Below are 114805 nucleotides of genomic sequence, written 5' to 3' on the forward strand. Positions count from 1 at the left end.
CTGCCCCGGCAACCGCCGGAGACGGGGTATCAACATATCTGGCGTTGACTTTTGGCACGCTGTTGAGTTCTCAAGGAACGGACGCTTCCTTCGAAACCGCTTCACCGGTCTCTCCGGACGTTTGCCCTTTCGGTTCTTCCCAAGCCTACCACCGTATTTTCGGTGGTCCGAAATCCGGTCCGCGCCGAAGCGCGAAAGATCGCGGTCCGAGGACCGCTTTCCATGGATCTTGGGATTGCCGCCCGCACTCTCGGTGCCGGGCAGGTCTACGACAGTACAGCGGGCGCCAGGAGAGAGGCAAATCGGTTCTGCACCCTTCGGAAACGATCAGAACCGACCCTGATCGATCAGAGCTGCGCCTCCGTGCGTCGCGGAGCGTGATCCACCATCAACGGCGCGCGTCCGGGCACACGTGCGGAATCAGTTGTTCTTATGACTTACGCTTCTGAACGGTGCGCCGTCCTGAACAGGTAGCGACGGTGGCTGATCGAAACTCCGCCCTTTGGAGGCCTCCCATGACCACCGTGTCGTCCCCGTTGACCGGGCGTGCTGTCGGCCTGGCCGCCGTGCCGGATCCGGTGTTCTCCGGGGCGATGGTGGGCCCCGGCACCGCCATCGACCCCGTACGTGAGCGCACCGAGGCGGTCGCGCCCGTGGACGGCGTGGTGGTCTCGCTGCATCCGCACGCGTTCGTCGTCGTGGACTCCGAGGGACACGGCGTGCTCACGCATCTGGGCATCGACACCGTGCAGCTGAACGGCGAGGGCTTCGAGCTGCTGGCCGCCAAGGGCGACACCGTCAAGCGCGGGCAGCCCATGGTTCGCTGGGACCCGGCCGCCGTCGAGGAGAAGGGCAAGTCCCCCATCTCCCCGGTGATCGCGCTGGAGGCCACCGCCGAGGCGCTCGGCGATCTGGTGGAGGACGGCGACGTGGAGCGCGGGCAGACGCTCTTCGGCTGGAGCTGACAGCCGGCACACAGGTCCGGCCCGCTCCCTGCCCACGTCACATGTGTCACCTCGCGTGTCGCCGGGAGTCCGCTTCTTCCGCAGTTCCGGGCCGGGCGGAGTACGACCGCGGTGGCCCGGTGCCGCCGCCGACCGGAGACGGGTGAAATGGACACAACGCTTCGAGGCGTGGGTGTGAGCCACGGCGTGGCGATCGGCGAGGCGCGGCACATGGGCACGGCCGTACTGGAGCCGCCGGCCAAGCAGATCGCCGCCGAGGAGGCGCCGCGCGAGCAGCAGCGGGCGCGGCAGGCCGTGGAGGCGGTGGCCGCCGATCTGGTCGCGCGGGGCAATCTGGCGGGCGGCGAGGCGCAGGCCGTGCTGGAGGCCCAGGCCATGATGGCGCAGGACCCGGAGCTGGCGGCCGACGTCGAGCGGCGGATCGCCGTGGGCAGTACGGCCGAGCGTGCGGTCTACGACGCGTTCGCCGCCTACCGGGCGCTGCTGGCGCAGGCGGGCGACTACCTGGCGGGCCGGGTGGCCGACCTGGACGACGTGCGCAACCGCATCGTCGCGCGGCTGCTGGGTGTGCCGATGCCGGGCGTGCCGGACAGCGACCGGCCGTACGTGCTGATCGCGCGGGATCTGGCACCGGCGGACACCGCGCTGCTGGACCCCGCTCTGGTGCTCGGTTTCGTGACCGAGGAGGGCGGCCCCACCAGTCACAGCGCGATTCTGGCGCGGGCGCTGGGGGTGCCGGCCGTGGTGGCGCTGCCGGGGGCGGGTGAGCTCGCCGAGGGCACCGTGGTCGCGGTGGACGGCAGCACCGGTGAGGTGATGGTGAACCCGACCGGCGCGGAGCGGGAGGAGCTGTCCCGGGCGGCGGCCGAGCGGAAAGCCGCGGTCGAGGGTGCCAAGGGCCCGGGTGCGACCTCGGACGGGCACAAGGTGCCGCTGCTGGCGAACGTGGGCGGCCCGGGCGACGTGCCGGCGGCCGTCGAGGCGGGTGCCGAGGGCGTGGGCCTGTTCCGTACGGAGTTCCTCTTCCTCGACGACAGCGAGCGGGCGCCCTCCGAGGACAAGCAGGTCGAGGCGTACCGGCAGGTGCTGGAGGCGTTCCCCGAGGGGCGCGTCGTGGTGCGGGTGCTGGACGCCGGGGCGGACAAGCCGCTGAGCTTCCTCACGCCGGCCGACGAGCCGAACCCGGCGCTGGGCGTACGGGGTCTGCGGACGCTGCTGGACCACCCCGAGGTGTTGCAGGGGCAGCTGCGGGCGCTGGCGAAGGCCGCGGAGGGGCTGCCGGTCTATCTGGAGGTCATGGCGCCGATGGTGGCGGACCGCGCGGACGCGCGGGCGTTCGCCGACGCCTGCCGCGAGGCGGGGCTGAACGCCAAGTTCGGTGCGATGGTCGAGATTCCGTCGGCGGCGCTGCGGGCGCGTTCGGTGCTCCAGGAGGTGGAGTTCCTGTCGCTGGGCACCAACGACCTGGCGCAGTACACGTTCGCGGCCGACCGTCAGGTGGGTGCCGTCTCGCGGCTCCAGGACCCGTGGCAGCCGGCGCTGCTGGATCTGGTGGCGACGGCGGCCGAGGCGGCCGGGGCCGAGGGCAAGAGCTGCGGTGTGTGCGGTGAGGCGGCGTCGGACCCGCTGCTGGCCTGTGTGCTGACGGGTCTGGGTGTGACGAGCCTGTCGATGGGTGCCTCGGCGATCCCGTTCGTGCGGGCGCAGCTGGCCAAGCACACGCTGGCGCAGTGCGAGCGGGCGGCTGCCGCGGCGCGGGCCGCGGACAGCGGTCCGGACGCGCGGGCCGCGGCGCAGGCGGTGCTGTCCGGGGAGTGACCCGGGCGGGCGACCGCGTGGCCGTGCGGGAGTGGGCCGTACGCGAGTAGTACGCGGCGGACACGCGGAAGAGCGGAAGAAGCGGAAGAGCAAAAGAGGGGCCGTCCCGTGAGTGCGGGGCGGCCCCTCCGCTGTGCGGGGATACCGGCTTCGGCCGGGCCGGGTACCAGGCGCTGCCGGCTTCGGGCGAGCGCGGCTTCAGGCGCGGTCGCGGCCGAGGTCCGCGTAGAAGTCGAGGAGCGCGGCGTTGTCGACGGAGCCGGGGTTGACGGCCTTCTCCATCGCGGTGCCCTGGAGGAGACGTTTGACGGGGACTTCGAGCCGCTTGCCGGTGAGGGTGTGGGGGATGGCGGGGACCTCGATGATCTCGTCGGGGACGTGGCGGGGCGACAGGTCCCGGCGGAGGGCCTGTTTGACCCGGTCGCGGAGCGCGTCGTCGAGCACGGCGCCGTCGGCGAGGTGGACGAAGAGCGGCATCCAGTAGCCGCCGTCCGGCTGCTCGACGCCGATGACGAGGGATTCGCGGATCTCGGGGAGCCGTTCGACGGCCTCGTAGATGTCGGCGGAGCCCATGCGGACGCCCTGGCGGTTGAGGGTGGAGTCGGAGCGGCCGTGGATGACGACGCTGTTCCGGCCGGTGAGGGTGATCCAGTCGCCGTGCCGCCAGACGCCGGGGTACATGTCGAAGTAGCTGTCGTGGTAGCGGGAGCCGTCGGGGTCGTTCCAGAAGCGGACGGGCATGGAGGGCATGGGCTGGGTGACGACGAGTTCACCGACCTCGTCCACCAGCGGTGCGCCGTGCGGGTCCCAGGCGGCGAGGTCCACGGCGAGGGACGGGGCCTGGAGTTCCCCGGTGTACACGGGGAGGGTGGGGACGGCGCCGGCGAAGCAGCTGCACACGTCGGTGCCGCCGCTGACCGAGGCGATCCACATGTCGGGGGACACCTCGTCGTGGATCCAGCGGAATCCGTCGGGGGGCAGCGGCGAGCCGGTGGTGGCCACGCAGGTGACCCGGGAGAGGTCGAAGTCGTGGCCGGGGCGGACGCCGGCCTTGCGGCAGGCCATGATGTAGGCGGCGGAGGTGCCGTAGACGGTGGTGCCGGTGCGTTCGACGACGCGCCACTGGGCGGCGGTGTCGGGGTAGCCGGGGCTGCCGTCGTAGGTGACGACGGTGGCGCCGGTGAGCAGTCCGGAGACGAGCAGGTTCCACATCATCCAGCCGGTGGAGGTGAACCAGAAGAACCGGTCGCCCGGGCCCATGTCGTTGTGCAGGGTGAGCTGTTTGAGGTGCTCGACCAGGATGCCGCCCTGGGACTGGACGATGGCCTTGGGCAGCCCGGTGGTGCCGGAGGAGTACAGGACCCACAGGGGGTGGTCGAAGGGGACCTGTTCGTAGACGGGTTCGGCGCCGGTGGTGGTCAGGTCGGCCCATTCCAGTGCGCCCTCTGGTGCGGGGGTGCCGAGCAGGGGGACGTGGACGACGGCGCGGAGGGTGGGCAGTTCGGCGCGCAGTTGGGCGACGGTCTCGGTGCGGTCGTGTTCCTTGCCGCCGTAGCGGTAGCCGTCGACGGTGAACAGGACGACGGGTTCGACCTGCTGGAAGCGGTCGAGGACGCTGCGGGCGCCGAAGTCGGGGGCGCAGGAGGTCCACACTCCGCCGACGGCGGCGGTGGCCAGGAGGGCGACGGCGGCCTGCGGGATGTTGGGAAGGTAGCCGCTGACGCGGTCGCCGGGGCGGACGCCGAAGCGGCGCAGTTCGTGCGCGAGTGACGCCACCTGGGAGCGCAGTTCGGCCCAGCTGACGGGGGTGGGTTCGTGACTCTCGTCGACGTGCAGCAGGGCGGGTTCGGCAGCGCGGGCCGCGTCCTCGGCCGGGCGCAGCGCGTGCTCGGCGTAGTTGAGGGTGGCGCCGGGGAACCAGCGGGCGCCGGGCATGCGCGCGTCGGCGAGGACGGTCTCGTAGGGGGTGCTGAAGCGGACGCCGGACCATTCGGCGAAGGCGCCCCAGAAGGTGGCCAGGTGTTCGGTGGACCACCGGTGGAGGGCCGCGTAGGAGGCGACGGGGTCGTCGGGGTCGGGCGCGGGTGCGCCGTGGCGGCGGGCGGCCCAGTCCTGAAAGCGGACGAGCCGCGTGGCGGGGATGCGCTCGGGGTCGGGCCGCCAGAGTGCCTCGGGCCCGGAGGGGTGCGAGGTGCTGTCGCTGTGCGCTGCGGTCATGGCGGCTCCTAGACGTCTTCGTCCCGTCGTCTTGCGTCGGTCCCGCGCCGTGCTCGCGTGGTGCTCGCGCCGTCGCGTTCTCCGGGCCGGACGATGCCATGTGATCACTTGTTTGTGCCAGGGCGGGTGTCACACAGCGCGGCTGTGCGGAATGTGCGTAGGCCATGGTGACCAGCGGGTGAACGGCCGTTGAACGCCGCTGACGTGGGGCGTTGTCGGTGGCAGGCTGAGCAGCATGGACGCGCGTGACCGGGTGCGGTCGGTGACGGTGGGTGGTACGGGCTTGGGGATGCGGGGGTTGCGGGCGGCGTGGCGCAGACGGCGGGCGGACGCGGTGGGACTGCCCCCGCAGCGGGCGGAGCGGGCGCGGACGCCGGGTGAGGCGGCGGGGGCGGAGCCGGGTCCGGGCGGCGGGACGGTGCGGTTCGAGCGGTCGGTGCTCTCGCTGCGGGTGACGGTGACGGGTGCGGTGTTCCTGGGCTGGGACGGGGCCGGGCCCGAGCCGTCGTACGCGCTGGCCGGGGCCTGTCCCGCGCCGGACGAACGGGCCCGGCTGGAACCGGACAAGGACGGCGGCTGGCGGCTGGTGTCGGAGCGGGTGCTGGTGACGGTCTCCCGGCACGGCGCGGTGGAGCTGCGGACGCCCGGTGGGGCGCTGCTGCGGCGGGACAGCCCGCCCCGGTGGTGGGAGAGTCACGGCAACGCCGGGCACGCCACAGGGGAGACGCAGCCGGCCCGCGGCGGCGACGGGGCGGTGGCGACGGCCGGGCCGCGGTGGATGCAGCGGTCACAACTGCCGCCGGACGCCCGCTTCTTCGGGCTGGGCGGCAGAACGGAAGGGCCGTTGCTGCGCGGCGGCGCCTACCGGCTGTGGAACGGTGCGCCGGGTTCCGGGAGCACCCACGGGGACGCGTCGGTCACCATGCCGGTGCTGCTGAGCGTGGCGGACGCGGGCGCGCTGCTGGTCTTCCACGACAACTCCTGGGACGGCGTGGTGGCCGTACGGGAGGGCGCGGAGGGCCACGGTTCGGGGCACGACCGGCCGGCCCGGTGCGAGGTGCGGATGACGGGCGGGCCGCTGCGCTACTGGGTGGTGGCGGGTGCGCCGTTCCGGGTGCTGCACGGGTGGGCGGCGCTGACGGGCGCGCCGGCGGTGCCGCCGCGGTGGGCGCTGGGCCCGCAGCACCTGCTGGACGGCGACGGTGCGGCGGAGCCGCAGGTGCGGGAGCTGGTGGAGGGTTTCCGTGCGCACGGTCTGCCGTTGCGCGCCGTGCATCTGGCGGGCATGCCGCAGCGGGGGCCCATGCGGGGTGCGGCGGCCGGGACGGCCACTCCCCCGCCGGGCCGGGCGGTGGACGAGGTGCGGCTGGTGCGGGAGGTCGGGCCGGGGGTGCGGCCGGTGACGGGCTGCCCGGTCCACGACGGGGGGCACGCGGCCGGCGCGTTCGTCCGCGACGCGCGGGGCCGCACGGTGCTGGGGGCGACGAGCCGGGGGGAGGTGGTCTTCCCGGACTTCACGGACCGGACGGTGCGCAAGTGGTGGGGGACGCTGTACGCGGAGCGGCTCGGGCAACAGGCCGCGGGGGTGTGGCACACCGGGAACGAGCCGCTGTCGCTGTGCGCCTTCGGCGAGCGGACGCTGCCGCGTTCGGCCCGGCACGCACTGGAGGGCCGGGGCGGCGACCACCGGGAGGCCCACAACGTGTACGCGCTGGCCATGGCGAAGGCCGGCTACGCGGGACTGCTGGAGCTGCGGCCCGGACACCGGCCCCTGGTGCTCTCCCAGGCGGGCTGGGCGGGCATGCAGCGGTACGGCGGTGCCCTCCCGGGTGCGGTGCCGCCCGGGTGGGAGGGGCTGCGGGCGGCGCTGTCGCTGGTGCTGGGCCTCGGGCTGTGCGGCGTGCCGTACGCGGGGCCCGACATGGCGGCCGGGACGGTGCCGGATTCCGCGGAGCTGTATGTGCGCGCGGTGCAGCTGGGCGCGTACCTGCCGCTGTTCCGTACGCGGTCGGCAGGCGGGAGCGGCCGGCTGCCGTGGGAGGGTGACGGCCGGGTGCTGGAGCGGGTGCGGGCCGCGCTGGCCGAGCGGGAGAGGCTGGCGCCCTATCTGATGACGCTGGCTCAGCTCGCCCACCGTACGGGAGCGCCCTACGTGCGGCCGTTGTGGTGGCAGCATCCGCGGGACCGGCGGCTGCGGGACTGCGAGGACGCCTTCCTGCTGGGGGACGCGCTGCTGGTGGCGCCGGTGCTGGAGCCGGGGGCGCGGGCACGGCAGGTGCGGCTGCCCGCGGGCGGCTGGTACGACACCGCGACCGGCCGCCGCTTCGACGGGCCGGCGACGGTGCGGGTGGCGGCGCCGCTGGACCGGGTGCCGGTGCTGGCCCGGGCGGGCGCCGTCGTCCCGGTGCGCGATCCGGACGGGGGTACGGCACTGGAGGTGTGGCCGCCCGTGCCGGGGCGTACGGGCGGCGGACTGCTGATCCCCGACCCGGGTGAGGGCTACGGGCGGCCGGAGGCCGAGCGGTTCACGGTGCGGGGCGCGCGCGGCAGTGCCGTGGTGGTGGAGCGGGAGGGGGGTGGCGCGGTGGGGTACCCGGTACGGGTGCGGTAGGCGCGCGCCCCGGCGTGCCGGACGGCGGGCCGCCCGGCGGGGTCACACCTTGCGGCCGACTCCGCCGTACACGGCGACCTCGGGCGGCCGGCCGAAGGGCAGCGCCTCGGGGCGCCAGTGCGGGCAGGAGACGATGCCCGGCTCCAGCAGTTCCAGGCCCTCGAAGAAGCCCGCCATCAGCCGCGGGCTGCGCGGGGTGTAGGGCACGGCGCCGCTGCCGCTGTTGAAGCGGCTGATGGCCGCTACGTAGGCCGGGTCGGTGTCGCTGCCGTCGTTGTAGCCGAGGTAGCTGCCGGGCGGGAGGGCGGCCAGCAGTTCCGCGGTGACGGCGCGGGCCTCGTCGTAGTCGCTGACCAGGCCGAGGATGCCCATGAGCATCAGACCGACGGGCCGGTCGAGGTCCAGGGTCTCGGAGGCGGCCTCCAGGATGGTGGCGGGGTCGCGCACGTCGGCGTGCAGATAGCTGGTGGCGCCCTCGCGGGTGCTGGTGAGCAGCGCCTGGGCGTGGGCGAGGACGAGGGGGTCGTTGTCGACGTAGACGATGCGGCTGTCGGGGGCGACCCGTTGGGCGATCTCGTGGGTGTTGTCGACGGTGGGCAGTCCGGTGCCTATGTCGAGGAACTGCCGGATGCCCGCCTCGCCCGCCAGGTGCCGTACGACGCGGCCGGTGAAGGCGCGGGAGTGGCGGGTGATGTCGACCATGCCGGGGAAGATCTCGCAGACGCGGTCACCGGCGGTGCGGTCCACGGCGTAGTGGTCCTTGCCGCCCAGCAGGTAGTTCCAGATGCGGGCCGAGTGCGGGACGGAGGTGTCGATGCGCGTCGGAGGCTGCTGCGCCCCGGCCGTGCGGTTCGTCATGGCTGTCTCCCTGGTGTGCCGGCCGGCTCGGTGTCCGGGTGCGGCTCAACGTACCGTCAAAGGCCCGGCCGCGGGGACCCGCCGCGTGCCGTGCGGGCGGCAGGCGGCGGGTCCCGGGCGGGTGTCGCGGGCGTGGCGTCTCAGTGGTGGTGCGGGGCCAGCGAGCGGCGCGAGACGGGGAAGTCGAAGTAGGTGTCGGGGAACGTCTCCGGCTTGTGGGTGAAGTGCCACCACTCCTCGGGGAGGTTGGTGAAGCCCTGGCGCTCCAGGGTGGTCTTGAGGAGCTGCCGGTTGGCGCGCTGGGTGCCGGTGACGCGCGGGTCGTCGGTGTGGGCGAGGGTGTCGAAGCAGTCGAACCCGGTGCCGGTGTCCACGGAGTTGTCCGGGAACCGCTGGTCCTTGGGTGCGTAGCACGGCTTCAGGGGTTCGCCCGGCACATAGGGGCGGGTGGGTGCGGCGGGGAGCTTCACCAGGGTGAGGTCCACGGTGCTGCCCCGGCTGTGCCCGGACTTCTCGGCGATGTAGCCGTCGGCGAAGAGCCGGTTCTTCTCGACGCGCGGGTAGAACTCGGCCTTCATCTTCTGGTCGTCGAGGTCCTCGGCCCAGCGGACGAAGTGGTCGACGGCGCGCTGCGGCCGGTAGCAGTCGTAGACCTTGAGTGTGTAGCCGCGCTTGAGGAGGGAGCGCTGGGCCTTGGCGAGCGCTTCGGCGGTGTCCTCGGTGACGATGCACAGCGGTTCTCGGTAGCCGTCGATCGGTTCGCCGACGAAGTTGTGCGGGGTGTGGTAGCGGATTTCCTGCCGGATGGTGGGGGCCACGTCCTGGAGGGCGACGAACTCCGCGGGCGCCTTCGGTGCGGGGCGGTGCGGTGGGTGGGCCGCGGCCGGGGCCGGGCCCGCCGTGAGGGTGACGAGGGCGGTGGCGAGGAGGGCGGCGGCTGCCGCGGTGCGCAGACGTCTCATGGCTCTCTCCTCTATCAGGGAACCGCCGGGCCGGGGAACGTGCGGGAGGGGAGAGGAAAAGCAGAACGGTGGCTCGGGACCACCCCCGTCGGCCCCGTGCCACCGTTCTTGTCCAGTGTGGACGCGGGTCCCCCGGGGTCGGTTCACGTGATCGATGAGACGTACGTGCACGTGAGGATCTGGTGACGTGCCCGTGACAGTCGCGACGATCATGTCGCACAACAGCCTCCTGGACGGACGTTCGCCGTCCTTCTTGACGACCTCCCACGGCGGCTGAACACTGCCGTCACGCTCGTCGCGGAGACCGCCGTCACACCCCCGGGGACCGCCGATCGGCGGGGAGGCGGGGTGCCGGTCGGCGGGGCTGCGGCGCGCCGCCGGGCGAGGCCGCATGCTGTTTTCCGACGTCCGAAGCACCTATCGAGGGGTCGTCACATGACGGACAGATACGTCGCAGCCATCGACCAGGGCACCACCTCCAGCCGTTGCATCGTCTTCGACCAGCGGGGCGGGATCGTCTCCGTCGACCAGTTGGAGCACCGGCAGATCTTCCCCAAACCCGGCTGGGTGGAGCACGACGCGACGGAGCTGTGGACGAAGGTGTGCTCGGTGGTGGCGGGGGCGCTGGAGCGGGCGGGGCTGCGGCCCGACCAGCTGAGCGCCATCGGCATCACCAACCAGCGCGAGACGACGCTGCTGTGGGACCGGGCGACGGGGGAGCCGGTGCACAACGCGATCGTGTGGCAGGACACCCGCACCTCCGCGCTCTGCACCGAGCTGGGCGGCGACGACGGCCAGGACCGCTTCCGCGACCGTACGGGGCTGCCGCTGGCCAGCTATTTCGCGGGCCCGAAGGTGGCGTGGCTGCTGGACAACGTGCCGGGGCTGCGACGGCGCGCGGAGAACGGCGAGATCGCGTTCGGCACCATCGACTCGTGGCTGATCTGGAACCTGACCGGCGGCACCGACGGCGGCCGGCACGTCACCGACGTCACCAACGCCTCCCGCACCATGCTGATGAACCTGGAGTCCCTGGAGTGGGACCAGTCGGTGCTGGACGCGATGAGAGTGCCCGCTGCCGTACTGCCGGAGATCAGATCGTCCTCCGAGGTGTACGGCACGGCCGTGGGACAGCTCGCGGGGGTGCCGGTGGCCTCGGCGCTCGGCGACCAGCAGGCGGCGGTCTTCGGCCAGACCTGCTACGGCGTCGGCGAGGCGAAGAACACCTACGGCACCGGTTCCTTCCTGCTGCTCAACACCGGTAACCGGCCCGTGCCCAGCAAGAACGGACTGCTGACCACGATGGGCTACCGGCTGGGCGACGAGCCGCCCGTCTACTGCCTGGAGGGCTCCATCGCCATCACCGGGGCACTGGTGCAGTGGTTCCGGGACCAGCTGGGCATCATCGACAACGCCGCCGAGATCGAGGCGCTGGCCGCCAGTGTGGAGGACAACGGCGGCGCCTACATCGTCCCGGCCTTCTCCGGGCTGTTCGCCCCCTACTGGCGCTCGGACGCGCGCGGCGTCGTCACCGGCCTGACCCGGTACGTCACCAAGGCGCACCTGGCCCGCGCGGTGCTGGAGGCGACGAGCTGGCAGACCCGCGAGGTCGTCGACGCCATGTACCAGGACAGCGGCGTGGAGATCACCACGTTGAAGGTGGACGGCGGTATGACGGCCAACGGGCTGCTGATGCAGCACCAGGCCGATGTGCTCGGGGTACCGGTGATCCGCCCGGTCGTCGCGGAGACCACCTGTCTGGGCGCCGCCTACGCCGCGGGGCTGGCCACCGGGGTGTGGTCGTCACTGGACGAACTGCGCGCGCACTGGCGGCAGGACGCCGAGTGGACGCCGCGCATGGACGAGCAGGAACGGGCGAGGGAGTACGCCAACTGGCACAAGGCCGTCGAGCGCAGCTTCGGCTGGGAGCGGACGGACTGAGGCCGGGCCGGCGCTCTCACGCCTCGGCCGGCGCCCGCCCCGCGCGCAGGGTCGCGGACCGCATGGCGTGCTCCACCACGGAGACCAGCACGTCGCGGGCCGACTCGCGGAGGCGGGCGTCGCACTCAAGGACCGGTATCGCGCTGTCCAGATCGAGAGCTTCGCGCACGGTGTCGGCCGGATAGCGTTCGGCTCCGTCGAAGCGGTTGACGGCCACGGTGAAGGGGATGGAGCGGCGTTCGAAGTAGTCGATGGCCGCGAAGCTGTCCTCCAGCCGCCGGGTGTCGGCGAGCACCACGGCGCCGAGCGCGCCGGTGGCCAGCTCGTCCCACAGGAACCAGAAGCGGTCCTGGCCCGGGGTGCCGAACAGGTACAGCACGAGTTCGTCGTGGATGGTGATGCGGCCGAAGTCCATGGCGACCGTCGTGGTGCTCTTGGCCTCCACGCCGTGCGTGTCGTCGAAGGGCCGGCCGGCCTCGGTCAGCGCCTCCTCGGTGCGCAGCGGCTTGATCTCGCTGACCGCACCGACGAGGGTCGTCTTGCCGACGCCGAAGCCGCCGGCCACCAGTATCTTGAGCGTGACCGGCTCGGCCGGGGTCTTGTTGCCGCCCCGCTTAGAGCGCCCGAAGACCATTGATCACCTCTCTGAGGATGCTCTCGTCCGGCAGTTCGGCCGGAGGAACGGGACGGGTGACGCGTACCAGTTCGGCTTCCAGCAGGTCGCCTATCAGCACACGGACGACCCCCACGGGGAGGTCGAGTTCCGCCGCCAGCTCGGCGACCGAGAGGGTCGAGCGGCGGCAGAGCCGGACGATGTCGAGGTGTTCGGGGACCAGGGAGTGATCGGGGAGGAGTTCCTCCTCGATGCCGTCCGCGGCCCCCGGACCGGCCTCCTGCGGCTCGTCGGCGATGACGAGGGCGATGAGGTCCAGTTGTTCCGGGGGGGCGCTGCTGCGGGTGCGGCCCCGCGTCATCGCGTACGGCCGCACCACGGGTCCCGCCGCGTCGTCGAACCAGTGGTCCGTCATGGCCAGCCCCGTCCCCTCACTCCCTCGTACCGTGTCCCCCGTCGTGCTGTCAGCCCGCCTGCGCGGTGTCGCCGGCCGGAGCCGTGCGCGGTGCCGTGCCCAGGTGGGCGCCGACGCGTTTGACCAGCAGCGTCATCTCGTAGGCGACCAGGCCGACATCGGAGTCGGCGTCCGAGAGGACCGCCAGGCAGCTTCCGTCGCCGGCCGCCGTCACGAACAGGAAGGCGTCTTCCAGTTCGACCACAGTCTGCCGCACGCCGCCGGCGCCGAAGTGCCGGCCCACGCCCTTGGCGAGGCTGTGGAACCCGGAGGCGACAGCCGCCAGGTGCTCGCTGTCCTCCCTGGTGAGGTCCGCCGACGCGCCCCTGGCGAGGCCGTCTCCGGACAGTACGAGCGCCTTGCGGATGCTGCCGACGCGCTCGACGAGCTCGTCGAGAAGCCAGTTGAGTTCGCCGCCCCCAGCGTTGTGCGATGCGGCGTTCGGTGCGGTCATCGACCGTCCCCTCCCGGTGTCGTTCCTGGTGCTGACTCCCCCGCGTCGTGCGGCTGTTCGCTCTCGCGCCTGCCGCGTTCCCAGCCGCGCTGGAGGGAAGCCATCTTGCTGCGCACTTCGTCGGCGTCGCGTTCGGCGTCCGGCGTGCTGGAATTCTCGCTGCCCTGCCGCCCGGCAACCGGCCCGGTCTCGGCCGTCGGGCTGTCGGCCCGCAACTGCGGCGCCAGAGAGGCCTGACGCACCCGGCGCGGCAGACCGCCCGGACGCCCGGTGCCCGGCTCCCCCGCCGACTCCCGGCCCGCCCGTCCGCCGGCACCGTCTGCCGGTGGCTGCCCCCCGGTGCCGTCGTGCCGCGCACCCTGCTCCGGTCCCTGGCCGGGGATCGCCTGGGGCTTCTTGCGCCGGGGCAGCGGAGCGGGCCCGCCCGCTGCCCCGCGTCCCGAGGCCGTCTCGCGCTCGCGGCCGGTGTCACGGTCCGGGTCGAGGGTACGGCCGTGGTCGGAGACCAGCACCGGGGCGCCGGGGCGCCTGCGCGGCAGCGGTCCCGGACCGCCGTCGCCCCGGCCCCGGGTGCCCGCCCCCTGTTCGGCGGCCTCGTCCGGCGTCTGCTGGTGCGGCTCCCCCGTTGGGGCCACGGGGGCGGGCGCGGTGGTGCGGTCCCGTCCGCGCGTGGCCCTCTCCCGCGGCGCCCGGCCGTCCGGGACGGCGTCCACGGGGGCCTCCAGCTCCACGGGGCCGTCGAGGGGCCTGGCGTGGGTGCCCGTGGTGCGCGACTCATCGTCCCGGTCGGCCGTCTCGGTCAGGACGCTGCCGGGGATGAGGACGACGGCGGTGGTGCCGCCGTAGGGCGAGGGCTGGAGGGAGACCCGGACACCCTGGCGCTGGGCCAGCCGGGAGACGACGAACAGACCGAGCCGGTCGGTGTCCGACAGCTCGAACTCGGGGGTCTCGGCCAGCCGCAGGTTGGCGTCGAGCATCGCCTCGGGGGTCATGCCCAGGCCCCGGTCGTGGATCTCCAGGGTGAAGCCGTTGGCGACCCGCTCCCCCAGCACCTGCACGGCCGTGTGCGGCGGCGAGAAGACGGTGGCGTTCTCCAGCAGTTCGGCGATCAGGTGCGTCAGGTCGGCGACGGCGCTGCCGTCCACGGCCAGCCGCGGCAGCCTGCGCACCTCGATCCGCTCGTAGTCCTCGACCTCCGCGACGGCGGCCCGCACCACGTCCATGAGCTGCACCGGCTTGCGCCACTGCCGGGAGGGCGCGGCACCGGAGAGGATGACCAGGCCCTCCGCGTGGCGGCGCATACGGGTGGTGAGGTGGTCCAGTTTGAACAGGTCGGCGAGTTCGTCGGCGTCCTCGGTGCGGCGCTCCATCGCGTCGAGGAGGGTGAGCTGACGGTGCAGCAGCACCTGGTTGCGGCGGGCGAGGTTGACGAACACCTCGGAGACGCCGCGCCGCACGTCGGCCTGTTTGACGGCGGCTTCGACCGCGGCCCGCTGGAGGGTGTTGAGGGCCTGGCCGACCTGCCCCATCTCGTCGTCGGGGTACTCCATGCGGGGCGCCTCGGCCTCCACGTCCACCTGGTCGCCGGCGGCCAGCCGGCGCATCACGCTGGGCAGCCGGACGCCCGCCGCCTCGTTGGCCTCCTTGCGCAGGCCGCGCAGGTCGCGCACGTGACTGCGGCCGACCCTGATGGAGATGACGAGGGAGGCCAGCACCGCGAGGAAGCCGAGCACCCCGGCTGCGGCGGCCTGGACGAGCACGCGGGTGGCGACCGGGTCGACCCGGCCCTGGTAGCGGGCGCGGGCATCCTCGCCCATCTGCTTGAGGTCGTCCATCACCGCGGTCATGCCCGACTTCCAGCGCGCCTCGGTGACAGGACCGTCGGTGGTGCGCGGGCCGGCGGCGATGACGGCGTCCTCGTTGCCGCGCAGCGTCCGGCCGCTGGTGCCGTTCCAGTAGTTCTCGAAGAGCTGCCGGTCCTCGGCCGGCAGTGAGGGCAGGCTGGTCTGGTAGGTGATGTTGCGTTCGGCCACGCGGTCGGACAGGGCCCGCTGGTCGCCGCGGGTGAACTCGCCCGCGGTGTAGGCCGCGGCCATCACCGCGTCCTCGCGGGAGAGGTACTCGCGGGCGAGGCTGAGGCCGACCAGGGCGCGCCCCTGCTTCTCCAGGTCGACGTCGTCCACCGCGCTCAGCGAGCCGACCAGCGCGTAGGCCGGGTCCACGAGTTCGTTGTAGGCCTGGAAGGCGCCGCCGCGGGTAAGGGTGTTCTTCGCGACGCGGGAGCGCAGCGCCTCCAGCCGGTCGAGCGCGTGGAGGAAGTCGTCGAGGCGGGCGCGGGAGTCGGGCTCCAGGTCGGAACGCAGGCCGCTGTCGGCGGCGTTGCGGCGGACGACGGCGACCTTCTCGTCGGTGGCGCGCTGGGCGGCGCGCAGGTCGCTCGCACCGGATCCGCTGTGCGGGTCGGCGACGTGCACCATGATCTCGCGGCGTTCCCGCTGGAGCGCCTGGACGGTGTCCTCGGCCGGATTGCCGATCTTGCGGGTGATCTCGTCCAGCCGGAGCAGGCTGTTGGCCTCGGTGGCGGTGATGTAGGTCGCGAAGCCCCAGATGGACACCAGGGAGACCAGCGGCACCAGCAGCAGCACCACGATCTTCCGGCGGATGGGCTTCCCGCGAAAGCGCATGGCCTCCCCTACGTCGTCCCCGGCGGGGGCAAGTACCGACAGCAAACGGCGTGAGCTTACTACTGCGGCACAGGCAACTCGTAGGTATGTATGAGCGTTGGACCAGGCAGATCGGAGTGCCTCATCCTGAGTTGTCCGTCGATGCCCCGACGGATGTCCGAGGTTTGTGGCTAAGGACACGTTTACGGGTCCGTGCGAAGATCGAGGGGCTGTGAAGGGGGAGTGAACAACATGTATGCCAAACCCCGGCTGCCGGACCCGGTACGGACGGCGGCGGTGCGCGCCGTGATCATCGTCGCGCTGACGCTCGTGCAGCTCATGGTGGCGTTCTTCTGCTCGATGGCCGGCGTGTGGCTGGCCTTCCCGATGGTGCTGTCCACCATCGCCTCCACCGTGGTGGCCACTTGGGCGGTGCTCGACGTGTGGATCACCCGCCAGGTGTGGGTGCAGCGGTACGGCGTCGTCTCGGAGCCCAGCAGCGTGGCCAGGCGCCGCGCGGCGGGCGGCCACCGCCGCCCCGGCGCGGGAGCAGACGGGGCCGGGCCGGGGGCGGCCGGGCAGCACCGGCCACCGGTCCCGGCCGAGGGGAGACCGGGCGCCCCGGACAGCCGGGGCGCCGGCGTCAGGACCGCGGCGAGCGTGCCGCGTCCGGCGCGTCCTCCGCTGGCTGAGGAGCGGGAACGTCCGTCCGCGCGCCGCCCGTCGGCGCCTCATCGGACGGCCGGGGCAACGCGTCGGACGGCTCCTGGCCGGGGCGGCGGAACATCCGTGTCGCGGTGATCTCGCCGTGCACGGGAGCACCGCCCGCCTCTGCCTCCGGCTGGGGCAGCCCCGGCCGCAGATGCTCCTCGACGCTGATGTACTTGAGGCCCGCGCGCAGATCCGCGTCATTGCGCAGCCGGATCACCAGCGGGAACTCCGCCAGCGCCGTCGTGTCGAACAGCCCCGTGGTGTAGAGGAGCTGGACGCCCAGGGCGTCGGCCACCGCGCGCTGGAGCTCCAGCAGATAGGTCGCGTTGGCCCGCCCGATGGGGTTGTCCAGGAACAGGGTGCCCGCGTGCCGGTGCTTGTCGCGGCCCCGGTCGTTGCTGCGCAGCGCGGCCATCGTGCAGTACAGGGCGATGGCGGCGGTCAGCAGCTGGCCGCCGGAGAAGACGTCCCCCATCTGTCCGACGGGCACCCGCTCGGCACGCAGCACCGCGTCCGGCTTGAGGATCTCCACGCTGACGCCGCGCGGCTGGAGTGCCGCGTGCACACCGCGCAGCAGCAACGTCATACCGTCGCGCCGCAGGTCGGAGTTCTTGCGCACGGCGGCGCGGGTGGCCTCGTCGATGACCTCGCCGAGCCGTTCGGTGAGCGTGGCCTGGTCGGGGTCCTCGAAACGGATGCGGAGGAACTCCTGGCCCGACCACTCCCCCAGGCCCTCCGGCAGCCGGGAGAGCCGCTGCGCCGACCGCAGCGTGGTCAGCGACGACTCGACCAGCCCCCGCAGCCGGTCCACGATGCTGTCCCGGTTGCGCTCCAGCTGTTCCAGCTCGTCGGTCAGCACCCGCAGCCTGGGGGCGAACGCGGCGGCCCAGGCGGCGGCGTGGTCGGGCAGCGCCGAGGCGGGCAGCTCCCGCACCTGCTGCCGCGCCGGGGTGCGCACCTGCTCGTACCGGCTGGAGTTCGCATGCCGCACCAGGACGTCGCAGGCTTCCCGTACGGCTGATTCCGCAGCCGTCAGATCGGCCGCGCAGCCCCGCAGGGAGCGCCGGGCCTCGGCCGCCGCCTGCCGTGCCTCGGCGAGGCTGCCGGCGTACGGCTCGACGGTCTCCTCGGTGCCGTCCTGCCGGCCGCCGGCCGGGGCGGGCGGGTCGCGCAGCAGATCGCGGAGGGTGACCGCGATCTCGTCGAAGCCGCCGGCGGCGTCCTCGGCCGCGGCGTGTGCGCGGCGCAGCGACTCGTGCGCCGAGCGGGCCGCCTCCAGTTCGTCGCCGCGGGCGGCCAGTTCGGCGTTGGCGGTACGCAGCAGGCGCTGCGCCTCGGCCGCGTCGGCGGGCACCATCTGCGGGGGCAGCTCGGTGTGGGCCTCGCCCTCGGGGGGTGCGAGGCGTTCGGCCTCGCCGCGCAGCCGGCCGAGCTGTTCGCTGGCGTCGGAGCCGCGGGCCTCCAGCCGCTGGACGAGCGCCTCGGCACGGGCCGCCGCGGCCTGCCGGGAGGGCCCGTCGGCGCCGTCGGGGCCTTCGAGGAGCTGGGCGGCGCGGGTGCGGATCTTGTTGCTGAGCCTGTCCAGTGCCGCCTTGGCCGCGGACTCGTCGCCCTCGGCGCGGGCCTGTTCGGCCCGCAGGTCGGCGCCGACGCCGACCTTCTCGTACAGCTGGGAGGCCGAGCGGTACGCCTCGCGCAGGTCCGGCAGGGACGTGTGCCGTTCCGTGCCGGCGGTCTCCCCGGTGTCCGCGGCGTCGCCGTCGGGGAGGGTGCCGTCCGCGTCCTCGGGCGTGTCGGGGACACCCGCGATCTCGGCACGTTCGGCGCGCAGCGTACGGGCCGTACGGCGCGCGTCGTCGGCCGCGCGCTGGGCGGCGCGCCGGTCCTCGTCGGCCGACCGGGCGCGTTCCAGATGCAGTTCGGCGCGCTCCTCGGCGGCGGCCACGTCGTCGGCCAGTTCCCGCAGCCGCGACTGCCACTTGGCGCGTTCCCGCAGCCGGAAGGCCAGCCCGGCGAGGGCGTCGGCGCCGCGCCGGGCACGCTGGGCCGCCTCCTGGCGGTCGTCGCGGACACGGGCGGTCTCGGCGGCCTGTTCGTCGGCCTCCGCGCGGGCCTCGCCGATCTCCTGGAGCCGCTGCTGTGCCGCCTCGGCCGCCTGCCGGGCCGCGGCGGCGGCCTCGGCGAGTTCGTCCAGCCGTCCCTCGGGGCAGCCGGTGCGCCAAGACGACAGCCGGGCGGCCAGCGCGCGGTCGGCGGAGAGCCGGGCCGCCAGGGCGCGGATCTCCTCATCGCGGGCCGCGGCCCGCTCCCGCAGCCGGCTGCGCTCGTCGTCGGCGGCGTGCTCGTCGTGCATGGCCGGGTTGGGCGGGACGAGGAAGACATCGGACGAGGACGCCTCCGCCCCGCCGCCCGGTGCCGGGGCGGGGGCCAGCAGCGCGGCGGCGGTGCCGACCGCGACGGCGGAGCGCGGCAGCAGCGGGGCGCCCGCGAGGACTTCCCTGGCCCGCGTATGGCTGTCGGGGTCGGTGATGATGACGCCGTCGACCAGTTCGGGCCGGGCGGCGAGCACCGCGGCGTGGTCGGCGGGGTCCACCGCCTGCGCCAGGTAGCGCCAGCCGGGCAGGGCCGGCACCCCGTGCTCGCCCAGGTACTCGACGGTGGCCGTCACATCCGGGCCGGGCGGCAGCAGTCCGCCGTCACCGAGCGCGCCGAGCATCCGGGAGTCGTCCGCGGCTGCGGTGCGCAGCTCGAACAGCTGCCGCTCGGCGGCGGCCACCCGCTCGTCCAGCAGTTCCTGGAGGGCCTCGGCGTTGCGGTCCACCTCCTCCGCGGTGAGCGGACCGTGCGGAGCCGCGGCTCCCTCACCGGACGCGCTCCCGGCTCCGTCGCCGGCACCGTCCCCGGCCCGGATGCCGGGGCGGGACTGCGGGCCGCCGGCGGCCGGTCCGGACGTGCCGGCCCGCGCGTCGGGCGAGTCGTCGGCGCCGCGCTGGCCCGGCACCGTCGTGCGGCGCGCGGCGTCCGGGCCCGGGCCGCTCGCGGGCAGGCCGAGCAGTTCGGCCAGACGTTCCTCTGCGCCCAGGCTCTCCGCGGTCGCGCGTTCGGCCGTGTACGCCGCCTCGGCGGCCTCGGCCGCGTCGGCCGCGCGGGCGGCGGCGAGCTGCGCCGTGGAGTGCTGCTGCGCCAGTTCGCGGGCGCGTTCCGCGCTGCGGGCCGCCGCGTCGCGGGCCGACTCGAACGCGGCGACGGCGCTCTTCTCGGCGTCGCTGGCCGCCAGTGCGGCTCGCGCCGGGTCGGCGTCCGGGTCGCTGTCGTCCAGCCAGCCGGCCCGGACCGCCTGGGCCGTCTCCTGCTCGACCTCGGTGAGCCGCTGCCGCAGATGGTCGGTCTCGCTGCGGGCGCGCTGCGCCTCGGTGGCGGCGCCCGTGGCATCGCGGTGGGCGCGTTCGCTCTCCTCCTGGAGGGCGGCCGAACGCTCCTCCTGCTCGACGGCGATGCGTTCGCTGTCCTCGGCGGCGGCGTTGAGGGCGCGGACGAGGGCGGTGGCCGCCTGGGAGCGGGCGGCGAGCGCGGGAGCGGCGTCCCGTTCGGCCTCCTGGATGGCCGCCGCGACCCGGGCCGCGCGGTCGGCCGCGCTGCGGTGTGCCAGCACCGTCTCGGCGGCCTGCCACGCGGAGTGCAGCGTACGGGCCTCGCTCAGTTCGCGCTTCTGGGCCGCCGCCGCCTTCTCGGCCGCGGCCAGCGCCAGCGACGCGTGCCGGTAGGCGAGTTCGGCGGCGACGCGGGAGGCCCGGGAGCGGGCCTCCTCCGCCGCGACGACGGATTCCTGCGCCTGGGCGAGCTGTGCGGACAGTTCCGCGGCCCGGCCCCGCTCCTGTGTGCCGCGGGCGGTCAGCCGCTGGGCGAGCAGACGGGTGCGGCGTTCGGCTCCGGCGTGGATCTCCCGGGCGCGACCGCGGGCCTCGGCGGCCTCCGTGATGCGGTGCAGGTGGTCGAGGGAGCCGGCGGTGAAGTCGCGCTCGGCGGTCAGCTCGGCCCTGCGGCCCAGTTTGTGCGCGAAACCGTGCACGAGGTCGGCGAGCCCGTCGGTGTCGCGGGTGTCGGTGACGGCGCGCAGCAGCAGATCGGTGAAGTCCGAGTCGTTCTTGACCGCGAACAGCCCGGCCGCCTCACCCTCGTCGGCGTTCATCTCCCGCTGGTAGCGGAAGAGTTCCGGGTCCAGTCCGAGCGAGGTCAGGTGCTCGTTCCAGCGTTCGTGGACCTCTTCCCACACCACGTCGAGGTTCGGGTACGCCTTGCCCGTCTCCATCAGGACGTCGCGGAAGCCCTTCATGGTGCGGCGCCTGCCCCGGGCGGCGGAGGCGCCTTCCGCGCGGGGCCGCAGGGCGGCGGACTCCGCGACGGGCAGCGAGTCGAGGGACATGCCGGGGCCGGGCCGGAAGCTGTACCACGCCTCGGCGAACTTGCGCGGGTCGCCGGAGACCTGGCGGCCCCGCCACTCGCTGACCTTGCCGACGACGATGGTCTCGCCGGTCCGTGTGTGCTGCCATTCCAGGGCGACGTGGCCGCAGTCGTCGGCCAGCAGGAACTTGCGGAGCACACCGGAGCTGGCGCCGCCCAGGGTGTTGCGGTGGCCGGGCAGCATCACGGAGAAGATCAGCTTGAGCAGCACGGACTTGCCGCCGCCGTTCTCCAGGAAGAGCACGCCCGCCGGGGCGGGGCGGCGGGGCGGGCCCTGGGGTTCCTCCTCGAAGAAGTCCGCCTGGGCCGGTGCCGGGCTGGGCACCGGCTCCCCCACTCCGCGCAGGTCCAGCACGGTGTCGGCGTAGCGCGCACCGGCGGGCCCGATGGAGTAGAGACGGATCCGGGACAGCTCGTACATGGCGGCGGGGCTCTCGTGTGTGGGTCGGGAACCGGGTGGGGTCACCCGGGGTGGGCTGACGGCGGTGCGTGGTCCGGGGCCGAGGACGGCCTCACGGCCGGCTCGGCCGCGAACACGGCGCGGGTCACGGCGGGTTCACGGCGGGACCGGGCGGGTCGGCGACGGGAAGCGCACAGGACTGGCTGGGGATGACGGGTCGTACTCGGTTCGGCGTGGGCGGCAGGTTCAGGAGTGGAAGGGCAGCGAGGCGTCGGGGGCGAGCTCCAGCCCGTCCTCGTCGCGGGGCGGCAGCAGGCTGGCCGTGCCGTCGGAGACCGGGACGACGCCGAGTTCCAGCAGCTCGGCCATGGCGGCGCTGCCCGCCATGTCGCGTACCTGGAGCTGGTAGCGGGCCGTGGTCCGGTAGGTGCCTCCCGCGTCGTCGCCGGTGCGCTGGAGGAATCCGGAGTCGGCGAGGAAGGCGACGGCCTTGGCGATGATGCCCGTGGTGGAACCGGCCAGCCGGCGCGCGTCCTTGGTGGCGCCGGTGGCACTGCGCCGCGTATACACCCGCCAGGCCGCCTCCAGGCCCGGTGCGTCCGTCGCCGGGTCGGTGTTCTCGCCCTCGGCCTCGGCGCGCTCCGCCAGTTTGCGGCACGCCTGGCGCACGAAGGAGTCGACGCCGTTGACGGTGATCCGGCCGATGTATCCGTCGTCGGCCAGGTCCTCGGGCCGGGGGAAGGCCATGGCGGCGCAGGCGAGATGGGCGAGTCCGTGCAGGAAGCGGTCGGCCGAGTCGGCGGAGGCCCGCCGCGCGTAGTCGCCCATGCGGACGGCGAAGACGGAGTCCTCGGCGGCGGCGAGCGCCATGCCCGTGCGGGTGGAGACTTCCAGGACGATGAGGCCGAGGCCGGTCGCCACGGCGTCGGCCAGCCGTGCGAAGGCCGGTTCGTCGCGGTAGCGGCGCAGGAGTTCGGTGTAGTCGGCGTCCCGGGCGGGGGCCAGCTTGGGTTGCAGTCCGAAGGAGACGAGCCGCGCGGCGTCGGACGCGTCGGCGGGGGTGACGGGCTGCCGTGCGGTGCCGGCGCCGTCCTCCGGTTCGGGCTCGGTGGCGAAGTCGGTCATACGTGCTCCAGTTCCTGCGGCCGGGTTCGTCCGGCCGGGCCGGGTTGCGGTCCGGACGGGCGCGGCCGGGCCGCGGCGGGCGACGGCGTGGGGGCGGCCGACGGCGGCTCTGGCGCCGCGGACGACGGCGTGGGGGCGGGCGGTCTCATGCCGCCTCCGTCCGGTCCGCCGCCATGCCGGCGGCGTCCAGCAGTGCCGTCCCCACGATCAGATCGGCACCGCCGAACTCGGGATCGTCCAGCTCGGTGCCGTCGTCCACGGCGAACAACAGCTTCTCCTCGCCCTGCCGGTAGGCGGTGCCCACCGGGGGGCTGGCGGCGTGGACGGCCAGCAGCGCGACGAGGTAGGGCAGATCGGGGTCGCCGCGCCGGCGGGCTTCGGCCAGCAGGCCGGACAGCCGGCGAGGGGCGTCGGGGGGCAGGGCGAGAAGTTCCGTCGCCGCTTCCATCTGCTCCTCGCTGAAGCGGCTGTCGTCCGGCGTGGCCACCAGATCGGGTTCGGGCAGCTCGGCGCCCAGGTGTTCGCGGGGGGCGGGCGGGGTCAGCAGCAGGTCCGTCAGATCGCCCAGGCGGACGGCGCCGGGGGTGCGCAGCCCGGCGCCCCGGGCGAAGAAGGCGTCGGTGACGCGGGTGGCCGACTCCAGCGGCAGCGGCAGCAGCGGCGCCAGCAGTTGGCCGTAGAGGTCCGTACCGGCGCGGGCGGCGGGCGGGGCGAAGGCCTGCCGGTCCTGTTCGGCGCGGAAGAGGGGCCCGGCCTCCAGCAGGCGGGACTGGAGCTGGGTGTGGCGGCGGATGCAGTCCTTGACGATGTCCACCAGTTCGGCCGCGCGGCGCTTGTGGTCGGGGCCGCGTTCGGAGGCGGCCTCGTCGCGGGCCTTGCGGATGTTGGTGAGGATCGCGTTCTCGTGGCGGTAGCGGTCGGCGACGTGGTCGAGGGCTTCGTTGATCATGTCGGGGACGGCGTTGAGCCAGTCCACGGCGCGGACGTCGCGGCGGGTGGCCTCCAGGGTGCGGCGCAGCGCCTCGGCGTACTGGACGGTGCGGTAGCGGGCCTGTTCGGCGGCGAGCTGCGCGTCGGCGAGGCGTCCGCGGCTGACCAGGACCTCCAGCTTGACCTCGGCGGCGATCTGGGCGCTCGTCACGTCGGTGTCCAGCGCGCCGACGAGCACGTTGACGGCTTCGTCGGTGGTGCGCAGATAGACGCTGCCGCCGGGGCCGGGCACTTCCTCTATGAGCTTGAAGTCGTAGTCGCGCCGCACGTAGACGCCGTCGGGGCCGAAGGTGCCGTAGACGGCGCGGAAGCCGCGGTCCACGCTGCCGACGTTGATCATGTTCTCCAGCACCCAGCGGGCCACGCGCTCGTGTTCGGCCGCGGGGCGGCCGGGGGCCTGCGCGGCGACGCGGGGCAGGAGCTTGGCGACGACCTGGTCGTGGTCGGCGCCGGTGTCGAAGTCCATCTGGAGTGTGACCTGGTCGATGGCGGCGAGTGCCAGCTCGGCCATCTCGTAGACGCTGTACTCGCCGGCGAGGTTGGCCTTGCGGGCGTCCAGGTCGTGCAGCGGCGCCGTGCAGGCGAGCGCGCGCAGGCGGCGGGCCAGGCCCTCGTCGGCCGCGGGGCCGGGGGCCGGGGAGCCCTTCGCTCCCGTCCCGGCCCGGGTGCTCGTCGTGGTGGCGCTCTCAGTCACGACGGACACATTAAGCGGTAGCACCGACAAGATCCGAAACGGCACGGTTGTCACGGTCCGGACCGGTCCCGGGCCGCGGCCGGAAGCCGCGCGCACCGCCCCGGGGACGGCGTCCGCCGGCCGCCGCACGCGGTACGGGCACCGGCCGCCGCCGCGCGCGGGGCGCCCGCGGTGCCGACCGTTCAGCCTAGCTGGCGCGCGTACGCCTCGGCGAGCTGGTGCCGTGAATCGTCGAGGTAGACGGCCAGCAGCCGCTCCGCAGCGGGGACGTCGCCGCCCCGCAGGGTGTCGAGTATCTCCTGGTTCCGCGGCAGATAGGGCTCGTGGAAGCGGCGCGGGTTCTCCATGACGTGGAAGACCAGGCGAAGCTCGGCCAGCACCCCGCGCATCATGTCGTCGGTGCGGGGGCTGCCGGCCAGCGCGGCGATGCCCTGGTGGAAGTGCATATTGGCGGTTCCCAGGTCGCGCCAGCGGTGTTCGGCGGCGGCGCTGCGGCCCGCGTCGACGGCGGCTTCGATCGGGCCCAGCTCGTAGGGCGGCGCGGCGAGCTGGCGCAGGGCGGCGCATTCGACCAGGCGGCGCACCCGGTAGAGGTCCTCCAGGTCCTCGACGGTCAGCTTGCGGACGAACATGCCCCGGTTGAGCTCGTGGACGAGCAGCCGTTCATGGGTCAGCAGCCGGAAGGCTTCGCGCAGGGTGTTGCGGGAGACGCCCAGCGCACCGCCGATCTCCTCCTCGATCAGCCGGGTTCCGGGGCGGAAGGCGCCCTCGATGATCCGGGTCCGCAGGATGCCGGCGACGCGTTCCGCCGTGCTGGTGCGCCCCAACAGCCTCCGGTCCTCGCTGAGTTCGCCCAGCACGTTCTCGCTCATGGCGGAAGTCAATCGCAGTTCGCAGAACAGGACAACATGAGGATTGCGGAATCGTTCAACAATCCTCTACTTTGACGGTCGAAGCCATGTGAGACCTGTGTCACAGGGTCTGCCAACTCGCGCCCGCGACACGGACGTTGCCGGGCGCGCGCACGGACCCGGCGGGGACGGACGTCCGCCCTGCGCCCGGATCCGTCAGCGCCTCCGTCCCGCTCCGTCCCCCGGCCCGGCGGCCGGGCGGCGCCTACGACACTGCAAACGGGAGGACTCCATGCCCACCAGCACCCCGCCCGGCCGGACCGGTCCCGCCGAGGCCCGTGCCCGCTTCCGCGCCGGTCTCGCCGTCCACACGGCAGGCTGGGCACCCGGCCGCATACGGGCGCATCTGGCGGCCGTCCCCGTCACATGGGCCCAGGACCTGTCGCTCTACTGCGCCGCGAACCGGCACGTCCTGCCCGTGCTCGACATCGGCGACTCCGGCGGCTGGACGACCCGCCTGGCGGCCGGCGCCGACCTGCGCACCGATCTGCCCCGCTACCGGGTATGGGAGGACGGCGGACTCGTCGCCGAACCCTCGCACGTGACCGGGCACTGGCGCGACGACCTCGTGCCCTTCCTGCTCGGCCGGCCCCTCTCGCTGGACGCCCGGCTGGCCGCGGCCGGTGTTCCGCTGCGCCACCTCGAACAGGGGCGGAGCCTGCCGCTGTTCGTGACCAACCGCTCCTGCCGGCCCGCGGGCCGACTCAGCGGCCCGCTCGTGGTGGCCATGCGGCCGGTGCCGGCCGCGCTCGTCGCGACCGCCCGGGCCGCCGGTGGTGCGGCGCGGTTCTCGCAGACCGGGCCGGTGCACGCCGGTGACCCTGCCGCGCTCGGCATCCGGGCCCTCTCCCGGCCCGATTTCGGCACTCCTGTGCGGCCCGAGCCCGGCGACGTACCGGTGTTCTGGGCGAGCGCCGTGTCCCTCCAGGCAGCGTTGATGTCCGCACGACCCCCCTTCGCCCTCACCGAGGCGCCGGGCCACCTGCTGATCACCGATCTGTCGACGGAGACGGCCCTGGCGGCCTGAGAGAACCGCACCGCCCGGCCCCGCGGCACCGCACGAACACGGCCCCCGCGACCGGCGCGCAGGGCCGGCCGCGTCAGGCGGCGGGCGGGGAGAGCCGGCCCCGGATGGTGGTCTGGACGTCGGCCTCCTCGGCGGGATCGGCGGCCAGTCGGCGGAGGCGCTCCACGACGCGGGCGTCACCCGTGGCGGCACACGCGGCGGCGACCTGGCGGGTGGACTCCTCGCAGTCCCACAGGCACTCGATGGCGAACCCCGCGGGGAAGGACGGGTCGGTGGCGGCCAGGGAACGGGCGGTGCGCCCGCGCAGCTGGGAGGAGGCGGTCTCACGGTAGATGTGCCGCAGAACGGGCGCGGCACAGGTGATGGACAGCCGGCCGGCCCCGTCGACCAGCGGCCACAGCGCGGGGCTGTCGGGCCCCTCCAACCGGATCGTCCGGCGCAGCGCGCCCAGCACGGCGTCGGCGTCCTGGGGGCCGCCCCGGCAGGCCAGCATCTCGGCGGCAGCGGCGGCGAGTCCGTCGGGCAGGGTGCCCTCGGGGGCGGCGGCCCAGTGTCTGGCGCGTTCCAGCGCCGCCCCGGACCGCATCCGGGTGAAGGAGGAGAGCGCGGAGCGGGCGAGCGTGCCGGACGGGTCACCCGCGGCTTCCTCGACGAGGTCGAGCACTTCGGGGTCGTTGCGGTCGGCGAGGTGCCGCAGCGCGGCGGCGCGGGCGGCCTCGCGGGGGCCACGGGCGGCGGCCAGCAGCAGTGGCCGGTCCTCGGGGCCCGCGACGGCGGACAGACAGCGGGCGGCGGGTGCCTCACGGTGTTGCGGCGGATGCTGTTCGTGGCCGTCCTGCGCCCAGTCGAGGATCTCCTGGACGTTCCAGCCGGGCCGCGGCCCGTCGGTGCGCAGTTGGCGCTGCCAGCGGTCGAAGGAGCGGCATTCGCGCACGCGCCGCAGCCGGTCGGCCTGTCCGGGGTGGGCCGGGTCCTCCGCCCACAGGCGCCAGGGGCGGGGTTCGAAGGCGTCGCGGGCGGCGGCGGCCAGTTCGGCGTCGCCTTCCGCGGTGCGGGGGAAGCGGGCCAGGATCGCGGGGCCCAGGGGCCGCAGCCCCTCGTCGTCGTCGCGGACGGCCAGCTCGTCCAGGGCCCATTGCCAGTTGCTGCCGGTGGTGGCGTAGCGGCGCAGCAGGTCCAGGGGGGCGTTGTCGCGCCAGCCGGTGCCCTGGGCCGCCGCGTAGGAGGCGAGGTGTCCCAGGACGGACAGGGCCAGACCGGTGCGGACCTCCGCCTCCTGCGGGGTGCAGGCGGCGTCGGCGGGGTCGAAGAGGTGCGCGGCGATGTCGTCGAGCCCGGCGTCCAGCTCCCTGTGCAGGCGTGCGTAGTAGAGGGAGCGGTGTTCGATCTGCCAGTCGCGCCTGGGGTCGTGCAGGACGCAGTGCCGCAGCGCGCTGAGGGCTTCGGCGCGCGGCGCCGCGAGGGCGTGCAGCGTCCCGTCGCCGCGGCCCCTCTGGAGGAGGCCGAGCAGCGTACCGCTGGGCGCTATGTCTGAATCGACGGAATCGACGAACATAAGAGTCAGCATCCGGTGCGGGGTATTCGTTGGCAACGGAATTTCCGTTGCCCGGCATTCTTGCCGGTGACAGCGGTTCTACTCCTGGGTTTCAGCTTCCGGGTGCAGGACCGCCGGCATTGGGCGGGAGCCTACCCGGAACCGGGGATTCCGCCGACCCCCCGTACGATGACATCAGGTACGTCATCTGTGACATATGACGGCAGCACCACCGGATCGAGTGTGGCCGAATCCCTCACGGGCAGTCGCGGGCTGTGCGAAAGTCGTAACCGTCTCTCCCCCGTATCGGAGCACTCTATGTCCTCCCACCTCCATGCGGACCACTCTGCCGCGCAGCCACCGGACCGCGGCACGCTGGACGCTCTGATCACCCAGGCCCGCACCCTGCGCGGCGGCCTCGACGCGGTACGGCGGGGTGCGGAGGGCGGTCCGGACGGGCAGGGCCCGCCCGAGCCGGGACCCGCCACCGCCGATCTGCGCGCCCGCTGGCAGCGCGCGCTGTGCGAGCTGGCCGTCCACCAGCTCGACGACCTGGGCAGCCAGCTCGACCAGTTACGGGAAGGGCTGCCGCCCGAGACGCCGCTGACCGGCCCGCCCGCCGACCTGCCCCCGGACCACACCGCGCACGACGGCACCGGCATCGCGCACGGCACCCTGCCCCCGCCCCGCCCCGCTACGGCCTCCGAACTGGTCGGACGGGTGGGCAGCGCCGACTGGAACCTGCTGACGGACGAGGTGTCCTGGTCGCCCGAACTGTTCCGGATCTTCGGCAGGACGGCGGAGGACGGCCCGCTCTCGCTGGACGAACTGCCCTCGTGGGTACTGCCCGAGGACCAGCCGGGCCTGGCCACCGCGTTCACCGACTGCCTCGTCGACGGCCGCGCCGTCGACCACGAGTTCCGCCTCGTCCGGCCCGACGGAGCCGTCCGCACGGTGCATCTGGTGGGCGAGCCGGTGCTCGACGACGACGGCAGCACCGCGTCGATGTGGGCCATGGTGCGGGACGTCAGCGAACTGCGGCGCAGCGAACGGGCCGTACGCGAGACCCGCGACTCCCTGCAACGCGAACGGCATTTCGCCCAGACCGAACGCCGGCTCGCCGTCGAACTGCAGCGGACCGTGCTGCCGCCCTGGCGCGGTTCGCTGCGGTTCCCGCACGGGGACGACCGGGTCGTGGGCGCCCTCGATCTGGCCGCGCACTATCTGCCGTCGGCCACCAGTACGTTGGTCGGCGGCGACTGGTACGACGCGCTGGAGCTGCCGGGCGGCGCGACGCTGCTGACGGTCGGCGATCTGACCGGGCACGGGGTGACCGCGGCCTCCGGTGTGGCGATGCTGCTGGGCGCCGTGCGCGGCATGGCGGTGGCGGGCGTGGGCCCGGGCCCGCTGCTGGGGCATCTGAACCACCTGCTCGACGCGGCGGCCCAGCCGTCGCTCGGCAGCGCGCTGTGCTGCCGCTACGAACCGCACGCGCGAACCCTCACCTGGTCCCAGGCCGGGCACCCCCCGCCGCTGCTCTTCCGGCACGGCAGGGGCCGGGTGCTCTCCCGTCCGGAAGGCGTCCTGCTGGGTGTGACCTCCGGGGCGGTGTACGGGCAGCGCACCGAGCAGCTGGCACCGGGCGATCTGCTGATCCTCCACACCGACGGGCTCGCCCCCGGGGCCGGGCAGGAGGGCACCCCGCGCCGCCCGGGTGCCCCGCATCCGGGCGCCGTCCGGCTGCTGGGTCTCGGCGACAGGTTCGCCGCGGCTGCCTCGGCGCAGGAGTGCGTCCGGGCCGTCGCCGAGGAGTTCGACGACAGGGCCCGGGAGGACGACGCCTGCGTGCTGGTCGTGCGGATCGCGGCGTAGCGCGCTCGCACGGACGGACGGCCCGGGACGGCGGGACACGTGCCGGCGTGTGTCCGTGCACAACCGCACAACGGCCGCGCGCGGCCGGACCGGGCACTGCGGCAGCGCGCGAGCTGGAACCGCACGCGGTTCGGGTGAGCCACCTCGGCCCGGGAGGGTCACGGCGGCTCACCCCTCTCTGTGGCCCCTCACACCAGCCTGGCCCCCTTGACCCCGCGCGCCCCCTTGGTGCCCCGGATGTCGCCCGGTGTCCGTTGCAGCTCGTCGGCGCCCTTGAGGTGCCGGGCGCCGCGCGAGGACCTGGGCGCCCTGGGCATCAGCTCCCGCATCTCCTCGCGGAGTTGCTCGATCTTCCCGTACCCGGCGTACTGCCCGGTCAGCCGGTACATCTCGCGCAGCCGGTCCCAGGTGCGGTGGGAGGAGTTCTCACTGATCGACAGCAGGGCCAGCCGCGCATAGCGGTCGGCCTGCTCCGGGTCGTCGGAGATGAAGCAGGCCGAGGCCATCGAGATGTAGTCGAAGATCTGCGACCGCTGCCGTCGCTCGTCCCGGAGCGCCAGGGCCCGCTTGGCGTGCCGCTCGGCCATCCGGGCCGCGACGGGTTCGTGCTCGGCGAGGGTGCGGAAGGCGAGGGCCTCCATGCCGTGCAGATCGGCCTCGTCGAACATCTGCATCCAGTCGGGCGGCTCCTCGTCGGACCTGTCCGAGGCGAACAGTTCCTCGGCCCGGCCCAGGGTGCGGCGCATCTCCTGGCCGCGGCCCATCGACGCCTGCGCCCACGCCTCGATGGTGTGGAACATGGCGCGAGTGCGGGGCAGGGCCTGTTCCCCCGAGCCGGACTGGGCCAGCTGCACCAGGTCGAGCGCGTCGTCCGGGCGCCCCAGGTGCACCATCTGGCGGGCGGCGCGGGAGAGCGCCTCGCCCGCGCGGGGCCGGTCGCCGCCCTCGCGCGCGGCGTGCGCGGCGATGACGAAGTACTTCTGGGCCGTGGGCTCCAGCCCCACGTCGTGCGACATCCACCCGGCGAGCACCGCCAGGTTGGCGGCGACCCCCCACAGCCGGCTCCGGAGCGGCTCGGGGTGGTGGTAGGCGAGCATGCCGCCGACCTCGTTGAGCTGGCCCACCACGGCCTTGCGCTGGAGGCCGCCGCCGCGTGCGGCGTCCCAGGCGCGGAAGACCTCGACGGACCTCTCCAGCGCCTCGATCTCCTGGAGCCCCACGGGGGCCGCTTCGTAGCGGTCGTAGCCGGCCGGGCCGGCGTGGGCGAGTTCGCCCGGTGGCCTGGCGCCCTGGGCGGCGGGTCCGGCGGGGTCCGCCATGAGCCAGTCATGCATGGCACTGCTGAGTGCCGATCCTGCGGCGAGCGCGGCGCCCGCGCCCACCAAGCCGCGTCGGTTGAGCATGAGGTCCATTCCCGTGAATTCGGTGAGGACCGCGGCAACCTGCCCGGACGGCAGGGGAAGCCCGTCGAAGGACTCGCCCTGGGCCGTCTGCCCCGGCCGGCTGAACCCGAGATCCTCAGTGGTCACGACACGGCCGAGTCGCTCGGTGAACAGGGCGGCCAGCACCTTGGGCACCGGATCGCGCGGGGTTTCCCCCGTGTCGATCCAGCGGCGTACGCGTGAGGTGTCCGTCGCCAGTTGCGGATACCCCATCGCCGCCGCCTGTCTGTTGACCAGCCGGGCGAGTTCGCCCTTCGACCAGCCCGCGAGGGCGAACAGGTCCGCCAGGCGCGCGTTGGGTCCCTTGGTCACGTCAAGCCCCCAGGTTCTCGGCTGAGTTGACAGTAGCCTCCCGGGGACGCACCGCGACGGCCTCGCGCTCATTCGCCAGGGTTCGCCAGGGTCCGCCACATGGTGTGCCACCCGCACTCGGGTGTCCTGTAGGAACGCGCCACCTCGGACCTCCCGTCCGGCCCGCATTCCCCAGGGTGCACACGGCCACGGCGGACATCCGGGGAGGCGCGGCAACCGTCGGCACACGAAGGGATCTCGCGCGCCCATGTATTCAGCACCGTCCCCCGTGTCCGTGCAGCGCCGGCCGCGTGCGGCACCGCCGCTCCCCCACGGCGGGCGAGCGGCCGTTCTGGGCCCCGACCCGGCGCGTGACCCGTCGCGCGCGCCGGGCGCGTCCGGCCCCTGGGCCGGGGCCCAGCCGGGGCAGCGCGCGCCCGTCGCCGCGCCACCCCGGCCCGTCAGCGGGAGGCTGGACCTGACCGGCCCGCACGGCGCGCAGCTGCGCGCCGCCATCGCCGCCATCCACCGGGTCTGCCCGGATTTCGCGCCCGTCCAGTTGCTCCGCAGGCGTGGACGGTCGGTGCTCCTCGCGGGCACCGCGGGCCGCAACACGGTGATCGCCAAGTGTCTGCTGGACCACTCCCCCGCCTGGGTGGAGCGGTTCCAGCACGAAATAACGGCCTACCGCGCGTTCGTCCGGCACCGGGCGCCCGTGCGCACGCCCAAGCTGATCGCCGCCGACCCGGACAGCTGCACGCTGGTGATCGAACGGGTGCCCGGCAGGATGGCGGCGGCGCAGCGGCATCCGCTGGACGCGCCACCCCTCGCGGATCTGCGGGTGGTGCTGGGCACGTTCCACCGGCTCAACCAATGGGAGCCGCCCGCGGGCCTGTTCGAGCGACCCGTGGACTATCCGGCACGGCTGGAGCGCTACCACGCGCAGGGGCTGCTGACCGACCGCGACCTGGGCGACCTCCAGAAGCTGCTGCACGGTCTGGTGCAGCCGGCCGGCCGGGGAGGGCGGCGGAGCGTGCCGTGGCAGTTCTGTCACGGGGACGCGCTGCTCACGAACGTCATGCTGGGGCCGACCGGTCCCTCGCTGGTGGACTGGGAGCACGCCGGCTGGTACCTGCCGGGGTACGACCTGGCGTCGCTGTGGTCGGTCCTGGGCGACGCGCCGGCGGTGCGCCGTCACATCAGCCAGCTCGCCCAGAAGGCGGGACCGGCGGCGCGGGATTCCTTCCTGGTGAACCTGATGCTGATTCTCACCCGGGAGATCCGCACCTACGAGACGGCGGTGCAGCGAACCATGCGGGACCCCTCCGGCCAGGTGGCAGCCCAGGCCGCCGCGGCGGTGCGGGCGGGCACCATGCCGACAGGCGAGGCGCAGCGGCTGCTGCTGCGCCGGCTGCACGAGGACTGTCAGACGGCCCGCCGCGCCGTCCGGGCCGCCGTCGGCACCCGCTGAGCGGGAGGGGAACGGTGTGCCGCGCGGTGGCGTCACCGGTGCAGACCGGTGGCATCCGGGTGCCGGGTGACGTGCGACGTCGCCGGTCCGGCCGGGTTTCCCGGCGGATCGGCGACGGCTCCCCGCAGGATGATTGACGGATCGTCGGCCAGTCGGTACGTCTGAGGACTGCTCGCGCTCGTGACCCCACGGCGCCCAGTCCGAGGAGGCGGCATTGCCACGATCCGTGCGTGACCCCGACAGCACTCCCACCGGCGGCAGACGCGGCGGCCGGATCCCCCGCGGGCGGGCCGCCCGCACCTCGGCCGTCTCGGTGGCGACGGCCGCACTCGTCGTCCCGCTGCTGACGGCGGGGACCCAGGCGACGGCGGACCAGCCGGGCGGCGGGCTGCAACGCCAGTTCGCGGCAGCCGCCGAGCAGTACGACGTGCCCGAGAGCGTGCTGCTGGGCGTCTCGTACCTCCAGTCCCGCTGGGACACGCACCAGGGTGCGGCCAGCGTCTCGGGCGGTTACGGCCCGATGCATCTGACCGACGCGCGGGCGGCGCTGTCCGCCGCCCGCTCACAGGGGCACGCCGACGGCGAGGACGCGCGGGGTGATGCGGCCCGCCCGGTCCGCGAGACGGCGGCGCCCGCGCGCCCGCGTGCGTCCGGGACGCTGCCGGCGCGGCTGCGGACCCTGGAGCGGGCCGCGGAGCTGACGGGGCTGCCGCGGAAGCAGCTGCGCTCCTCGACGGCGGCGAATGTGCGCGGCGGTGCGGCCCTCCTCGCGGACGCGCAGCGGCGGCTGGGGCACCCGCTCAGCGCCGACCCGGCCGACTGGTACGAGGCGGTTGCCGCCTTCCCCGGCGGGGGGCGTGGCGAGGCGGAGGCGACGGCGTTCGCCGACGAGGTGTTCACGGTGCTGCGCGAGGGCGAGCGGCGGGTCATCGACACCGGTGAGACGCTCGTACTGCGGGGCGATCCGCGGCTGCGGGTCCCGGCGGCCGGGCAGCGGCGGGCCGGTGACGGGCGGGCGGAGTGCCCGCGCACCGTGGACTGCGAGTGGTATCCGGCGCCGTACGAGAAGTTCACCGACTCCTCGGGCGCCGAGGACTACGGCAACCACGACAGGACGCGTCGTCCGGATTCCCAGAAGATCGACTACATCGTCGTCCACGACACCGAGGAGGTGTACGAGCGGACGCTCGATCTGGTAACGAATCCGACCTATGTGTCGTGGAACTACACGCTCCGCTCCTCGGACGGGCACATCGCGCAGCACGTGCGCAACAAGGACGCCGCCTGGCACGCGGGCAACTGGTACGTCAACTCCAAGTCGATCGGGCTGGAGCACGAGGGGTTCCTCACCAGCCCGGACGCCTGGTTCACCGAAGCCATGTACCGCAGCTCGGCCCGCCTGGTGAAGTATCTGGCGAAGCGGTACGACATTCCGCTGGACCGGCAGCACGTGCTCGGCCACGACAACGTGCCCGGCAGCACGGCGTCCGGCGTCAAGGGGATGCACACCGACCCCGGTCCGTACTGGGACTGGGAGCACTACTTCAAGCTGCTGGGCAAGCCGTTCACGCCGAAGGCGGGACCCCGGTCGTCGATCGTGACGATCCGGCCGTCCTACGAACGGAACGAACCGGTCTTCACCGGGTGCACGGCGGCGGGCACGCCCTGCCCCGCGCACGGCTCCTCGGCGGTGCGGCTGCACCAGGCGCCGGACGCCTCCTCGCCGCTGGTCAAGGACGTGGGGCTGCGACCGGACGGTACGCCGTCCACCACGGGGGTCAACGACACGGGGGCGCGGGCCACGGCGGGCCAGCAGTACGCGGTGGCGGACCGCCGGGGTGACTGGACGGCGATCTGGTACCTGGGGCAGAAGGCCTGGTTCCACAACCCGTCCGCCCGCCCGGTCGCCGTCCCCTCGCGCGGCGTGGTGATCGAGCCCCGCGAGGGGAAGGGGGAGATCCCCACGTACGGCCGCGCCTACCCGGAGGCCGCCGCGTACCCGCAGGGCGTGCCGGTGCAGCCGCTGTCCACGCTGCCGTACAAGCTGGCCCCCCACCAGCGTTACGTGGCGGGCCTCAAGACGGCGGGTGAGTACCTGTACGCCGTCGAGTACGACCCGGACGCCACGTCGTTCCAGGTGGTGCGGGGCGAGCAGAAGTACTACCAGATCCAGCTCGGCCACCGGGTGGCGTTCGTGAAGGCGGACGACGTGCGGGTGGTCCGCTGACCCACCGGACCGCCCTCTGCCGCGGGTGAGGGCTGAGGCATGGCGCGGGGGCGGTGCGCACGGGAGTGCCGCCGCCCTCGTGGCGTACCGGGGCGTGCGGGGGCGTTCGGCCCGCGCGTGTGCCGCTTCCGCGCCTACTGCTGGAACATCTGGGCCGGCAGTGGCTTGAGGAGGGCGTAGAGGTCGTTGGTGATGGGCCGGTCCCAGCTGGCGATGGTGACCAGGATGCCGTCGCTGCGGTCGAACTGGACGCAGGAGATACGGTCCTCGGACAGCTTGACGCGGCGCACGATCAGCAGGTTGTCGTCGTGCATCACCGGGTCGTCCTCGGTGCCGACCACCTCGACGTGCTCGTCGTTCTCCAGCGCGGACAGCAGCTGGGCCACCTCGAAGGGCACCTCGCCCTCCTCGACCTCCCGCGCGGGCGAGCCCTCCGGCAGATTGCCGATGATCATCGCGGGGCCGCGTCCGCCGAACAGGTCGTAGCGCAGGAAGACGCCCTGGCAGGTGCCGTCCGGGGCGGGCAGCAGACCCGCGCCGAGATTCCCCGGCCAGTCGGACGGATCCATGGCCAGGACATCGAAATCCGGCCCGGCGGGTGTGGCGGGGCTGCGACGGCGGAGGAACGACATGGCGCAATAGTACGTCGCCGCCGTCGCCCGCCCCGTCCCGCGCCCCCTCAACTCCCGTACCGCCACGAGGGGCGGCCGGGGCGGCTCAGGGTGCGGTGGCCGCGGTCTGCGCGGTCGCCGTACGGGCGAGCGCCAGCAGGCGGGTGGCCCTCTCCCGCAGGCCCGGGGTGCAGTCCGGTTCGGCGAGGGCGGCCCGCAGATGGTGGGCCGCGGCGGCGGGGGTGCCGGAGCGGAACGCCGCGAAGGCGAGCTCGTAGAGCAGGGCGGGGCGGTCCCGGCGGGCGGGCGGTTCGTTCAGGGCGCGGCCCAGACAGCGGTGGGCGGCCTCGGGGGCTCCGGCCGTGGCATAGGCGCGCGCGGCCCGGCGCAGGTCGGTGACGACGGCGGGGTCGGCGTCGGGGTGGACCTCCAGCAGGTGCCGGGCGCAGTCGGTGGGAGCGGCGCCGGCGAGGGAGAGGGTGGCCGCCGCCTGGCCGTGCAGTGCCGTACGGGTGGCGGCGGGGATGCTCCGGTAGACCTCGCTCGCGAGGGAGGGGTGGCGAAAGCGCGGTGTCCCGCCGGCCTCCGGTGTGCCGGGGCCTGCCGGGCCGTCGTCTTCCGCGGTGTGGAGGATGCCGGCCCGGCACAGGGTCTCGGTCGCCTCGCGGGCCGCCTGGGCGTCGAGTCCGGCCACTCGTGCGGCGCGTGCGGGGGTGGTGTCGGTGCCGAGGACGGCGACGGCCCAGCTGAGCCGTACACAGGCCGGACCGAGGCCGTGCAGGTGTTCGAGGAAGCCGGGTGGCTCGACGCCGCGGGCCAGGTCGGCCAGCCGGCCCACGGCATCCCGGTGGGGTGAGAGACCCGCCTCCCGGGCGCGGGCCAGCAGCCGGGTGACGGCGAGCGGGGTGCCGCCGGTGAGGGACCAGCACTCCTTGGCGAACGCGGGCTGCTCCGCGCCGCCGAAGGTCTCCTTGACGAGGGTGTCCACGGCTGCTGCGCTCAGCGCCGGGAGGGCTCTCGGTCTCTGGCCGCCCGCGAGGACGGCGTCGGGCAGGTGCGCCGTCTCCGGGCGCAGCTGTGCGGGGTCGTAGGCAAGGGCGCACAGCAGGGGCAGCCCGGGCACCTGCGGCAGCAGCCCGGTCAGCCAGTGCAGCGAGGCGGGGTCGGCCCAGTGGACGTCGTCGACGAGGAGGACGAGCGGGGTGCCGCGGGCGGCGAGCCGCTCGGCGAGGTGGGCGAGGAGCCGGTCGAGGGCGCGGCGGACGGCGTGCGGGTGGGGTGGCACGGTGCGGGCCGGGGCGGCGAGTCCGGCGGCGGGCGCCGCCAGGGCGTGGTGCCGGCCCAGCGCCGCGCGCAGGCCGGGCTCCCGGCAGCCGGGCGGCAGCGGGTGGAGCAGGGCGCGGACGAGGTGGAAGCCGGCTTCCTGTTCCTGTTCGCCGCCTGTGGCGCGCAGCACGGTGCAGCCGCGTGCGGTGGCGCGGGCGGCCGTCTCGTCGAGCAGTGCCGTCCTGCCCAGCCCGGGACCGCCGGTGAAGGCGAGCAGGCCGCCGGAGCGCGGGGCGGTTCCCGGTGTCCCGCACAGCCGGGCCAGTCCCCGCTCGACGGCGGCGAGTTCGGCATCCCGCTCCAGCAGCGCCACGATCGTGTCCTCGCCGTCCTCGCTCCTCGGGGCAGTTGTGCCGAGCCTACGCCAGGGGCGGGAGCCGACGGTGGGGGTTGGCGGGTCCCTGCCGAAAACCGGCCGGAGCGTGACCTGCCGGGTGTCCGTCGCAGGCCACGGGGCGGGACCCGGGCGCACGGCCACCGGCCGGACGGAGCGAATATGGATGCATTAAGAAAGCATCATTCTGTTGGGGAAAGGTCCGTCATGCCGCACATCACCATCGACTACTCCGGCGAACTGGAGGCGGCTTTCGACCGGAGGGCCTTCGTGCGCGAGCTGCATCCGATGGTGCTGGCCCGGACCGGTTCGGCGGGCGTGTGCAAGACGTTCTGCCGTCCGGCGGCCGAGACCTACGCCGGGGAGGGGGAGGCCGGGCCGGTGGCCTTCGTACACGTCGAGGTGGGGCTGCTGCCCGGCCGCCCCGAGCCGCTCAAAGCGCGGCTGGCGGAGCAGGTGCTGGCCCTGCTGGACAAGCACCTGCCCGCGGCGGCCAGCCCGGGCGGCGAGGTGATCCGCTCGGCCGAGATACGGGACCTGGCCGCCTCCTACCGGCTGCGGAACGCCCGGCGGGCCGTGCCCGTACCGCACGGCAGCGGCGGCTGAGCCGGGCCGGAACCCGGGCCCGGACCGCTCAGGAGACGGGCGGCTCGGCGCCGACCAGCCACATCGCGAAGAACTGGGAGCCGCCCCCGTAGGCGTGCCCCAGGGCCCGCCGGGCGCCGGGTACCTGGTGCTCACCGGCCAGTCCGCGCACCTGGAGCGCCGCCTCGGCGAAGCGGAGCATCCCGGAGGCGCCGATGGGGTTGGTGGACAGCACCCCGCCGGAGGGGTTGACGGGCAGGTCCCCGTCGAGGCCGGTCGCCCCCGACTCGGTCAGCCTCCAGCCCTCGCCCTCCGCGGCGAAGCCGAGGTTCTCCAGCCACATCGGCTCGTACCAGGAGAAGGGCACGTACATCTCGACGGCGTCGATCTCGCGGCGCGGGTCGGTGATGCCGGCCTGCCGGTAGACGTCGGCGGCGCAGTCGCTGCCGGCGCGCGGCGAGACGGCGTCCTTGCCCGCGAAGAGCGTGGGCTCGCTGCGCATCGCGCCGCCGTGCACCCAGGCGGGCGGACGCGGGGCGCGGGCAGCGCCCTCCCGGTCGCTCAGCACCATGGCGCACGCCCCGTCGGAGGAGGGGCAGGTCTCCGAGTAGCGGATGGGGTCCCACAGCATCGGGGAGGAGCGCACCTTCTCCAGGGTGATGTCCTCCTCGTGCAGATGCGCGTACGGGTTCTTGAGCGCGTTGCGGCGGTCCTTGTAGGCGACGAGGGCGCCGATGTGCTCGGGGGCCGAGGTACGCCGCATGTAGGCGCGCACATGAGGGGCGAAGAAGCCGCCCGCGCCCGCCAGCAGCGGCTGCTGGAACGGCACCGGCAGCGAGAGGCCCCACATGGCGTTCGACTCGGACTGCTTCTCGAAGGCGACGGTCAGCACGGTGCGGTGCACACGGGCCGCGACGAGGTTGGCGGCCACCAGCGCGGTGCTGCCGCCCACGGACCCGGCCGTGTGCACCCGCAGCATGGGCTTGCCGACGGCGCCCAGGGCGTCGGCAAGGTACAGCTCGGGCATCATCACGCCCTCGAAGAAGTCGGGCGCCTTCCCGATCACCACAGCGTCGATGTCCGCCCACGTCAGCTCGGCGTCGCGCAGGGCCCGGCCGGCGGCCTCCCGTACCAGCCCGGCCATGGACACGTCTCGGCGGGCGGAGACGTGTTTGGTCTGGCCGACGCCGACGACGGCGACCGGCTCCTTGCCGCTGCCCCGGGCCGTGCGGTGGGTGGCGGTGGTGCTCATCGCGGCTCTCCTTCCGCTGCGCCGTCGGTGTCGAGGACCGCGACGAGGTTGTGCTGGAGGCACGGCCCGGAGGTGGCGTGGGCCACCGCGCGGCGTCCTTCGCCCCGGGCGAGCCGGGCCGCGGCCTCGCCGATCCGGACGAGTCCGGCCGCCATCACGGGGTTGGCCGCCAGCGGCCCGCCGGACGGGTTGACGACGGTCTCCTCGCCGAGCCGCAGCGCGTTGCGCAGGATCACCTCCTGGGAGGTGAAGGGTGCGTGCAGTTCGGCGATGTCCGGGGGCGGGGCACCGGGGTCGAACAGGCCGGCCCGTTCGGCGGCGAGCCGGGTGGAGGGCGAATCGGTGAGGTCGCGGACGCCGAGGCCGTGCGCCTCGATGCGGTGGTCCATGCCGCTGATCCACACGGGGTGGTCGGTGAGGCGGTCCACGGCGTCCCCGGCGGCGAGCACCACGGCCGCGGCGCCGTCGGTGACGGGCGGCACGTCGTGGGCGCGCAGCGGTGCGGCCAGGTAGCCGCCGGCGGTGCGGGCGGCGGGGCCGCGCTGCCGCACGTGCGGGTTGTCCTCGGCGGCCCGGCGGCTGCGGGCGGCGATGCCGGCCAGCTCCTCCTCGTCGGCCAGCCCCGCATCGAGCACCGAGCGGGCCTGGAGCGCGGCGAGGGAGACCGAGTCGGGCCACAGGGGTGCCAGGTGGTAGGGGTCGAGCTGCCGGGTGAGCACCATGGGCAGGTCACCGAGCGAGGACTTGCCCCAGGCGTAGACCAGCGCGGTGTCCGCCTCTCCGGTGAGGAGTTTCACCCATGCCTCGTAGAGCGCCCAGGCGCCGTCCATCTCGACGTGGGACTCGGAGATCGGCGGCCAGGCGCCGACCCCGTCGAGGGCCATGGTGAAGGAGAAGGGGCGGCCCGCCAGGTAGTCGGAGGACCCCGAGCAGGTGAAGTCGATCTCGCCGGTGGACAGTCCCGTCCGGTCGAGGACCTCGCGCAGGACGGGCAGCAACATCTCGACCTCGGACAGCCCGTCGGCGGCGCGTACATGGTCGGTCTGCGCGAAGGCGACGACGGCGGCCTTCCTGGTGTCCGTGCCGGTCACAGCAGCTCCTTGTACGTCTCGTAGTCGGCGTCGGGCTCTCCGGTGGGCCGGTAGTGGTCGGGGTAGCGCCCGCCCTCGGTCCACACCGGCTCCACCCGCAGTCCCATGCGCACCTGGTCGTAGGGGATGCCCGCGATGCGGCCGTGCAGCGCCAGGCCCGCGCCGTCCAGGGCGATGTGCCCGTAGACGTACGGCACGTCGATGTCCAGGTTCTTGGCCTTGATGTTGACGACGCAGAAGGTGGTGACCGTCCCGGCCGGGCCGACCTCGACCTGTTCGTCGGTCGCGACACCGCAGGTGGGGCAGGCGCCGCGCGGGGGGACGTAGACCTTGCGGCAGCGCGGGCAGCGCTCGCCCAGGGTGCGGTGCTCGGCGAGGGCGTTCAGATAGCGGGTCTGGGCGCGGCCCGGGGTGTAGGTGTAGTCGAGGCGGGCCTCGGCGACGATTCCGGTGACCGGGTCGGCGAACGTGCCGGTGTGGGGGGCGGGTTCGGCGGGGCCCTCCTCGTCGCCGGCGGGTTCGAAGCAGGCGATGTCGGTGATGGCGCCGCCGCGGTGCTCCGCCCAGCGGATGCGGACGCGCATGCCGGTGCTGACGGACTCCGGGCCGCCGGGTGCGTCGAGGGCGTGCAGCAGGGCGGTGTCGGCGCCGTCGAGGCGGACCAGCACCCAGGCGAACGGGTGCTGGAGGGGCTGCCCCCTGCGCGGGGTGGCGTTCCACGACCAGGTGGTGACGGTGCCGGTGGACGCGACCTCCACCAGGTCGCGGATCTCCTCGGCGGTGACGGGGTCGTACTCGGTGGGCGGGACGAGGATCCGGCCGTCGGTCCCCCGCGCGCCCAGGACGGTCCCCTCGCGCAGCCCGGTGAGGAAGGCGCTCTGCACGGGACCGAGCGAGCGGGTGAAGGGGAACTCGACGACCAGCGGTGCGGTGAGCACTTCGTTCATGGGGACTCCCTCCGACTCACGCCCGCCGGAACTGTGGCTCCCGCTTCTGTGCGAAGGCGCGGGCGCCCTCCTTCGCGTCGGCGGTCTCGAAGATCGGCCACCCGCGCGCGAGTTCGGCGGCCAGCCCCTCCTCCTCGGTCATGGCGGCGGTCTCGTACACGGACGCCTTGACCGCCTCGACGGCCAGCGGGCCGCAGGCGTTGACGCGTTCGGCGGTCTCCAAGGCGGCGTCCAGTGCGGTTCCGTCGGGGACGACGCGTCCGATCAGGCCGATGCGTTCCGCCTCGGCCGCGGTGTAGGGCCGCCCGGTCAGCAGCATCTCCAGCGCGTGGGTGCGGGGGATCTGCCGGGGCAGCCGGACGGTGGAGCCGCCGATGGGGAACAGTCCGCGGCGTACTTCGAAGAGGCCGAAGACCGCGGATTCGCCCGCCACCCGGATGTCGGTGCCCTGGAGCATCTCCGTGCCGCCGGCCACGCAGTGGCCCTCGACGGCGGCGATGACCGGTTTGCGCGGCCGGTGGTGCCGCAGCATCGCCTTCCAGTGCAGATCGGGGTCGTCGCGCAGCCGGTCGCGGTACTCCTCGCCGGCCATTCCGTCGCCGGCCAGCGCCTTGAGGTCCATGCCCGCGCAGAAGGCGCCGCCCGCGCCGGTCAGCACGACGGAGCGCACGGCGTCGTCGCGGTCGGCCTCCAGCCAGCCGTCGTGGAGGCCGACGAGCATGGCCAGGGAGAGGGCGTTCTTGGCCTCGGGCCGGTTGAGGGTCAGGACGAGGGTGGCCCCCACCCGCTCCACGGTCAGATGTTCGGTGCCGCCCATCGCGGTGCCTCCCGTCTCCAGGGCCGAAGCGCGGCCGGTGGACCTGGAACAGGTTGCAGTAAGGGCACGGCGACTTCAAGAGTTTTCTGACTACTCGTCATATTTCTTGTGCCGGGCCCCTTCCCGTCTCCGCTCCCCGGTGCTCTGATGAGCGCCTGACGACACGCGCGGGGGAACGCACGCACGCCACACCGAACGCGTACACCGGGGTCCGGGTATGGAGGAGCGCGCCGTGGAGTACAACCTTGCCGACCTGTTCGAGTCGATCGCCGACGCCGTCCCCGACCGCGAGGCGCTGGTCCACCTCGACCATCCCGGCACCGGAGCCGAACGCCGGCTGACGTACGCGGAACTGGACCGGGCCGCCAACCGCCTCGCCCACCACCTCGCGGACCACGGCATCGCACCCGGTGAACACGTCGGGCTGCACCTGTACAACGGCGTCGAGTACGTCCAGACGCTGCTGGCCTGCCTCAAGATCCGCACCGTGCCGGTGAACGTCAACTACCGGTACGTGGCGGACGAGTTGGCCTATCTGTACCGCGACGCCGATCTGGCCGCGCTCGTCTTCGACGGCGAGTTCACCGCGCGGGTGGCCGGCGCGCTGCCCCGCGCCCGCAAGCTCCGCCACCTGGTGCGCGTCGGGCCCGCACCCGCCGGGGCGCCCGAGCCGCGCATCGCGGGAAACGGACCCGTCCCGTTCGCACAGGCCGAGGCGTCCGGATCGGCGGAGCGCGGATTCGGACCGCGGTCCGGCGACGACCTGTTCATCATCTACACCGGCGGCACCACCGGGATGCCCAAAGGGGTGCTGTGGCGCTCCGAAGACCTGTTCTTCTCCGGGCTGGGCGGCGGCGCCCCCACCGGGGAACCCGTCTCACGCCCGGAGGAACTGGCCGAGCGGGCGGCGGCCGGCGGTGAGGGACTCGTCTTCTTCCCCACTCCCCCGCTGATGCACGGCACCTCGACCCTCACGCTCTTCATCGGCCTCGACTACGGCCAGAAAGTCGTACTGCACCGCAAGTTCGTGCCCGAGGAGGTGCTGCGCACCATCGAACGGGAGAAGGTGACCGCCGTCTCCCTGGTGGGCGACGCCATGCTCCGGCCCCTGGTGGACGCCCTCTCGGGACCGATGCGGGGCACCGACTGCTCGTCCCTGCTGGCCGTCTCCAGCTCGGGCGCGATCCTGTCCGAGACCGTGCGCGAGCAGTTCACCGCGCTGGTGCCGCACGCGATGCTCATCAACAACTTCGGCTCCTCCGAATCGGGCTTCAACGGCACGGCGACGGACGACTCGGGCCCCGCGAAGGGCTTCCGCATCGCCGTCAACCAGGGCATGGCCGTGGTGGACCCGGCCACCCGCACGCCGGTCCCCGCGGGCGGGACCGGCCGCCTCGCGCTGCGCGGCCACGTACCGCTGGGCTACTACAACGACCCGGTCAAGAGCGCCGAGACGTTCTTCGAGGCGGATGGCGCCCGGTGGGTCCTGCTGGGCGATATGGCGACGGTCGGCGAGGACGGCGTGGTCACCGTGCTGGGCCGCGGTTCGCAGTGCATCAACACCGGCGGCGAGAAGGTCTTCCCCGAGGAGGTCGAGGAGGCGCTCAAGGCCCACCCCGACGTCTACGACGCGCTGGTGGCCGGCATCCCCGACGAGAAGTGGGGCAGCCGCGTCGCCGCGGTTGTCCAGCTGAGGGCCGGTGCCGCGCCGCTGACCGGCAACGACATCCAGGAGCACGCGCGCACCCGGCTCGCCGGCTACAAGGTGCCGCGCACGGTCGTCCTCACCGACCGCATCCAGCGCTCCCCCAGCGGGAAGGCGGACTACCGCTGGGCCCGGCGGACGGCGGAGCAGGCGGTCTCCCCCTCCTGACCGCGCTCGGCACCCGGGACGGAAGGGCGTCCCGCCAGGTGGAACCGGCCCGTGCGCGGCGGCGCGGGGCGCGCGTACCGTTCCGGCGCCCCCTCCCGTGAAGGAGCCGACCATGTCCACTGTCGTCATCACCGGCGCCGCCTCCGGCATGGGCGCCGCACTCGCGGCCGAACTCTCGGGCGCCGGGCACCGGGTCATCGGTGTCGATCTGGCCGGCACCCGGGTGACGGCGGACCTGGCGACAGCGCGGGGGCGCCGGCACGCGCTGGAGCGGATCGGGGCACTCTCGGGCGGGACCTTCGACGGTTTCGTACCGTTCGCGGGGCTCGCGGCGGCCACCGGCCGGGCCGGCTCGCTGATGGCTTCCGTGAACTACTTCGGCGCGGTCCGGCTGCTGGAGGGGCTGCGGCCCGCACTGGCCCGCTCCCCGGAAAGTCCCGCAGCCGTGCTGGTCTCCTCAAACTCGGCCACGTGCCAGCCCGGCTGGCCCGTCGAACTGGCCGAGGCGTGCCTGGCCGGCGACGAGGAGCGGGCCAGGGCGCTGGCCGACCGGCACGGCGGCGTCGCGGCCTACCCGGCGACCAAGGCGGCGCTGGCCTGGTACGTGCGGGAGCGGGCGGGCAGCCCGGAGTGGGTGGGCTCCGGCATCCGGCTCAACGCGGTGGCGCCCGGACTGATCGACACCCCGATGACGGCGGCGGGCCGCACCGATCCGCTGACCGCGGACGGCATGGCCGCCTATCCCGTTCCGCTCGGCCGTCCCGGCCGTCCCGCGGAGATCACCGCGGCGGTCCGGTTCCTGCTGTCGCCCGCCGCCTCGTTCTGCGTGGGCACCGTGCTGTGCGCCGACGGCGGGACGGAGGCGCTGCTGCGCCCCCGCCACTGGCCCGCCCGGTGGGACCCGCCGGCCGGCTGAGTCCGCCGGCCGGGGGGGCCACGACGGGGCCGAGCGGCCTCATGCCTCCGTCAGGAAGTCCACGACCGCGCGGGTGAACTCCATCGGCCGGGCCTCGTGCACGAGATGACCCGCGCCGTCGATGGTCAGCACCCGCGCGTCGGGGATGCGCTCCGCCATCGACGCCAGGTCCTCCTGGGGCAGATGGCTGCCGTTCCCGCCGCCGACCAGCAGGGTGGGAGCGGTGATGGCCGAGAGCCGCTCCCACCACGCCGGGTCGGGCGCGTTGCGCTGCCGCGTCCACTGGACGGTGACCTCCCAGTCGAACAGCGGGGTGCCGGGCGGTGCTTCGGGGAGCTGCCGCGGCCGGGCGGGCGGGCGCAGTGCGCCGGTCTCCTCCAGGACGAGACGCTCCACCCGGCCGGGATGCTCCTGGGCGAACAGGTAGGCGACGACGGACCCGAAGGAGTGCCCGACGAGGACGGCGCGCTCGATGCCGAGTGCGTCGAGGAACCCGCGCAGGTCGGCCACGAAGTCGGCCAGCGCGTAGGAACCGGGCCAGTCGCTCTCCCCGTGGCCGCGCAGATCGAGCGCGTAGACGGGATGCGCTCCGGCGAGCGCCGAGATGAGCGGACCGCGCCAGTCCTCACCGTCCTCACCGAGGCAGTGGAGCAGGACGACGGGGGTGCCCGTCTCCGCGCCCCAGGCGCGGTAGGCGAGCCGGACCCCGTCGTCGGTGCGTACCGTCTGCGTTCCGTTTTCGCTCATACGGGGGACCGTACCCCGCTATTCGCCGCTCTTCCCGGAGGACTGCGGCGCGGTGTCGCCGCCCCGCCCGGCCAGCTCCGACTTGCGGTAGGAGTAGGCGAAGTAGACGACGAGACCGATCGCGAACCAGACGCCGAAGCGCAGCCACGTCTGCCAGGCGAGGTAGGTCGTCAGCCAGATCGAGAAGGCCACACCCAGCAGCGGGACGACGGGCATGCCGGGGACCTTGAACTTGCGGGGCAAGTCGGGGCGCCGGTAGCGCAGCACGATCACCGCGATGCACACCACCACGAAGGCCAGCAGGATGCCGATGTTCGTCATCTCCGCCGCTTCCTCGATGGGCAGGAAACCGGCGATGACGGCGGAGGCGATGCCCGCGATCCAGGTCACGCGGGTGGGCACGTGGCGCACCGGGTCCGTCTTGGCGAACCACTTGGGCAGCAGCCCGTCGCGGCTCATCGCGAACCACACGCGGGTGACGCCCAGCATGAAGGTGAACATCACGGTGAGGATGCCGATGATGGCGCCGACGGCGATGATGTCGGCGACCCCGCTGAGCCCGACGGACTTGAAGGCCGTCGAGAAGCCGCTGTCGGGGTCGATGTCCTTGTAGTTCTGCATGCCGGTGAGCACCAGGCAGACCGCCACGTACAGCACCATGGAGATCACCAGCGAGTAGATGATCGCCTTGGGCATGTGCTTCTGCGCGTCCTTCGACTCCTCGGCCGCGGTGGACATCGCGTCGTACCCGAAGACGGCGAAGAAGACGGTGGCCGCACCCGTGAAGGCACCCGACAGCCCGAAGGGGAAGAACGGCTTGTAGTTGCCGGTCTTGATGTGGAAGACGCCCACGACGATGACCAGCAGCACGACCGCGACCTTCAGCGCCACGACGATCAGCTCGAAGCGCGCCGCGTTCTTGATGCCCCGGGTGAGGGCGAAGGCGATCAGCAGACACAGCAGCGCGGCGAACAGGTCCACTCTGTGACCGTCCCCGGTACCGGGCGCGCCCAGCATCCAGGCGGGCAGCGAGGCCCCCATCTCCTCCAGCAGGAAGGAGAAGTAGCCGGAGATGCCGATGGCCACCACCGACACGATGGCCGTGTACTCCAGCAGCAGGTCCCAGCCGATGAACCAGCCGCCGAGCTCGCCCAGGACCGCGTAGCCGTAGGTGTAGGCGGAGCCGGCCTTCGGGATGAGGCCGGCGAACTCCGCGTAGGACAGGGCCGCACAGGCGCTGGCCAGCCCCGCCACGAGGAACGAGATCAGCACGGCGGGGCCCGCCTTGCCGTTGGCGACGGTGCCCGCGAGGCTGAAGACACCGGCGCCGATGATGCCGCCGACGCCGATCGCGGTCAGATGCCGCAGGCCGAGCGTGCGGGTGAGCTGCTGCCCCGAGCCTCCCTCCGCTTCGTCGATCTGCTCGATGGGTTTACGGCGCAGTACGCCTTCCCCGCTCCACAGCCCGGCCATGGGTCCTCTTCCTGCCGTTGGTGCTTCTGACGGCGCCGCCGCGGGCGGGCCCGCGACCGCGCGCGATCATCATGGCCGGGCAGGGCAGGAGAGAGAAGTGGCCACGAGGTCTCCATTGGGCATCGTTGCCGGGCGGGCCGGCGGAGCGGGCGGGGCGCTGGGTGCTCAGACCGCCCGGGTGCGGCCCTGCCAGTAGGGGTCGCGCAGCCGGCGCTTGTACAGCTTGCCGTTGGGGTCGCGGGGCAGCTCGGCGACGAAGTCCACCGATTTGGGCCGTTTGTAGCCGGCGAGCCGTTCACCGCAGTGGGCCAGTATCGCCTCGGCCAGCTCCGGCCCCGGCGTATGACCGGGCGCCGGCTCCACGACGGCCTTGACCTCCTCGCCCCAGTCGTCGTGCGGGATGCCGAACGCGGCGGCGTCCGCGACGGCCGGATGGGTCAGCAGCACGGCCTCGATCTCGGCGGGGTAGATGTTCACCCCGCCCGAGATGATCATGTCGATCTTGCGGTCGCGCAGGAAGAGATAGCCGTCCTCGTCGAGGAAGCCGAGGTCACCGACGGTGAAGAAGTCCCCGATCCGGTTCTTGCGGGTCTTGTCCTCGTCCTTGTGGTATGAGAACCCGCCGGTGTGCATCTTCATGTAGACGGTGCCCAGTTCGCCGGGGCCCAGCCGGTTGCCGTCGTCGTCGAAGACGGCCAGCTCACTGATCGGCCACGCCTTCCCGACGGTGCCCGGCTTGCGCAGCCAGTCCTCGGCCGTCGCGAACGCGCCGCCGCCCTCGCTCGCCGCGTAGTACTCCTCCACGCACGTCCCCCACCACGCGATCATCGCCCGTTTGACGTGGTCCGGGCACGGGGCCGCCCCGTGGACGGCGTGCCGCATCGAGGAGACGTCGTACGCCTCGCGGGTCTTGTCCGGCAGCGCCAGCAGCCGGTGGAACTGGGTGGGCACCATATGGGTGTGGGTGCAGCGGTACCGCTCGATGAGCCGCAGCATCTCCTCCGGCTCCCACTTGTCCATCAGCACCAGCTGGTGCCCGATGTGCAGCGACGCGCCCGCGAACTGGAGCACGGCGGTGTGGTACAGCGGCGAGCAGACGAGGTGCACGTTCTCGTCGAACGGCTTGATGCCGAAGATGCCCAGGAAACCGCCGAGGTGGGCCTCCTCCGGGCGTTTGCCGGTGAGGGGCCGCCGGATGCCGCGGGGACGGCCCGTGGTACCCGACGTGTAGTTCATGACCCAGCCGCCGGTACGGTCGGCCGGCGGTCCGTCCGGCCGGTCGCGCACCAGCTCGGCGTACGGCCTGAAGCCGCCGATCCCGCCGCCCACGGCGTAACGGTGCCGCCCGTCCAGCCCGGCCTCGTCGGCCGCGGCGCGCGCCGCGTCGCCGAACCGGGCATGCGCCAGGAGGGCCTTGGCCCCGGAGTCGGCGAGGATCCAGGCGATCTCCGGCCCGACCAGATGGTGGTTGACCGGCACCATGTACATACCGGCCTGGGTGGCGGCCAGGTAGGCGGCGATGAACTCGGGGCCGTTGGGCAGGATCGTGGCGAAGGCGTCGCCCCGGCCCAGACCCGCCGCCCGCAGACCGTGCGTGATCCTGTTGCACTCCGCGTGGAGCCGGGCGGCGGACCACTGGTCGCCGTCCGGCGCGACGAGAACGGTGCGTTCGGGAGCCCACTGGGCCTGGGCCCAGAACCCGTTGGGTGCGTCCACGACGGTGGCTCTCCCTTCTGATGGCTGCTCGGCACGGCCGGCACTCAGGCCGTTTCGGCGATCCTGTCGAGACGGGCTACGGCGCGCTCGAAACCACGGGTGAGGTCGTCGACGACGGCCTGCACGGACCGTTCGCTGTTCATGGACCCGACGATCTGCCCCACGGGCGTCCCCAGCAGCGGCTCCACCTCGTAGCGCTGGATCCGCGAGTTGGCCTCCGCCACCAGCAGCCCCTGCAGGGGCATGGGCAGCGTCCCGGGGCCGGTGCCCGGCTCCCACGCGTCCGTCCACTCCGTACGCAGCTGCCGTGCGGGCTTCCCCGTGAGCGCCCGGGAGCGCACCGTGTCACCCGGGCCCGCGGCCAGCAGCTTGCGGGTCAGCGCCCGCGATCCGAGGTCGGCCTCGGTGGTGGTCAGCCACACGGAGCCCAGCCAGGCACCCTGCGCCCCCAGCGCGAGGGCCGCGGCGAGCTGTTCGCCGCTGCCGATACCGCCGGCCGCCAGCACGGGCAGCGGATCGACGGCACGTACCACCTCGGGCGTCAGCACCATGGTGGCGATCTCGCCGGTGTGGCCCCCGGCCTCGTACCCCTGGGCGACCACGATGTCGATACCGGCCGCCTTGTGCCGCTCGGCGTGCCGGGGACTGCCGGCCAGGGCCGCCACCGGGATGCCCTGCCGGTGGGCCCGATCGATCACGTCGGGCGGTGGCGAGCCCAGCGCGTTGGCCAGGAGCTTGACGGGATAGTCGAAGGCGACGTCCAACTGGCCGCGGGCCACGTCCTCCATCCAGCCGGTGATGCGCCAGCCGCTGTTCTCCCCCTCGGGGAGCTGCGGGACGTCGTAGTCCGCGAGGATCTTGTGCACGTACGCGCGGTGCTCCTCGGGGATCATCGCTTCGACGTCGGCCTCCGTGACGCCCTCCACCTTCTTGGCGGGCATCACCACATCGAGCCCCCAGGGCAGTCCGTCGGTGTGCTGGGCCATCCAGTCGAGGTCGCCTCTGAGGTCGTCGGGGGCGCCGTAGCGCACGGCGCCGAGCACACCGAAGCCCCCGGCCCGGGTGAGGGCGGCGGCCACGGCGGGGAACGGCGTGAAGCCGAAGAGGGCGTGCTCTGCTCCCAGCTGTCTGCTCAGCTCCGTCTGCATGGGCGCAGGATGCCGCAGCGGCGCGGCGGAGGGAAGACGTTTCCTGATGCGGCGTCAGATTTTTGCCGGAGGGCCGTCACGCCATCGCACCCTCGGTACGGCGGCGTGACGTCGACGGCGCTGCGGCATGACGGGTGACGGCGCCCGGGGTCAGGCCCCGGCCAGGGCCCGGTAGACCTCCGCCGCCTCCGCGCCCCGGCCCAGCCGCTCCAGGCACTGCGCCTCGTCGTTCCTGCCCGCGAGGGTGTCCGGGTGGCCGGGACCCAGCACCCGTTCGCGGAGCGGCACCACGTGCCGGTGGACTTCCAACGCCTCCTCCCAGCACCCGAGGCCCGCCAGGCTCGTGGCGAGGCCGTGCAGGGCGCGCAGGGTCTCGGGGGCGGCGGGACCCAGCACGCGGGTGAGGGCCGCGGCCAGCTCACGGTAGAGGTCGCGGGCCTCGGCGACACGCCCCAGACCGGCCAGGCAGACCCCCCACTCGTGGCGGGCCGCGAGGGTGTCGGGATGGTCGCCGCCCAGTACCCAGGCCCGGTCCTGCGCCACGGACCGGCAGGCTGCCAGCGCCTCCGGCCACCGCCCGAGCCGCCCCAGGGCGTGACCGACCGCGGCGCGGCTGGCGAGGGTGTCGGGATGGCACGGCCCCAGCAGGCCCGTGCGTTCCGCGGCGACCGCCAGATGGGCCTCGTACGCCTCTTCCCAACGCCCCAGCCGCCCCAGGCTCGTCGCGGCGCTGTGCCGGCCGGCCAGCACGGCGAGAGCGGCGGGCGCGGCCGGCGCGGCGGGCGCGGCCGGCGCGGCGGGCGTGGCGGGCGTGGCGGAGGTGGCGGGAGGTCCCCCGGCGGCGGGCCACGCGGCGGGACCGGGACCGTACGCCGCCGCGTGGGTGACGTCGTCCGCGCCGGGCACGCCGGAGCCAGCGGCCACAGCCGGCACGGCCGATCCGGCGGACGCGACGGGGACACCCGGTACGGCGAACGCGTCAGCCCCACCAGGCGCCGCGGAACCGGCCGACTCGACCGACGACCCGGACACGCCCGGCGCGGCGAGAGCGTCAGCCACACCGGCTACGACGGACGACGCCGGCACACCCCGTACGGCGAACGCGTCAGCCGAACCGGGCGCCGCGGAACCGGCCGGCACCGCGGACGACGCGGATCCGCCCGGCGCGGCGAGCGGGTCGGGCACGGCGGAGCCGACAAGTGCGGCGGACCCGCCCGACGATGCGGCAACGCCCGGCGCGGGGAGCACGTCCACAACGCCGGCCGACGCCGCTGCGGACTCCGCTGCCGGGGCCGCGTTCAGCGCCGGAGCCGCGCCCGGTGCCAGCGCCTCACCCGGCGGGAAGGCCGCGTTCGCCGCCGGACCCCCGTCCGAGGCCGACCCGCCGCCCGGTGCCGGAGCCCCACCCCGCCACAGCGCCTCACCCGGCGACGAAGTTCCGTTCGCCGCCGGGGCCCAGCCCGGTGCAAGAGCCGCCGTCGCAGCAGGCGGTGCGGTGACGGCCGGCCGGGAGGCGGCCGGTGCCAGTGCGCCGCCGGGGAAGCCGGCCGCGCTCGCGGCGGAGGGCGTACCCACCGGGTGAGCCGGCGTGGCGGAGTGCGGCGGGGTGGGCCAGGTGCCCGGCGCCGACGACGCGGACAGCGCGCGGGGCCCGCCGGATCCGACCGTCGCCACACCCGCGGGCGGTGAGGCGGGGGACGCCTGGAACGGGACGCGTGCACCGCCCGTCCAGCGCTCGGTGAGGACGGGCAGCCGCGCCACGCCGCTCCCGGAGGGGGCGGACCGCACGCACGCGGGCAGCCCTCCGCTCATGCCGCGGGCCCACGGCAGCCGCCACAGCGGCCGGGCGCTCTCGCCCTCGGGCCCGGCCGGCTGTCCGGACAGCCGGGCGCGCGCCGCCGCCAGACCGTCGATCAGCTCCGCGGCGTCGTCGGGCCGCTCCTCGGGTTCCTTGGCCAGCAGCCGCAGGATGATCTCTTCCAGTCCCACGGGGAGTTCCGGCCGGTGCGAGCGCGGCGGCTCGGGCGGGGTGTCCCGGTGTCCGACCAGCACCGACCAGGCGTCCCCGCCCTTGAACGGCGGTACCCCGGTGGCCAGTTCGTACAGGACGCACCCGAAGGAGTACAGATCGCTGCGGTGGTCCACGTTGGAGCCCGCGATCTGTTCGGGCGACATGTAGTGCGGGGTGCCCATGGCGATGTTGGTGCCGGTGAGTTTCGCGGTGAATCCGATGTCGTGGGCGAGCCGTGCGATGCCGAAGTCGCAGATCTTCACGGTGCCGTCGTCGGTGCGCATGACGTTCGCGGGTTTCAGGTCACGGTGGACCACCCCCTGGTCGTGGGTGTAGGCCAGGGCCGCGGCGACCTGTTCCGCCACGTCGAGGAGGTCCGCCACCGGCAGCGGCCGGCGTTCGCCGTCCTCCAGCAACTGACTGAGGTTGCGGCCCTCCAGCAGTTCCATCACCAGATAGAGCAGTCCTTCGTGGTCGCCGAAATCGTGCACCACTGTCACGCCCCGGTGCTGGAGCGAGGCGGCGACCCGCGCCTCGCGCCGGAAGCGTTCGCGCACCACGCGCAGGAACGCCGTGTCACCGCGCTGCGCCGGCGGTTTGAGACATTTGACCGCCACCCGCCTGCCCAGCGATTCGTCGCGTGCCCGCCACACTTCTCCCATGCCGCCGCGCCCGATGAGATCGAGCAGCCGGTAGCGGTCATGGATCAGAGCGCTCTGAACCATCCCCGTGTCGCCCCCGTCGTCCGTGCTGGTGCTCGTCCCTCCCCTGTCTGCTCAGTATGGCTGCCTCGTTCCCGCGCGTGTATGCCGTCGGGGAAGGGCGTGTACGCCTTTGACCGGTTCAGCGCGGTAGTGACACCTTCCGCATCACGGACGATCCCGTCTGCGCACGTCCGGACAGCGCGCCCCCGTCCTACCCCCAGCACACGCTCCCTCGGGCCGCCCCGGCCCGCTCAGCGCCGTACGCGGGGCATCCCCAGTCCGATCCAGGAGATGATCTCGCGCTGGATCTCGTTGTTGCCGCCGCCGAAGGTGAAGATGACGGCGCTGCGGTAGCCGCGCTCCAGCTCACCGCCCAGCACCGCGCCCGCCGAGCCCTCCTTGAGCGGCCCTGCGGCGCCGACGACCTCCATCAGCCAGGCGTAGGCGTCGCGGCGCGCCTCGCTGCCGTAGACCTTGGCAGCCGAGGCGTCGTGCGGGGTCAGCGTGCCCTTGTCGAGCGCGTCCACCATCTGCCAGTTGAGCAGTTTCAGCGCCTCCAGCCGGGCGTGGGCGCGGGCCAGCCGGGTGCGGACCCAGCCCAGGTCGATGACGCGGCGGCCGTCCGCCAGGCGGGTGCTGCGCGCCCAGCGCCGGGTGTCCGCCAGGGCACGGATGGCCATGCTGCCGTGCGCGGCCAGGGTGACGCGTTCGTGGTTGAGCTGTGTGGTGATCAGCCGCCAGCCGCCGTTCTCCTCGCCGACCCGGCGGGAGGCGGGCACCCGTACGTTCTCGTAGTAGCTGGCCGTGGTGTCGTGCGAGGCGAGGGTGGTGATGAGGGTGCACGAGTAGCCGGGGTCGTCGGTCGGTACGAGCAGCAGCGTGATCCCCTTGTGCGGCGGGGCGTCCGGATCGGTGCGCACGGCGAGCCACACCCAGTCGGCGGTGTCCCCGTTCGTGGTCCAGATCTTCTGCCCGTTGACGACGTAGTGGCCGTTCTCGGTGTCCCCCTCGCGGACCGCGCGGGTCCTGAGGGAGGCCAGGTCGGTGCCCGCGTCGGGTTCGCTGTAGCCGATGGCGAAGTCCAGTTCCCCGGAGAGGATGCGGGGCAGGAAGTACCGCTTCTGCTCGTCGGTGCCGTACCGCATCAGGGTGGGGCCGACGGTGTTGAGCGCCATCAGCGGCAGCGGCACACCCGCCTGGGCCGCCTCGTCGAAGAAGACGAACTGCTCCATGGCGCTCAGCCCCCGGCCGCCGTACTCGCGGGGCCAGCCCACGCCGAGCCAGCCGTCCCGGCCCAGTTGCCGCACGGTTTCGCGGTAGAACCGTTTCTGTGCCGCGGGGTCGGCGTACCGCGTGTGCGCGTCGTCGGGTACGAGCCGCGCGAAGTAGTCCCGCAACCGCTCCCGCAGCTGGCGCTGTTCGGTGGTGTACTCGAGGTGCACGGTCCCCTCCGCTCCACGCCGGTTCCCGGTGGCGGCGCACACAGTAGAACGTGTTCCACGACAAGGGAATGGCCGCGTCGCCGAGCCCGCCTGCCTCACTCCCCCTTCGGGCGCGGTGCCAGCCAGGCGAGGGAGGCGGTGACCAGGGCGCCCACGCCGGTGTCGAGGGTGGGCTGCACCACGGGTGCGAAGCGGGGGCTGTGGTTGCTGGGGATGTCCTGGCTGACCGTGCCGGCGCGTTCGGCCTTGCGGTAGGCGTCCGGGTCGATGCCGCCGATGCCCCAGTAGCTGGAGGGGCAGCCGAGGCCCGCGGGCAGTTCGCCGAAGTCCTCGCTGGCGGGCACCGGGCCGACGGTGAGTGCGCGGTCGGAGCCGAAGCGGGCGGTGAAGGCGCCGGCGACGCGCTCGGTGGTGGCCTCGTCGTTGTCGGTGACGGAGAACTCGCTGAGCGTCTCGAAGTCGGGGGCGCGCTCGGCTCCGGACGCCGCACATTCACTGGTGACGATCCGGCGGACGGCGTCGAGCACACGGGAGCGGGTGTCGTCGTCGAAGGACCGGACGTTGATCAGCAGCCGGGCGCTGTCCGGAATGATGTTGGGGCCGCTGCCGGCCTGGACCGAGCCGACGGTCACCACGGCCGGCGTGGTCGCCGCGGTCTCCCGCGCGACGACGGTCTGGAGACGGACGACGGTCATCGCGGCCATCACCACGGGATCGACGGCGCGTTCGGGCATGGAGCCGTGCGCGCCGCGCCCGTACAGGGTGACGCGGAGACTGTCGGAGGCCGCCATCATGACGCCGGGCCGGGTGAGGAGCGTCCCGGCGGGCGCGGGCAGCACATGCTGGCCCAGGGCCACGTCGGGGCGGGGGATGCGCTGCGCGAGCCCGTCGTCGAGCATGGCGCGGGCACCCGAGCCGTTCTCCTCGTTGGGCTGGAAGAGGACGACCAGCGTGCCCTGCCACACGTCGGTGCGGTCGGACATCAGACGGGCCGCGCCCAGCAGACAGGTGACGTGCACGTCGTGGCCGCAGGCGTGCATCACCGGGTGCTCGACGCCGTCCGCGTCGGTACCGGTGGCGTCGGAGGCGTACGGCAGGCCCGTCTGTTCGCGTACCGGCAGCGCGTCCATGTCGGCGCGCAGCAGGACGGTGGGGCCGTCGCCGTTGTGCAGCACTCCCACGACCCCGGTCCCGCCGACGTGTTCGCTCACCTCGTAGTCCCACTCGTTGAGCGCCTGCGCGACGTGGCCGGCCGTGCGGTGCTCCTGGAAGCCGAGTTCGGGGTGCTGGTGCAGGTCTTTGTAGAGCGCTTCGAGGCTGTCACGGATGTCCGGCAGCCCGGCCAGTACGACCTCCGCGGCCTGGGCGGCGAGGTCGTCGTGACCCTCGGGACTCTTGTCACTCATGGCGGCGCCTTTCGTCGGGCGGGGCGGACGTGTACGGCGGTGCGCCGGGAGGGGCGGGGCCCACGCGGCTTACGTTGGCGGAATGGCTGACCGGATGAACGCCCGCGCACAGTGCTCGGTCGCCCTGCTGGCCGCGGCGTCCGGCGCGGTGGACGCGCTCGCCCTCACGGTGCTCGGCCAGGTCTTCGCCGGGGTGATGACCGGCAACCTCGTGCTGATGGGCGTCACCGCGGGGGCCGGCGGCGAACAGGGGCTGCCCGCCGCGCTCGCCCTGGCCGGGTACGCCACGGGCACGGCGCTGGCGGCGCGGTACTGCCGCGGCGGCGGAGGAGGCGGGGGCGGCGGAGACGGTGCCGGCGAGAGCGGTGCCGCCGGAGACAGTGCAGGCGGGAGCGGCGGAGACAGTGCAGGCGAGGGCGGCGACCGCCACGGCGCCGGGGGTGCGCGTCGTGTGCGGAGCTCTGGCGGGGACAGCGCGCGGGGAGAGCGCGCGGGTGCTGGGACGCGGGGCTCGCACAGCGCGCACGGCGCGAAGGGGGGCGCCCGGGGTACGGCCCGGGCACCGGGCACGGGCTGGCCGCCCCGGGTGGTGCACTGTCTGATGCTGGAGACGGTGCTGCTCGCCGCGTTCGCAGCGGCGGCGGCCGGACTGGACGGCCGGCCGGAGGGCGGCTGGCGCACGGTTCTGCTGGTGGCGGCGGCCTTCGCGATGGGCGCCCAGTCCGCCGCGATGCTGGCGGGCGGCACGCTGGCGGCGCCGAGCACCTACTTCACCGGGACGCTCACCGCGCTGTTCGCCCAGCTCCCGGCCGGCGGCAGGGCACCCGGCGGTTGGGCCGCCGTACGTCTCGTGGCGGTCACCTGCGGTGCGGCGGGCGCCGTCGCGCTGCGGAGCACCGTTCCGCAGAGCGCGTTCGGGGTGCCCGCCGTACTGGTCGCGGGCGCCCTCCTGCTCCAGTTCGGCGGCGAGCGGGCCGCGCGCGAGTAGGCGCGGGCGGGCACGGCCCGGCTCCCGGGCGGTGCCGCCGGCGCTCCGGAGGACGCGTACTGCCTGTGCCACGGGCGGGGCCTTCCACGACGGGCTGGCGCTTCCCTTCGACGCTCGCCCATCGTCGCCGCGGGCGCGAGACGGACCGGGCCGGAATCGGCCATCCGGGGCCCCGGCGGACCCCGGCACCGACCGGGGAGAGCTCGCACGCGCCCGAACTCAACCCGACCGGCGGCATTATCAGCCGAATCACCCAGATGCCCGTTTCACACCGACCGCACCATCTGTGAAGCTGGTGAAACTCATGGTGACCGTCCCACTACATCAGGAGTAACTGGTGATCCTCTCCATCTCGGGTGTCGTGCTGCTGGGCCTGATCGTCTTCCTCTTCTTCCGCAAGGACAACCTCAAGATCTCCCACGCGCTGGTGTGCGCGCTCTTCGGCTTCTACCTCGCCGGCACGGCGATGGCCCCCGGCATCAAGGCGGGCGGCGAGAGCCTGGCGAGCCTGCTCGGCGGGTTCAAGCCCTGACCGGGCGGCGAGGGAGCGCCGGCGGACCGCCGGGCCGGCGCCCCGGGAGCGGGTCGTGACCCGGTGGACGAAACCGGCGCGGCCGTCCCGGTGGCGGATGCGCAACGCCGTACGGGCGGGGGCGGACGGCGTGCTGGACGTCTGCCATCCGCTGCTGGTGCTCGGCCGCGGACTGCGGCGCCTGGCGGCGCGGAGCGCGGCCTGGTGGCGGCGCGCCCCGCGCGAGCGCCGCGGCCCCGCGCTGTTCCTGCTCGCGGTCTGCGGCGCCCTGGTGTGGCTGCTGCCGTATGGACGCACCGCCGCCCTGCTGGCCCTGCTGGGTGCCGCCGCCTGGCACGGCAGGGAGCGCGCGGCGATGCCGTACGCCGCGCCGGCCGGCCCCGACGAGACCGAGCGCACCCGGCTGCGGGCCCTGTACGAGGCACTGGTGCCCTACTTCGCCCCCGTGGGCGACCCGGCCCCGCCACCGCTGTACACGCACGGTGGCGACTGGACCGAGGTCTTCGAGGAGTTCGCCTTCCGCGACGGCCGCATCAGCGAGCTGCTGCTGTGCTACCCGGCCTGGTTCCGGGACGGCGAACCGGCCGAACGCCTGCGCATCGAGGCGGTGCTGGCGGCCAAGACCGGCCGGGAGCGCGAGTACCGCTTCTGCTGGGACCAGGAGGGCAACCGGCTGGAGATGACGGCGCTCGAACCGCTGCCCACCGACATCCCCGTCCAGCCGTTCGTCACCGCCCCCGGGGAGGCCGTGCTCGGCTTCACCGACGGCCCTGAGGTCCGGCGGACCGTCCCGGTGCGGCTCCTGACCGGGGCCGGGATGCGGGACGTGCCGCCCGTGCTGTGGCGTACCGGGCCGCGTTCGACCGAGCCGCACCTGCTGGCCGTCGGTCTGCCGGGGGCCGGGACGAGTTCGCTGCTGCGGTCGCTGGCCCTCCAGGCCCTCTGCCGCCGCGGCGATGTGCTGATCGTGGACGGTGACGGGGGCGGCGAGTTCGCGTGCCTGGCGGCGCGGCACGGGGTGCTGGGCGTGGAGACCACCCTGCCGGGGGCGCTGTCCGCGCTGGAGTGGGCGGACCGGGAGACGGAACGGCGACTGCTGGCCGCCGGCCGGGCCCGGCAGCGCGGCGAGGACCTCCCTCAGGACGTCCGGCGGCCCCTGTGGGTGCTGCTGGACCGGCCCACCGCGCTCGCCCTCCCCCGGTTCCCGCAGGCCGCCGGGCCGGACGCCGGGGCCGGGCCCGGCCTGCTGGAGCTGCTGCGGACCCCGCTGCGCCACGGCCGTGCCGCCGGGGTGACGGTGGTGGTGGCCGAACCGTTCGCGGCCCTGGACGAGCTGCCTCACGAGGTGTTCGCCCATGCCCGGGCGCGTGTGGTCCTGGGCGCGGTCCGGCCCGAGGAGGCGGGCGCGGTCCTCGGGCAGACGCCGCAGACCGGCCCGCCCGCCGGTTCGCCGCCCGGCCGGGGTTTCGCACGGCTGGGCACGGGCCCGGTCCTGCGGCTCCAGGTGCCGGCCACGCCGGACCCGTTCGACGAGACGGCCGGCGAGGCCGCACGGCGGGCGGTGTGGTCGCTGCTGCCCGGCTCGGTGCACGAGCCCTCCGCACGGCCGGCGGTCCTCGGCCACACCCCGGCGGCAGCCCCGGTCCCGCCCGCCCCGGCCCGTCCCCCCACGGCGGGTGCCCCGCCGCGGTCCGCCCCCGAGGCCCCTCACCACGACGGGTGGGACGGCGGGTACGGCGGCCGGGACGGCGAACGCGGCGGGCGCGACCACCGGGGCGGCCGGCAGGCCCGGGAGGGCAAGCGGGAGCGGGGCGGCCGGGGTCCGGGCCGGGGCACGGTGGCCTCCGCCCGTCAGGCCACGTAGGAGCGGGGCAGGTCCGAGGGGGTGGCGGCGCCGGAGCGGACGAGGTCGGCGGCGGCGGCCAGCCGGGCCGCGGCCTCCCGGGCGAGCGGCTCGCCGATGGTGAACGGGAGCCGCACGAACCCTTCGAAGGCGCCGTCCACGCCGAAGCGCGGCCCCGAGGGCACCCGCACGCCGAGCCGTTCACCGGCCTCCGCGATCCGGGAGCCGGAGAGCCCGCCGGTGCGCACCCACAGGGTGAGGCCGCCGTGCGGAACGGTGTACTCCCAGTCGGGCAGGTGGTCGCGGAGCGCGGCGGTCAGCGCCTCGCGGTTCTCCCGCGCACGTTCGCGGCGCAGGGTGACGGCCTTCTCCCAGCCGTCCCCGGTCATCAGCTCGGTGACGGCCAGCTGTTCGAGGACGGGGCTGCCCAGGTCGGCGTAGGCGCGGGCGGCGGTGAGACTGCGGATGATCTCGGGCGCGGCGCGGATCCAGCCGATCCGCAGCCCGGCCCAGATCGACTTGCTCACGGAGCCGACGGTGATGACGGCCGAGCCGCCCGGGTCGTAGGAGGCCATCGGCGGCGGCATCTCCAGGCCCGGGGCGCCGGTGGCCGGGGTACCGGTGGCGCCGGGCGGACCCAGCGGCAGGTCGGCCATGGTCTCGTCGGCGATCAGGACGGTGCCCGAGGCGCGGGCGGCCGAGACCAGTTCGCGGCGCTCCTCCTCGTCGGCCAGGGCGCCGGTCGGATTGTGGAAGTCCGCGACCACGTAGGCGAGCCGGGGTGCGGCCTCCCGCAGGGTGCGGTGCCAGGCGGGCAGGTCCCAGCCGGTGTAGTGGCCCGCCATGGGGACGGGAACCAGGCGGCCCCCCGTCTCGCGCAGGAGCTGGAGGATGTTCGCGTAGGAGGGGTGCTCGACGGCGATGCGTTCGCCGCGGGGCGCCATCAGCCGTGCCAGCGCGCCGACGCCGCCCATCGCCCCGGTGGTGATCATGATTTGCTGCGGCATCGTCGGCACGCCTTGCGCGGTGTACCGGTCGGCGACGGCCTCCCGCAGCACCGGCAGGCCGGCCGGGTAGTCGCCGTGCGTGTGGGAGTAGGGCGCCAGGGCTTCGAGGGCCCGCCGGAACGCCTCGCTCATGTACGGCTCGGGTGCGGGCAGTGCGGCGCAGCCCAGGTCGATGACGGTGCCCTCGTTCTCCGGCGGGAGGGGGTCGAGGCCGCGGGTGGGCAGCGGCTTGCCGGCCGGGACGGTCGTCCAGCTGCCCGAGCCGCGCCGGGACTCCAGGAAACCGTCGGCGCGCAGCGCCTCGAAGGCGGCGGCGACGGTGGTACGGCTCACCGAGAGGGCGGCGGCCAGCTCCCGTTCGGCGGGCAGCCGCGTCGCCACGGGGATGCGCCCCTCCAGGACGAGGAGCCGCAGCCCGTCGGCCAGGGAGCGGTAGGCGGGCACCTTGCGGGACGCGGGGGCGGCGCCGTTCTCCGCGCCGTTCCCGGTGCCGTCGTGCGCCGCCCGTGCGGCGCCGCCCGTCCCGTCCTCGGCCGGGAGCACGGCGGTGCCGCCGCGCTCCCGGCGCACCGGGTGCTGCGATCCCAGCAGCCGGGCGAGCTGGGGGGCTCCCACCGCGGAGTTCCAATGCGGCATCGTTGCGGTCCACCTCTCCAGGATTGGCCGTAGAACTGGCCTGCTTCCATGCCACAGAGTGCCATGGAAACGTCCATTGGCACGAGAAGGGGTGGATCTTTGTCCGCATCGAGAGCATCGCGAGGTTCTGGCAGGCGGCTGCCCCGGCGGCTCGTCCAGCTCTATGCGGGACTGGCGCTGTACGGGGCGAGCGCGGCGCTGATGGTCCGGGCGGGACTGGGGCTCGACCCCTGGGACGTCTTCCACCAGGGCGTCGCCGAGCACACGGGCCTGTCCATCGGCACGGTCTCCATCATCGTGGGCGCACTGGTGCTGCTGCTGTGGTGGCCGATGCGCGAGCGCCCGGGCCTGGGCACGGTCTCCAACGTCTTCATGGTGGGCCTGTCCATGGACGCGACACTGTGGCTGCTCCCCCAGCTCGACGCGCTCGCCCTGCGGGTGGTGCTGCTGGTGGCCGGCGTGGTGCTCAACGGGGCGGCGACAGGGCTGTACATCTCGGCCCGCTTCGGACCCGGCCCCCGGGACGGCCTGATGACGGGCCTGCACAAGGTGACGGGCCGCTCGATCCGGCTGGTGCGCACGGGGATCGAGGTGGCGGTGCTCATCAGCGGCATCCTGCTGGGCGGTTCGGCCGGCGTGGGTACGGTCCTGTACGCGCTGGCCATCGGCCCGCTCGCGCAGTTCTTCCTCCGCGTCTTCGCGCTGCCGGGCAGCCCCGGGGCCCAGCCGGCCCCGCGGGTGGTGGCCCGCGGCGGCGGCCGGCGGCGCGCGATACTGCGGCGGTGACGAACGGACGACCGACCACGCCCCGCATCCCGGCACCCCGCCACCCCTTCTTCGACCATCCGGGGCCGCTGGCCTTCGCACACCGGGGCGGCACGGCCGCGGGACTGGAGAACACCCACGCGGCGTTCGAACGCGCCGTAGGGCTGGGCTACCGCTACCTGGAGACCGACGTCCACACCACGGCCGACGGGGCGCTGGTCGCCTTCCACGACGCGACGCTGGACCGGACGACCGACGCCTCCGGCCCGATCGCCCGGCTCAGCTGGAACGAGGTGCGCCGCGCCCAGGTCGCCGGGCGGGAGCCGGTGCCGCTCTTCGCCGATCTGCTGCGTGCCTTCCCCGCACAGCGCTGGAACGTCGATCTGAAGACCGGCAGCGCCCTCGTTCCGCTGCTGGAGCTCCTGGACCGCGAGGACGCCTGGGAGAGGGTGTGTGTCGGCTCGTTCTCGCAGGCACGCGTGGACCGGGCACGGGCACTGGCCGGGCCGCGGCTGCTGACCTCACTGGGCACCTCGGGCGCCCTCGCCCTGCGGCTGCGCGCCTACCGGCTGCCCTGGCGGCTCCCGCCCGGCGCGGGCTGCGCCCAGGTGCCCGAGCGGCACGGGCGGGTACGTGTCGTGGACCGGGCCTTCGTGCGGGCCGCGCACGCGCGCGGCCTCCAGGTTCACGTGTGGACCGTCAACGACCGGGCCCGGGCGGAGGCGCTGCTGGACCTGGGCGTGGACGGGATCATGACGGACAGGCTGGAGATGCTCCGGGACCTGCTCGCGGAGCGCGGCGCCTGGCCACGGGAGTGATCACGGGACGGCCGGCTCCGGGCCCGCCCCCTCCCGGCCCAGGACCCGGTCCAGGAAGTCGCCCACGGCACGGGCGAAACCGTCCGGGTCGTCCTCGTGCAGCCAGTGCCCGCAGCCGTGGAAGGTCACCAGTTCGGTGTGCGGGCGCTCCCGTACCATCCGCTGCGCCACCGTCTCGGAGAGCAGAAAACTGTGCTCGGCGCGCAGCAGCAGCGCGGGCTGCCGGGAGGCGCGCCAGTGGGCGCTCAGATCGCCGGTGAAGGCGTGCTGCGAGGCCATCATGTCGTCGGCGTCGAACAACAGCCCCCATCCGTCGGGGAATGCGACCGCGCTGTCGAGGAAGTACCCGGCGTCCGGGATACCGTGTGCCTCGATAGCGGCCCCCAGTGCGGCCCGGCTGGGGGCGCGGCGCGGCCAGCCGGTGCAGTCGAGCACGGGCCGGGTCTCCGGCTCCCGGTTGAGGACCGTCATGTCGGAGACGACCAGGGCCCGCACCCGCTGCGGGGCGCGGGCGGCCAGGACGTAGGCGACGGCCCCGCCCATGGAGTGGCCGAGAACGGCGGCCGAGCCGATGCCGAGCGCGTCGAGAAGCGCGACGGCGTCGTCGGCGTACCCCTCCGGCGTGAAGTCGGACGCGCTGTCGGAGCGGCCGTGGCCGCGCTGGTCCGGGGCGACGACCCGGTAGCGGCCCGCCAGTGCGCGGGCCAGCGGCGTGAAGAGCCGGCCGCGGCCGAAGTGCCCGTGCAGGGCGAGCAGTACGGGGTGGTCGCCGCCGGAGTCGAGGTACGCCAGGCGGCGCCCGCCGAGGTCGAGGGAGTGCTCGGCCGGCGCTGCGGCGCCGGCCGGCTGGTCGCGTGCGGCTGGCATGGCGGGGCTCTTCCTTCCGTAGGGGGCTGTGGTTGCGGGCGGCCGTCTCCGGTTCGGCCGGCGGCCGGGGGGTGACTGTAGTCTCCGGTGACCGGCCCCGGAGCGTGTGCGGGACCGCCGGTGTACGTGGGTGACGGGGAGGCACGGGGATGGGCGCGGTCGCGGAGCGGTCCGGTCGGCAGCGGGCGGGAACCGAGGAGTTGGGCGACGTCCGGGAGCGGCGGCGCGAGCAGCGCGGCTGGTACTTCTACGACTGGGCCAACTCGGTCTTCTCCACCAGTGTGCTCACGGTCTTCCTCGGCCCCTACCTGACCGAGGTCACCAAGGCCGCGGCCGACGCGGACGGTTACGTCCATCCGCTCGGCATCCCGGTGCGCGCCGGGTCGTTCTTCCCGTACGCGGTCTCCGCCTCCGTACTGCTGTCGGTCCTGGTGATGCCGCTCGCCGCGGCGTTCGCCGACCGGACGGGACGGAAGAAGCCCCTGCTGGGCGTCTCGGCCTACCTCGGCGCCGCGGCGACCGCGGGCATGTACTTCCTGGACGGCGACCGCTATCTGCTCGGCGGTGTGCTGCTGGTGGTGGCGAACGTCAGCTTCGCCGTCTCCGTGGTGCTCTACCACGCCTTCCTGCCGCAGATCTCCACACCGGGGGAACGTGACGCGGTCTCCTCGCGCGGCTGGGCGTTCGGTTACGCGGCGGGCGCGCTCGTCCTCGTGGCGAACCTGGCACTGTTCCTGGGCCACGACGCGCTCGGGGTCACCGAGTCCGTGGCCGTGCGCATCTGCCTGGCGTCGGCCGGACTGTGGTGGGCCGTCTTCACCGTGGTGCCGCTGCTGCGCCTGCGGGAGCGGCCCGTCCCCCAGCACACCGCGGTCCGGGTCTCGTTGGGACAGGGCTTCGGCCAGCTCGCCGACACCTTCCGGGAGTTGCGCCGTTATCCGCTGACGCTGCTGTTCCTGCTGGCGTACCTGCTCTACAACGACGGCATCCAGACAGTGATCACGCAGGCGTCGGTCTACGGCTCCGAGGGGCTGGGGCTGGACCAGACGACACTGATCGGCGCGATCCTGCTGGTGCAGGTCCTCGCGGTGGCCGGGGCGCTGCTGCTGGGCAGGCTCGCGGCACGCCACGGCGCCAAGCGCACGATCCTGGGCTCGCTCGTGGCGTGGACGGTCACGGTGGGCGCCGGCTACTTCCTGCCGCGCGAGGAGCCGGTGTGGTTCTACGCCCTGGCGGTCGGCATCGGTCTGGTGCTGGGCGGCAGCCAGGCACTGTCCCGCTCGCTGTTCAGCCATCTGGTGCCGGCGGGCAAGGAGGCGGAGTACTTCGCGCTGTACGAGATCAGCGACCGGGGGACGAGCTGGCTGGGACCACTGGTGTTCGGCCTGGCCTACCAGCTCACGGGTGACTACCGGTATGCCATCCTGTCGCTGGTGGTCTTCTTCGCCCTCGGTTTCGTCCTGCTGGCACGGGTACCCGTCCGCCGCGCGGCTGCCGCCGTGGGGAACCTCCCGCCCGGCCGGATTTAGACCTGCGGGTGTCGGGCCGGTAAGGTACGCCTTTGGCCCACCGGGATGGACCGTTACTGCACGCCGAAGAGATGCGAACAGTGGGTGACATCTTCTGTCAGTTGTGACAAACCGGTCACCGGGGGGTACCGCAGATCAACGAAGCGGCAGCACGAGGAGCAGCGGCGCGCGGCCCCTCCGCCACGGTGGAGGCGCGTGGCGGGTGGGTGATCTCCCCATGCGGGAATCTTCACCGGCAGCCGGACGTTGACCGGATGACGACGACAGCGACACCTGTCCTGTGGGCGACAAGCCCGGGAGGCACGAATTCATGAGTGAGCGAGCTCTTCGCGGCACGCGACTCGTGGTGACCAGCTACGAGACCGACCGCGGCATCGATCTGGCCCCGCGCCAGGCCGTGGAGTACGCATGCCAGAACGGCCATCGTTTCGAGATGCCGTTCTCCGTTGAGGCCGAGATTCCGTCCGAGTGGGAGTGCAAGGTGTGCGGCGCCCAGGCACTCCTGGTCGACGGGGAGGGTCCCGAGGAGAAAAAGACCAAGCCCGCGCGTACGCACTGGGACATGCTCATGGAGCGGCGGACCCGTGAGGAGCTGGAGGAGGTCCTCGCCGAGAGGCTCGCCGTGCTGCGTTCCGGCACCATGAACCTCGCGGTCCACCCGCGCGACGACAACAGCGGGAGCAAGCGCAAGTCGGCTTGATCCGCCCGCCCGGGCAGCCGGGCGACATCACGAGAGGGCCCGGGGCCACGCACGACCGCGTGGCCCCGGGCCCTCTTTCCTGTGCGCGCACACCCGGTCCGCCGCTCCTTCGCGGTGTCATTCCCGCTGGCAGAGCGCGCGTGTCCGTACATAGTGTGGGCTGGAACGTGGGGCTTCCGGTGATGAGGAGGAGAGCGGGCCGTGGATGGGGAAACGCTGCAGAAGGTGGCCCTGCGCCACGCCGAGAGTCTGCCGTCCGCCTCGCTCGAATATCCTTTCGGGCCCGGCTGGGAGGTCTTCAAGGTGCGCGGCAAGGTGTTCATGCTGATGACCAGCGCGCCCGGCGAACCGGTCGTGATCCTGAAGTCGGAGCCGGGTGAGGCCGAGGCCCTCCGCGAGGCCCATGCGGACATCACCCGCGGCTACCACATGAACAAGAGGCACTGGATCACGCTGGAGCCCGGCGGCCCGATGGACGAGGACCTGGTCGAGGAGCTGGTCACCGAGTCCTACCGGCTCGTGGTCGCCAACCTTCCCCGGTCGGCCCGCCCGGTCGATCCGGAAACGTACGGCATCCACACCGAGGCCGCGCAACGATGACGGTCACCGGGAGGGTCGCCCCCCTCCCCAGGGGGCCGGGCAGCGTCTGGCGCGCGTGACGGGCGGTGCAGGAGAGCCGCCGCCCGTGACCGCCGGGTCCGCCGGCCAGGGACGCGTCCGCCGGAGCGGCCCCGCCGGTCACAGGCCCGCGGGACGGCTCTGTGTTCCTCTCAGCGTTCCCCTCGGCGGTCCTCGCCCTCGTCCTCGCGGACGACCTCACCCTGGACGACCTTGCCGTCGGGACGGTGCATCCGCACCTGCTGCTCGGCGGCCCGCGCCTGCTGGTAGGCGTCGCCGATACTGCCCGCGGGGAAACCGCTGCGGCGCTCCAGATAGCGCCGGGTGGCGCCGCGCAGCAGCCGGGCCGTCGGCGGGAAGAGGCACAGCAGCCCGAGCACGTCCGAGAGCAGGCCGGGAATCATCAGCAGCAGCCCGCCGAGCATCGCCGTGCCGTTGCCGCCCCTCCCCTCGGCGGCCAGCTCGTCACCGGGCCGGGCAGCGCCCCGCGACTGCTCCTGGGCGCGCTGCACCGTCTCGGCCAGATTGCGCCAGGCGCGCCGCCCGGCGCGTTTGATGGCGGCCGAGCCCAGCACGATGCCCGCCACCAGCACCACGAAGACCGTCAGCCCGCCGGCCGCCTGGCCCAGCAGGGTCAGCAGCCAGATCTCCAGCACGATCCACGCGGCGACGGCCAGCGGCGCCAGGGTGCGGACCTTCGACCGGGGCGGCCTGGGCGGCCGGGTCCCGCCGGGGCCGGCCCCGGGCCCGCCGTCCGCCCCGCCCCGGTCCTGTCCGTGGGGCTCGTACGGGAAGGGTGCGCGCGTCGTCATGCTTCCAGTGTGCCTGGCGACGCGTAGGGCCCGGATCAGCGGTCCTTGCGCCCCATCACCTTCTTGACGCGGTCCTCCACGCCCCACGCCGCGATCCGCCACAGCGCCTCGGCCATGATGTCGCGGCTCATCTTGGAGTCGCCCCGCTCCCGCTCGACGAACGTGATCGGCACCTCGACCACGTGGTACCCGGCGTGCACCGTGCGGCGGGTGAGGTCGACCTGGAAGCAGTAGCCCTGGGAGGCGATGGAGTCCAGCCCGATGCCCTCCAGCGTCTCCTTGCGGAAGGCACGGAAGCCGGCCGTCACATCCCGTACGTCCACGTCCAGCAGCAGCCGCGAGTAGGTGCTCGCGCCGCGCGAGAGGAACTCCCGGGACTTGGGCCAGTTGACGATCCGGCCGCCGGGCACCCAGCGGGAGCCGATCACCAGGTCGGCGCCGCCCAGCGCGGTCAGCAGCCGGGGCAGTTCCTCGGGCGGGTGGGAGCCGTCGGCGTCCATCTCGACGAGTACGCCGTAGCCGTTGTCGATGCCCCAGCGGAAGCCGGCCAGATAGGCGGCTCCCAGCCCTTCCTTGCCCTTGCGGTGCAGCACGTGCACGTGGTCGTCCTCGGCCGCGAGCTCGTCGGCGATCTTGCCGGTGCCGTCGGGGCTGTTGTCGTCGGCGACGAGGACGTGGGCCTCGGGCACCGCCTGGCGCACCCGGTCGACGACAGGCTTGATGTTGTCGGCCTCGTTGTAGGTCGGGATGATGACCAGGGCCGTGCCGAGCGGGCCGTACCGCCGTTGTCCGCCGTCCGTCACTGGTGCTGCCCCTCCGTTTGAGCCTGTCGGTCGTGCTGTTCTCGGTGCTGCTGGTCGTTGTCGCCGGGCGCGCCGGCAGCGTCGGCTGCTTCGCCGCGGCCGGCCGTGCGGTCCTCGCCGGCCGCCCGTCCGGTGGGGCGGGCGTGACCGGCCTCCCGCCGGTCGTCCCCCTGACCGACGCCGGGTGCTGCGGCCGGGGCCGCCGCGCGCGGGCGGGCGCCACGGTCCCCGCGGCCCAGGAACCAGGCCCCGGCGCAGGCGAGCACGCCCACGATAGCGAGCGTCCACTCGGGGGCCGCCCCGACACGATCGGCGACGGTCAGATCGTCGCGGAGCGGAAGCGTGCCGGTGAGCACGTCGCGGGTGAACTCCTCCGTGCGCTGCCGCACGGTGCCGTCCGGCTCGACGATGGCGCTGATGCCGCTGGTCGCCGCCGTCACCACGGCACGGCCGTGCTCGATGGCCCGCAGCTTGGACATCACCAGCTGCTGTTCCGGCTGGCCCGTCCGGCCGTAGGTGGCGTTGTTGGTCTGTACGACGAGCGCCCGGGCACCGTCCCGCACCGTGTCCCGGGGGATCTCGTCGTAGGCCACCTCGAAGCAGATGACGTCACCCAGCCGGGCGGGGCCGGTCCGGAGCACCCCGGTGTGGTCGCCCGGGTAGAAGTCCCGGGGGATCTGCTGGAGGCGGGTGATGACCTTGCTGAGCTGGTCACGGAAGGGCACGTACTCGCCGAACGGGACCGGGTGCTGCTTGGTGTACGAGGCACCCGGGCCCTTCTCCGGGTCCCACACGATGCCCTGGTTCTCCACGTAGCCCTGCTTGGTGGGGTGGTCGACCAGGGCCCCCACCAGCACGGGCACCCCGACCGCCTTGACGGCCTCGTCGATGCGGTCGCCGGCCTGAGGGTACTTGTAGGGGTCGAGGTCCGAGGCGTTCTCCGGCCAGATCACCAGATCGGGCTTGGGCTCCTTGCCCTGCTTGATCCGCTTCGCCAGTCCGAGGGTGGCCTCGACGTGGTTGTTGAGGATCTGCATGGGACGGCCCAGGAAGTGCATCCCCGGCTGCTGCACGTCGCCCTGGACGACGGCGATCCGTACGGTGTCGTCCGCCTTCACCGGCACCGGCACCGCGAGGCCGACGACGGTGACGGCCGCGGCCGTCAGCAGCGCGCCGCCCGCGGTGGCGTACGCGCGGGTGGTGCGGGCCGCAGCCGCGCGCAGCCGCCAGGCGGCCAGGACCACGGCGGCCAGCAGGACGCCGGTCAGCGCGACGGCGAACGTCACCAGCGGGGCACCGCCGAGCGCGGCCAGCGGGGTGTAGGGGGAACCGGTGTTGGCGAACGCGAGACGCCCCCAGGGGAAGCCGCCGAAGGGGATGCGGTCGCGCAGGAACTCCTCGGTCACCCACAGGCAGGCGCCCCACAGCGGCCAGGCCGTGAGCCGTGAGGTGACGGCCAGCGCGGCGCCCAGTCCCAGCATGAACAGCGCCTGGATGAAGGCGAGTCCGACGACCGCGTCCCAGCCGACGACGCGCAGCCATGCGAGCAGCACGAGGAAGAAGGGCCAGCCGAACGCGAGGCCCAGCCAGGCACCCTGCCGGCCCGTCCTGCCCCGGGTGAGCAGGCTCAGCGTGGCGACGGACACCAGCGAGAGGGGCCACAGCCCGTACGGCGGGAACGCGAAAGCGAGCGCCACACCGGCGAGTACGGCCAGGGCCGTCGATCCCGCCTCGCGGCGCGCGAGCGCGGCGAGCCGCCGCAGGCGCCCCGGCCGCGCCGCGGTGGACGCCGCCCCGCTCCTCGGCGCGGTGGGCGCCGCCTCGCTCCCCTCCGCCGTGGCACCGCCCGGCTCCTCGGACACCTCGTCCCCCTTCTCCGCAACCGGACGGCCGGTCTCCTCGGGGGCCGTTGCCGTCCCGCCCGCGGCCGGCTGCCCCGGCTCGGCGGGCGCCGGCCCCTCCTCGGCGGGCGCCGTACCGTCCGCCTCGGCAGCCGGGTGTCCGGAGCCCGGAGCGTGGCCGTCCGTGGAAGCGGTGGTGGTCTCGCCGCCGTCGGCCGTGGCCGCTTCGCCCCGCCGTGCGGCGGGCGCACGGGAACCCTGCGGCGGGGTGGCGCGTTCGCCGGGTGGCGGAACGTCACTGCCGTGCCGTACGTCATCGCGTGAGGTGTCGCCGGCCGGGGGCTCGCCGCTGCCGCCGCTCGGGCGTGCGGCGGACGCCGCCTCCTCGGGGCGCTGACCGGTGCTGTCGGCGGATGCGGCAGCCTCGCGTGCCGTTCCGTCCGGCGCGCTGCGGGGCGCGCCGGGTGCCGCCTCGCGCTCCCGGGGGCCGTCCGGGGCGGAGGCGGAACTGGTGTCGGGGCCCGATGCCAAGGTCGCGGCCTTCCTAGCAGGTCGTGCGGTGGTGAGGTGACCGTACAACGCGCGGGGGGCGCCGCGGGGCGCGGGACCGCAAAGCGGTGGAGCACCGTGACGCACGGAGCGGAACGGGTAGCCGACAGGTCACAGTTGGTGACCGGCGGGGATGTGCCGCGGCGCGGGCCGCGGTCTGCGGATCGGGGCCCGGCGCCCTTCGGGCCGACCTGGGACCCGCTGGCTGCGGGTCGACCGAAAGCCGTTGTCTACTGAGCGTCCGGGCCCCGTCCCGGGTCACACCCGCCGACCGGCGGAAGGCATCTGTCCCGTGCCGCGGGCGCTGGACCTGGCTCGCAGCGGTGGTGCGCCGGTGCGGTACACCACCCCTGGCCCAGCGGCGTTCGACGACAGCGCGGAAGCTCCCCGGTCGGACGTCCTGTGGTGGACGCGGCCGAACCTACCGGCCCGCGGGCGACGGTTGTCAACAGCGCCGCCACCAGGGGTGTTCCGGAGAATCAGCAGGTCAGTGCGGAATCCGGGGCGCCGGGGCGACAGGCCGGGGGGCTCTCGTTCAGCCGTATCGGGCGCGCTCGCATCACTCGTCCGGCCGTGCGTGGACCGTCCGGCCGCCGACCACCGTCCGCAGACAGACCGGAAGGCCGGTGCCGGGCGTGAGGTCGGGCAGACCGGGGGTGCCGGAGCGGGGGTCGGTGGACCAGTTGGCGACGCGGGTGTCGGGCGTCTGGACGATCAGTGCACCGGTACGCCAGACGGCGTAGTCGGCGGGGGCCCCGGGGACGAGTACACCGGCGTCGTCGCGGCCGAGGGCCCGCCAGCCGCCGCGGGTGTGGGCGGTGAAGGCGCCGCGTACCGAGATCCGGTGCTCGTGCGTGCGGTGGAAGGCGGCGGCCCGGACGGCCTCCCAGGGGCCGAGGGGGGTGACGGGGCTGTCGGAACCCAGTGCGAGGGGCACTCCGGCCCGCAGCAGGGCGGCGTACGGGTTGAGGGTGACGGCGCGCTCGGCCCCCAGACGGCGCGCGTACATGCCGTCCGCGCCGCCCCAGGCCGCGTCGAAACCGGGCTGGACGGAGGCGGTGAGGGCCAGATCGGCGAAGTCGGCGATGGTGGCCTCGGTGAGCATCTCGGCGTGCTCGATGCGGTGCCGGGCCGCGCGGACGCGGGGCAGCCCGACGGTCTCGGCGGCGCGGCGGACCCCTTCGGTGACGGCGTTCAGCGCGGCGTCGCCGATGGCGTGGAACCCGGCCTGGAGGCCCGCTTCGGTGCAGGTGGCGACGTGGGCGGCGATGGCGTCGGCGTCGAGCTGGGCGGTGCCGGTGCTGTGCGGGGCGTCCGCGTAGGGGGCGCACAGGTGTGCCGTGTGGGAGCCGAGGGAGCCGTCGGCGAACAGGTCACCGGCTGCACCGAGCGCGCCCAGCTCCCTGACGCGCTCCGCTTCCTTTGCGGAGGTGACGAGTTCGGCCCAGTACCCGAAGACGCGCGGGCCGGCCTCCTGGTCCGCGAGCGACAGGAGGGAGAGCAGGTCCTCCTCGCTGGAGATGTCGGGCCCGGCGCACTCGTGGAGGGCGCCGATGCCGAGGGAGGCGGCGTGCGCGCGGGCCGCGCGCTGGGCCTCGGTGCGCTGGGCGGGGGTGAGGGTGGCGTGGGCGACCTCGCGCACGGCGTGGTGCGCCTCGCCGGTGAGCGGCGCGTCGTCCCGGTAGCCCTCGCGGCCGGTCACGCCGGGCACGAGGTCGAGCATGGCGGTGGTGGCCAGTGCGGAGTGCACGTCGATCCGCGTCAGATAAAGCGGCCTGCCGCCGGTCGCCGCGTCGAGCTCGGCGCGGGAGGGGTGGCGCTGCTCGGGCCAGGCGCCGGCGTCCCAGCCGGTGCCCAGCAGCACCCGGTCGCCGGGGCGGGACTCGGCGTACGCCCTGATGCGGACGAGGGCGTCGGTGAGGGTGGCCGCCCCCGACAGATCCAGGCCGGTGAGGGCCAGTCCGGTGGCGGTGGTGTGGACGTGGGCGTCGGTGAACGCCGGGGTGACCAGGGCACCGTCGAGGTGGACCACCTCGTCGACGTTGTCGGCGAAGGAGTCGGCAGCGCCCTCCGAACCGATCCAGGCGATGCTGTCTCCCTCCACGACCATCGCGGTCGCGAACGGGTCGGCGGGGCTGTGGACCTCGCCGCCGCGCAGCAGCAGGGTGCGGGGCCGGGAGGGGGTCGTGCTGTCGCTCATGGGGACAGTCTCCCGCTTCCCGGCGGCTTCCCGGCGCGCGGGGTCACCCGTACCGCCGCGGCAGGGGCGCGGGGACGGGCGCATCCGGCGGGGCAGGGGCGCACCCCTCAGGGCTGTGCGGCGGACGGACGGCCGGGCCGCGGTCTCAGATGCGCGGCGGCCGGGCCTCGTAGGGAGTGGAGAGGACGACCGTGGTGCGGGTGGAGACGCCGGCCAGGGAGCGGATCCGGGCCAGCAGGTGCTCCAGTTCGATGGGGGTGGCGACCCGCACCTTGAGGATGTAGTTCTCGTCGCCGGCGACGCTGTGGCACGCCTCGATCTCCGGCACGTCGGCGAGCCGGTCGGCGATGTCGTCCGGGGCGCTGGGGTCGAACGGTTTGACCGAGATGAACGCCGTCATGGGCAGCCCGACGGCCTCGGGGTCCACGAGCGCGGCGTAGCCGCGGATCACCCCGCGCTGTTCGAGGCGGCGTACGCGCTGGTGCACGGCCGAGGTGGACAGGCCGGTGGCCTTGCCCAGGTCGGTGTAGCTCATCCGCCCGTCCCTGACGAGCAGTTCCACGATCTGACGGTCGAGTTCCTCCACAGCGGTTCACCGTACTGTGCCCGCGCCCCGGCCGCAGCGAGTGCGCCCCGGCGCGCAGCGGCGGCGGACGGGCGCAGGGGAGGCGCATCGGACGGCGCTGACCGTTCCGGGTGACGTAGCTATGTGATGAAGGCCACACTTATGCGTCCGTGTCCCAGGGTGCGGAGCGATTATGCGTGCGGCACGGAGGGAAGTGCTTGCTGTGGCCGGAGCCGAGCCCGGCCGTTCCATCGAGGGGGATCACATGCGCACGACGAAGTCCACCCGCTCCGCTCGTCAGGACACCGCTCACCAGAACGACGCACATCCGGGTGAGACGGCCGCTCCGTCCGACGAGCCGGACGTCCCCGACGAACTGTCAGGCAACGTCTTCGAGGACGAGATGTACGAAGGTCTCCGCGTCAAGTGCCCCGACTGCCGTCAGGCGATCGCGGTGTTCGCCCAGGAGGAGAAGCTGCCCCGGCACGGCCTGTGCGCCTCGCCGTGGGACCCGTTCGGACTGACGGTGTGCCAGGGATCGGGCCGCCCGGTCGAGGAAGCCGCCCCCTGGGACAGGGAGCCCCGTGAGCGCGCCGTCAGCGAGCTGTTGACCCTGCCCGAGGGGCTCGACTGGCGCACCCAGCCGTTCTCCCACGTGGGCGTGCCCGCCTCCCGCGCCGCCAATCCGGTGCGGGCCGCCGCCAGGTGACACCCCGTCGGACCGGCGCGGAGGCGAGCACCGCCGCCCCCGGCCGGTAGCCGGTCGGCGCGTTCGAATCCGTTTGCCCCCGTACCCCCGCCGCGGTCACGCTGGCCTCCATGACACGGTTGATGGTGGTGGGGCTGCGGCGCGGACTGGTCCTGGCGGACTGGTGCGCCCGCGCGGGGTTCGAGGTGGCCGCCCTGTGTGATCCGGACCGCGAGCTGCTGGCCGCGGCCTCGGCCCGGTTCCCGGCGGCACGGACGGCCACCGGCTGGCAGGAGCTGCTGGACGCCGATGTGTCGGCCGTCGTCCTCGCCCACGATTTCGACGCCCACGCCGAACCGGCCCTCGCCTTCCTGGCGCGCGGGGTGCACGTGCTCAGCGAGTGCGCCGCCTGTGTGACGGAGGAGGAGGGCCGGGCCCTGGTGCGGGCGGCCGAGGAGTCCGCGGCCACCTACTCCTTCGCCGAGAACTACGTCGAACACCCGCATGTGCGCACCGTCGCGGGGCTGGTCGCGGCGGGCGAGATCGGCGAGGTGGAGCTGATCGAGTGCGACTACGTCCACGGCCTCGCCCCGTCCGACGTCGCCGCGCTCGCGGGTGACCCGGCGCACTGGCGCGGGCGGATCGGCCCCACCGCGTACTGCACGCACACCCTCTCCCCCGTGCTGGACGTGACCGGCGCCTGGCCGGTAGAGGTCACGGCGCACCCGGTGGGCCGGGACCCGCGTCCCATGGCGGTGGTGCTGGTCACCAGGCTGAGCACGGGGGCGCTTGCCGTCACCCGGCAGACCTTCCTCCAGGGCGAGCCGGACAGCCACTGGTCGTGGCTGTCGGTGCGGGGCAGCCGGGGCCTCGCCGAGTCGCTGCGCGCCCCCGGTCAGGACGCTTGGTCGGTGCGGCTGCGGAACGAGCCGTGGGCACACGGCGGCTCCCTCCGCGACGAGGTGCGCGCACCTGCACCGACGGTGCTCCGCGGCGAGACCGTCGTGCCCATGGAAGCGGGCACCGCGCTGGTGGCCGAGGCGTTCTGGCGCACGGTGACCGAGGGCGCCGCGCCGCGGGTGCCCGTCCGGGCCGCGGTGGCCGCCTCGTTGGTGGGGGCCGCGGCGGCGCGTTCGCTGGCGCGCGGCTCGGTCCCGTGCCCGGTGCCGCGGGTGGCCGGCTGGTGAGGGAGGCGGCGGGCGTTTTCGTCCGGCCGCGGCTGAGGAACAGCTGACCGCACAGCCCCCCGCACGGACCGGCGTGGCAGCCCGTGCGGCCGGGGACCCGGATGCCGAGGAGGCGGTCATGGCCAGTACGAGCACGAAGAGCCGGACGGGCACGAAGAACAGCACGAGCACCAAGAGCAGCAAGAGCCGGTCGAGCACCGGTGGCCGGAACCGGTCGGGCAGCGACGGCGGCAGGAAGGCGGGCAGCGACGGCGGCGCGAGCCGGGGCGGCGGCAAGCAGGCCCAGCAGCGGGCGCTGGTCCGCGAGCTGCTGGACCGGCACGGGCAGACGTACGCACAGGAGGCCGGGATCACGCTGCGGGACACACCGCAGCCGCTGTACCAGCTGCTGGTGCTCTCCTTGCTGCTCAGCGCCAGGATCCGGTCCGACATCGCGGTGGCCAGCGCGCGGGCCCTGGTCCGGGCGGGGATGAAGGACGCCAGGCGGATGGCCGAGGCGACCTGGCAGCAGCGGGTGGACGCGCTGGGCGAGGGCGGCTACCGCAGGTATGACGAGCGCACCTCCACCCAGCTCGGCGAGGGTGCCGAGCTGGTGCTGGACAGGTGGGGCGGCGATCTGCGCCGGCTGCGCAGGAGCGAGGACCCCCGGGGGGCGCTGCGCGAGGTGCCCGGCATCGGTCCCATGGGGGTATCGATCTTTCTGCGGGAGGCCCAGGCGGTGTGGCCCGAGTACCGGCCGCATCTGGACGGCAAGGCCCTCCAGGGCGCCGAGAAGCTGGGGCTGCCGGCCTCGGCGGAGAAGCTGGCCGGTCTCGTCGGACAGGACGAGCTGGCCCCGCTGGCGGCCGGGCTGGTGCGGGCGGCGCTCAGTTCGAAGGTGGTGGAGGAGGTGCGGGAGGCGGCCCGCGGCTGAGGCGGGGCCGCCGGGGGGCGCCGCGCCTTGTTCGCCCGTCACACCTCCCGTGTCTGCCCGTCAACCTCCCGTTTCGCCCGTCACACCTCCAGTACGGCCTCGACCGGGAAGTGGTCGCTGGGGTACTGCCCGTCGAGCTGGAAAGTGTTGATCTCGGTCCGCCGCACGCGGACGCTCGGTGAGACGAGGATCCAGTCGATGCGGTCGCCGTCGGGCGCCGGCTCCCGGTAACCGTGGAAGGTGCCGTAGAGCGTGCCCCGGCTCTCCGCGGTGTCCCAGGTGTCGGTGAGCCCGCCCGCCAGCATGGCGTCGTGGACGGGGTTGCGGTGGGCGGGGACGTTGAAGTCGCCGGTGACCAGCCGGGGCAGCCCGGCCTCCAGCCCGGCGAGGCGTTCGGTGATCAGCGCGGCGGACCGCTCCCGCGAGGGCTGACTGCGGTGGTCGAGATGGGTGTTGAGGTGGTACAGCTCGCGGCCGGTGACCAAGTCGCGGAAGCGGATCCAGGTCACCATCCGGATGACGGTGTTGCCCCAGGTCGCAGATCCGATCAGTTTCGGTTGGTCGGAGAGCCAGAAGTGGTCGTAGGCGAGCGGGCGCAGTCGGCGGACGTCGAAGAAGACGGCCATGAACTCGTCCTGGCTGCCGCCCGCGCGGCCGGTGCCGATCCAGTCGTAGCGGGAGCGGCCCAGGTCGTCGGCGATGTCCCCCAGTTGTCCGTAGAGCCCTTCCTGGGTGCCGAGGAGGTGGGGGCGTGCCCGCCTGAGCAGCGCCCGGGTGACGGGGCGGCGTTCGGGCCAGCTGTGGGGCGGGGTGTCGGAGGCGTACCGGAGGTTGAACGTCATGACCCTGAGCGCGCCGTCGTCGGGCGGATCCGGCTGCGGCCGGTCCGCCGGCGCCGGTACGGCGTGGGCGGTGGCCGCGCCGGCCGCCAGGGGCAGGGTGAGGGCTGCCCCCGCGGCGACGCGGATGCCGTGACGGCGGGTGAGGGGTACGGATGACGCCATGGGAGTCCTTCCATTGCCGGGCGGTTCTCGCGCCGCTGGTCCACGCGCCGCCGGGAGTGTCAGCTTCTGCTCTCGGGGCCGGCCAGGTGCCGGGCGATCACCATGCGCTGGATCTGGTTGGTGCCCTCGACGATCTGGAGGACCTTCGCCTCGCGCATGTACCGCTCGACGGGGAAGTCCGTGGTGTAGCCGTAGCCGCCGAGGAGTTGCACCGCGTCCGTGGTGACGCTCATCGCGGTGTCCGTGCAGAAGAGTTTGGCCATCGCCGCCTGCCGGGAGTAGGGCAGACCGGCGTCGTGGCGGCGGGCGGCGGCCAGGTAGAGGGCCCGCCCGGCCTCGATCCTGGTGCCCATGTCCGCGAGCATGAACCGCAGGCCCTGGAAGTCGGCGATCGGCCGGCCGAACTGCTCGCGGCCCGCCGTGTAGGACAGCGCCGCGTCCAGTGCGGCCTGGGCGAGGCCGATGGCGCAGGCGGCGATGCCGAGGCGGCCGGCGTCGAGCGAGGAGAGGGCGAGCGTGAAGCCCTGGCCCTCCTCCCCCAAGCGGCGGCTGTCGGGCACGCGGACGCCGTCGAAGTGGAGCTGCGCTGTGGGTGACCCGGTCAGGCCCATCTTGTGCTCGGGGGGCGCCGCGCTCAGGCCCTCGGCGTCGCCGGGTACGAGGAACGCGGTGATGCCGTGCGGGCCGTCCTGTCCGGTGCGGGCCAGGACGGTGTAGAAGTCGGCGATGCCGCCGTGGGTGATCCAGGCCTTGGTGCCGTTCAGCACCCAGTCGTCCCCGTCCCGCTCGGCGCGGGTGCGCAGCGAGGCGGCGTCGGAGCCGGCGGAGGGTTCGGAGAGGCAGTAGGCGCCAAGCAGTCCGCCGGCGAGCATGTCGGGCAGCCATTCGGTGCGCTGTTCCTTGCTGCCGAAGTGGGCGAGCCCGTGACAGGCCAGGGAGTGCACGCTGGTGCCGAGGCCGACGGTGAGGCGGGCGCCGGCGAGCTCTTCGAGGATCTGGAGGTAGACGAGGTAGGGCTGGCCCCCGCCGCCGTACTCCTCGGGGTAGGGCAGGCCGAGCAGCCCGGACCGGGACAGCAGCCGGAAGGTGTCGCGGGGAAAGGTGCCGGCGGCCTCCTCGTCGGCGGCTGCCGGTTCGATCTCCCGCCGCACCAGATCGCGTACGAGGCCCAGCAGATCGCGTGCTTCGTCGGTGGGCAGTTCCCGTTCCACCGGCTGGGGACCGTACTCCGCCATGGTGCGCTCTCCTTCGGGTCGGAAGTGCGGCGATCGCGCCGGGGTCTGGCGGGTCGCCGGGGACGCCGGCCGGCAGGCCGGGGCCAAAGGTGCGGCTGCCGCTGCCGTGATACTGCCCCGTCGGGTCGCGAGGGTGGCTGACCAGCGGCTGCGGCGAGTTGGAGTATGCCCGATCGAGGGCCGCACGTCACCGGCGTGGAGGCGTGAGACGGCAGGTGATCCGGGTGAACGGGCGGCAACGGGCCCCGGAACGGAAATTGGTCCGAACCATTGACGGACTGGTCTAGTCCTTCTACATTCCCGGAGCGTACGAACAGCACGGCCGCAGCACCACACCCCCCGCACCCCACACGCGAGGTGACTCATGCTCGGACCGGACAGACATCCCTCCTCCCGCCCGGAGGGCGGCACGGAACGCCGCCCGCGGCGCTCCCGGCGCCCCCGGCTCTTCGCCCTCCTCGGCGCCCTGTGCGCCGCCGTCCTGGCCACCACCATGCTGTCGGCCACGGCGTCGGCCGGACCCCGGCAGGCCGATGCCCCCGCCAAGCCCCGGATCACCGCGGGCAAGACGGTCGGTTACTTCACCAACTGGGGCGTCTACCAGCGCAACTACCACGTCAAGAACATCGAGACCTCCGGCTCGGCCGCCAAGCTGACCCACATCAACTACGCCTTCGGCAACGTCCAGGGCGGCAGGTGCACGGTGGGCGACAGCTGGGCCGACTACGAGAAGGCCTACACCGCCGACCAGAGCGTGGACGGCAAGGCCGACACCTGGGACCAGCCGCTGCGCGGCAACTTCAACCAGCTGCTCAAGCTCAAGAAGCTGCACCCGAACCTGAAGATCCTGTGGTCCTTCGGCGGCTGGACCTGGTCCGGCGGCTTCGGTGAGGCCGCCAGGAACCCGGCCGCGTTCGCCGAGTCCTGCTACAACCTCGTCAACGACCCCCGCTGGAAGGGCCTGTTCGACGGCATCGACATCGACTGGGAGTACCCCAACGCCTGCGGTCTGACCTGCGACACCAGCGGCCGGAACGCCTTCGCGAACCTGACCAAGGCACTGCGGGCCAAGTTCGGCGGCCAGCTGGTGACGGCCGCGATCACCGCCGACGCCTCGCAGGGCGGCAAGCTGGACGCCACCGACTACAAGACCGCGGCGCAGTACGTCGACTGGTACCTGCCGATGGCCTACGACTACTTCGGCGCCTGGGACGCGCAGGGCCCGACCGCCCCGCACTCCCCCCTCACCTCCTACCAGGGCATCCCCAAGGAGGGCTTCAACACCGCGGCCACCATCGCCAAGCTCAAGAGCATGGGCGTCCCCAGCAGCAAGCTGCTGTACGGGCTGGGCTTCTACGGACGCGGCTGGACCGGCGTGACGCAGTCGGCCCCCGGCGGCAAGGCGACCGGCCCCGCGCCGGGCAAGTACGAGCAGGGCATCGAGGACTACAAGGACCTCAAGACCCGCTGCCCGGTCACCGGCAAGGTCGGCGGAACGGCCTACGCCCACTGCGGCAACCAGTGGTGGAGCTACGACACCCCCGAGACGATCAGCGCCAAGGGCGACTGGGCCGCGCAGCAGGGCCTGGCCGGTGCCTTCTTCTGGGAGCTGAGCGGTGACACCGCGAACGGCGAACTGATCAAGGCCATCAAGTAACACCCGGGCCCGGACGTCCCGGCCACAGAACCGTCACCGGGCCGGGCCGGCCACGGGGTCCCGCGGCGCACCGCCGCGGGACCCCGCGCACAGAGGGTGCCCCGGCGCTGCGCGCGCCGGGGCACCCGACATCTCGTCCGTCCGTCATCTGCGGGCGCGCACGCGGTCCAGCACGCTGACGCCGACCGCGGCGAGGGCGATCTGGATGATCAGTTCGATCCAGTCGAATCCGCGGGTGTCGGCGACCCCCACGGCACCCGCGATCGCCGTACCGATGAGCGCGGCGACGATACCCACCAGGATCGTCCACAGGAACCCGATCCGCTGCCGCCCCGGCAGTACCAGCCGGCCGAGCGCACCGATGACGATGCCGACGACGAGCGCGCTGATCACACCTGATATGTCCATGGTTCCCTTTCAGCCGGAGGAATGTCCTCCGCCTCCGAGTGTCCGTGAACGGCGCGGTTATGTCGGCCGGTGATGGACCGCAGGAGGGAACCGGTCCGATGTCCGCTCCGGCTGCCCGCCGTCGCGCGGCGGACAGCCGTTGTCAGAGGCCGCTGGCACACTCGCCCCATGCAGGAGGCAACGGGGGCGCACGGCAGGACGGGGCCCGGTCCCGCCGACGGCCGGTGGGCGCTTGCCCCGGCAGGCGGAGGCCGGGTGCGGGTGTGCCCGCTGGGCGCGGACGGGCGGCCGGCAGGTCCGGTCCGCACGGAGGAGTCGGCAGCCGCGGCCGTACGCGCCCGGCCCCAGGTCGGCCGCTGGGTGTGGCGGGCGACGAGCGACGTACAGGCCGAGCTGCTGGCGGCCGGGGTACGGGTGGCGCGGTGCTACGACGTGGAAGCGGCCGAAGCCCTGCTGCTGGGCCACGAGGGCCGGGCGGAGGAGCCCCGATCGCTGCCGGCCGCGTTCGCCCGGCTGCACGGCCTTCCGGTGCCGCCCGACCGGCAGCCGGTCACGCACGAGACCGACCCCCAGCCCTCCCTGTTCGAGGCGGGCCCTGTGCCGCTGCCCGACGGGGTGGACCCGCTGGACGCCCTGCTGGAGGTGTACGCGACGCAGCTGGAGCGCACCGCGCGGACCACGCACTCGGACCGGATGCGGCTGCTGCTGGCCGGCGAGTCGGCGGGCACGCTCGTCGCCGGGGAGATGAGCCGTACGGGTGTGCCGTGGAGCGCGGAGATCCACCGCGAGCTGCTGCGGGAGCTGCTGGGCGAGCGGTACGCGGGCAGCGGACTGCCCCGCCGCCTGGTGGAGCTGGAGGACGAGGTCTCCCGCGCGTTCGGGCCGGGTGTGCGGGTGCGTCCCGATCTGCCCGCCGAGGTGCTCCAGGCGTTCGCCCGCGCGGGTGTCCGGCTCGGCTCCACGCGGGCCTGGGAGCTGAAGAAGGTGGACCATCCCGCTGTCGCGCCGCTGCTGCGCTACAAGAAGCTGTACCGCCTCTACACCGCGCACGGCTGGAGCTGGCTGCGTTCATGGGTGCGCGACGGCCGGTTCCACGCCGAGTACGTGCCCAGCGGCGCCGCGTCCGGCCGGTGGACGACCAACGGGGGCGGCGCGCTCCAGATCCCGAAGGTGGTGCGGCGTGCCGTGGTCGCCGACCCGGGCTGGCGGCTGGTGGTCGCCGACGCCGCCCAGCTGGAGCCCCGGGTGCTGGCCGCCGTCTCCGGCGACGCGGGGCTGGCGGCGGTGGCGGGCGGCACGGGCGATCTGTACACGGCGCTCTCCGAACGGGCGTTCTCCGGCGACCGGGCCCAGGCCAAACTGGCGCTGCTGGGCGCGGTCTACGGCCAGACCAGCGGGGACGGCCTGAGGAACCTCGCCGCCTTGCGCAGACGGTTCCCCGCCGCCGTCGCCTACGTGGACGAGGCGGCACGCGCCGGCGAGGAGGGCCGCCTGGTCCGCACCCACCTGGGCCGCACCTGCCCGCCGGCCGGGCGCGGCGGGCACGGGGAGGCGGGCGGGGACGACGGCCGGGCGCCGGGGGACGAGCCGCCGTCCACTACGGGCCCCGAAGCGGGGGAAGCCGCAGGCCAGGCCGCCGCCGACGGCTCGCACGGGGCGCGGGCGGCGCGGGCGCGCGGCCGGTTCACCCGCAACTTCGTGGTGCAGGGCAGCGCCGCCGACTGGGCGGTGCTGATGCTGGCCGGACTGCGGCAGCGGCTCATGAGCCAGGACCTCGCCGCCGAGCTCGTCTTCTTCCAGCACGACGAGGTCATCGTCCACTGCCCCGCCGCCGAGGCGGAAGCGGTACGGGAGGCCATCGACGCGGCGGGCCGGCAGGCGGCCGAGGCCGCCTTCGGCCCCACCGGCGTGCGCTTCCCCTTCACCACGGCTGTCGTCGAGTGCTACGCGGACGCCAAGTGACCGCCACCCATGGCCGGCGGGCAACCGGATGTCCGGCGTCCGGACGCGGCCGGCGGCTTCTCTCTCCCCCAGGCGGTCGGCCGGTCACGGAACATGCGCACCGGGGGTGTGGCCGAACGTGCGGCGGAACGCGTCGATGAAGGCGCTCGCGGACGACCAGCCGCAGCGGTGCGCGACCGTGGTGACCGGGGTGTGCTCCGCCAGCAGGAAGAGCGCGTGGTAGAGCCGCAGTTGGGTGCGCCACTGGGGGAAGCTCATGCCCAGTTCGGCGCGGAACAGCCGGGAGAGCGTACGGTCGCCGGCCCCCACGGCTCTGCCCAGTTCGGGCAGGGTGCGACTGTCGGCAGGATCGGCGTAGAGAATCTCGCAGACCGCCGCGAGCCGAGGCGTGCGGGGCGCGGGCAGGTGCAGGGGCTGCTGGGGTGAGGCCCGCAGCTGGTCGAGCAGCACGGCCCGCAGCCGCTGCCGTTCCGGCGTCTCGTCGGGTGGCATGCCGGTGCAGGCCAGGATCAGCTCGCGCAGCAGGGGGCTGACGCTCAGCGCCGTCGGCCGCTCCAGACCCAGCGGGTTGTCCGTCGCCGGAAGGCCGACCAGATGCAACTGGAGCGCGCCGTGCGCCTGGTGGGCGTGCACCGTACCGGCCGGGATCCACAGCGCGCGGTTGGCCGGCGCCACCCACGACCCGGCGTCGGTGGTGATGGCCAGCACCCCGCGGGCGGCGTAGGCGATCTGATGGTCGTCGTGGCGGTGGGCGTCGATGACGGCGCCGGGTCTCAGCGAGCGGACCCGTGTCGGCGCGTTCGGTTCGTGGCGGATTTCCCTCAGCACATGGCAGATTATCGGAAGCCGGACAGCCACCGGGCGCCGAGCATGAAAGACGTGCCGAGAAACCCTTCACGCACCGCACCGGTGCTGCTGCTGTCCCTCAGCCACGGCTGCGTGGACCTCTACCAGGGCGCGGTGGCCGCGCTCGTCCCCTTCTTCGTCGCCGAGCGCGCCTACACCTACGCCGCCGCCTCGGGTCTCGTCCTGGCCGCTTCACTGCTGTCCTCGGTGGCGCAGCCACTGTTCGGCGCGCTCACCGACCGGTGGCCGCTGCCGTGGCTGCTGCCGGTCAGCTCCCTGCTGGGCGGGGTGGGCATCGCACTGAGCGGTCTGAGCGGTTCGTACGCGCTGACGCTGGCGCTCATGGCCGTCTCGGGGCTCGGAGTCGCCGCCTACCACCCGGAGTCGGCCCGGGTGGCGCGGCTCGTGAGCCGCGGGCGGCACACGTCGATGGGCTGGTTCTCCTTCGGCGGCAACCTGGGCTTCGCCGCCGCGCCGCTGCTGGTCGCCGGTGTCGTCGCCGCCGGCGGACTCCGGCTGACCCCGCTGCTCGTGCTGCCCGCCCTGGCCGGGAGCGTCCTGTGCCTGATGGTGTTGCGCGCCAAGGCCGCACCGGGGACCGGCGCGCCCGGTGCGGGACCTTTGGCCGGCGGCGACGACAGACGGTCCTTCGTGAAGCTGTCGCTGGCGGTGGTCTGCCGGTCCGTCACCTTCGTCGGCATCAGTACGTTCCTCTCGCTCTACGCGCAGCAGCGCACGGGAGGGGGCACGACGGCGGGCACGGCCGCGCTGTTCACGCTGTATCTGGGCGGTGCGGCGGGCACCGTGCTGGGCGGCAGGCTGGCGGGCAGGTGGGACCGGGTCACCGTGGTGCGGTGGTCGTACCTGCTGACCGCAGGACTACCTGCCCAGCCGGGTGGGCACCGCGGGCGGAGTCACCCTCGGTCTGACGGTCAGCGTGGGCGGGCTGGCCGGTCCCCTCATCGGTGCCGTCGCCGACGCCACGTCGCTGCGGACGGCTCTGACGCCGCTGATCGCGCTGCCGGCGCTGGCCTGGCTGGTGTGCCGCACCCTCCCCGAACCGGCCGGGCCGCGCCACCTACCGGCGGCCCCGCACACCGGCAGAACCCCCACACCGGCCGGCGAGGTGTGAGCGCTCCGGCACCCGGCTCAGGGCTTCCCCGTGCGTACGCGGCGGTACGGGGAACGGACGGGCAGTGCGCGGGGGCCGTGCCGTGCCGTCACCCGTCCTCGCTCTGCGCGGCGGGGGCGTCCTGCACGGGCGTGCCCCGCGCGGGGGCGGGCACGCGCCGGGCTCTTACGACCCGGTGCGCCGAGGTGCACAGGGCCACGACGGCGACGGCGGCGAGCGCGTCGAACCAGAAGTGGTTGGCCGTCACGATGACCACCAGCAGGGTGAGCAGCGGATGTGCCACCACCAGCCCGCGCGCCCGGCTGCGGCTCACCCGTACGACGGCCAGGGCGACCAGGAGGGCCCAGGAGATGTGCACGGACGGGACGGCGGACAGTTCGTCGGCGACGACACTGCCCGTCCCCGCGCTGTAGACGGACTGCCCGTACCGTTCGGCCGTGTCGGTGAACCCGAGCCCCGCCACCAGGCGCGGCGGGGCCACGGCGACGGTCTGGAGGAGCAGCGAGACGACGGTGACCAGCACGATGTCAGTGCGTACGCGCGGGTAGGCCGTGCGGTGCCGCCAGACGAGCCAGGCGAGGAGGGCGGCCATCGCGCCGAAGTGCATGAGCGCGTAGTAGCCGTTCGCGGCCTGGACGAGCCAGGGGTGGGGCAGCGCGAGCCGCTGCCAGGCGGCTTCGTCGGGGAGGGAGAGGCGCTGTTCCCAGTGGTGGATCCAGCGCGCGCGGTGCACGGCTGCGGCGAGATCCCCCTCGGTCGTCCTGGCCGGGATCTGCCAGACGAGGAAGACGGCCAGGATGATGCCGGACTCCCGCAGCAGGACGCGCAGCGGCGGCCACGGCCACCAGTGGCGCGGCAGGCTCAGGCTCACTCCCAGCAGCAGGAGGGGCAGACCGGCAGTGAGCAGCCAGGAGACCGCCGTTCCCGTCACGCGCTCTCCCTCACTGCCCGTGCGTCACACGGGGCGGCACCAGCTCACCGGCATACCGCCCCAACAGGTCGAAAAAGGTCAATCAGAATAGCGCGCCGCGTCTCCGTACGTACCACTGCGGCCACACACGGTGACACAGCCCCCATGGACCTCTTCGCCGCCCCCCTGGACGAATGCCCGCTGGCTCCCCGGTGGACTTGCTCGGGTGTCGCGCGGGCACACCCGGGAACCCCGTCCGGTAGCCACATCGCAGTCGACACAGCCTGGCCCGGCACGGTCGGGTCAGCGGGACGGATACTCAATGACCAGCGGGTACACAGGTCCCGGAGGCTTCGGTCGGGACCCGTTCGAAGAGTTCGTCGCACGCTTCCTGGGGGGTGCCCCGTCCGGAGGCGGCGGGCAGCGCGGTGATCCGCGGTACTTCGACTTCTTCCGCCTGCTGAGCGAGCCCGCCCGGCAGCTCATCTCGGAGGCCGCCTCGTACGCCGCACAGCACGGCAGCACCGACCTGGACACCGAGCACCTGCTGCGGGCCGCCCTCGTCTCCGAACCGACCCACACGATGGTGGCGCGGGCCGGCGCCGACCCCGACGCGCTGGCCGCCGAGATCGACCGCGTGGCCGACGAGGGACCGCCGCGCACCTCCATCTCCGTCAGCCCCGCCGTCAAGCGGGCACTGCTGGACGCCCACGAGATCGCACGCTCGCGCGGCGCCTCGTACATCGGCGCGGAACACGTCCTGGTCGCGCTGGCCGCCAACCGGGACTCGACGGCCGGGCGCATCCTCAACGCCGCCCGCTTCGACCCCGGCTCCGCAGCGCCCGGCGGCGGCCCCTCCGGCGGGCAGGGCGCACCCGAGGCACCGCCCCGGGGCGGGACCGCCACCCGGGAGCGCGGCACGCCCAACCTCGACAAATACGGCCGCGACCTGACGGAACTGGCCCGCGAGGGGCGGATCGACCCGGTCATCGGACGGGACGAACAGATCGAGCAGACCATCGAGATCCTGGCTAGGCGCGGCAAGAACAACCCCGTACTGATCGGCGAGGCCGGCGTCGGGAAGACCGCCGTGGTGGAGGGCCTCGCCCAGCGCATCGCCGAGGGCGACGTGCCCGACAACCTGCTCGGCCGCCGCGTCGTCCAGCTCGACTTCGGCAGCATCGTGGCCGGCACCCGCTACCGCGGGGACTTCGAGGAGCGGCTCACCGGGCTCATCGACGAGATCCGCGCCCGCACCGACCAGCTGATCGTCTTCATCGACGAGCTGCACACCGTCGTCGGCGCGGGCGGTGGCGGTGAAGGCGGCTCCATGGACGCCAGCAACATGCTCAAGCCGGCACTCGCGCGGGGCGAGCTGCACGTCATCGGCGCCACCACTCTGGAGGAGCACCGCCGCCACATCGAGAAGGACGCGGCGCTCGCCCGCCGCTTCCAGCCCGTACTCGTCCCCGAGCCGACCACGGCGGACGCCATCGAGATCCTGCGCGGGCTGCGCGACCGCTACGAGGCGCACCACCAGGTCCGCTACACGGACGAGGCGCTGGTCGCCGCCGTCGAACTGTCCGACCGGTATCTGACCGGCCGGTTCCTCCCCGACAAGGCCATCGACCTGCTCGACCAGGCCGGTGCCCGGGTCCGGCTGCGGTCGGCGACCCGCGGCACGGACGTCCGCGCACTGGAGCGGGAGGCCGAACAGGTACGCCGCGACAAGGACCAGGCCGTGGCCGCCGAGGACTACGAGCGGGCCAAGGAGCTGCGCGACCGGCTCGGCGAGCTGGAGGAGGCGATCAAGCAGGACGGCGAGCGGGAGGAGCAGCGGCACGACCACCGCATCCCCGAGGTGACCGTCGAGGACATCGCCGACATCATCTCCCGCCAGACCGGCATCCCGCTCAGCAACCTCACCCAGGACGAGAAGGACCGGCTGCTGGGCCTGGAGGAGCATCTGCGCCACCGGGTCATCGGCCAGGACGAGGCCGTCACCGCCGTCGCCGACGCGGTGCTGCGCTCCCGCGCGGGTCTCTCCAGCCCCGACCGGCCCATCGGCAGCTTCCTCTTCCTGGGCCCCACCGGCGTCGGCAAGACGGAACTGGCCCGCGCCCTGGCGGAGGCGCTGTTCGGCAGCGACGAGAAGATGGTGCGGCTCGACATGAGCGAGTACCAGGAGCGGCACACCGTCAGCCGGCTCGTCGGCGCCCCGCCCGGATACGTGGGCCACGAGGAGGCGGGCCAGCTCACCGAGACGGTACGCCGCAACCCCTACTCCCTGCTGCTGCTCGACGAGGTGGAGAAGGCCCACCCCGACGTGTTCAACATGCTGCTCCAGGTCCTCGACGACGGGCGGCTGACGGACTCGCAGGGGCGCACGGTCGACTTCACCAACACCGTCATCGTGATGACCAGCAACCTCGGCTCGGAGGCGATCACCGGCCGCGGCGCGGTCCTCGGTTTCGGATCGGGTGAGTCGGCCGACGAGGAGGCCCGGCGCGAACGCGTCCTGCGCCCGCTGCGGGAACACTTCCGGCCGGAGTTCCTCAACCGCATCGACGAGATCGTCATCTTCCGCAGGCTCGACGACGTCCAGCTGCGGCAGATCACCGACATGCTGCTGGAGGAGACCCGGCGCCGGGTGCACGCCCAGGACCTGACCATCGACTTCTCCTCCGAGGCGGTCGACTGGCTGGCCCACCGCGGCTACCAGCCCGAGTACGGCGCCCGCCCGCTGCGCCGCACCATCCAGCGCGAGGTCGACAACCGGCTCTCCCGCATGCTGCTGAGCGGTGAACTGGAGCCCCACACCCGGCTGATGGTGGACGTGGCCGGAGACGAACTGGAGTTCCGCACCGAGGCGCCCGCCTGAGCACGCACCGCTGAGCACGGACCGCTGAGCACGGACCACTCCCAGGGAAGGAGGGACGAATGGCGCCGACGTTCCGCAAGAGCGTCCGGATCCTGCCGGGGGTGCGGCTCGACCTCAGCCGCCGCTCCTGGTCCGTCACGCTGGGCGGCCGGCGGGGCCGGCGGCACAGCCTCGGCACGAGGGGCCGGCGCACCTCGTCGGCCGACCTCCCCGGCCCCCTGGGCCGCCGCCGCAGCACGACCACCCGCAACCGCAGGCGCACCCGCTCGGGGCGCTGAGCGACCCGGCTGCCGGCCGTACGGACGCCCTCCTGGCATCAGCGGCGACTGACATGAAACCATCAGCGCATGCTGACTTCAGTCGAGCCTGATGTGATGCGGGTGCTGGGCGATCCGCTCCGCTGGCGGATCGTGCAACTGCTGGCACGCGAGACGCTGTGCACCACGCACCTGGTCGAGGAGACCGGCGCCAAGCAGACGAACCTGTCCAACCATATGAAGGTGCTCCGGGAAGCCGGCCTGGTGGAGACCGAACCGTGCGGCCGGTACACCTACTACCGGCTCAGGCCCGAGGCACTGGCCGGGCTCTCGCAGGAGTTCGCACGCCTCGCCGAATCCGCCCGCCGTGCCGCCGACAACAAGAGGGCCTGCCGGTGACCTCCGCAGAACACGCCACCCCCACCGCATCCGGAACGGCAGCCGACGACGCGGTCGCCCGGCGGCTTGGCACCCTCGACCGCTACCTGGCCGTGTGGATCCTCCTCGCGATGGCCGCCGGTCTGGCCCTGGGCCGTCTCGTCCCCGGCCTGGGCGACGCCCTGGCGGCGGTCGAGATCGGCGGCATCTCCCTGCCGATCGCACTCGGGCTGCTCGTCATGATGTACCCGGTGCTGGCCAAGGTCCGCTACGACAAGCTGGACGCGGTCACCGGCGACCGGAAACTGATGGCCTCCTCCCTCGTCGTCAACTGGCTCGTCGGGCCCGCGGTGATGTTCGCCCTCGCCTGGATCTTCCTGCCGGACCTGCCCGAGTACCGCACCGGACTGATCATCGTCGGACTCGCCCGGTGCATCGCCATGGTCATCATCTGGAACGACCTGGCCTGCGGCGACCGAGAAGCCGCCGCCGTTCTGGTCGCCCTCAACAGCGTCTTCCAGGTACTCGCCTTCGGACTGCTGGGCTGGTTCTACCTCGACCTCCTCCCCCGCTGGCTGGGCCTGGGCGACGGGCAGGGTCTGGAGGTTTCGGTCTGGCACATCGCGCTCAACGTCCTCGTCTTCCTCGGCGTGCCCCTCCTGGCCGGGTTCCTCACCCGTCGCCTGGGCGAGACGAGGATGGGCCGGACCGCCTACGAGAGCCGCCTGCTGCCGAGGATCGGCCCGTTCGCCCTGTACGGGCTGCTGTTCACGATCGTCGTCCTCTTCGCCCTGCAAGGGAAGACGATCACCTCGCAGCCGCTGGACGTGGCACGGATCGCCCTGCCGCTGCTGGCCTACTTCGCGGTGATGTTCTTCGGCGCCTTCGCCCTCGGCAAGGGCCTCGGCCTGGCCTACGACCGGACCGCCACCCTCGCGTTCACCGCCGCGGGCAACAATTTCGAGCTCGCCATCGCCGTGGCCATCGCCACCTTCGGCGTCACCTCCGGCCAGGCACTGTCCGGCGTCGTCGGCCCGCTGATCGAGGTGCCCGTACTGATCGCCCTCGTCCACGTCGCCCTCGCCTGGCGCAAGCGCTTCCGCGTGGGCGAGCCGTCCGCCCCGGGAGGCACGGGACGCTGACCCCGCCCCGCGCCCCGGGGCCACGCCGCCCCGGGGCGCGCCGCGAGGTGCAGCGGGTCGGGACGGCGCGGAACCGGGATCACCCTTCGGCGGAGGCCGTCGGCGAGAGGGTGTGAGGCACGGACGGTACGGCCCTCACATCGTGTTGACGATGAGGCCGATGTGGGTGAAGTAGTTGAGGGCGCCGAAGAGGAGGAACGCCAGTCCGCCGATGGTCCAGCAGACGCCCACGATCCAGGCGACGGGACCACCACGGCGGCGGAGCACCGCCGGGAAGAGGATGGCGCCGAGGCCGACCAGTACGTACAGGGCCGAGATGAAGCTGGCCTCGAGCAGCGGATAGTCGGCGAACTCGCCGGAGATCGGCTCCTCGGGCGGAGCGGCGAACAGCGTGTACTTCCAGCCTGCGGCGGCGATGGCGAAGCAGGCCAGGCCCATGCCGAGGACGAACAGGGAGACGGGCCCGGTGAGTACCGCGACGGTCCGCTGGCGGCCGGCCGGTCCTTCGAGGGACGTGCCACGCTTCCACAGGAAGAACGCCGCGGCCAGGAGCAGCGTGCCGAACGCGAGTGCGGGCTCACCGAAGATGATGTTGTCGAAGGGGAAGCCCTGCCCGGCCAGCGGCCAGGTGAGGGTCATGTGCAGTCCGGTGGCGAAGAGGATGAGCCCGAGCGTGCCGAAGGCGAGTGCCCAGCTGTCCGGCACGACGCTCTGCCCCTTCAGCAGCCGGAAGCCGAGCGCGACGACCAGGAGCAGCCCCGCTCCGGCGGCGACGGACATAAGGGTGTTGTAGGTCGGCATGCGGGCCCAGTCGATCTTGAGGCCGGTCCGGGCGGTCGCCATCAGCAGAGTGCTCACAGCCTGAGACAACCCGGTGGGCCCCGGCACGCGAAGGGGTGGCCCGGCGAGCCCCGCCGAGATCACCCGCACGTCCGAGTGCGGTGCGCCGATACGGCCGCACGCGACCGGCCGTACGGGGCCGGGGGCCGCCCCGTGTGGTGACCCGTCGCCCGGCCCCGGACCCGGGCGTCCTCAGCGGGCCCGGTCGCCCTTCCCCAAGGCTGGTCGCCTCATCCGGGCCTGCTCGCCCTTCGCCCCGAGCTGGTCACCCTCAGCAGGCCTGCTCGTCGTCCGCCGGGCCCGGCCGCCCGTCGCCGAACCCGGTCGTCGACCGGCGGACCCGGTCGTCGCTGCCGGACCTCAGTGCTGCCTACGCCCGGCCTGGGGCGCCGGCGTCCGCCGGACCTTGGGGTACTGGCGTCCGCCGACTCAGGTGCTGGTTTCCCTCCGGCAGGAGGCGCCGGTGAGCATGTTGTCGGTGGCGGCGGTGATGACCGCGTCGAGGCGGCCCCGGACCTCGACGAGGTCCGTGATGCGCTGCTCCACCTGCGTGCGCTCCTCCGCCAGCCGCTCCAGCAGAGCGGGGGTGGCTCGGCCGTCGACGACGCAGGGCATGAACTCGGCGATCTTCTTGCTCGACAGCCCGGCGGCGTACAGCTGCTGGATCAGCCGGACCTGGCCGACCGCGCTCTCGGAGTAGTGGCGCTGACCGCTGGGGCTGCGCTCGGAGGTGAGCAGGTGCTGCTGTTCGTAGTAGCGCAGGGACCGGACACTCACACCGGTCCTGGCGGCGAGTTCTCCGACGCGCATCTCGCCTCCCAGGGGCGCCCATCAGGCGCCTTGCCTCTGACATCAATGTCAGGTTTTAGCGTAACCGACGTGCGCCGCACGGGGGATTTCCGCGGCTCCGGCCGCAGACCGGCGCGCACGCGCGAGCGCACGGCGCTGTTTCGCCCTGCGCGCCGCGTTCGGTTCCACCACGGTGCGGTTCCACCGCACCAGCCGCACTCACCCACGTCCGGAAAGAAGCACACGCATGCCCACGTACGAGACGACCGGCCTCACCGGCCCCGCCCCGACCCCCGCCCTGTCGGTCAGGCCGGTGGTACTGCCCGCCCCGGAGCGCGGCGAGGATCTGCACGTCCGCGTCTCCGCACCGGTCACCGGCACCCGTCTGCCGATCGTGCTGTTCGCGCACGGGTTCGGTTCGAACATGGACGGCTACGCCCCGCTGGTCGACCACTGGGCCTCCCACGGCTTCGTGGTGGTCCAGGCCACCCACCTCGACTCCAGGCGCTACGGCATCGCCGCGGACGCCTCCCGCAAGCCCCACCTGTGGCGCTACCGCGTACAGGACATGCGGCGCATCCTCGACGAACTCGGCACGCTGGAGGCCGCCGTACCCGGACTGGCCGGCCGGGTGGACCCCAGCCGCATCGTCGCGGCCGGACACTCCTTCGGCGGCCAGACCGCCGGCATCCTGGTGGGGCTGCGCGTCGCGGACCCGGAGACCGGGAGGGCGCAGGACATGTCCGACCCGCGCGTCATGGCCACCATCCAGCTGGCCACGGCCGGTGAGGGCGGCGACGACCTGACGCCCTTCGCCCTGGAGAACGCCCCCTGGCTGGCCCACCAGGACTTCTCCCCCATCACCGCACCCGGACTCGTCATCGCGGGCGACCAGGACGAACTCCCGCTCTCCACCCGCGGCCCCTCCTGGATGGCCGACCCCTACACCCTCAGTCGCGGCGGCAAGAGCCTGCTGACGGTGTACGGCGGCCAGCACTCGCTCGGCGGTATCCCCGGCTACGACGCGGCGGAGACCACCGACGAGGACCCCGCACGCGTGGCCCTCATCCAGCACGTCACCCTCGCCTACCTCCGCCACGTCACCGGCACCGACAGCACCGACTGGGAGCACGCACAGACCGTCCTCGCCGACGCTTCCCACCCGTTGGGACGGCTCGAATCGAAATGAGCGCCCGCCCGGGCACCGGCTGAGCAGAAGCCCCCCCGGCCGAGGCATATCGTTTACCGATACCATCGTTAAACGATATGCGTACCGTGGAAGGCGGGGAGACCGTGCGTGGCAAGTCCTGGTGGAGCCCGACCGACAGCCGGCTGCTGGAGGCGGTTTTGGTCCTGGCGGCTGCGCTGGTCGGCCTCTTCGGGGTACTCCTGCCGGCGCTCGGAGTCGCCGGCCTCGTGGACCCGCAGGACACCCGGGAGACCGAAACCCTGACCACGACCCGCGTACCGGGTACCGTCACCGACTCGGTCGCGGGTCACGGGATGACCCTCGCCGGCACCCACCACGCCGACCTCGTCCTGGCGGCCCCCACCGCGGCCCAGCGACTGCTGCTCGCCCTGCCGGACATCGTCAACAGTCTGTTCCTGCTGCTGGTCCTGGCGCTCCTCCTCAAGATCGCCAGGACCCTGCGCGACGGCGACGTCTTCGTACCGGTGAACGCCCGCCGTCTGAGCGTGATCGGCCTCATGGTCCTGGTGCAGACCGTGGTCGCCCCGGTGCTGACGGCCCTCACCACCCAACTCCTGGTGAGGGGCACGCCCCTGGCCGAGCAGGTGCCCTTCTCGGCCACCTTCACCGGCGCATACGTCCTGCTGGCCTTCCTGGTTCTGGCCCTGGCCGAGGTCTTCCGGCGCGGGGCGAAACTGCGGGCCGACACCGAAGGGCTCGTCTGATGCCCCCCGAGGACGAGCACCGGGTCCAGGTCCACCTCGACCGGCTGCTGGCCGAACGCGGCATGACCCTGTCCGAACTCGCGGCCCGGGTGGGCATCACCGTGGTCAACCTCTCGGTCCTCAAGAACGACCGGGCGAAGGCCATCCGCTTCTCCACCCTCACCGCGATCTGCCGCGAACTGGACTGCCAGCCCGGCGACCTGCTCAGCGTCCGCGACCACTGACACGTTCCCGGGCCGCCCCCGGAGGGCCTGCGGGGCGCACCCGCGGTCCGCCCACCGTCGGTACGAACAGCACAGGCAAACCGCACAGGCGAGCCGCACCCACGAGCGTGCCTGACTGGTGCTACTTCCCGGCAGTGCCGGATGTTCCGCTGACGGACTCCTGATAGATGTCCGCAAACGTGGGTGAGTCCTTGATCAGATCGTCGCAGAACGCGGCGACGTCGTCGCCGATGAATTGCAGCACCCCTTTGCCCGCGGCGACGCCCTCCTCGAAGAAGTCGACTATCCCGGGAAGCAGGGGCCCGTCGGGCAGATCGACCGGCCCGACCTTGAACAGGTACCTCTGCATCTCCTTGTAGACGATCTGGTAGTCCCGTGGCAGCGACTTGACCCGCGCCATGTGCGCCCGCCACTGCTTCTTGCCCTCGATGATGTCCTGGATGCTCACGTCAGCCCTCCAGCCGCTTCAGTTTCCTGGCGACGTTCCTGTTCAACTGCTCGCGCCACCGGTCGCGGTAGGTCCGGGCCCCTTCTCCGCCGGCCAGCGCCGTGCAGAAGCCCCGCACGTCGTCGCCGAGCACCTCGCCGGCGCTCAGCCCGTCCGCCGCCGTTTCCTCGAGCAGACCCAGGGCGGCGTCGAAGATCGGCAACAGGTTGCGGCCGGTGAAGTCTCCATGGGGAAACAGGTGCCCCTTGATCTGCTCCCACGCCGCCCGGTGGTCGTCGGGCAGGACTGCGGCCCGGGCTTCGAAAGACTTCCATTCCCTGGTGAGATCACTTCCCGTGACGGTCTCCCAGAAATTCATCTGCCACCCTCCTTCAGCCTGTTGATGCGCGATGAGACGTACTGCCATTTCGCCCAGAACTTCGCGAGTTCCTCACGTCCGGCGTCGTTGAGGGTGAAGAACTTGCGCGGCGGCCCGGCCTCGGACGGCCGTTTCGTCACCTGGACGAGCCCGTTCCTCTCCAGCCGCACCAAGATCGTGTAGACGGTCCCCTCCACGACACCGGTGAAGCCGAGGTCGTTCAACTGGCGGGTGATGGCGTACCCGTAGGTTTCCTCCCTGCCGATGATTTCGAGCACGCACCCTTCGAGCGTGCCCTTCAGCATCTCCGTCAGGTCGTCCATCACAAGCTCACCTCAGTCCGGTACTACGTACTACCGAGTACCGCTACACAGTAGCACTGAGTAGCGCACGACGTCAGGGGTCGGTGACGATGGGCCGACCCCTGCGATCCGCATGCGAAGAAGGAGCTACCGCACCGCCTGGGCCCCCGGCACTCGCCCCTGGCCCTACGACGAATGGGACTACCACCCGGCCCCGAACACCTCGCCGCACGCCTCGGCGGCGGCCCGGCGCGCGAACAGCGGAGCAGCCGATGCGTGCCGCCGGTTCCTCACCACCCCCGAGACGGCGGCCGACCCCGACCGCCCCGCCCGCCACAACCTGACCTGTTGCGCAACCGCCGCCTGGCCTCGCCGGCCATCGGCCGCGCTCACGTACGGCTCCCCTCCAACGGCAAGCCATCGGCACCCTTGACAACGCACTCGGCGAAGCCAACGACGGCGACGACGACCCACCAGATGCAGCCGTCGTCCGCTGACGTTGCCGTCACATGGGCCCTGAAGGCCCGCCGGACCCATTCCGACGGGCCTTCAGCACCTCCTCAGCCACCCGAACCCTGACAGGTATCAGGCGGCCCATCCCTGAATATTCGACCCCGATTCGATCGGGAAATGGTTTTCGACGTTCATCTTGGAGGCGGTCTTCCTTTCGTATTGCTCCGACGCGAGGTAGAGCAGCCCCTCAGCCTCCTGAGCAAACGGAGCGACGAAGCGATCGAAACCGACACCAGAACTCAGGACCTCGTCGTACGTCTTTTCACCCGCCAAGATGCACGCGCATCGCGCATGGAGAAAATGGTCGCTTGTCTGCGGAAATTTCAAACCATTGGCGAGCACAACCGGCACTTCTGCCAGATCCCTCCTATCGATCCGATAGAGCGCCTCCCGGAGTCGCTCAACAAATCGAGTCAAGACATCGGGCGCCATCGTACTGAGCTGCCCAGAGATCCGCTCCAGGGCAGAGTCGATCTCACTCTCATCCTGAACGGAGCTCGATCCGATAACCTTCCAGAAATCAGTCACTTCGAGCGGCACCTACCAGAGTTCAAGCTGTTCGAATTTCTCGGCATCTCGCCTTCGCTCCAGGATTTTCCTGCCCGGTGACGCAATGTCATTCGACAGGCCGACTCCCTGACTGTTCGAGGTCCTGGGAGCGGCGGGTTCGGGATCAGGTTTTGCTGCGCCGCCTCCCTCCGAGGGTTTGCCCGATCCGCCGCCGCCCCGCGTCTCCTTGGCCGCGGCACGCGCCGCTCTGATGGCGATACTGGCCATCTTGACGCTGCTCACCGCGCTGATCGCCACGTCCTGGCAGTCCTCGCCGGAGCCGTCGATGCATCTTTGGAGGGGCCTGATGGGGATGAGCGCGTCGAAGACCGCACCGGCGGTGCCCAGCCACTTCGGATCCGGGCGGCTGGCGGCCTCGGCGAGCTTGGGAGCGACCGCCCGGTCCGCGGAGGGCCCGTAGCCGGTGATGGGAATGGAGCCGCCGCGGTATTGCTTCCGGGCCTGGCAGCCCGTGTCGCACACCGGCCGGTGTCTGCCGGCGGAGTGGCGGGTGGCGTGTCCGACTGCACTGCCGGTCGCGCGGCCGATGGCTCCCCATATGGGCATCAGCCCATCGGGGTCGCTGTAGACCAGGGGGCTGTTGTTGCCGTAACTGTATCCGTGGAGCTGCTGCGGGTTCCCGGGGTCCATCAGCGGATCGACGCTGATGAACCGGCCGGTGTCCGGGTCGTACTCGCGGGCGCCCAGGTGGGTCAGTCCGGTGGTCCTGGTCTCGTCGACGCCGCCGACGAAGCCGCGGGAGGTGGGCCAGTCCTTGGGCTTCTCGGCGCGCTCGGCCCCGAAAGGAAGAGTGCGGCGTCGGGTGAGTTCATCCGATCCCGAAACGACCACGCGCAGGCCCACTTGATGCGCCGTCAGGTCGCTGGTGGGATCGGCCGCACGAGGAACCGACCGTACGACGACCGTGCCGGAGGTCCGCCCGTGAACCGACGACTGTTCGCCGCCCTCGCCCTGCTTGTCTGCCCCCTCGCGCTCGGGGCCGGGGCCGCCGCGGCGGTGACCCCCGCGGCTGCCGCCGGGGGAGGCGCCAGGGCGGACGCCGCGCCGTCGCGGCCACCCCGCCTGACCGACGACCAAGGGCGCGTGGTGACGCTGCGTGGCTGGAACATCGAGGACAAGACGCACCGGGGCGAACAGGCGCTGTCCGCCATCACCGAGCGCCATTTCCGGGATCTGCATGCCCACGGCTTCAACTTCGCGCGGCTGCTCGTCTTCTGGGACGACCTGGAGCCACAGCCCGGCCACTACCGTACGGACTACTTGAAGAGGATCGAGCGCATCCTGGACTGGGCGCACCGCTACCGCGTGCAGGTGCTGATAGACGCCCACCAGGATGTCTTCGGGCCCGCCTTCGGTCACCGCGGGATCCCCGCGTGGGCGACCAGGACCGACGGCCTGCCCTTCGAGCCGCACCCTGACGACTGGTTCTCGGAGTACTTCGAGCCGGCCGTGCAGCGTGCGTTCACCCACCTCTACAACGACGCCGACCTGCGGCGGGCCCACGAACGCATGTGGCGGGTCCTGGCGGCCCGGCTGGGCAGTCACCCGGCCGTCATCGGCTACGACTTGATCAACGAGCCGATGGGCGAGGTCCGGCCCGGCGAGGACCTGCCGACGGCAGCCCGGCGTATCGAGGCCGAGCAGCTCACCCCGATGCACAACCGCCTCGCGGACGCGATCCGGTCCGTCGACGACGACAACTGGATCTTCTTCGAGCCGACCCCGATCGTCGGCGAGGGAGTCCCGACGGGGCTGGGCCGCATCCACGATCCCAAGGCCGTCTACGCTCCGCACTTCTACAACACCGCGATGGAGGCGGGCGCCGACTACGATCCCGCCGCGGGCTGGATCGAGGCGTACGAGGCCGCCGTGACCGACTACCCGACGCGTTACGGCGTCCCGGTGGTCGTCGGAGAGTGGGGTCCGCTCAACAGCGCCCTGCCCGGCATGGGCCGCTTCTACCGTGACGCGCTCGCCTCCATGAACCGCTACAGCTCGGGCTGGGCGGGCTACGTCTGGTGCTACGGGGGTGGCTACTGCGCCCTCGACGAGAAGGGGCGCTTCCGCACCAACAAGGAGCGCACGGCGACCCCGTACGCCCCGGCCGTGGCGGGCGCGATCCGCGAAGAGGAGTACCTTCCGGCCACCGGCGGCTACCGGCTGGCCTACCGGGCGGGGCCCGGTGTCACCGAAGTACGCGTACCGCCGCACCCGGAGGGATGGCGGGTCCGGGTGACGGGCCCGGGAGCGACCGCGACACCCGTGCTCCCGCCGGACCGGACGGCCACGGCACGGGTGCACGCACGGCCGGGCGCGACAGTGACGGTGGAGGTCGTACCCCGCCGCGTGCGCTGAGCCGGCAACCAGCGGAGGGCTCTTCCGGGCCCCCGCCGGGGCACGTCCCTGACCTCCCCTGCTGTCGCCACGCTGCTCCGCGCCGTGAACGAAGCCAAGAGGGCGTGCGACGTCCTGGGCGGACAGCAGCCGCACCGGCCTGGAGCCGCCGAACACCGGCCGGGTGCGGCAGCTTTGGCTCGATCCTGTAGTGAGCGTCGTGGTCGGTGGCCGCAGTGCTGTGGCCTCGGCGGTGAGGCCGTGACGCAAGCCGGTTGTCGGTCCCCCTGAGTACGGTTTCGCGCATGGTCCTGAAGAGTTTCTACGACTTGAGGTTCGGCGTGTCTCCCGGCGGAGCCCGGAAGGACGCACACTTCATCTGCGGCAGTGTCGAGGAAGCCATGCACGCTCTGGACGCCGAGCTCGAGGAGTCCAGCAACATATGGCTGCTGTTCGGCTACGGCGATGGTGCTGATCTGGCTCTGGATGTGTATCAGCAGGGTGAGAGGGTCCAGTCGATCGACCTTCACCCCTTCATCACGATCCGGGTCGACGGCTACCCGGACATCGTGTTTCACGGACCGGGTAAAACGACCGGCTCCGTCGTTGGCGCGGATGATCCGGAGAGGGTGAAGAAGCTTCTCGCGGACGGGATGGTCGCCGGTGACTTCGACGGCAGGACCGAGGTAACTGTCGACTGGGACAGTGTTCCCGTCCCGCCGCTGATCGGTGAGATCGCGGACATCGGTGACTACGTCAAGCTCGGCGACAGCCCTCACGATGACCTTGATGACCTCGTCGGACTCGACGAGGAGGAGCTGGAGGACGAGCTGATCGACCGAGGCTGGGTCGAGTACGGGGACCACGATTTCGAGGCATGAATCCGTCGGGGATCGACTTGTGAACGCCGCTGAACGTCAACATGGCGGCTCGGTTCCGAGATCCTTGGGTGGTCGGCAGTCGGTAACGGCCGTCGCGGGCTCGACCCGATGACGGTCGGTGCGGGCTTCTGGGCACAACCTGTCCGGGCGGGCGGCGGTGAGAGTGTGCGCGAGCACGGCGAAGGGTTGCCCCACCGGTTCCGGGAGTTCACCGACTGACCGGATGGGGGCCACGCTCTGGCCGTGCGCGGGGAGCGGCGAAACCTACGGCGCTGCCCAGGTGTCTGTCTCCGCGACGGACGGCCGCCTTCATCCAGGGGAGCACACGGCGGGAAAGGACCGGAGAACGGAAGCGGCGGCGGAGAAGGACCGCGAGAAGTGGATGGCCCGATTCCAGGTGAAGCCGGCCATGCAGCCGGGCGTGGACCGGGCAGTCGTGCTCCAAGGGGTCAAGGAGGTCACGGCGCACTGCGCGGCTGCGGGAGGGTCCCCGCGGAGTGCCTTCGGAGACCCGGACGCTCGCGCCGTGCAGGTCGCCACGGGGCTGGTGCCGACGGACCGGGCGGCGCGAGAGAGGCGGCGCAACGCCGTGGTGGACGCTCTCGACGTACTCGGGAAGGCCGGGGACGTAGCCACCTGTGACCGGCTGAAGCCGGTTGTCCCGGCAGAGGGGGCTTCCTGGTCGAGCCGATGACGCCGTAACCGGCGAGGGCAGGCGGCGGTTGGCCGACGACGGCATGGAATCGGACCGTCAAGCGCTCGGGCTTGCGGCCGTACAGCCCGCACAAGCTGCGGCGCAGTGGGCCGCCGTGGCCTTGGCGAACGGAGGCTCCGTTCAGGCGGTGTCCCGCAGGCTCTGGCACCGCTCGGTCAAGGCCACGGTCGGCCGCCGCAGGCCCCCGCTCAGCGAATGCCGTGCTTCTTCAGGACGCGGCGCTGCGCCGGTGTCGGGTCGGTGGGCCAGTAGACGTAGCAGACCCCGCCCGAACCGCTTCTGACCTTGCCGTTCGCGTCCTTGCGCTTGGTGCGGAGCCAGATCGTTTCGAACTGCCGACGCTTGTAGACGTGGCGGACCGACGGGTTGTCCGGGGACGCCGGGTCGTTGGCGATGACGTCGCCGTCCTTGGTGAAGCCGATGACGGTCATCAGGTGGCCCGCGGTGCCGTAGCCGGCGCCGTCGAGTTCGGAGGCGATGAAGGACTGGGAGGTGATCAGCGGGATGCCCGCGGCGATGAACTCCTCCGCCTCGTCGAGGGAGTTGAGGCGGGTGACGACCGCGTTCATGTCGCGGTAGGTGCTCGCGTAGGCGCCGTTGAACGGCCAGTTGCCGCAGCCTTGGTACTGGTAGTCGAAGGTGTGGCGGGCGGCGTGGCAGACCTGGGGGTCCGCGTAGTCGGGGTTCACCCAGGCGAGGTCCTCGGCGGTGGGCTTGCGGCCCCAGTACTCGATGATCATCTGCGAGGAAGTGGGGCTGCACCATGCCTCTCCCCCGTTGTCGTACTCGGGGTACTGGCCCTTGTGGATCTCCTGCGAATAGCGCGGCACCTTGAGTTCGACGGCCCGCCCCGGTCCGGGCTCGGAGGCGGGCACCTCGAAGCGGTCGGGGACGTCCGAGCACATCGTGGCGGCCCGCCACACCGTCGGCGCCGCACCGCTGCGGGGCGCGCGGTAGAGGGTGAGCCGCAGCCGGTAGGAGGTGATCCGCAGTCCGGCGGACAGGTCGTCCACGGACAGGGTGTCGGTGTAGACGGTGCTCTTGCCGTCGCTCTGCCCGTCCACGGACGTGCGGCGCGGGACGTCGTCGCCGTCGCCCGACGTCCAGATGCCCAGGGTGTACCAGGGGGTGTCGGTGCCGTCGGAGTAGGTGCCCCGCACCTCGGTCCTGATCCAGGTGCCCTTGGGGGTGTGGGCGTTCCACGAGGCGATGATCTCCCCCGCCGGCACCCTGCTGGTGTGACGCGGCGAGGTCCAGGTGGCGTACTCCCAGGCGGCCGTCCGGCCGGTGTGCGGGTCGCGGTAGTCGGTGGTGCCGACTGGTTTCGCGAGCGTGACACCGGCGCGGGCACCTCCCGTCACCCTGGTGCCCTTGCCCGTGCCGGACGCCCAGTCGCGCCGCTCCGACCAGGTACGGAGTTCCACGTGTCCTGCCTTCCCGGGCCGGCCGGGTGCGGTCGGCCGGTGTCCTCGGCCGTCGGCGCCGGTGGGACCGGCCGGCCGGTTGTCGGCTGCCAGGGCTGCGGGGGCCGCTACGGCCGAGGCGGCCACCGCGACGGCGGCGGCCAGGACGGTGCGGCGATCGGTGGTTCTGCTGGTCATGCGTGGTGCCCCCAGTCGGTGGGTCGTACGGCGGTCGTCGTCACTGGTGGTGCCTGGTGGTGCCTGGTTCGCTGGTGGTGCTGGTGCGCTGACGGTGCTGGTGCACTGACGGTGCTGTGGTGCTGGTGGTGCCGGTGGTGCCGTGCTGATGATGCTTGTGGTGCTGGTCGTTCCGGTGTGACTGCTGGTGGTTCTCGGGTGATGGCTCGTGATTCCGGGGTGGCGCCTGTGTTTCCGGCTTGGTGCCTCGTGGGCCCGGGGTGGTGCTTCGCGTCCCGGCGTCGTGCCTCGTGCTCCCGTGGCGGTGCTTCGTGTTCCTGGCGTGGTGTCCGGTGCTTCCGGGGTGGTGCTGACGGTTCTGGCGTGGCTGCTGGTGTTTTCCGGGCGGTGCTGGTGGTGCCTGTGGTGCTGCTCGTGGTTCCGGCGGTGGTGCTGTCGCTCTTCCTTGCCCGTCGCGGGGCCGTCGCCCCCACGCCGCGGCGCTCTTTCCCGCGCAGGGCGGAACAGGTTCCCGCGCAGGGCGGTACCGGTCCCCCACGCCGGGCGGGGCCACAACGCGGTACCGGTTCCCGCACCAAGCGGGTGCGGCGCCGGGCCCGCGCGCGCCGCGCCAGGTGCGGGAAGCCCACTATTACGGCTCACACAGGCGCGTGCCAGGGTTGCGTCCGTCCGGCATGCCGTTGTCATTGGCCGGTCCGGTGGCGGAAGGGCCCGGCCCCCGGTACGTGCCCCGCCCAGGGCCGGGCCCAAAGGCGGGCGGCCCCGGCCCCGCAGGCCGTATCAGGGCCGGGACCGACCGCCCCCACGGCACCGACCGCCCCGCACCGACCACACCGCCCAGCCGGCACCGACAGCCCGCCCCCGCAGCCCGCCCCTTTCGCGGGCAGGCGCACGGCCGTGCGGGTGGCGCGGGAGAGCCGGGATCAGCGACGTACGCTGGGGGAATGCCCGCTCCCTCGTCCCTCGACGCACTCGCCCACCGGCTCGCCGCGCTGCCTCCCTCCTGCGGTCCGGTGCGGCTGGTGGGGGTGGACGGGCATGCCGGGTCGGGCAAGACGACACTCGCGCGGCGGCTGGCGGCGCTGCTGGGCGGGGCTCCGGTGCTGCATCTGGACGACGTGGCGAGCCACGAGGCGCTGTTCGACTGGACGGAACGGCTGACGGAGCAGGTGCTGCGTCCGCTGGAGCGGGGCGAGCCGGCGCACTACGAGGTGTACGACTGGGTGGCGCGGTCCCGCACCGGCCGGGCGGTGCTGCCGCCGGCGCCGGTGGTACTGGTGGAGGGGGTGGGCGCGGGCCGGGCCGCGCTGCGGCCGTACCTGGCCTGCCTGCTGTGGATGGACATGCCGCCCGGGGACGCCTGGCGCCGTGGCCAGGAGCGGGACGGGCCGGAGCAGGCGGGTTTCTGGGCCGGATGGATCCCGGCGGAGCGGGCCCATTTCGCGGCCGACCCCTCTCGTCCGTGGGCGGATTTCCTCGTGCGGGAGGTTTCCGAGGGGCGGGAGGCTCCCGGAGGGCGGGAGACTTCCGGGGCGCTGGAGAAGGACGAGGCGGCAAAAGACGCAGGAGACGGCGGGGACCGCACGGGGTACACGGTGCGTGAGGGGCGCACGGGGGCGCTCGACCCCCGGTGAACATGACCCTCCGTATATGCAAGGGCAGTTGACGATAATCGAAGGCACCGCGTGCAACCGCGCGGCTTGACCCACGCGCCTCGGACCGATTACTTTTCCAACAACGGCCTACGCAGGGCCGTCTAGAGACACGGAGCCCCCGGTTGTTCCCCCGTGACCGGGGGCTCCGTTCTGCCTCCGGCCGGACAAGCGGAAGCACTTCTCCGCATTTTTCTCACGCTTCGTAATGGCTCTGCGGAAGCCTCCTCTTCCGGATGCCGCCGCCCGCCCTCCGCCGGCGCCCGCGTGCGCCCCTCGGCGCGGCCCGATCCGCCCGTGGTCCGCCCGTACGCCGCCCTTCGGCGGGGCCCCGTGCGCGGGTACGATGCGGAACAGCGTGGGAACCCCGGGTGATAACCGGCAGATGACGGGGGACGTTTCGTGGGGGACGTGATGAACTTCGGCACGCAGGACCCCCAGGGCCTGCACGCCCCGGCCGAACTCGCCTGGCTGCGCGGGCTGGACGCGTACACCGTCGGCGGGTACGCCCAGGCCGAGGAGGAGTTCCGCACCGCGGTGCGTCTCGATCCGGGAATGGCCGACGCCTGGCTGGGCCTGCACGCCCTGCGCGCGGACACCGCCACCGCGCTCTTGCGGATGTACCACCACCGGCAGCGGTTCGGCGAGCAGCGCCGCCGCCACGGACGCACCCTCAACTCGTGGTACTGGCTGGGCTGGTGGGTGCAGCCGGTGCTGGAGAACGAACGGGACCTGCTGCTGGCCCACGCCTCGCACTGGCTGGACGGCCGTCACGTCGCCGAGCTCGACCGTGCCCTGGCCGGCTGCCCGCCGGTCGACACCGACCCGCAGGTGCGGTTCCTGCACGCGTGCCGGGCCTATCTCGCCAAGGACTGGGAGGGGCTGGTCGCCCACACCGAACCGCTGGTGGACGATCCGCTGCTGGGTATCGAGGCGGGGCTGTTCGCCGGTATGGCCCGGGTGCGGCTGGAGATGTACGGGCAGGCCGAGCCGCTGCTGGCCACCGCGTTGATGCGCTGCCGCAGCGAGCAGCCGCAGCGCAAGGAGCTGCGGTACTGGCTGGCCCGGGCCCGGGAGGGCACCGGGCGCAGCGCCGCCGCGCTTCCCCTGTACCGCGCCGTGCACCGGATCGACCCCACGTTCATGGACACGGCGGCCCGGCTGACGACGATCGCCGAGAGCGACGGTGCGGGCGGCTCGGCGGAGGATCTGGCCGCCGCCGTCCTCACCGGCGGTATAGCCGGGCCCGGGGGCTCCGGCGACGCGGCGGCACCGGAACTCTTCGAGCGGGGCCCCGAGCCGCCCGAGGACCCGGGCCGGCCGGCGGACCCGGCCGACCCCGCCGACGGTGCCGCGACCGGTGCCCCGCCGGTGCCGCAGCCCGGGGGTGACTCCGGAGGGCCGCCGGACGGTGCCGTGGCCGGTCCGCCCGCCGCCGGTCCGATGGGTGCGGCGCCGCCGGGCCCGGTGCCGGAGGGGCCCGAGGAGGCGGCCGAGTCCGCCGATCCGCTGCTGGACCCGGACGCCGACGGGCTGCGCCTGGAGGACTCCGGCGACCCGGCCGAGCCGGTCCGGGTGGATGCCGCGCCGCTGCGGCGCAGGACTCCGCCGGGCGGCCCCGGGAGCGGCGACGGGAGTCTGCCGGCCGGGCCCTCGGACCCGGTGCTGCTGGCGCAGGCACTGGACGAGCTGGAGCGCATGGTCGGGCTGGAGCCGGTCAAGCGGCAGGTGCGGGCGCTGTCGGCACAGTTGCGGATGGCGCGGCTGCGGGCGGGCCAGGGCCTGCCGGTGCAGCCGCCCAAGCGGCACTTCGTCTTCTCCGGCCCCTCGGGCACGGGCAAGACGACGGTGGCGCGGATCCTGGGCCGGGCCTTCTACGCGCTGGGGCTGCTGGGCGGCGATCATCTGGTGGAGGCGCAGCGCGCCGATCTGGTGGGCGAGTACCTGGGGCAGACGGCGGTCAAGGCGAACGAGCTGATCGATTCGGCGCTGGGCGGGGTGCTGTTCGTGGACGAGGCGTACGCGCTCTCCAACTCCGGTTACAGCAAGGGCGACGCGTACGGCGACGAGGCGCTGCAGGTGCTGCTCAAGCGCGCGGAGGACAACCGGGACCAGCTGGTGGTGATCCTGGCGGGCTATCCGGAGGGCATGGACCGGCTGCTGGCGGCCAATCCGGGGCTCTCCTCCCGGTTCACCACCAGGGTGGACTTCCCCAGCTACCGGCCGCTCGAACTGACGGCGATCGGCGAGGTGCTGGCCGCCGACAACGGGGACGTGTGGGACGAGGAGGCCCTGGAGGAGCTGCGCAGCATCAGCGGTCACGTCGTCGAGCAGGGCTGGATCGACGAGCTGGGCAACGGCCGGTTCCTGCGGACGCTGTACGAGAAGAGCTGCGCCTACCGGGATCTGCGGCTGTCCGGTTACGCCGGTACGCCCTCCCGGGACGACCTGGCGACGCTGCGGCTGCCGGATCTGATGCAGGCGTACGGGGAGGTGCTGTCGGGGCGGGGTCCTGACGGTCCCCGCCCCGGTCCCCCGCCCGGCTGAGCCTCCGTCCGGCCGCATGCGGGGGCAGGTCGGGCGGGCCGCTGGGCGGTTCGGTGCGGTCAGCGGCCCGGTACGGGCAGGGCGCCCTCGGTGTACTGGGCGCGCCCGAAGCCGAACGACCAGTCCTGGGGCCCGTTCTCGACGACGGAGACGAAGACGTCCTCGCCGCCGATGCCGAGGGTTCCCAGCCGCTGGGCGACGGCGCGGAAGAGGCGTTGTTTGACCTGGGTGGTGCGCCCCTTCTGGGTGAAGATCTGGATCATCACGAGCCGGTCGGTGCGGGTGAAGCCGAGACCTGCGTCGAGGGCGACGACGTGGTCGCCCTCGTGCTCGGTGACGATCTGGAACCTGTCCCGTTCGGGGATGCCCAGCACCTCCACCAGCGCGCGGTGCGTCGCGTCGGCGACGGCCCGCACCTCGTCGGGGCGACGGCCGCGGACGAGGTCGATCCGTACCAGAGGCATGCGGGTGCTCCTTGTCGTGCTGGGCGGGCGCTGCCGGCCCGGCCTGCCGCCGACGCTACGGACCGTGCGGCCCGGCCTGAAATGCCGGGAGCGCCGCACGCATGCACAGCGGGCATGGACGCAGCTCAGCGCCCCTCGCGGGAGGAGGAGCCGACGCCTTCGGGTACGGCGTGCGCCACCACGAGCTTGAGCAGCAGCACGACGGGCAGCCAGGCCAGTCCGGGCGGGGCCTCGACCAGCGGAGCGACCATCGCGCCGATGCCCACGATGCCCAGGGCGAGGGGCCGCTGGTAGCGGGCGCGGGCCAGTTCGACGGCCACGGCTCCGGCCAGCGCCCACAGGTACCAGAGGGCCCCCCACCACCACCAGCGGGTGCCGCCGAGGACGAGGCAGGCGATGACGGGCTGGAGGTGGACGGCGGTGAAGCCGACCGGGTGGTGCAGGAAGCGGGGTACCGCACCGGCGTGGAAGGCCAGCGGGGAGTGGTAGAAGCGTTTGGCCGCATCGAGGCCGTTGGCCACCACTCCGCCCGCCAGGTCCCAGACCATCAGCAGCCCGATCAGCCACTGCCACCAGGCCCAGCCCTTGTCGTGGCCGTTGAGGGCGAAGGCGGCGCAGCCGAGCACCGCGGCGCTGTAGGCGAGGCATTTCTCCCTCGTCGTCGCACCGGTTCCGAAGGTCCAGTTGGGCTTGCCGGTTTGCGCGGCACTGCTCACGTCACGGTCTCCTCGTCGCTCTCCGGTCGGCCCGGGCTCTGTGCCCGGGCGGGTGGGAGCGCGGTCAGGCGGTCTCGTCGGCCGCGCCCGCGCCCCCCGCGAGAGCGGGCGCGTGTCCGGCGAGCCTGACGAGCGCCTCGACGGCCTGGGCGGAGCCCATCTCCGGGTCGAGCATGTGGTGCATGAAGAGCCCGTCGAGCAGGGCGATCAGCAAGGTGGCGGTGCCCGGGGGTGCCTCGGGCAGGTGTTCCGCCAGCCAGGCGTCGAGCTGGGTGCGGGCCTCGGCGAGGCTCTCGCGCAGGACGTCGCCGAGGGCGGGGTCGCGGACCGCTCCGGCGATGAGTTCGACGGTGAGCCGGGTGGTGGTGTCGTCGGTGGGCGGGGAGACCATCGCCGGGAGCCGGTCGAGGACGTCCTGGGGTGAGGCGGCTTCCAGGAGCCGGGCGGTGAGCGGTCCGAAGACCAGTTCTCCGGCCCGGTGGGCGATGGCCTGCTTGAGGCCCGCCAGCCCGCCCCAGTGGTAGTGGATGAGGCCGAGGTTGGCGCCCGCGCGGTCGGCGACGGAGCGGGTGGTCACGGCCGGCCAGCCGCCCTCGGCGAGCAGTTCGACCCCCGCGTCGACCAATTGCTGCCGACGGCGTCGACCCCGTAGCGAGGAACTTGGTCGGTCGTCTAGTTTACTCATACGACCAAGGTAACCGGGCGAGATGCGGAAGTCACGTCCGCCGCCCGCTGCCGCCTTCTTTGACAGTGCTCATGACCAGGGCCGATCCGGCCGGGTCACCCGTTCCCTGGGGGTTTTCGATGCTCTCCCGACTGGCGTCGCTCGCTGTGCACCGGCGCCGCCTCGTGCTCATCCTGTCCACGGTCGGCTTCATCCTGATCACAGCGGTCTCCGGACCCGTCATGAACGTGTTGTCGGCCGGCGGCTACACCGACCCGGACGCCGAGTCCTCCGTCGCCTCCGACATCCTGGAGGACCGGTTCGACACCGGTGAGCCGGACTTCATCCTGCTCGTCACCCCCCGGCAGGGCACGGTCGACGACCCGGAAACGGCCCGCGTGGGCCGTGAGTTGACCGAAGAACTCCGGGACCAGGACGGTGTCGCCTCGGTGACCTCCTACTGGTCCGGCCGGCGCTCCGCCGACCTGCGCGCCGAGGACAGGAAAGCGGCCCTCGTCCTGGCCCGGCTGAGCGGCGACGACACCCGGGCGGAGAAGACCGCCAAGAAGATCGCTCCCAAGCTGACGGGCGAACGGGACGGCGTGCGGGTCGTCTCCGGCGGCGGCACCGAGGCGAACCGGCAGGCGTCGGAGCGGGTCGAGAAGGACCTGCTGCGCGCGGAGGGCGTCGCCGTCCCCATCACCCTGGTGCTGCTGGTGCTGGTCTTCGGCTCCGGCATGGCGGCGCTGCTGCCGCTGGCGGTGGCCGGCGTCTCCATCGTCGGTTCGCTGGCCCTGCTGACGGTCATCGCCCAGTTCGCGCCCGTCTCCGTCTTCGCCACCAACCTGACCACCGCGCTCGGCCTCGGGCTGGCCATCGACTACTCGCTGTTCATCGTCAGCAGGTACCGCGAGGAGCGCGGCAAGGGCCGCGACAACGCCACGGCGCTGCGGATATCGATGACGACGGCGGGCCGCACCGTCCTGTTCTCCTCGCTGACGGTGCTGCTCTCCCTGGCCGCGCTGCTGGTCTTCCCGCTCTACTACCTCACCTCCTTCGCCTACGCGGGCATCGGCGTGGTGCTGTTCGCCGTGCTGGGCGCGCTGGTGGTGCTGCCGGCGCTGCTGGCCCTGATCGGCGACCGGATCGACAAGTTCGACCTGGGTGCCGCGCTGCGCCGCCGCCGCAAGCCCGAGGCGACCGAGGACGGCTTCTGGCACCGGCTGGCAACCGGCGTCATGCGGCGGCCCTGGCCGGTGCTCACCGTGGTGCTGCTCGCCCTGGCCGTACTGGTGGCACCGTTCACCCAGGCGTCGTACGGGCTGCCCGACGACCGCTCGATGGCCAAGGACGCCGACGCGGCCGTCGTCGGCCAGGCCCTCCGCGAGGACTTCCCCTCCCTGGCGGGCGCCGGCCTCGACATCGTGCTGGACGGCCGGCTGCCCGACGACAGGGCGCTCAGCGGCTACGCGCAGCGGGTCTCCCGGGTGGCGGGCATCGAGCGGGTGGACACCGCCACCGGCAGCTTCGCCGAGGGCCGGCAGGTGGCGCCCCCGGTGCCCGGGGCCGAGAAGGCCTTCACCGACGGCAAGGGCGCCTGGATGTCGGCGAAGACGGAGACCGAGCCGTACTCGGAGGCGGGCGAGAAGATGGTCGCCGATGTGCGCGGCATCTCCCCGCCGTCCGGCACCGACGCCAAGGTCGCCGGGCTGGCCGCCGGCTACGTGGACACCATGGACGCGCTCCTGGCGGCGCTGCCCTACGCCCTGCTGATCATCGGTGTGCTGACCTTCGTGCTGCTCTTCCTGTTCACCGGGAGCGTGCTCATCCCCGTCAAGGCGATCGTGCTCAACCTGCTGAGCCTGACGGCCACGTTCGGCGCCATGGTGTTCGTCTTCCAGGACGGGCATCTGAGGTGGCTGGTGGGTGACTTCACCGTCACCGGGCAGATCGATGTGACGACGCCGATCCTGATGTTCTGCATCATCTTCGGCCTGTCCATGGACTACGAGGTCTTCCTGCTCTCCCGCATCCGCGAGGAGTACGACCGCACGGGTGACAACACCCTTGCCGTCGCCCACGGTCTGGAGTCGACCGGGCGCCTGATCACGGCGGCTGCCGGGCTGCTGGCGCTGTTCTTCATCGCGCTGATCAGCGCGGGCTTCACCCCCGTCAAGATTCTCGGGCTGGGTACCGCGCTCGCCATCCTCATGGACGCCGCCGTCATCCGGGGGCTGCTGGTCCCGGCGTTCATGCGGCTCGCGGGCCGGGCCAACTGGTGGGCACCGGCTCCGCTGCGCACGGTGTACCGGAAGTTCGGGTTCCATCACGAGGCACCCCCCGAGCCCGCCACCGCACAGGCCGACGCACGGGAGCCGGCGCAGCCCGCGGCACGCTGACGCCCGCGCACGCGCCGGTGCCACACGGATGGCAGCCGGATATCAGGCCGCTCTGCCAGCGTGGGACCGGACCGGTGACCGCCACGGCGGTCGCCCGTACGAGGGCGGGGCGCCCCGGTACGCCCGCCGGGTGCGCCCCGCCTTCGCCACGCGCCCCCACGAGGACAGGAGCGTCCATGGAGCCCGACGGCACGAAGGAGGAAGTCGTCCGCGTCGAGCGGGGCCGGGCCGCCCCGGAGGAACTGGCCGCCGTCACGGCGCTGTTGCTGGCCCGCGCCGCCGCCGTGCACGCGGCGCGGCCCCGGCGGCGCCGCACCACCAAGGCCGGCTGGCGCAGGCCGGAGCGCCGGCTCGGTTTCCGCGCCCCGCACAGCTGGCAGGACTGAACCACGCGACGGACGCGAGGACACAGCGGCAAACACGCGGGGCCGCCGCCGGGTGATCCGGCGGCGGCCCCGCGCACATCGCGGCAGGTGTCACAGACGCAGGTGTGCCGCCGCCTCCCGGTGCCGGGGGGTGGCCGGGAACTGCGCGGTGGGGTGTCCGAGCCTGGCGACGAAGAAGACGCGGCCCCGCAGGCCGAACCGCTCGGCCAGTGCCGCGCGTACGTCGTCGTGCTGGACCACCACGCTCACCGGGTGCAGGGCCAGCCCGGCGTGTGTGGCCCGCAGCCAGTAGTCGGCCAGCCGGGCGCCCGCACGCACCATGTCGGCGCCGGACGGTTCGTCGGCGAGGAAGTGCATGACGGTGACGGCCGGAGTCCGCCTGACGATCGCGGCCAGCTGGGACGCCAGCAGCCCGGGGTAGCCGGCGAAGCGCAGCACGCGCATGGTGCGCGGGGCCAGGGCGGTCCGAAGGAGGTGGTGCCGGGCCGCGGACATCGGTCCGAACAGCTGCTCAAGGGTGAAGCCGTCACCGCGGAGCGCGGCTGCGGAGGCGTTGGGCCGCAGGTAGGCGAAGGTTTCCCGCCAGGCCGCGTCGTGGCTGAAGTCGCGGCCTCCGTGCCGGGCCACGAAGTCGCCGAAGGCCCGCCGTTCGGTCTCGCCCCGCAGGTGGGTGACGGCGACGGGGGCGTCGGCGGCAGCCCCCGCGGAGGGGCCGGTCAGCTCCGCCAGCACGTCGGTGCCGATGCCGCTCGCGCGGTACGGCCCCCGGTTGGTGCGGCGGGCGGCGGCGGTCTCGCGCAACCGCCGGAAGGAGCCGTCACCGTCGCCGGTACGGCGCACACGTGCGACTCCCAGCAGGCTCCAGCTCTTTGGCCACCGGTCGCCCGCCAGCCGGCGCCCCTCGCCGTCGGTGGCGGGGTACTCGATGCCCTCCGGGTGCCAGCCCTGCGCCGCCAGCGCGCTCAGCAGCAACTGCCAGTACGCGCCGCAGCTCACCCGCATCTCCACGTCGTGCGCCGCCAGTGCGCCGATGGTGCGGGTGCGGTCCATGGCCAGGGCGAGGGTCTCGGTGCCGTCGCCGGCCGGGCCGGTGCGATTGCCGGTGCCGGCGAACAGGCGGGCGGCGGCGCGTGCCCTCTCGCCGGTCAGCCGGGCCAGCGCCCAGGGCTGGCAGTTGTGCGAGGACGGGGCGAGGGAGGCGACGGCTGTCGCCTCGGCGAGGGCCTCGGTGAAGCCGCCGGCCCCCGGGTCCGCGGGCGGCCGGACGGCACCGGGGGCGTCGGAGGGGTCGGAGGCGCCGGGCGCGCCGGAAGTGCCGGAAGTGCCGGAAGTGCCGGAAACGGTATCGGTCATGTCTGCCACACCATCGCGAAGGAGTAGTTGTCGATGTCCTGCGCCAGGCAGACGGTCCGGCCGCCGTCGTACGGCAGGTGGTCCGCCAGCGCGGCGCTCGGGCGCCAGGTGAAGCGGCCGTCGTGCGCCCAGCCGGTCAGCTCGACCTCGCGGGCGCCGCCGCCGATGCGCAGGCCGAAGCCGTAGTGCTTGAGCACGGCCTCCTTGGCGGCCCACCGCAGGGTCAGCGGCATCCGCCGCAGCCGTTCGGTTCCCGGGCCGTCCGGCACCGTCAGTAGCCGGGCCAGGTAGGGCGTCACCGTCCGGTGCCGTTCCAGGTCGACGCCCACCGGCCGGGGTCCGCAGGCGGCCACGGCGAAGTCCCCCGCGTGGGTGAGGGCCACCTCCACGGGGGCCGCCACGTACGGCTTGCCCGCCCGCAGCCCGTCCGCCAGGGTCCGCACGGGGAGCCGGCCGCCGGGCGTCGCCGCGCACCTGAGCCGGTACCGCTGGTGGGCCCGCACGGCGCTCTTGAGCGCGAGCCGCCCCGCCAGCCACTCCGTCCGCCGTTTGGGCACCGGCAGCGCGGCACCGAACGCGGCCTCCTCCTGTGTCAGATGGCGCCCGGCCAGCGCCCGGCGGTCCGGCGCGGACAGTGCCCGCAGCCAGGTGAGGGAGACGACGGCGAGGGTGAGCGGTGTGCCGGGCGGGCGGCCCAGCCACAGGGGCCGGGCCGCGTCGAGGACCACCGGCGGGACCGGACGCCCCGTCGCGGGCGGTCGCGCGCGGCGGGGGTGCGGCGCCGCGGCCGGGGCCGGGTGGGCCGGTGTGCGGGCGGCGGAGCCGGGAGCGGTCATGCTCAGGTGCCCTCGACCACTTCGACGACGCCCGCGTCGCCGTCCACCCGGATCATGTCGCCCGTCGCGATCCGCTGGGTGGCCCACTTGGTGTTGACCACCGAGGGGATGCCGAACTCGCGGGAGACGATGGAGCTGTGGGAGAGCATCGACCCGATGTCGGTGACCACCCCGCCGGCGATGGCGAACAGCGGCGTCCAGGAGGCGTCGGTGTAGCGGGCCACGAGGATCTCGCCCGCCTGGAACTCGTCGGCCTGCCAGGCCAGATCCTCGATGATGCGGGCGCGTCCGACCACCTGCCCGGGAGAGGCGCCCAGCGCCTGGAGCCGGGTGCTGTTCGCGGCGGGGCGCAGCGCGGTGGCCGGGTCGTACTCGCCGATGAAGGTGAGCGGGGGCTCGGGCAGCCGGTTGTGGTACTCGTGGGTGCGGCGCCGCTCGTCGAGCCGGGTGCGGCTGAAGACGTCGGTGGCGCGCGCGTCACCGGCCAGGTAGCGGCGGACGTCCTCGAAGTCGAGGTGGGCGACCTCGTCCAGGTCCCGCAGAATGCCCTCGTCGACCAGGCGGCGGCCGACCTCGTAGACGACGTTCCGCACCAGCCACACCGATGTGATCATGGCCATGCGGGTGATCTCGCGCAGTTCGCTGCACGTGGAGTAGAGCTTGATGACCGTCTTGAGCACCCGGCGCCGGGCCGCGGGCAGTCCGGCCAGCACCGCCTCCGACTCCTGCGTGGTCAGCCTGCGGTTGCGGTCGAGCAGGCTGTCCGGGGAGACGGCGTCGTCGGCGGCGTAGCGGCGGACCATCTGGAAGACGTAGGAGGGGTCGTCCACCCAGCGCGGATGGGTCAGCTCCATCTCCTGCCGCCCGCGGGTGCCGTTGATCCGCATGAACGGGTCGAGGTGGTGGGTGAGGTAGGCCCGTCCGGCGGGCGACTTGTGCAGTTCGCCCTCGATCTCGTCCAGCGGTGTGTCCCGGATGATGCGCAGCACCTCCGGTGTCCTGCGGGCCTCCCGGGCCAGGTGCCACAGGTCGCGGGCCGACTCGACGGTCCGCAGATTGGACATGTCGGTCTTGATGTGGTTCTGGAGGTTGTCGCCCTCGTCGCCGAGCCATGTGCCGCACAGTTCGCTGAGCACCCCGTAGAAGGCGAACGCGTTGATGTAGTACGGCATGTAGCCGACGTGCATCGCGCGCAGGTAGCGCAGGTAGCGGTCCAGTTCCGCGGCGAGTTCCGGGCGGTCCATGGCCCGCAGGTCGGTGCGCCTGGCGTGGTCGTAGGCGCGCAGCCGGGACGCCGCCATCCGGCGGGCCCGCTTCTTCATCGACGCCAGCTCCACGGCCGTGTCCCGCAGCCAGTGGGTGGCCGACAGCAGCCCCGTCAGACCGCCGGCCCAGTCCCCGAACGGGTTGCGGTAGGCGGCCAGGTCCACCTCCTCGCTGGCGAAGCGCTCGGTGAAGACGCTCTGGTCCTTGGTGGCCGGGCACTGGCTGAGGACGTGCGAGGTGTAGGAGACGTTCAGATAGACGTGCCCCTGGAGGTAGCCCATGTGCAGGTCCATGTCGCCGGTGTCGCGCACGCCGATGGCCTCGGCGCAGCCGCCGTGGACGTGGGTCTGGTAGTAGCGGGCGAAGCTGAGACCGAGCGGGGACATCCGGCCGACGAATATCTCGCCGATGTCCATCCGCGACCACAGGGTGTTGTGCCGCACGTGGTCGGGGACGTCGACCACGTACGGGCTGCGGCGGTTGGTCTCGGCGCCGGGGCTGGTGGTGACGGGCCGGGTCTGGAGCAGGTGGAAGGTGCCGTCGCGCAGCACCCATTCGATGTCCTGCTCGGCGCCGTACGCCTCCCGGACGCGGGCGGCCAGCCGGGCCAGCTCGACGACCTGCTCCCCGGTGAGGCTGGGCGCGTTGCGCTGCCCGGGATCGACCTTGACCAGACCGGTGCGGCCCGGTGCGACGGCGGCGCAGCGGGTGACCTTGTGCCGCACCCGGCTCTCCACGACCTCCATGGTCCGGTCGTCCACGACGAACAGATCGCTGGTGACCTTCCCGGAGACCAGTCCCTCGCCCAGCCCCCAGCAGGACTCGACGACCATGCGGTGCTCCCGCCCCGTCATCGGGTCCACGGTGAACAGCACCCCGGCGGCGTCCGCGTGGACCATCTCCTGCACCACGACCGCGATGGACCCGACCTCGGCGGGGTCCTGACGGTAGGCGGCGGCGCGGTCGGACCACAGCGACGCCCAGCACTCGCGGACGGCCTCCAGCAGCGCCTCGTCGCCCTGCACGTCCAGCACGGTGTCGTGCTGCCCGGCGAAGGACCGGGCCGCCGAGTCCTCCTTGCTCGCCGAGGACCGTACGGCCACCCTGGGCCGGCCCATGGCGGCGTAGGCGTCCAGCACCGGCCGGGCCACGGCCTCCGGGACGGCGCGGGCGGTGATCTCCTTGCGGATCGCGGCGAAGCCGCCGGGCCCTGCGGTGCGCAGCTCCCCTGCCAGTCCGCTCAGTTCGAGGAAGGTGCGGAAGAGTTCGGTGGTGAGGCAGAAGGCGGGCGGCACGGGCAGTCCGGCGGCCGTCATCTCCGCCAGCCTGGCGCCCTTGCCGCCCAGGTGCCCGGGCGGCACTCCGGTGTCGCGGCCGAGGACGACGACGTGCTCCCCGGCGGACTCCGCGCCTGCCCTGCTGTCGTTCTGCACTGTCATGGTGGGCCCTCCTGGGGATGTGTCAGTGTGCGTCGGGCGCCCGCGTTCCGGTGAAGGCGCGGAACTGCTCGCCGGGGACGATGCGCGAGGCCCCGACAGCGGCGAAGCCGGCTTCCCTCATCTGGTCGAGGAGCCGGTCCTCGTGGGGCAGCGGTCCGCCGAAGTCGGCGTACTCGAACCACAGGTTGAGGGCGGCCAGGGCGGGGCTGCCGCCCTGGCAGGAGGTGGTGAGCAGCAGCCGGCCGCCGGGTGCCAGCAGTTCGCGGGCGCGGCCGAGCACCTCGGTCCGCTCGTCCTCGGGGAAGTAGTAGATGTTGTTGTGCAGGGTGAGCAGGTCGAACCGCTCCTCCACGTCGAGCTTGCGCAGATCGCCCTGGCGGGTGCGCACCCGGTCGGCCAGGCCCCAGCGGGCCATGTTCTCCCCGGCGCGCGCGGCTACCTCCGGCTGGAGGTCCACGGCCAGCGCGGTCAGCCGGGGGTTGAGCCGTGCCGCGTGCCGCACGTAGTGCCCGGTGCCGCAGCCCACTTCCAGCAGCCGCACCGGCCGGTCCCGCTCCAGATGGCGGCTGACGGCCTCCTCCACGAAGGGCCGCACGATCAGCGAGGAGCGGGCGATGATGTCGCCGTCCTGGTCGCCGAGGCAGAAGGCGCGGCCGTCCCGGGCCATGGCGGGCGCGTCGCGCAGCACGGGGTGGTGGAAGTGGGCGACTTCCTGGAGGGCGCCGGCCAGCGCGTCGTTGCCGGGCCGGGCGAGCGCCCTGGCGTACCGGCTGCGGAGCGCGTAGCGGCCGTCGCGGCAGGACAGTTCGC

The 114805-nt window shown here is 73.3% G+C and carries 90 protein-coding genes and 2 pseudogenes (1 of these 92 cut by a window edge); 38 read left to right on the plus strand and 54 right to left on the minus strand.

All coding sequences use genetic code 11. The features are described 5' to 3' along the window. Nucleotides 1-515: 515 nt before the first annotated feature. Both IO40_RS0103405 and ptsP read left to right on the plus strand, forming a co-directional pair. Nucleotides 516-965, plus strand: a complete 450-nt coding sequence (locus IO40_RS0103405) for a PTS sugar transporter subunit IIA (protein WP_016467544.1) — start codon at nt 516-518, stop codon at nt 963-965. A gap of 147 nt (nt 966-1112) precedes the next feature. Next, nucleotides 1113-2783, plus strand: coding sequence for a phosphoenolpyruvate--protein phosphotransferase (gene ptsP / locus IO40_RS0103410; protein ID WP_031174836.1), 1671 nt, complete (start codon nt 1113-1115; stop codon nt 2781-2783). Between the two features lie 198 nt (nt 2784-2981). Here ptsP and IO40_RS0103415 read toward each other — a convergent pair whose 3' ends face one another. Beyond that, a complete protein-coding gene (locus IO40_RS0103415; RefSeq protein ID WP_031174837.1) occupies nt 2982-5000 on the minus strand; it encodes an acetoacetate--CoA ligase in 2019 nt (672 codons plus the stop codon). 235 nt (nt 5001-5235) lie between these two features. On the opposite strand from IO40_RS0103415, the gene IO40_RS0103420 reads away from it, so the two are divergent. After that, complete coding sequence (locus tag IO40_RS0103420; RefSeq protein WP_031174838.1) at nt 5236-7611, plus strand: glycoside hydrolase family 31 protein; 2376 nt, start codon at nt 5236-5238, stop codon at nt 7609-7611. Between the two features lie 42 nt (nt 7612-7653). On the opposite strand, the gene IO40_RS0103425 is transcribed toward IO40_RS0103420, so the two are convergent. Beyond that, on the minus strand, nt 7654-8469 hold the full coding sequence (locus IO40_RS0103425; RefSeq protein WP_016467549.1) for an SAM-dependent methyltransferase: 816 nt from the start codon (nt 8467-8469) through the stop codon (nt 7654-7656). A gap of 140 nt (nt 8470-8609) precedes the next feature. Further along, nucleotides 8610-9431, minus strand: coding sequence for a M15 family metallopeptidase (locus IO40_RS0103430; RefSeq protein ID WP_030406906.1), 822 nt, complete (start codon nt 9429-9431; stop codon nt 8610-8612). A gap of 435 nt (nt 9432-9866) precedes the next feature. On the opposite strand from IO40_RS0103430, the gene glpK reads away from it, so the two are divergent. Next, on the plus strand, nt 9867-11372 hold the full coding sequence (glpK, locus tag IO40_RS0103435; RefSeq protein ID WP_031031651.1) for a glycerol kinase GlpK: 1506 nt from the start codon (nt 9867-9869) through the stop codon (nt 11370-11372). 16 nt (nt 11373-11388) lie between these two features. On the opposite strand, the gene IO40_RS0103440 is transcribed toward glpK, so the two are convergent. From IO40_RS0103440 to IO40_RS0103480, 9 genes are all read right to left on the minus strand, one after another. Then, a complete protein-coding gene (locus IO40_RS0103440; protein ID WP_016467552.1) occupies nt 11389-12006 on the minus strand; it encodes a GTP-binding protein in 618 nt (205 codons plus the stop codon). Then, complete coding sequence (locus tag IO40_RS0103445; RefSeq protein ID WP_016467553.1) at nt 11987-12400, minus strand: DUF742 domain-containing protein; 414 nt, start codon at nt 12398-12400, stop codon at nt 11987-11989. Before IO40_RS0103445 ends, IO40_RS0103440 begins: the two co-directional genes overlap by 20 nt. 49 nt (nt 12401-12449) lie before the next feature. Then, entirely contained in the window at nt 12450-12893 is a 444-nt protein-coding gene (locus IO40_RS0103450; protein ID WP_016467554.1) for a roadblock/LC7 domain-containing protein, read from the minus strand. Continuing rightward, nucleotides 12890-15577, minus strand: coding sequence for a sensor histidine kinase (locus IO40_RS0103455; RefSeq protein WP_031174839.1), 2688 nt, complete (start codon nt 15575-15577; stop codon nt 12890-12892). The genes IO40_RS0103450 and IO40_RS0103455 overlap by 4 nt, the downstream gene beginning before the upstream one ends. A gap of 182 nt (nt 15578-15759) precedes the next feature. Further along, a complete protein-coding gene (locus IO40_RS39760; RefSeq protein WP_030406904.1) occupies nt 15760-16008 on the minus strand; it encodes a hypothetical protein in 249 nt (82 codons plus the stop codon). A 191-nt stretch (nt 16009-16199) separates the two neighbouring features. Then, entirely contained in the window at nt 16200-21149 is a 4950-nt protein-coding gene (locus IO40_RS0103465; RefSeq protein WP_031174841.1) for a coiled-coil domain-containing protein, read from the minus strand. Nucleotides 21150-21374: 225 nt separating this feature from the next. Further along, the gene (locus tag IO40_RS0103470) at nt 21375-22253 is read right to left on the minus strand and encodes a hypothetical protein (protein ID WP_016467558.1); all 879 of its coding nucleotides are present in this window, start codon (nt 22251-22253) and stop codon (nt 21375-21377) included. Between the two features lie 145 nt (nt 22254-22398). Continuing rightward, entirely contained in the window at nt 22399-23937 is a 1539-nt protein-coding gene (locus IO40_RS0103475; protein WP_041969123.1) for a hypothetical protein, read from the minus strand. Nucleotides 23938-24119: 182 nt separating this feature from the next. After that, complete coding sequence (locus IO40_RS0103480) at nt 24120-24809, minus strand: GntR family transcriptional regulator (RefSeq protein ID WP_031174842.1); 690 nt, start codon at nt 24807-24809, stop codon at nt 24120-24122. A 271-nt stretch (nt 24810-25080) separates the two neighbouring features. Between IO40_RS0103480 and IO40_RS0103485 the strand changes: the two genes are divergently transcribed. Beyond that, the gene (locus IO40_RS0103485; protein WP_033228381.1) at nt 25081-25875 is read left to right on the plus strand and encodes a D-glutamate cyclase family protein; all 795 of its coding nucleotides are present in this window, start codon (nt 25081-25083) and stop codon (nt 25873-25875) included. A gap of 73 nt (nt 25876-25948) precedes the next feature. Here IO40_RS0103485 and IO40_RS0103490 read toward each other — a convergent pair whose 3' ends face one another. Continuing rightward, nucleotides 25949-27430 (minus strand): hypothetical protein, encoded by a 1482-nt coding sequence (locus tag IO40_RS0103490; RefSeq protein ID WP_016467562.1) that lies wholly within the window; start codon nt 27428-27430, stop codon nt 25949-25951. A 297-nt stretch (nt 27431-27727) separates the two neighbouring features. Between IO40_RS0103490 and IO40_RS0103495 the strand changes: the two genes are divergently transcribed. Further along, nucleotides 27728-29281, plus strand: a complete 1554-nt coding sequence (locus IO40_RS0103495) for a PP2C family protein-serine/threonine phosphatase (protein WP_031174844.1) — start codon at nt 27728-27730, stop codon at nt 29279-29281. A gap of 188 nt (nt 29282-29469) precedes the next feature. Here IO40_RS0103495 and IO40_RS0103500 read toward each other — a convergent pair whose 3' ends face one another. Further along, nucleotides 29470-31035, minus strand: coding sequence for a DNA-binding protein NsdB (locus IO40_RS0103500; RefSeq protein ID WP_016467564.1), 1566 nt, complete (start codon nt 31033-31035; stop codon nt 29470-29472). Nucleotides 31036-31282: 247 nt separating this feature from the next. On the opposite strand from IO40_RS0103500, the gene IO40_RS0103505 reads away from it, so the two are divergent. Next, a complete protein-coding gene (locus IO40_RS0103505; protein ID WP_031174845.1) occupies nt 31283-32485 on the plus strand; it encodes an aminoglycoside phosphotransferase family protein in 1203 nt (400 codons plus the stop codon). 214 nt (nt 32486-32699) lie between these two features. Beyond that, nucleotides 32700-34712: an N-acetylmuramoyl-L-alanine amidase gene (locus tag IO40_RS0103510; protein ID WP_016467566.1), complete on the plus strand. Its 2013-nt coding sequence runs from the start codon at nt 32700-32702 to the stop codon at nt 34710-34712. A gap of 134 nt (nt 34713-34846) precedes the next feature. Here the strand turns inward: IO40_RS0103510 and IO40_RS0103515 are convergent, their stop codons facing one another. Both IO40_RS0103515 and IO40_RS0103520 read right to left on the minus strand, forming a co-directional pair. After that, on the minus strand, nt 34847-35344 hold the full coding sequence (locus tag IO40_RS0103515; protein WP_016467567.1) for a hypothetical protein: 498 nt from the start codon (nt 35342-35344) through the stop codon (nt 34847-34849). A gap of 85 nt (nt 35345-35429) precedes the next feature. After that, nucleotides 35430-36962 carry an AAA family ATPase gene (locus tag IO40_RS0103520; RefSeq protein ID WP_051719235.1) on the minus strand — a complete coding sequence of 511 codons (1533 nt, stop codon included), beginning with the start codon at nt 36960-36962 and terminating at the stop codon, nt 35430-35432. Nucleotides 36963-37190: 228 nt separating this feature from the next. Between IO40_RS0103520 and IO40_RS0103525 the strand changes: the two genes are divergently transcribed. Further along, the gene (locus IO40_RS0103525; RefSeq protein WP_016467569.1) at nt 37191-37589 is read left to right on the plus strand and encodes a 5-carboxymethyl-2-hydroxymuconate Delta-isomerase; all 399 of its coding nucleotides are present in this window, start codon (nt 37191-37193) and stop codon (nt 37587-37589) included. A gap of 28 nt (nt 37590-37617) precedes the next feature. Here the strand turns inward: IO40_RS0103525 and IO40_RS0103530 are convergent, their stop codons facing one another. The 4 genes from IO40_RS0103530 to IO40_RS0103545 are packed head-to-tail and all read right to left on the minus strand — an operon-like array spanning nt 37618 to nt 41675. Then, nucleotides 37618-38820, minus strand: a complete 1203-nt coding sequence (locus IO40_RS0103530; RefSeq protein ID WP_031174847.1) for a thiolase domain-containing protein — start codon at nt 38818-38820, stop codon at nt 37618-37620. Beyond that, nucleotides 38817-39911, minus strand: coding sequence for a thiolase domain-containing protein (locus IO40_RS0103535; RefSeq protein WP_031174848.1), 1095 nt, complete (start codon nt 39909-39911; stop codon nt 38817-38819). The genes IO40_RS0103530 and IO40_RS0103535 overlap by 4 nt, the downstream gene beginning before the upstream one ends. Then, nucleotides 39908-40858: a Zn-ribbon domain-containing OB-fold protein gene (locus IO40_RS0103540; protein WP_016467572.1), complete on the minus strand. Its 951-nt coding sequence runs from the start codon at nt 40856-40858 to the stop codon at nt 39908-39910. The genes IO40_RS0103535 and IO40_RS0103540 overlap by 4 nt, the downstream gene beginning before the upstream one ends. 16 nt (nt 40859-40874) lie before the next feature. Continuing rightward, the gene (locus IO40_RS0103545; protein WP_030406894.1) at nt 40875-41675 is read right to left on the minus strand and encodes a crotonase/enoyl-CoA hydratase family protein; all 801 of its coding nucleotides are present in this window, start codon (nt 41673-41675) and stop codon (nt 40875-40877) included. 232 nt (nt 41676-41907) lie between these two features. Between IO40_RS0103545 and IO40_RS0103550 the strand changes: the two genes are divergently transcribed. Together IO40_RS0103550 and IO40_RS0103555 are read left to right on the plus strand one after the other, a co-directional pair. After that, nucleotides 41908-43548, plus strand: a complete 1641-nt coding sequence (locus IO40_RS0103550) for an acyl-CoA synthetase (RefSeq protein WP_016467574.1) — start codon at nt 41908-41910, stop codon at nt 43546-43548. Between the two features lie 112 nt (nt 43549-43660). After that, entirely contained in the window at nt 43661-44464 is an 804-nt protein-coding gene (locus tag IO40_RS0103555; RefSeq protein ID WP_031174849.1) for an SDR family oxidoreductase, read from the plus strand. A 39-nt stretch (nt 44465-44503) separates the two neighbouring features. On the opposite strand, the gene IO40_RS0103560 is transcribed toward IO40_RS0103555, so the two are convergent. From IO40_RS0103560 to IO40_RS0103590, 7 genes are all read right to left on the minus strand, one after another. Continuing rightward, on the minus strand, nt 44504-45211 hold the full coding sequence (locus IO40_RS0103560) for an alpha/beta fold hydrolase (RefSeq protein ID WP_031174850.1): 708 nt from the start codon (nt 45209-45211) through the stop codon (nt 44504-44506). 18 nt (nt 45212-45229) lie between these two features. Beyond that, nucleotides 45230-46684, minus strand: a complete 1455-nt coding sequence (locus IO40_RS0103565; RefSeq protein ID WP_016467577.1) for an amino acid permease — start codon at nt 46682-46684, stop codon at nt 45230-45232. Nucleotides 46685-46849: 165 nt separating this feature from the next. Next, on the minus strand, nt 46850-48400 hold the full coding sequence (locus tag IO40_RS0103570) for an acyl-CoA synthetase (RefSeq protein WP_031174851.1): 1551 nt from the start codon (nt 48398-48400) through the stop codon (nt 46850-46852). A gap of 44 nt (nt 48401-48444) precedes the next feature. Continuing rightward, nucleotides 48445-49548, minus strand: coding sequence for an NAD(P)H-dependent flavin oxidoreductase (locus IO40_RS0103575; protein WP_016467579.1), 1104 nt, complete (start codon nt 49546-49548; stop codon nt 48445-48447). 150 nt (nt 49549-49698) lie between these two features. After that, nucleotides 49699-52284: a serine/threonine-protein kinase gene (locus tag IO40_RS38550; protein ID WP_031174852.1), complete on the minus strand. Its 2586-nt coding sequence runs from the start codon at nt 52282-52284 to the stop codon at nt 49699-49701. A 230-nt stretch (nt 52285-52514) separates the two neighbouring features. Next, nucleotides 52515-53705 (minus strand): acyl-CoA dehydrogenase family protein, encoded by a 1191-nt coding sequence (locus IO40_RS0103585; protein WP_031174853.1) that lies wholly within the window; start codon nt 53703-53705, stop codon nt 52515-52517. A gap of 95 nt (nt 53706-53800) precedes the next feature. Then, on the minus strand, nt 53801-55111 hold the full coding sequence (locus IO40_RS0103590; protein ID WP_031174854.1) for an amidohydrolase: 1311 nt from the start codon (nt 55109-55111) through the stop codon (nt 53801-53803). An 82-nt stretch (nt 55112-55193) separates the two neighbouring features. Between IO40_RS0103590 and IO40_RS34690 the strand changes: the two genes are divergently transcribed. The 3 genes from IO40_RS34690 (at nt 55194) to IO40_RS0103605 (ending at nt 58495) form a co-directional block, all read left to right on the plus strand. Then, complete coding sequence (locus IO40_RS34690; RefSeq protein ID WP_176572825.1) at nt 55194-56099, plus strand: DUF1275 family protein; 906 nt, start codon at nt 55194-55196, stop codon at nt 56097-56099. 337 nt (nt 56100-56436) lie between these two features. Beyond that, entirely contained in the window at nt 56437-56631 is a 195-nt protein-coding gene (locus IO40_RS0103600) for a hypothetical protein (RefSeq protein WP_016467585.1), read from the plus strand. A gap of 55 nt (nt 56632-56686) precedes the next feature. After that, nucleotides 56687-58495 (plus strand): membrane protein, encoded by a 1809-nt coding sequence (locus IO40_RS0103605; protein ID WP_031174856.1) that lies wholly within the window; start codon nt 56687-56689, stop codon nt 58493-58495. On the opposite strand, the gene yczR is transcribed toward IO40_RS0103605, so the two are convergent. Then, nucleotides 58483-60117, minus strand: coding sequence for a MocR-like transcription factor YczR (gene yczR, locus IO40_RS0103610; protein ID WP_016467587.1), 1635 nt, complete (start codon nt 60115-60117; stop codon nt 58483-58485). The two genes, IO40_RS0103605 and yczR, sit on opposite strands and share 13 nt — an antisense overlap. 63 nt (nt 60118-60180) lie before the next feature. Between yczR and yczE the strand changes: the two genes are divergently transcribed. Both yczE and IO40_RS0103620 read left to right on the plus strand, forming a co-directional pair. After that, nucleotides 60181-60903 (plus strand): membrane protein YczE, encoded by a 723-nt coding sequence (gene yczE / locus IO40_RS0103615; protein WP_078565621.1) that lies wholly within the window; start codon nt 60181-60183, stop codon nt 60901-60903. Next, nucleotides 60900-61700, plus strand: a complete 801-nt coding sequence (locus IO40_RS0103620; protein ID WP_041968499.1) for a glycerophosphodiester phosphodiesterase family protein — start codon at nt 60900-60902, stop codon at nt 61698-61700. The genes yczE and IO40_RS0103620 overlap by 4 nt, the downstream gene beginning before the upstream one ends. Here the strand turns inward: IO40_RS0103620 and IO40_RS0103625 are convergent, their stop codons facing one another. Further along, nucleotides 61701-62567 carry an alpha/beta fold hydrolase gene (locus IO40_RS0103625; RefSeq protein ID WP_031174858.1) on the minus strand — a complete coding sequence of 289 codons (867 nt, stop codon included), beginning with the start codon at nt 62565-62567 and terminating at the stop codon, nt 61701-61703. Nucleotides 62568-62716: 149 nt separating this feature from the next. Between IO40_RS0103625 and IO40_RS0103630 the strand changes: the two genes are divergently transcribed. The 3 genes from IO40_RS0103630 to IO40_RS0103640 all read left to right on the plus strand — a co-directional run bounded on the left by IO40_RS0103630 (nt 62717) and on the right by IO40_RS0103640 (nt 65396). After that, on the plus strand, nt 62717-64096 hold the full coding sequence (locus tag IO40_RS0103630) for an MFS transporter (RefSeq protein ID WP_016467591.1): 1380 nt from the start codon (nt 62717-62719) through the stop codon (nt 64094-64096). Nucleotides 64097-64406: 310 nt separating this feature from the next. Then, nucleotides 64407-64796, plus strand: a complete 390-nt coding sequence (locus IO40_RS0103635; protein WP_016467592.1) for an RNA polymerase-binding protein RbpA — start codon at nt 64407-64409, stop codon at nt 64794-64796. Nucleotides 64797-64997: 201 nt separating this feature from the next. After that, nucleotides 64998-65396, plus strand: coding sequence for an MmcQ/YjbR family DNA-binding protein (locus IO40_RS0103640; protein ID WP_016467593.1), 399 nt, complete (start codon nt 64998-65000; stop codon nt 65394-65396). A gap of 170 nt (nt 65397-65566) precedes the next feature. On the opposite strand, the gene fxsA is transcribed toward IO40_RS0103640, so the two are convergent. The 5 genes and pseudogenes from fxsA to IO40_RS0103665 form a co-directional block, all read right to left on the minus strand. Further along, nucleotides 65567-66226: an FxsA family membrane protein gene (gene fxsA / locus IO40_RS0103645; protein WP_031174860.1), complete on the minus strand. Its 660-nt coding sequence runs from the start codon at nt 66224-66226 to the stop codon at nt 65567-65569. Between the two features lie 35 nt (nt 66227-66261). Next, on the minus strand, nt 66262-67029 hold the full coding sequence (locus IO40_RS0103650; protein ID WP_016467595.1) for a polyprenol monophosphomannose synthase: 768 nt from the start codon (nt 67027-67029) through the stop codon (nt 66262-66264). 221 nt (nt 67030-67250) lie between these two features. Next, nucleotides 67251-68891, minus strand: a pseudogene (gene lnt / locus IO40_RS0103655) (apolipoprotein N-acyltransferase); the annotation flags it as partial. A 1087-nt stretch (nt 68892-69978) separates the two neighbouring features. Then, nucleotides 69979-71619 carry an amidohydrolase gene (locus IO40_RS0103660; protein ID WP_030406880.1) on the minus strand — a complete coding sequence of 547 codons (1641 nt, stop codon included), beginning with the start codon at nt 71617-71619 and terminating at the stop codon, nt 69979-69981. Nucleotides 71620-71764: 145 nt separating this feature from the next. Continuing rightward, a complete protein-coding gene (locus IO40_RS0103665; RefSeq protein ID WP_016467598.1) occupies nt 71765-72205 on the minus strand; it encodes an Lrp/AsnC family transcriptional regulator in 441 nt (146 codons plus the stop codon). 244 nt (nt 72206-72449) lie between these two features. On the opposite strand from IO40_RS0103665, the gene IO40_RS0103670 reads away from it, so the two are divergent. The 3 genes from IO40_RS0103670 to IO40_RS0103680 all read left to right on the plus strand — a co-directional run bounded on the left by IO40_RS0103670 (nt 72450) and on the right by IO40_RS0103680 (nt 74972). Beyond that, the gene (locus IO40_RS0103670) at nt 72450-72893 is read left to right on the plus strand and encodes a hypothetical protein (protein ID WP_033228413.1); all 444 of its coding nucleotides are present in this window, start codon (nt 72450-72452) and stop codon (nt 72891-72893) included. 110 nt (nt 72894-73003) lie between these two features. Beyond that, the gene (locus tag IO40_RS0103675) at nt 73004-74059 is read left to right on the plus strand and encodes a Gfo/Idh/MocA family protein (protein ID WP_031174863.1); all 1056 of its coding nucleotides are present in this window, start codon (nt 73004-73006) and stop codon (nt 74057-74059) included. A gap of 118 nt (nt 74060-74177) precedes the next feature. After that, on the plus strand, nt 74178-74972 hold the full coding sequence (locus IO40_RS0103680) for a hypothetical protein (RefSeq protein WP_234336525.1): 795 nt from the start codon (nt 74178-74180) through the stop codon (nt 74970-74972). 80 nt (nt 74973-75052) lie between these two features. Here the strand turns inward: IO40_RS0103680 and IO40_RS0103685 are convergent, their stop codons facing one another. Beyond that, nucleotides 75053-75976 (minus strand): endonuclease/exonuclease/phosphatase family protein, encoded by a 924-nt coding sequence (locus IO40_RS0103685; RefSeq protein ID WP_016467602.1) that lies wholly within the window; start codon nt 75974-75976, stop codon nt 75053-75055. Between the two features lie 59 nt (nt 75977-76035). After that, a complete protein-coding gene (locus tag IO40_RS0103690) occupies nt 76036-77211 on the minus strand; it encodes an acyl-CoA dehydrogenase family protein (protein WP_030406877.1) in 1176 nt (391 codons plus the stop codon). Nucleotides 77212-77575: 364 nt separating this feature from the next. Here IO40_RS0103690 and IO40_RS0103695 point away from each other — a divergent pair, with 364 nt between their 5' ends. Beyond that, a complete protein-coding gene (locus IO40_RS0103695) occupies nt 77576-78868 on the plus strand; it encodes a glycoside hydrolase family 18 protein (protein WP_030406876.1) in 1293 nt (430 codons plus the stop codon). Nucleotides 78869-79012: 144 nt separating this feature from the next. On the opposite strand, the gene IO40_RS0103700 is transcribed toward IO40_RS0103695, so the two are convergent. Beyond that, on the minus strand, nt 79013-79276 hold the full coding sequence (locus IO40_RS0103700; protein WP_016467605.1) for a GlsB/YeaQ/YmgE family stress response membrane protein: 264 nt from the start codon (nt 79274-79276) through the stop codon (nt 79013-79015). A gap of 168 nt (nt 79277-79444) precedes the next feature. On the opposite strand from IO40_RS0103700, the gene IO40_RS0103705 reads away from it, so the two are divergent. Beyond that, nucleotides 79445-81238 carry a bifunctional 3'-5' exonuclease/DNA polymerase gene (locus IO40_RS0103705; RefSeq protein WP_041968497.1) on the plus strand — a complete coding sequence of 598 codons (1794 nt, stop codon included), beginning with the start codon at nt 79445-79447 and terminating at the stop codon, nt 81236-81238. Nucleotides 81239-81322: 84 nt separating this feature from the next. Here IO40_RS0103705 and IO40_RS0103710 read toward each other — a convergent pair whose 3' ends face one another. After that, nucleotides 81323-82063, minus strand: a complete 741-nt coding sequence (locus IO40_RS0103710) for an AraC family transcriptional regulator (protein WP_031025613.1) — start codon at nt 82061-82063, stop codon at nt 81323-81325. A 45-nt stretch (nt 82064-82108) separates the two neighbouring features. Between IO40_RS0103710 and IO40_RS33095 the strand changes: the two are divergent. Then, nucleotides 82109-83216: pseudogene (locus IO40_RS33095) on the plus strand (MFS transporter). Nucleotides 83217-83304: 88 nt separating this feature from the next. Here the strand turns inward: IO40_RS33095 and IO40_RS0103720 are convergent. Further along, nucleotides 83305-84147 (minus strand): phosphatase PAP2 family protein, encoded by an 843-nt coding sequence (locus IO40_RS0103720; protein ID WP_016467611.1) that lies wholly within the window; start codon nt 84145-84147, stop codon nt 83305-83307. A gap of 301 nt (nt 84148-84448) precedes the next feature. Here IO40_RS0103720 and IO40_RS0103725 point away from each other — a divergent pair, with 301 nt between their 5' ends. The 4 genes from IO40_RS0103725 (at nt 84449) to arsB (ending at nt 88784) form a co-directional block, all read left to right on the plus strand. Then, nucleotides 84449-87007 (plus strand): ATP-dependent Clp protease ATP-binding subunit, encoded by a 2559-nt coding sequence (locus IO40_RS0103725; RefSeq protein ID WP_031174865.1) that lies wholly within the window; start codon nt 84449-84451, stop codon nt 87005-87007. A 59-nt stretch (nt 87008-87066) separates the two neighbouring features. Continuing rightward, nucleotides 87067-87285, plus strand: coding sequence for a DUF4236 domain-containing protein (locus IO40_RS0103730; RefSeq protein ID WP_031174866.1), 219 nt, complete (start codon nt 87067-87069; stop codon nt 87283-87285). 69 nt (nt 87286-87354) lie between these two features. Further along, complete coding sequence (locus IO40_RS0103735) at nt 87355-87663, plus strand: ArsR/SmtB family transcription factor (RefSeq protein ID WP_030406872.1); 309 nt, start codon at nt 87355-87357, stop codon at nt 87661-87663. Beyond that, on the plus strand, nt 87660-88784 hold the full coding sequence (gene arsB, locus IO40_RS0103740) for an ACR3 family arsenite efflux transporter (protein ID WP_031025608.1): 1125 nt from the start codon (nt 87660-87662) through the stop codon (nt 88782-88784). Before IO40_RS0103735 ends, arsB begins: the two co-directional genes overlap by 4 nt. A gap of 135 nt (nt 88785-88919) precedes the next feature. Here arsB and IO40_RS0103745 read toward each other — a convergent pair whose 3' ends face one another. Both IO40_RS0103745 and IO40_RS0103750 read right to left on the minus strand, forming a co-directional pair. Continuing rightward, nucleotides 88920-89627 (minus strand): DUF981 domain-containing protein, encoded by a 708-nt coding sequence (locus tag IO40_RS0103745; protein ID WP_016467616.1) that lies wholly within the window; start codon nt 89625-89627, stop codon nt 88920-88922. 426 nt (nt 89628-90053) lie between these two features. Beyond that, a complete protein-coding gene (locus IO40_RS0103750; protein ID WP_031174867.1) occupies nt 90054-90434 on the minus strand; it encodes a MerR family transcriptional regulator in 381 nt (126 codons plus the stop codon). 226 nt (nt 90435-90660) lie between these two features. Between IO40_RS0103750 and IO40_RS0103755 the strand changes: the two genes are divergently transcribed. The 3 genes from IO40_RS0103755 to IO40_RS0103765 all read left to right on the plus strand — a co-directional run bounded on the left by IO40_RS0103755 (nt 90661) and on the right by IO40_RS0103765 (nt 92551). Next, nucleotides 90661-91602 carry an alpha/beta hydrolase family protein gene (locus tag IO40_RS0103755; RefSeq protein WP_031174868.1) on the plus strand — a complete coding sequence of 314 codons (942 nt, stop codon included), beginning with the start codon at nt 90661-90663 and terminating at the stop codon, nt 91600-91602. A 77-nt stretch (nt 91603-91679) separates the two neighbouring features. Continuing rightward, a complete protein-coding gene (locus tag IO40_RS0103760; RefSeq protein WP_031174869.1) occupies nt 91680-92327 on the plus strand; it encodes a DUF2975 domain-containing protein in 648 nt (215 codons plus the stop codon). Beyond that, complete coding sequence (locus IO40_RS0103765) at nt 92327-92551, plus strand: helix-turn-helix domain-containing protein (RefSeq protein ID WP_016467620.1); 225 nt, start codon at nt 92327-92329, stop codon at nt 92549-92551. Before IO40_RS0103760 ends, IO40_RS0103765 begins: the two co-directional genes overlap by 1 nt. A gap of 121 nt (nt 92552-92672) precedes the next feature. Here IO40_RS0103765 and IO40_RS0103770 read toward each other — a convergent pair whose 3' ends face one another. From IO40_RS0103770 to IO40_RS0103795, 5 genes are all read right to left on the minus strand, one after another. Further along, the gene (locus IO40_RS0103770; RefSeq protein WP_016467621.1) at nt 92673-92999 is read right to left on the minus strand and encodes a DUF1048 domain-containing protein; all 327 of its coding nucleotides are present in this window, start codon (nt 92997-92999) and stop codon (nt 92673-92675) included. Nucleotide 93000: 1 nt separating this feature from the next. Further along, nucleotides 93001-93357 carry a DUF1048 domain-containing protein gene (locus tag IO40_RS0103775; protein ID WP_016467622.1) on the minus strand — a complete coding sequence of 119 codons (357 nt, stop codon included), beginning with the start codon at nt 93355-93357 and terminating at the stop codon, nt 93001-93003. Beyond that, entirely contained in the window at nt 93354-93680 is a 327-nt protein-coding gene (locus tag IO40_RS0103780; protein ID WP_016467623.1) for a PadR family transcriptional regulator, read from the minus strand. The genes IO40_RS0103775 and IO40_RS0103780 overlap by 4 nt, the downstream gene beginning before the upstream one ends. Nucleotides 93681-94244: 564 nt before the next feature. Further along, complete coding sequence (locus tag IO40_RS0103790) at nt 94245-94712, minus strand: DUF4240 domain-containing protein (RefSeq protein ID WP_199789889.1); 468 nt, start codon at nt 94710-94712, stop codon at nt 94245-94247. Further along, the gene (locus IO40_RS0103795) at nt 94713-95585 is read right to left on the minus strand and encodes an RHS repeat domain-containing protein (RefSeq protein ID WP_016467625.1); all 873 of its coding nucleotides are present in this window, start codon (nt 95583-95585) and stop codon (nt 94713-94715) included. 78 nt (nt 95586-95663) lie between these two features. Between IO40_RS0103795 and IO40_RS0103800 the strand changes: the two genes are divergently transcribed. Together IO40_RS0103800 and IO40_RS0103805 are read left to right on the plus strand one after the other, a co-directional pair. Beyond that, complete coding sequence (locus IO40_RS0103800) at nt 95664-97097, plus strand: glycoside hydrolase family 5 protein (protein ID WP_033228382.1); 1434 nt, start codon at nt 95664-95666, stop codon at nt 97095-97097. 284 nt (nt 97098-97381) lie between these two features. Beyond that, nucleotides 97382-97957 (plus strand): hypothetical protein, encoded by a 576-nt coding sequence (locus tag IO40_RS0103805; RefSeq protein WP_016467627.1) that lies wholly within the window; start codon nt 97382-97384, stop codon nt 97955-97957. A gap of 903 nt (nt 97958-98860) precedes the next feature. On the opposite strand, the gene IO40_RS0103815 is transcribed toward IO40_RS0103805, so the two are convergent. Continuing rightward, nucleotides 98861-100273 (minus strand): peptidase C39 family protein, encoded by a 1413-nt coding sequence (locus tag IO40_RS0103815; protein WP_016467629.1) that lies wholly within the window; start codon nt 100271-100273, stop codon nt 98861-98863. 944 nt (nt 100274-101217) lie between these two features. On the opposite strand from IO40_RS0103815, the gene IO40_RS0103820 reads away from it, so the two are divergent. Then, on the plus strand, nt 101218-101907 hold the full coding sequence (locus tag IO40_RS0103820; RefSeq protein WP_016467630.1) for a uridine kinase family protein: 690 nt from the start codon (nt 101218-101220) through the stop codon (nt 101905-101907). A gap of 432 nt (nt 101908-102339) precedes the next feature. Continuing rightward, nucleotides 102340-104472 (plus strand): AAA family ATPase, encoded by a 2133-nt coding sequence (locus IO40_RS0103825; RefSeq protein WP_031174875.1) that lies wholly within the window; start codon nt 102340-102342, stop codon nt 104470-104472. Between the two features lie 59 nt (nt 104473-104531). Here IO40_RS0103825 and IO40_RS0103830 read toward each other — a convergent pair whose 3' ends face one another. The 3 genes from IO40_RS0103830 to IO40_RS0103840 all read right to left on the minus strand — a co-directional run bounded on the left by IO40_RS0103830 (nt 104532) and on the right by IO40_RS0103840 (nt 106337). Then, complete coding sequence (locus IO40_RS0103830) at nt 104532-104936, minus strand: tautomerase family protein (RefSeq protein WP_016467632.1); 405 nt, start codon at nt 104934-104936, stop codon at nt 104532-104534. A 125-nt stretch (nt 104937-105061) separates the two neighbouring features. Then, nucleotides 105062-105652, minus strand: a complete 591-nt coding sequence (locus IO40_RS33100; RefSeq protein ID WP_016467633.1) for a hypothetical protein — start codon at nt 105650-105652, stop codon at nt 105062-105064. A gap of 64 nt (nt 105653-105716) precedes the next feature. Beyond that, nucleotides 105717-106337, minus strand: coding sequence for a TetR/AcrR family transcriptional regulator (locus IO40_RS0103840; protein WP_041968496.1), 621 nt, complete (start codon nt 106335-106337; stop codon nt 105717-105719). Between the two features lie 119 nt (nt 106338-106456). Here IO40_RS0103840 and IO40_RS0103845 point away from each other — a divergent pair, with 119 nt between their 5' ends. Further along, the gene (locus IO40_RS0103845; RefSeq protein WP_016467635.1) at nt 106457-108715 is read left to right on the plus strand and encodes an MMPL family transporter; all 2259 of its coding nucleotides are present in this window, start codon (nt 106457-106459) and stop codon (nt 108713-108715) included. A 176-nt stretch (nt 108716-108891) separates the two neighbouring features. Beyond that, nucleotides 108892-109101 (plus strand): acyl-CoA carboxylase epsilon subunit, encoded by a 210-nt coding sequence (locus IO40_RS0103850; RefSeq protein WP_016467636.1) that lies wholly within the window; start codon nt 108892-108894, stop codon nt 109099-109101. A 90-nt stretch (nt 109102-109191) separates the two neighbouring features. On the opposite strand, the gene IO40_RS0103855 is transcribed toward IO40_RS0103850, so the two are convergent. The 4 genes from IO40_RS0103855 to IO40_RS0103870 all read right to left on the minus strand — a co-directional run. Next, nucleotides 109192-110454, minus strand: coding sequence for a nitroreductase family protein (locus IO40_RS0103855; protein WP_016467637.1), 1263 nt, complete (start codon nt 110452-110454; stop codon nt 109192-109194). Beyond that, a complete protein-coding gene (locus tag IO40_RS0103860) occupies nt 110451-111182 on the minus strand; it encodes a 4'-phosphopantetheinyl transferase superfamily protein (protein ID WP_041968511.1) in 732 nt (243 codons plus the stop codon). The genes IO40_RS0103855 and IO40_RS0103860 overlap by 4 nt, the downstream gene beginning before the upstream one ends. Nucleotides 111183-111292: 110 nt before the next feature. After that, nucleotides 111293-113995, minus strand: coding sequence for an undecylprodigiosin ligase RedH (redH, locus tag IO40_RS0103865; RefSeq protein WP_016467639.1), 2703 nt, complete (start codon nt 113993-113995; stop codon nt 111293-111295). 22 nt (nt 113996-114017) lie between these two features. Further along, nucleotides 114018-114805: the 3' portion of an SAM-dependent methyltransferase gene (locus IO40_RS0103870; protein WP_030406855.1), read on the minus strand. 280 nt of this gene lie beyond the right edge of the window; 788 of the gene's 1068 nt are visible here — the last part of the coding sequence; its start codon lies off the right edge, out of view — the gene reads right to left on this strand; the stop codon is at nt 114018-114020.

Origin of the sequence: Streptomyces albus subsp. albus (assembly GCF_000725885.1) — a bacterium.
Lineage (GTDB): Bacteria > Actinomycetota > Actinomycetes > Streptomycetales > Streptomycetaceae > Streptomyces > Streptomyces albus.

What these genes read in the sequence shown, in the direction of transcription:
- IO40_RS0103730 (WP_031174866.1), top strand. Translation starts at nt 87,067, where the DNA reads ATGGCGCCGACGTTCCGCAAGAGCGTCCGGATCCTGCCGGGGGTGCGG.
- IO40_RS0103505 (WP_031174845.1), top strand. Translation starts at nt 31,283, where the DNA reads ATGTATTCAGCACCGTCCCCCGTGTCCGTGCAGCGCCGGCCGCGTGCG.
- IO40_RS0103555 (WP_031174849.1), top strand. Translation starts at nt 43,661, where the DNA reads ATGTCCACTGTCGTCATCACCGGCGCCGCCTCCGGCATGGGCGCCGCA.
- IO40_RS0103695 (WP_030406876.1), top strand. Translation starts at nt 77,576, where the DNA reads ATGCTCGGACCGGACAGACATCCCTCCTCCCGCCCGGAGGGCGGCACG.
- IO40_RS0103480 (WP_031174842.1), bottom strand. Translation starts at nt 24,809, where the DNA reads ATGAGCGAGAACGTGCTGGGCGAACTCAGCGAGGACCGGAGGCTGTTG.
- IO40_RS0103825 (WP_031174875.1), top strand. Translation starts at nt 102,340, where the DNA reads ATGAACTTCGGCACGCAGGACCCCCAGGGCCTGCACGCCCCGGCCGAA.
- IO40_RS0103525 (WP_016467569.1), top strand. Translation starts at nt 37,191, where the DNA reads ATGCCGCACATCACCATCGACTACTCCGGCGAACTGGAGGCGGCTTTC.
- IO40_RS0103855 (WP_016467637.1), bottom strand. Translation starts at nt 110,454, where the DNA reads ATGACCGATACCGTTTCCGGCACTTCCGGCACTTCCGGCACTTCCGGC.
- IO40_RS0103530 (WP_031174847.1), bottom strand. Translation starts at nt 38,820, where the DNA reads ATGAGCACCACCGCCACCCACCGCACGGCCCGGGGCAGCGGCAAGGAG.
- IO40_RS0103430 (WP_030406906.1), bottom strand. Translation starts at nt 9,431, where the DNA reads ATGAGACGTCTGCGCACCGCGGCAGCCGCCGCCCTCCTCGCCACCGCC.
- IO40_RS0103420 (WP_031174838.1), top strand. Translation starts at nt 5,236, where the DNA reads ATGGACGCGCGTGACCGGGTGCGGTCGGTGACGGTGGGTGGTACGGGC.
- IO40_RS0103850 (WP_016467636.1), top strand. Translation starts at nt 108,892, where the DNA reads ATGGAGCCCGACGGCACGAAGGAGGAAGTCGTCCGCGTCGAGCGGGGC.
- yczE (WP_078565621.1), top strand. Translation starts at nt 60,181, where the DNA reads ATGGAAACGTCCATTGGCACGAGAAGGGGTGGATCTTTGTCCGCATCG.
- IO40_RS0103780 (WP_016467623.1), bottom strand. Translation starts at nt 93,680, where the DNA reads ATGGACGACCTGACGGAGATGCTGAAGGGCACGCTCGAAGGGTGCGTG.
- redH (WP_016467639.1), bottom strand. Translation starts at nt 113,995, where the DNA reads ATGACAGTGCAGAACGACAGCAGGGCAGGCGCGGAGTCCGCCGGGGAG.
- IO40_RS0103840 (WP_041968496.1), bottom strand. Translation starts at nt 106,337, where the DNA reads ATGAGTAAACTAGACGACCGACCAAGTTCCTCGCTACGGGGTCGACGC.
- IO40_RS0103490 (WP_016467562.1), bottom strand. Translation starts at nt 27,430, where the DNA reads ATGTTCGTCGATTCCGTCGATTCAGACATAGCGCCCAGCGGTACGCTG.
- IO40_RS0103590 (WP_031174854.1), bottom strand. Translation starts at nt 55,111, where the DNA reads ATGAGTGACAAGAGTCCCGAGGGTCACGACGACCTCGCCGCCCAGGCC.
- IO40_RS0103735 (WP_030406872.1), top strand. Translation starts at nt 87,355, where the DNA reads ATGCTGACTTCAGTCGAGCCTGATGTGATGCGGGTGCTGGGCGATCCG.
- IO40_RS0103775 (WP_016467622.1), bottom strand. Translation starts at nt 93,357, where the DNA reads ATGAATTTCTGGGAGACCGTCACGGGAAGTGATCTCACCAGGGAATGG.
- IO40_RS0103515 (WP_016467567.1), bottom strand. Translation starts at nt 35,344, where the DNA reads ATGTCGTTCCTCCGCCGTCGCAGCCCCGCCACACCCGCCGGGCCGGAT.
- fxsA (WP_031174860.1), bottom strand. Translation starts at nt 66,226, where the DNA reads ATGACGACGCGCGCACCCTTCCCGTACGAGCCCCACGGACAGGACCGG.
- IO40_RS0103830 (WP_016467632.1), bottom strand. Translation starts at nt 104,936, where the DNA reads ATGCCTCTGGTACGGATCGACCTCGTCCGCGGCCGTCGCCCCGACGAG.
- IO40_RS34690 (WP_176572825.1), top strand. Translation starts at nt 55,194, where the DNA reads ATGGCTGACCGGATGAACGCCCGCGCACAGTGCTCGGTCGCCCTGCTG.
- IO40_RS0103805 (WP_016467627.1), top strand. Translation starts at nt 97,382, where the DNA reads ATGGTCCTGAAGAGTTTCTACGACTTGAGGTTCGGCGTGTCTCCCGGC.
- IO40_RS0103700 (WP_016467605.1), bottom strand. Translation starts at nt 79,276, where the DNA reads ATGGACATATCAGGTGTGATCAGCGCGCTCGTCGTCGGCATCGTCATC.
- IO40_RS0103635 (WP_016467592.1), top strand. Translation starts at nt 64,407, where the DNA reads ATGAGTGAGCGAGCTCTTCGCGGCACGCGACTCGTGGTGACCAGCTAC.
- IO40_RS0103425 (WP_016467549.1), bottom strand. Translation starts at nt 8,469, where the DNA reads ATGACGAACCGCACGGCCGGGGCGCAGCAGCCTCCGACGCGCATCGAC.
- IO40_RS0103625 (WP_031174858.1), bottom strand. Translation starts at nt 62,567, where the DNA reads ATGCCAGCCGCACGCGACCAGCCGGCCGGCGCCGCAGCGCCGGCCGAG.
- yczR (WP_016467587.1), bottom strand. Translation starts at nt 60,117, where the DNA reads ATGCCGCATTGGAACTCCGCGGTGGGAGCCCCCCAGCTCGCCCGGCTG.
- ptsP (WP_031174836.1), top strand. Translation starts at nt 1,113, where the DNA reads ATGGACACAACGCTTCGAGGCGTGGGTGTGAGCCACGGCGTGGCGATC.
- IO40_RS0103560 (WP_031174850.1), bottom strand. Translation starts at nt 45,211, where the DNA reads ATGAGCGAAAACGGAACGCAGACGGTACGCACCGACGACGGGGTCCGG.
- IO40_RS0103440 (WP_016467552.1), bottom strand. Translation starts at nt 12,006, where the DNA reads ATGGTCTTCGGGCGCTCTAAGCGGGGCGGCAACAAGACCCCGGCCGAG.
- glpK (WP_031031651.1), top strand. Translation starts at nt 9,867, where the DNA reads ATGACGGACAGATACGTCGCAGCCATCGACCAGGGCACCACCTCCAGC.
- IO40_RS0103815 (WP_016467629.1), bottom strand. Translation starts at nt 100,273, where the DNA reads ATGACCAGCAGAACCACCGATCGCCGCACCGTCCTGGCCGCCGCCGTC.
- IO40_RS0103470 (WP_016467558.1), bottom strand. Translation starts at nt 22,253, where the DNA reads ATGACCGACTTCGCCACCGAGCCCGAACCGGAGGACGGCGCCGGCACC.
- IO40_RS0103465 (WP_031174841.1), bottom strand. Translation starts at nt 21,149, where the DNA reads ATGTACGAGCTGTCCCGGATCCGTCTCTACTCCATCGGGCCCGCCGGT.
- IO40_RS0103760 (WP_031174869.1), top strand. Translation starts at nt 91,680, where the DNA reads ATGCGTACCGTGGAAGGCGGGGAGACCGTGCGTGGCAAGTCCTGGTGG.
- IO40_RS0103660 (WP_030406880.1), bottom strand. Translation starts at nt 71,619, where the DNA reads ATGAGCGACAGCACGACCCCCTCCCGGCCCCGCACCCTGCTGCTGCGC.
- IO40_RS0103485 (WP_033228381.1), top strand. Translation starts at nt 25,081, where the DNA reads ATGCCCACCAGCACCCCGCCCGGCCGGACCGGTCCCGCCGAGGCCCGT.
- IO40_RS0103680 (WP_234336525.1), top strand. Translation starts at nt 74,178, where the DNA reads ATGGCCAGTACGAGCACGAAGAGCCGGACGGGCACGAAGAACAGCACG.
- IO40_RS0103540 (WP_016467572.1), bottom strand. Translation starts at nt 40,858, where the DNA reads ATGAACGAAGTGCTCACCGCACCGCTGGTCGTCGAGTTCCCCTTCACC.
- IO40_RS0103765 (WP_016467620.1), top strand. Translation starts at nt 92,327, where the DNA reads ATGCCCCCCGAGGACGAGCACCGGGTCCAGGTCCACCTCGACCGGCTG.
- IO40_RS0103755 (WP_031174868.1), top strand. Translation starts at nt 90,661, where the DNA reads ATGCCCACGTACGAGACGACCGGCCTCACCGGCCCCGCCCCGACCCCC.
- IO40_RS0103545 (WP_030406894.1), bottom strand. Translation starts at nt 41,675, where the DNA reads ATGGGCGGCACCGAACATCTGACCGTGGAGCGGGTGGGGGCCACCCTC.
- IO40_RS0103575 (WP_016467579.1), bottom strand. Translation starts at nt 49,548, where the DNA reads ATGCAGACGGAGCTGAGCAGACAGCTGGGAGCAGAGCACGCCCTCTTC.
- IO40_RS0103725 (WP_031174865.1), top strand. Translation starts at nt 84,449, where the DNA reads ATGACCAGCGGGTACACAGGTCCCGGAGGCTTCGGTCGGGACCCGTTC.
- IO40_RS0103445 (WP_016467553.1), bottom strand. Translation starts at nt 12,400, where the DNA reads ATGACGGACCACTGGTTCGACGACGCGGCGGGACCCGTGGTGCGGCCG.
- IO40_RS0103820 (WP_016467630.1), top strand. Translation starts at nt 101,218, where the DNA reads ATGCCCGCTCCCTCGTCCCTCGACGCACTCGCCCACCGGCTCGCCGCG.
- IO40_RS0103455 (WP_031174839.1), bottom strand. Translation starts at nt 15,577, where the DNA reads ATGCGCTTTCGCGGGAAGCCCATCCGCCGGAAGATCGTGGTGCTGCTG.
- IO40_RS0103745 (WP_016467616.1), bottom strand. Translation starts at nt 89,627, where the DNA reads ATGGCGACCGCCCGGACCGGCCTCAAGATCGACTGGGCCCGCATGCCG.
- IO40_RS0103750 (WP_031174867.1), bottom strand. Translation starts at nt 90,434, where the DNA reads ATGCGCGTCGGAGAACTCGCCGCCAGGACCGGTGTGAGTGTCCGGTCC.
- IO40_RS0103690 (WP_030406877.1), bottom strand. Translation starts at nt 77,211, where the DNA reads ATGGCGGAGTACGGTCCCCAGCCGGTGGAACGGGAACTGCCCACCGAC.
- IO40_RS0103405 (WP_016467544.1), top strand. Translation starts at nt 516, where the DNA reads ATGACCACCGTGTCGTCCCCGTTGACCGGGCGTGCTGTCGGCCTGGCC.
- IO40_RS0103705 (WP_041968497.1), top strand. Translation starts at nt 79,445, where the DNA reads ATGCAGGAGGCAACGGGGGCGCACGGCAGGACGGGGCCCGGTCCCGCC.
- IO40_RS0103630 (WP_016467591.1), top strand. Translation starts at nt 62,717, where the DNA reads ATGGGCGCGGTCGCGGAGCGGTCCGGTCGGCAGCGGGCGGGAACCGAG.
- IO40_RS0103450 (WP_016467554.1), bottom strand. Translation starts at nt 12,893, where the DNA reads ATGACCGCACCGAACGCCGCATCGCACAACGCTGGGGGCGGCGAACTC.
- IO40_RS0103495 (WP_031174844.1), top strand. Translation starts at nt 27,728, where the DNA reads ATGTCCTCCCACCTCCATGCGGACCACTCTGCCGCGCAGCCACCGGAC.
- IO40_RS38550 (WP_031174852.1), bottom strand. Translation starts at nt 52,284, where the DNA reads ATGGTTCAGAGCGCTCTGATCCATGACCGCTACCGGCTGCTCGATCTC.
- IO40_RS0103565 (WP_016467577.1), bottom strand. Translation starts at nt 46,684, where the DNA reads ATGGCCGGGCTGTGGAGCGGGGAAGGCGTACTGCGCCGTAAACCCATC.
- IO40_RS0103845 (WP_016467635.1), top strand. Translation starts at nt 106,457, where the DNA reads ATGCTCTCCCGACTGGCGTCGCTCGCTGTGCACCGGCGCCGCCTCGTG.
- IO40_RS0103670 (WP_033228413.1), top strand. Translation starts at nt 72,450, where the DNA reads ATGCGCACGACGAAGTCCACCCGCTCCGCTCGTCAGGACACCGCTCAC.
- IO40_RS0103415 (WP_031174837.1), bottom strand. Translation starts at nt 5,000, where the DNA reads ATGACCGCAGCGCACAGCGACAGCACCTCGCACCCCTCCGGGCCCGAG.
- IO40_RS0103675 (WP_031174863.1), top strand. Translation starts at nt 73,004, where the DNA reads ATGACACGGTTGATGGTGGTGGGGCTGCGGCGCGGACTGGTCCTGGCG.
- IO40_RS0103685 (WP_016467602.1), bottom strand. Translation starts at nt 75,976, where the DNA reads ATGGCGTCATCCGTACCCCTCACCCGCCGTCACGGCATCCGCGTCGCC.